We start from the raw sequence: 115343 nt of genomic DNA, 5'->3' as shown, positions 1-115343 counted from the left end.
CGCATTGATTTCTTGTACAATGCGTCTTAAGGTGTCCAGTTGCATATTCGACATTAAATTTGCTCCAAAAAAAGTATAAATCTGTTTTATTTATAACAACATGCTATTAAAAAATCTGCATTTTCATACGATTTTTTTATGCTTATATGGACGGTAACTGGTTACACAGCTCCACCATCGCTTTTCGGTATACATCGCGTTTAAAATTCACGACCTGTCCTAATGGATACCAATAACTTACCCATTGCCACTGGTCAAACTCGGGTGGGTCGGACAAATCCAGCTGAATGTTTTTTACTGGCGCTGTCAGTTTGAGTAAAAACCACTTTTGTTTTTGACCAATGCACACCGGGTCTGAATCCGAGCGTATATATCGTTGAGGCAAACGATAACGTAGCCAACTTTTTGTTTGCGCTACGATTTGAACATGTTCGGGCAATAAGCCAACTTCTTCTCTCAGCTCACGATAAAGTGCCTGTTCAGGGGTTTCTCCATACTGGATACCTCCTTGTGGAAATTGCCAAGCATTGTGTCCAATGCGTTTTGCCCATAAAACTTGTCCAACATCGTTTGCCAAAATGATCCCGACATTCGGTCGGAAACCTTCTGAGTCGATCATTTGGCTACCTAAATCATATGTAATGTGTGGCTTTATATTCGGGGATTGTTATTTCTATATCCATCTCGAAAAAAAACACAGCTTAAATGTTAAAAATTGCTATGATCTTAACGAATTTCTATCGACTAGCGGAGATAGATTTACAAATTTTTTCTTAAATTACAGTTTTTACGAGTATTTTCATGAAATTGGCTTTATTTGACCTCGATCACACCTTGTTAAACACCGATTCAGATTATTCATGGGGTGAGTTTTTAGTTAACGAAGGTTTAGTCGATCCAATCCGACATCGTCGAATGAATGACAAGTTTTATGAAGACTATAAAGCCGGGCAACTTGACCCGATTGCCTATAACGAATTTGTATTTGAATTTTTAACCCAGCATGACAATGATTATTTGTCTGAATTACATGAATTATTCATGAAAAAAGTGATTCGTCCACAAATGCGTCCCAAAGGATTCGCTGCGATTCAAAAACATAAACAGGCAGGGCATGCACTGGTCGGTATTACGGCCACTTCTGATTTTATTACGGCTCCTATTTTTCATGAGTTTGGCATTACTGAAATTATTGCCACCAATGCAGAAGTGGTTGACGGTAAATATACCGGTAAAGTCATCAATACCGCGTGTTACCAAAAAGGCAAACTGGTTCGTTTAGAACAATGGCTTTCAGGACGAAATGTAGCAGAATCCTGGGCGTATTCTGATTCAATTAATGACCGTTTTTTGCTGGAAGATGCCGACCATGCGATCGCGGTCAATCCGGATGATCGTTTAGCGGTTTTGGCCAAAGAGCAAAATTGGGAAATTCAGGACTGGTCAATTTAATTCGATTTTAAAGATTTTTAATAATGCTATGCTGATTTGAACAACCAATAATCAGTAGAGGGATGATAATGAGTAATGTAAGACCACGAATGACTCATCTTTTTGAGCAACTTGGACTCGATTCAAGTGATGAAGCCATTGCACAGTTCATTGCCAGCCATCAGCTCAGTGCCGAGACCAAAATTACCCAAGCGAGTTACTGGACGGAATCACAACACCAGTTATTATCAGAAAAACTTAAATCAGATGGTTCTTGGGCGATTGTTGTGGATCAGTTAAATGAATCGTTGCATGAAGATTCAGTAACTCAATAAAGATCAAAGCCAAAAAGCCAATCCATCGATTGGCTTTTTTGAGAAAATGCTTTATTTAATCCGCTTCCATAGCGTGACTTGAGACAGGGTATGCTGGTATTTACGTGCTGTTTCACGAATGACAAAGGCGACATCCTGAGGTTTAGCCAGCATTTCAAAATGCGCTTGTAACAGCTCAGTAACACCATCTAACGTGCTAAAGTTTTCTCCATCTTTTTTAAAGCCACCCAGCCATTCACTACGTGCAGTATGTTCCTCTAACCAGGTAGAGGGGGAGCTCAGCATTAAAATTCCGCCCAAGGTTAAGCGCTGGTGAATTTCGGCCAAAAAATCTTTTGGATGATGCAGGCGATCAATCAGATTCGCTGCAAGAATAAAATCATAGCCGCTAAAATGTGCTTTTAAGTTACAGGCATCCGACTGATAAAAATCGACTCGATCTGCATACGCATCCAAACCGAATTCTTGCAAGTTGCAGGCTTTATAGTCAAGCAGCTCTCCTTCAACTGGAAGGGTATAACGTAGTGTTTCCCCTTGTGCTAACTGTACCGCTTGCTGAATAAACCGTGCAGAAAAATCCAGTCCTGTGACTTGATCAAAATAAGCCGCCAGTTCAAAGCTGGCCCGCCCCGTGGCACAGCCAAGATCTAGGGCCTTATGTGTAGCAAGCTCTTTAAAATAAGGGCGTGCAATATTAATCAGGCTGTGAACAAAATTGGGTACATTAAAATATTCTGCGCCGTACTGAAATTCTAAATACTGGGAAATTAGCTGGTCAGTTTCATAGTGGGAGTGAATCTGTTTTAATTCTTGTGATGCAGCGACGTAGCGGAATCCGGCATGCTGAAAAAAATGTCGGCGGAAGGCATAACGTGCACTATGCAAAGCCTCATTGCCGGCAGAAATCCAGGAGCCGCCTTTGATTAAATTATGTTGGCCGTCAAAGGTCGGGGTGCTGAAATCATCATAGATGGGATGCACCTGAAAACCGTCAAAGGGGTAAATTGGAGTTTCTGTCCATTGCCAGACATTACCTTGAATATCAAAAAAATCACCCTGCTGAAAATGATTGACCGGACAAGGACTGGTTCCATACTTCAGTTCAATGTTGGCATGTTCCGGACTGGGCAGATCAGGATCTAAACCTGCCACATCATAGAGCCGATACCACTCGTCTTCTGTAGGCAAGCGTATACTTTGACCGGTTTTCTCGGCTTTCCAGTTGCAAAAAGCTTTGGCCTCAAGGTAATTCACTTCTACTGGCCAATCCCAAGGCATCGGAATTTCTTCCAGCATCAGACGGAGTGACCAGCCTGAATCTGTTTTTCGCCAAAAGTGGGGATGCGTTGCTTGAGAAAATTTCAGCCAGTTCCATCCTTCTGCGGTCCAATAGCGGTCCGTTGAATAACCGTTATTTTCAACAAAACTTAAGAATTCCTGATTGGACACCAGATATTGCGAGGTTGAGAAATTGGCTACTTCAGCGTGGTGCTGACCATATTCATTGTCCCAGCCATAAAAGTGACGGTCTAAACCCTTATTTAAGCTGATTTGCCCTTCAGGCACGGCAATTAAGGTGTTTTCCGGCGCAATACCGGTGATGATCTTGGCGCGCCATTGCGGATGATTTTGGACATGTTCCAGTTGCTGCTGACGAATCAATACCGATGAGGTTTCGAGATGAATCCGTTCATGTTCAATACCCATGATGATAGACCACCATGGATTGTTCCAGTTCAAAGGTAAAGTGAGTGGTGCATGTTCAATCACGTTTAGTACTTCTGAACGAACCCGATGCCGATAAGCGCGAACCTGTTCTACACTTGGCCACTCATAATGGGCATCATTCAAGTCATCCCAGCTCATTTCATCGACACCCACCGCAAAAATACTTTCTAGCTGCGGATTCACACGTTCACTGATCAGTTTACTTAATAGCAGCTTGTTGATAAAAAAAGTCGCCGTATGACCAAAATAGAAAATCAGTGGATGTCGTAAATTAATGGGCCTGAGGGAATAAGCTTCCTGATCTTTCAGGCATTCAAACAACAGTTCATAGCTGTCAAACGTATTCAGGAAATACTCACGTAATGTACGCCGTGCAGTTGCTTCATCTGGGAAATTTAGATTCGGGGTAGGCAGTAGGGAGACATGGGCAGTTTGCCAGAGACCGGGAGTGCGCTGTGAGCTTAAAGCTAGGTTTTTCTTGCAAGTTACAGATAATGAATCCATCAACATATGGCCATACTCCGTTGAGTTTTCTTTCTAGATTTGAAACTACATTTTTGATGTGCTCTGTCTAAAAGTACTCGAAAGCAAGCTGTCTGTTCTAAGGATTTAGGTAACAAAATGCTGCATCAGCTTGGATGCAGCAATAGCAATTTAGTATTTAAATCGAGTGTTGCATCATGGCAACCAGTTCCTGTACTGCACGTGACTGGGTGCGTCCAGGATGCCAAACCATACCCAATTGACGGTTCATTTCAAGGTTAATATCCAGTTGTTTTAAATCATGATTGACCAGCGTTTTGGGTAATACCGACCAGCCCAGTCCAATCGAGACCAGCATTCGAATGGATTCAAGCGGATTGTTGCTCATGGTGATTTTCGGTTTAACGCCTTGCTTTTCAAACTCGGCCAGCGTGATTTGTGTGGTATAGGTTTGTGCCGCCGGCAAGAGGCTTGGATATTGAATCAGATCTTGCAGTTGCAAATCTTTTTGATTGGCCAAGGGATGAAAAGGCGCTGCCACAAAAACCAGAGGATCATTCCAGATGGTGACATAACTGAGACGAGCATCGCCCTGAGGGGGAAGGGTCAAAAATGCCAGTTCCAGGTCACCGGCAAGCACTTTTTCATGTGCCTGTTCAGAATCGACAAAGTGCACATCTAGCGTTACATTCGGAAATTCCTGAACATAATGAAGCAAGTGGCTGGGTAAATGATGCAAGCCAATGTGATGACTGGTGCCAATTTTGAGTTTGCCCTGAACTTGTCCTTGTTCATGACTTAAGGTGTGGTGAATATCACCCAGTTCATTCAACCAGTTTTTAACTTTGGGTAAGAGCGAATGAGCGGCATGAGTCGCTTGAACGCCACGACCAGCAGATTCAAACAATTTAACTCCAAAATATTCTTCTAGACTATGAATTCGTTTGGTCACTGCCGGTTGAGTAATAAATAACAGATCGGCAGCCAGTGAAATAGAGCCGGTTTCCATGACTTTAACAAACGCTTCAAAAGCAGCAAGATTCATAGTAATAGTCTGGTTATACAATATTAAGATAATTATAAAATATTATTATATTAATAGTGAATCTAATCCTAAAATATATACATAAAAATGTATAAAGATGTAAATTTGAATCATAGAAATAAAAAATCACTCTATAAAGGAGAGTGATTTTAATAAAGAAGAGCACACCTAAGCCCAAGACTCATATAGTTTAACTTGCGTTTAACTGATTATATTCTTGCTGTTTGGTATTTTTGGCTGCTTTTGCTTCCCACAATTTTTCATGGAAAAAGAAGGCAAAGGCCTGAATGGTGGGTTCAAGTAAGCTTAGGGTTAAAGCCATCCAGATACTTCCTGTCACGAAATAGCCTACCAACATGGCAATGGTGATGTGCATAATGTAATAGCTAAAGGTTTTCTTAAACATGCGTTGGTTGTTGTCAACGAATTTTTGAATATGAGCCATGGGTTAAGTCCTCAATCTTTACTCGGGATATGGCTAAATGATAATCAGTCTTATTTAATTTGTAAAAACGAATATATTGAATTTTTCAATCGGTTTTACAAATTGGAAAGTGGGTCAATTATAAAAATAAGTGCACAGTATCAATTACTGATGCATTTCTAGCAGGAGATAAATCATGGACATTAAACATATTAAATACTTGTTGGATATATTTGAGGAAGCGGTCGAAAAAAGGATGGGTGTCTACGAGCTTGCAGATGATGAAGGTGATGAAAACAGAGCCGCTGCTGAGTGTAATCAGGCCAGGGCTGAATTAATCAAGGCGATTGAGCAACTGGCACAGAGCAAAGAGTATTCTTCGAAATAGGTGCTTGGTTAACTACTGACAAGTTTTGAAATCATTCAGTGGGTAGGTAAATTGAAGTTGCCTATGCAGCATAGACTCGATCATTTTATGCAAAGTTGAGGCTGCTCGGTAACGAGATAATCGATCTTGATGGGTTCAAAAACCATGCGTAAATAGCGTCTTGATTTGAAAAGTATGCAGATAAAATTTTGCAAAAGTGCAGCTTTATATAGACTAAGAACTAATTCCAAAAAGTTTTCAAACTAATAAAAATGATAAATTAGATTTATGCGAATACGTGGTTATAATCGAAGTTAATAAAAGCATTACCCAGTTCTATGGAGCGCGTCGACATGGCAGGCAATACCCAAAAAGCAAAGACTTTATATGACAAATTGTGGGATGACCATTTAGTAAAACAACGAGATGATGGTTCAGCCTTACTTTATATCGATCGTCATTTATTGCATGAAGTAACCTCACCCCAAGCTTTTGAAGGTTTACAGCTTGCAGGTCGTAAACCTTGGCGTTTAAGTGCCAATGTCGCCACTCCAGACCATAACGTACCGACCTCAAAAGCTGAACGTGATCGAGGTATTGCAGGTATTGAAGATGAAACTTCACGTATTCAGGTACAAACTTTGGATGACAACTGTGAAGCGTTCAATATCGTCGAATTTAAAATCAATGATATCCGTCAAGGGATTGCGCATGTGGTTGGGCCTGAACAGGGTTTGACTTTGCCCGGTATGACAGTGGTATGCGGTGACTCACATACGGCGACGCATGGTGCATTTGGTTGCTTGGCACACGGGATTGGTACTTCAGAAGTTGAACATGTATTGGCGACTCAATGCTTGATTCAAAAGAAAATGAAGAACATGTTGGTACGTGTTGACGGAAAGTTGGGTCAAGGCGTCACTTCAAAAGATGTGGTGTTGGCGATCATTGGTAAAATTGGTACGGCGGGTGGTACAGGTCACGCGATTGAATTCGGTGGTCAGGTATTCCGTGACATGTCGATCGAAGGTCGTATGACTGTGTGTAACATGGCGATTGAAGCTGGTGCACGTGTGGGTATGGTCGCTGTCGATGACAAAACGATTGAATATGTCAAAGGTCGTAACTACGCACCAAAAGCTGAGCAGTGGGATCAGGCAGTTGAATACTGGAATACCTTGCATTCGGATGAAGATGCACACTTTGACACTGTCGTAGTGTTGCAAGGTGAAGCGATTGAACCGCAAGTATCTTGGGGTACATCGCCTGAAATGGTGATTCCTGTTTCAGAAGCTGTACCCACTTTGGAACAAGCCAAAGACGACGTTCAACGTAATGACTGGACACGTGCTTATAAGTACATGGGTTTGAATGAGGGTCAGGCATTGGCAGATATCCAATTAGACCGTGTATTTATTGGTTCATGCACCAACTCACGTATTGAAGATATTCGTGCTGCTGCTGAAGTGATTAAAGGCCGGAAAGTTGCCGGTTCAATTAAACAGGCGATGGTGGTTCCGGGTTCCGGTTTGGTGAAACAGCAAGCCGAAGCGGAAGGCTTGGACCAAGTATTCTTAGACGCTGGTTTTGAGTGGCGTGAACCGGGTTGCTCCATGTGTTTGGCCATGAATGCTGATAAGTTGCAGCCGGGTGAACACTGTGCCTCAACCTCTAACCGTAACTTCGAAGGTCGTCAGGGCAATGGCGGTCGTACTCATTTGGTGAGCCCAGCCATGGCAGCAGCAGCAGCCATAGCCGGTCACTTTGTTGATGTACGTACGTTTTAATTTCGGCTAATAGGAGCAAAGACATGAAAAAATATACCGTTGAACAAGGTATCGTTGCACCCTTAGACCGTGCCAATGTCGATACAGATTTAATTATTCCAAAACAGTTTTTAAAATCGATTAAACGTACTGGTTTTGGCGAAAACTTGTTTGATGAATTGCGCTATCTAGATGAAGGTTATTTAGGTTTAGATAATTCTAAACGTCCAAAAAATCCAGATTTCGCTTTAAACCAGCCGCGTTACCAAGGTGCTTCAATCTTGATTTCACGTGCCAATTTTGGTTGTGGTTCAAGCCGTGAGCATGCGCCGTGGGCACTTGAAGAATACGGTTTCCGTACTGTGATTGCGCCAAGTTATGCAGATATTTTCTTTAACAACAGCTTTAAAAACGGCATGTTGCCTGTGATCTTATCTGAACAGATTGTGGATCAATTGTTTAAAGAGTGTGCTGCAACTGAAGGCTATCAACTGACCATTGACTTGCAAGCTCAAGAAGTACGTACGCCATCGGGTGAAAGCTTTAAATTTGAAGTTGATCCGTTTCGTAAACATTGTTTGTTGAATGGTTTGGATGATATTGGTTTAACCCTTCAGGCAGCAGATGATATTCGTGCCTATGAAGAAAAAACCAAGCAATCGCGTCCTTGGGTATTTCAGGAAATTCATGCTTAATTGCTTGAATTTTCAGCCCTAGTAGTATCGGAGCCTAACTCTTGCTAATATCGAGTCCATAAAAATATCTCGTTGGCTTTAATTGGTGAGGGGGACTCGAACAATGGCAAAGGTTAATGCTCGGCTTGTTGTACTTGGTTTTATGGTCGCATCATTAAGTGCATGCCAAACCATTGATACTGCACGTATTAAAAATGTGAAAGAAACAGAATCGACAGAATTGAATGCGTTGATTTTCTGTTCGGGAACAGAACAATGTGAATTTGAGCGTTTGGATCAAATTCACATTGTCGATGCACAAAGTCATCGGGTGAGTCGTGAAGCCATTCAAAAAGGTCTTGTTCGTTTAAAAGCGAAGTCGTTGAATGAGTCTAATCCTCTATTTTTGTCTGTACCGACAGGGCAGCATGAAATAGTAATTCGCTTCTATCCGATATCAAAAGATCGCGCTGAAACGCTGCATGTATTCCATAATTTTACTTCGCAGAAAACTTATACCTTTAAGATGTATCGTGACCGAATCAATCATAAAGGTAATTTGTTGAATGCTTCTGCACCTGATCCACTGTGTGTTGAGCTTCAACAAGAACAAAAAACCATTCGGCGTTTCTGCAAACCCTATAATGTCCTGAATGGCTTAGGCGAGTTTGTAGAACAAAAAAATCTAAAATCCCCCTCAGTCAAATGACTGAATTGAAAAATGGAAAACCTCATGTCTAAACATATTTTGATTTTAGCTGGTGACGGCATCGGTCCTGAAATTGTTAAAGCCGCAGAGCAAGTGCTCACACGAGTAAATGAAAAATTCAATTTAGGTTTGACTTGGGAACAAGGTTTATTAGGTGGTGCAGCGATTGATGCGCATGGTGCGCCATATCCTGAAAAGACATCCGAACAGGCAAAAAAAGCAGACGCGATTTTACTCGGTGCGGTCGGTGGTCCTAAATGGGATACGATTGAACGTTCAATCCGTCCGGAACGTGGTCTATTAAAATTACGCAGTGAACTTAATCTTTTTGCCAACTTGCGTCCTGCAATTTTGTATCCGCAATTGGCCGATGCTTCAAGTTTAAAACCGGAAATTGTATCTGGCCTGGATATCCTGATCGTTCGCGAATTGACGGGTGGGATCTACTTCGGTCAACCTCGTGGTATTCGTGTATTAGAAAACGGTGAAAAACAAGGCTTTAATACCGACGTTTATTCAGAATCTGAAATCAAGCGTATTGCCAAAGTAGCATTTGAGCTTGCAACTCTTCGCGGCGGCAAAGTATGTTCTGTCGATAAAGCCAATGTGCTTGAAGTGACTGAACTGTGGAAACAAACCGTAACTGCAATGAAAGAAGCGGAATATCCCGAGATTAACTTGTCACACATGTATGTTGACAATGCGGCGATGCAATTGGTACGTGCGCCTAAACAATTTGACGTAATTGTAACCTCTAACTTGTTTGGGGACATTTTGTCGGATGAAGCGGCAATGTTGACCGGTTCAATCGGTATGTTGCCATCTGCATCTTTAGATGAAAATGGTAAGGGCATGTATGAACCTTGCCATGGTTCTGCACCCGATATCGCAGGTCAAAACCTGGCAAACCCACTCGCAACGATTCTTTCTGTTGCGATGATGCTTCGTTACACTTTCCGTGAAGAGAGTGCGGCACAAGCCATTGAAGCTGCAGTAGGTCATGTATTAGATCAAGGTTTGCGTACCGCAGATATTATGTCTGAAGGCATGAGCAAAGTCGGGACTGTTGAAATGGGCCAAGCTGTGGTAACAGCATTGAATTAAGCTATTGGTTTAAATAGAAAACGCAGCCAAAGAGCTGCGTTTTTTATGGATATTTAGGTCTGATTTAGCAGGTCCGACCTGTGTAATAAACAGACTTGGCAATATTATTTTCTAAACGAAAAACAATTTTACATTGCAAGTTCACATCATAGCTTTGTGCGCTAGGCGTAATCGGGATCGGGATAGCACCCGAATCGAGATCAGCCGGATTTTGTGCTATAGGTGCCGGAATGCTAATAGGGCGAATCACCGTATAAGTGAGTGTCTGATTATCTCGAGTCGGTGAGAAAGCTTGCTGATAACCGATACTGCTCAAATTTAGGTTTGTTTCAATACTTTGGCTGGTCTGCCCAATAAATTGCTGTAAATAGGCATCACGCTGCATAGTAGTGATCATAGGGGTAGTGGTACATCCGGTAACTAAAGCAAAAGCGGTACAGCATCCCAAAATCAGTGTGAATTTCATGAGTTATCCTCACACCAAATAAAACCAGTTTATGCAAATTTTCGGCAGAAATACTGTTGTAGTTTGATACACGGTACAGATGGGTCGGCATGATGAGATCTGATCTGATCATTTAAAACTTGTTACAGGATATTCTTGCTGTTTAACAAGCTCTACCGGTATAGCGAATGGATTGAACAATCTCATCTTTCAAATTAAACCATACCTGACATTTCATCTCGATGTTATATCCACCATTTGAGGGAGTCGGCATTGGTGCACCCATCGAGATACTGTGACTAATATTAGGTGTGCCCATCGGAATATTCATATCACGAAAAATGGTGTAGCTAAGCAATTCTGCTGTCTGAGTCGGTTGTTGCGTGGTTTTAAATCCCATTTTACTTAGATCAAGTTGGCTACGAACCTGATCTGCAGTTTGACCTATATATTGTTGTAGAGACTGATCAAGACGATGATTACCACCTGTTGCGCATGCTGCGAGGAATAAACTGGAAATCAGGGTTAAATGCTGTAGTTTTATCATTTTTTAAAAGTATCTATTTAATTTTAATTCAATTGATAGTCATGAATTTATCGACCTCTGTCAAATTTATTTTATTGAATAATAGAAAATTAAGGCAATAAAAAAGCCACTGTAAAGTGGCTTTTGCTTTCGCTAAAACTTAGCGTGCACGATAAGTAATACGACCCTTGGTCAAATCATAAGGAGTCATTTCTACTTTAACACTGTCGCCAGTTAAAATACGAATATAGTGTTTACGCATTTTACCAGAGATGTGAGCAATCACTTCATGGCCGTTTTCTAAACGTACACGGAACATAGTATTAGGAAGCGTTTCGGTGACAACGCCTTCGAACTCGATGAGTTCCTCTTTATTGGCCATAGCCTACCTGAATGAATAAATTGGAAAGGCGCAAATTATAGTCAATTTTTTTGCATAAAACAAGGCACAATGCGGCTTTGCCCGATTATCTGTCAGTTAAATAAGCGAACCGTCGGTTTAAATTATTTCTACAAAAAAGCGTATTGTTATGTTGTCAGTTTGGTCAATCGCAGTTAATCTAAAATTAATCTTTTTAACTATAAATGAATAATATATAAGGAAGGTCTTTGCGTGGGTCAGTTAACTGATGCATCGGTTGTTTTACGATTGGGCTACCAAGCCATTCGTCGTGCAGGTTTGCCAACTGAAGAAATTTTAACGAAAGCTGGTGTGGCCTTAAATCAGGTCGAAACGAATGATCGTACTCCGCTCAGTGCCCAATATGCGTTTTGGGTGGCTGCAGAGGAGGTAAGTAAAGATCCTGACATTGGTTTGCATTTAGGTGAACACCTGCCTTTATATCGCGGACAGGTGATTGAACATCTGTTTATTTCTAGTGAAAACTTTGGGGAAGGGCTAAAACGGGCCTTGGCCTATCAACGACTGATCAGTGATGCATTTCATGCCAAACTGATTATTGAAGATGATCGTTGCTATCTCACCAATGGTGTGCAGGGCGCCTGGGCGGACAATTTGGTCAATCGTCATTTTTCTGAATGTGCGATGACTGGGGTATTACGCTTCTTTAAATTTATTACAGAAGGGCGTTTTCAGCCCATTTATATCGATTTTAATTTTAACGAAGGTGCTTTTGACGAGGAGTATTTCCGGGTTTACGAATGTCCGGTGAGTTTAGGTCAAAAGGAAACCCGTTTATATTTTGATCCTGCTATTTTGGATTATCAGTTATGGCAAGCTGAGCCGGAGCTATTGCAGTTGCATGAGCAATTGGCGCTTGAAAAGCTGCAAGAGCTCGCGCGCTATGATTTGGTCGGTGAGGTTCGCCGCGCGATTGGTTCAACTTTAGAAAGTGGTGAAACCACCTTAGAAACCGTGGCAACGCATTTAAATATTACACCGCGCCGTTTGCGTACCCAGCTGAGTGAAGCCAATACCAGTTTCCAGCAGATTCTTTCTGATTATCGCTGTCGTTTGGCAAAAAAATTATTAGCCAATACTGCAGAAAGTGTGGAACGGATTGTTTATCTCACCGGGTTTTCTGAGCCGAGTACTTTCTATCGTGCCTTTAAGCGCTGGACCAATGAAACGCCAGTGGAATATCGGAAGCGCAAGCAACGTTAAATTACTAATATGATAAATTCCTCCTAAAAGGAGGAATTTATCATTGTAATGCTTTCTAGTCCGAGTAATTTTCCGTTTTACAGCAAGGGTTAGGGGGAAGATAGAAATGCCCTTAAAAGAAGGATTTTTATTCCAAGAAAGTTTAACTATTCCGGCATATTTAACCAGTGTGGTCCAAGCGGGGCTTTGGGTAAATCAAACTGTTCTGGATAATGTGCTTGAATGAAATACAAACCATCGGGTGGGGCTGTGATGCCTGCCGCTTTACGGTCTTCAGCGGCAAAAATATGATCAATATGCTCAATCTCGTACATGCCCTGACCAATTTCAAGCAAGCATCCCATGATGTTGCGCACCATATGGTGTAAAAAACCATCTGCCTGAATATCCAAGACTAAATAACAGCCGTGACGGATTAAACGGCAGTGGCTGACATGACGCACCGGTTGTTTCGATTGACAGGATGCAGCCCGAAAGCTTTCAAAATTATGTGTGCCTTCAAATTTCTTCGCGGCCTCAATCATCTTGTCGATATCAAGCGGGGTATATACATGTGTCACTTGTTTATAGAGCAGTGCAGGGCGACTGGGTGAATTGTAGACGACATAGCGGTAACGGCGTGATTGCGCTTTAAAACGGGCATGGAAGTCCGTATCCATCTCTTTAATCCACTGGATGGCAATGTCTTTGGGCAACATGCTATTTGCACCCATCAGCCAGCCCAGCAGTGGACGAATGGCAGAGCTGTCAAAATGTGCGACCATATTGGTGGCATGTACGCCAGCATCTGTACGTCCAGCACCCTGTAAAATAATGGATTCGTTGGCAATTTTACTCAGGACGGTTTCAATGGTTTCTTGAACGCTAGGCACGCCAGTTTTCTGGGTTTGCCATCCTCGATACTCAACCCCAGAAAACTCGATACCGACCGCAAAACGCTGCATATTTACCTCTATTTACACTGAATCATGCCAGTGGGCATGCCACTGATCTATGCTGTCGTATTGTAAATACATTTTCAGTGCTTTTGCATAAAGATCTGCATGTCCAAGGCAATCACTTATCATAATATGGGCATGTTGTGTCCATTCACTTACCGCATAGCGTTGATCAATCGTGCCAAAAGGGACTTGAGTGGTGAGAATAATGGCGCAGCCTTGTATATGAATTTCATGCAGCGTATCAATGAATTCTTGATTGACCGCTAAATTGCCTGTACCAAAGCCCTGTAAAATCACAACATGAGGTGGGGCTTGTGGCAAATTTTTTAAGTTTTTAATTTGCTGTTCTATGGCTATGGGTTGTGCCATTAAGCTTAAGCAGTTAAATGATTGTGCCTTCTCAAGATCATGTTCATGCACGACATAGCTTTGCTGATGTGTGATTAGATTCTCTTTGGCACTTAATCCAACGAATGCATCTAAATTGGTCGTATGCCTTTTTAATGCTGTTTGGGCGTGAATAAGCTGATGATGAAAAGCCAAATAGACACCGACAGAACTGGTTACCACCGCATCGAGGGCAAAATTAAGATTATCAATAGCATCGGTAAATTCACGGGTATTCGTTCCATTTACGTTCAGTAACGGATATTGACTACCCGTGAGTACAACATGTGCGGATTGTCCCAGAAACCGTGCAAGTGTTGCACTGGCATAGCTGAGGGTATCAGTACCGTGAATCACGACAAAATGTTGATAGTTTTTAAGTTGTAAGCCTTGGATCATCTGAATGAGTTGCAGCCAGTCAGTTGCAGTACAGGCACTGCTGTCTTTTATACTGGGTGCAATAAAACATTCGATATGAAGATGTAAAGGAAGAACGCGTTGTAATTGGGGAATAAAATTTTCAGCAGGCATGGGACTCAGTGGCTCGCCAATGCAGCCAAATGTTCCCCCCATATAAATTAAAGCTATTTTTTTCATAATAAAAAAGCAGTCAATGATGACTGCTTTATAGTAGAGCGAAATATCTTAAGAAGCTATCTGATTGCGTAACTGATCGGCCTGTTGGCGTTGTTCAGCCGTATATTCAGCTTCTTGCTCTGCTAATAATTCACGCGCCGACTCAAAAGCACCGAGTTGAATATATTGCTGTGCAAGATCTAAATTCAGGCTAATTTCATTAACTTCTATAAGTTCAGGGAAGGATTGAACCAGGGGATCATTTTGATCTGCTTTAGATGCAGATGAGCTGATATTGCTAATATCAAAACTTACCCCTGAAGCTTTCGCTGAAACTGGCTCTATAGGCGGTTGCTCAGTTATTGTTGGTACTACTAAATTAAAATCTAAACTTGGTCTGGTTTCTTCAACTGCATTTTTTGCTTCAGTCGGTGCAACAGTTTCTGTCGCTGAAAAATCAAAATTAAATTCAGGTTTCTCATCAAGTACAGGTTCAACAGTAATAGCTGTATCAGCTGTTGTCGTTGTTTGCTCTGCTAGAGGAGTATCTAAACTAAAAGAGAAATCTAAAGGTTTGATTTCATCTGCTAAAGGAGTCGCTTCTTGCTTGGCAGTGCTTGCTGCAGGACTCGGGTCTAAAGAAAGTGTACTGAAGTCTAAAGGTTTGATTTCTTCCACAGTCGGGGCAGGTGTTTCAACTTTTATTGTGGTGTCTAAAGTAAAGGTATTAAAATCCAAGGGCTGAATTTCTTCAACTGCTGCTTGTGCTTTCGTGGAAAGTGATTCTTGCTGCAATTGATTTAAAGATTGATGAGGGACTGTTGCAGAGGGTGCAGCAGTATTCATGAGTGCATCAAAATCAGCGGTATTTTTGTGTTCAGTCGGTGCGGTATAAGTAGGTGTTGGAACTAAAGATTCTGGTTTGAAATCAATGGTATCTCTAGAACCTTCGACTTTATTGTCATGGACTGCTTTTTTAGCAAGCGCTTGTTCTAAAATATCGTCCAGTTCTAATGAGCGCAGATGGTTAATCAGTTGGCTAATTGCAAACTCATCTTTTTGTAAGATATGAATATCCAACAACAGTAAATACAACTCATGCTGTGAATTGTCTTTATTTAATGCCTGATTAATCTGTGCTTCAGCAGAGAAAAAGTTACGCTCAACGATCAGTGCTTCAATTTTATTGCGCACATCAGCAGATAAAGGGGTAGTTTTTTTCTTCTCAACAACCGTATTTGCCACAACTTGGGTTTTTTGTGGGGACTTTTTCGTTGAGATTGTTTTTTTAGCTTTTACCTTGGATGCTGACGTTTGCTCTGCTTGTTTATTGGTGTCACGCTTTTTTAATACAATTGCGATCACTAATAATAATATAAACGGAATCACATAAAGCAGCATGTTGTTACCCCTTGCAGGATTGAGTTTTTATCAATGAAACTCATCCAAAAAAATCAAATTGTATAACACCTTAGTGTGTTGGCTTTTTCTCTACTTGTTGTGCTTTCAATTGTTGTTGCAATTGGGCAAGACGAGTATTTAATAATTGAATTCTGTGATCCTTGTGACGTAATGCCAATTCTAACTGGGTCACGTTTCTCTGTAATTTAACGGTTTTTTCACGGGATGTCATAACTTTTAATGACAACTCGTTCGATGTTTGATTTTTTTCTGTGTTCTTTTTAGCAGAACCGCTGGCTGAATCTTGTTCTTTCTCTGCAACCAGACTCATCTCTGCTTGATTCAGGCGGTATTTTGCTTTGCCCGATTGGTTGGACGGTGTTTTTGCCAAGTTTACTACACTGACTTTGTTCTCTTCTTTTTGGCTATTGTTGATATTTAAATTTAATGCCGCACCACGACGTAAGCGATTCACATCCCCCTGAATAAAGGCGTGTTCATTGTTGGCCTTGATCTGTTTCATGATCTCGCCAACTGGACGATTTTGCTCCGTTGCTACACGTGATGCGATGGCCCAAAGTGATTCATTGGATTGCACCACATGTTGAGTGGTTTGAGTTGCAGCCACAGCCTCATTTTGCTGTTTGGGTGGCTTCGGAGTAGAGGAAGGCACTTCCGATTTGGTTTTTGCAGCAGCTTGTTCTGCTGGTTTATTCGCTGTTTTATTTTCGGCTATTTTTTGAGTCGGTGAGACTGCATATTTTTTCACTAACGGATCTGCAGAAAAACCTGCACTGGCAGTGGTTTTATTTGACGCAAGAGGAGTGTCTTTGATTTCATTCTTTGTCGATATTTCTTTTGATGCAGATGTTTTAAGTTCAGTTAATGCAGTCTTATTCGCTTGTGCTGACGGCATACTCATTGATGAGATGGTCACAGGTGCAGGATCCATAGCACTTAAGCGAGGTGGCGCTGCTTTTTGTAGCATTAATGGCGCTTCAAAGGATTGAGCAGCCGCTGATTGTGCTTTTGCAACCTGATATTGAGTACTTTCAGGCAAGTGCAAGGCAATATCTTTTTCACTGACAATACTAATAGGTGCTAAAGGTTTTTCGTTGCTTGCAATACCGGCCTGAGTATTGGTGTTGCCACGGGGTAGCGGTGTTTTAATATGTTGTAAACGCGTTGCATTGCCTTCCTGAATTTTAATAATAATATTCAGTTCCGCTTCAGTCAGCGGACGGGAAGAAGTGATGGTGATTACGCCCTTACCAGAACCATCACGACGGGTAAAAAAATTAAGATGTCCAGGGGGTTGATGGGCTACGCCTAAAGTAGTGATGTCTTCTGCACTGGCTAAACTGGCCTGTATTTGCGCATTAGGATCAGCTTGGCGGAAATTCATTTCCGCATAGAGTAATTCACCCGGTGCAGACTGGATTTGAATAGGATCAATAGTAATCGCATAAATAGGTTGTGAAGCGATAATGGCTAAAATGGCAATCTTTAATTTGTTATATGCGGTCATCTTAATTTTTAGCTCGGTCTTGTATCGCACTGCGAAAGTTAGAGATTAACGAGATGTTGAATAATTGTAAAATACTAACATAAAGGATACATAAAAAAGCCGATCAATTGTGACCGGCTTTTCGTTTTCTTAATTTAAAAAATTAAGAATTTTTATATTCAATGAGGATGCGAAGCATACGACGTAAAGGCTCTGCAGCGCCCCAAAGCAACTGGTCACCGACAGTGAACGCGCCCAGGTATTCTTTACCCATATTGAGCTTACGCAAACGACCGACAGGAACAGACAATGTGCCTGTAACTGCGACAGGAGTCAGGTCAGTCATTGATGCTTCACGGGTATTTGGAACCACTTTCGCCCACGGGTTAGATTGACGAATCATGTCTTCAATCTCATCCAAAGGTACGTCTTTCTTAAGCTTTAAAGTTAAAGCTTGAGAGTGGCAACGCATTGCGCCAATACGCACGCAGTGACCATCAATCGGAACGATTTGTTGATTGCCTAGAATCTTGTTGGTTTCAACTTGCGCTTTCCACTCTTCTTTGGACTGACCATTATCCAACTGCTTGTCGATATATGGAATCAGAGAACCGGCTAAAGGCACACCAAAGTTGGCAGCAGGGAAGCCTTCACCACGTTGCAAGTCCGCAATTTTAGAGTCAATGTCTAGAATTGGAGAGCGTGGATCATCTAACAGGTCTTTGGTATTGTTATATAAATAACCCATACCTGTAATCAGCTCACGCATGTTTTGTGCGCCTGCACCTGATGCTGCCTGATACGTCATGGCAGTCATCCACTCCACCAGATTGTTTTGGTAAAGCGCGCCCATACTCATCAGCATTAAAGATACGGTACAGTTACCGCCGACAAATGTTTTAGTACCATTGATCAAACCATCTTTAATCACGTGCATGTTGACCGGATCAAGCACAATGATCGCTTCATCATCCATACGCAGTGTAGAGGCCGCATCAATCCAGTAACCGTTCCAGTTTTCCGCTTTTAATTTAGGAAAAACTTCAGAGGTATAATCACCACCTTGGCAGGTAATAATGACATCCATTTGCTTCAGACTGCTAATATCTGATGCATCCATAAGTGCTGGGGCCGTCTTACCGCCAAACGCAGGCGCTTCACCACCGGCATTACTGGTAGAAAAATAGAATGGCTCAAAATGAGCAAAATCATTTTCTTCAACCATACGTTGCATAAGGACAGAACCAACCATCCCGCGCCAACCGACCAGACCTACTTTCATGTCGCTTTGCCTCGGTGCGTAAAAAAATAAAAGGGGGCTTGAGTGTATCAAAAGCGACCACAACTGCAAGTACTACACAATGAAAACATCAATATTATTGAGCGAAATATCTTGTTTATGTTACATAGAAAATTGATAAAGTTATTTCATCATAGAAAAACTAAAAGTAACACAAGAGCAGAGACTTATGATTTGGGTGGAGTTAATTTCGGTTTTTGTCATCTGGCTGACATTTTGGTCATTAATTCCGCGGGATGAATGGTGGATTCGAGGGGTGGATTTTCCCCGCTTGCAAATTTTAGTTTTAGGACTGATTTCTTTTGTGCTGTTATTGCTCTGGGATCAGCCCTGGGATCTATGGCGTGAAATTGTCTTTATTGGGTTGATTGCAGCACTGGCTTATCAATTAAAAATGGTGCTGCCTTATACTTTTATCTGGAAAAAGCAGGTTAAAAAAGTCCGTCAGCATCAGCTTAATCCAGACAAGCAAATTTCTGTAATTGTTAGCAATGTACTGACGCCAAATGATAAATACCATTTGTTGATTGAGCAGATACAGAAACATCAACCTGATTTGGTCCTGACATTGGAAACGGATCTAAACTGGCAAAAAGCACTTTCCGTGATTGAAAAAGATTATCCTTATCGCGTGCCTGTGCCTTTGGATAATCTGTATGGGATGCATCTCTACAGTAAGCTTGAACTGAAAGATACTGAAGTGAAATTCATTTTAAGTGATGAAATTCCTTCTATTTATACCACAGTGATTTTACGTTCCGGTCAACCAGTTCAACTCTATTGCTTGCATCCTAAACCGCCCAGCCCAACCGAAGCCAAAGATTCCACCCTCCGGGATGCGGAACTTTTAATGGTGGGTGACCAGATTAAAGATTTAGATGAAAGCTGTATTGTGATGGGGGATTTGAATGATGTGGCGTGGTCAAGAACCACACGGTTATTTCAGCGGATTAGTGGTCTGCTTGATCCGCGTGTAGGGCGGCATTATATCAATACCTTCCATGCTGATTATCCGTTATTACGCTGGTCGCTGGATCATATATTTCATAGTACCGATTTTGCTTTGGTTCATATGGAACGATTGCCGCATGTCGGTTCGGATCATTTCCCAGTGTATGTAATCTTACAAACCGGTCGTGTTTTTGAGCAAGTTCAAGACGAACTGGAACAAACTGATGCCGATGAACAAGAAGCCCAAGAGGCGATTTGCGAAGGTATTCAAAAAGCTGAGAAGGAAGAAAAGTTAGTCACCGATAAAATTGCCCAGGTTTATAAAAGTGATCCTCAGGTACCTCAAGGTAATTAGGAGAAAAGTGTACGAAATGGCTTACACGGATAGAGGTCAATTGCGAATAGTTCTTTTTCCTATTTTTACTTAAGCTAGACTCATCAGCCAAGGAGTTGGGAAAGGAAAATCCCATTATGGAAGACGATGTAGGGCTGGTTGATGAGTCATCACGGATATGATGCAGCAATGGATAGCAATAACATAATAAAAATATGATTTGAAAAGCACAACCTTATATACCCGAGTTTTGCAGGATGCAGGACTCGGGTTATCATTTTATGGAATATTCTAAAAATAAAAGTTCAGTTATGGATTTATCTACATTCCAAGAGTTCAAAATATATATCATTAATTTTACTGATTTATCACGTGATGCTTAACAGATCTATGCGAGGCTATTACGGTGGTTTATTGTCGCCTTTTTTCATCATCGTCAGTTGAAATCACATTTTACCCAGGGTGATGATCTCAATTGAGGCAGAATTGTTTGATGCTCGAGATGATTTAATCAATTATCGACTTTGGCGTATTGGGGTCAGGACGCACGGTATGATCAATACCATTTTCTGGGCTTTGGTGATTTGCTTAATGGTCATGTTTAGGGTGGGGAAAGGCTCATCAGGTTATAACGATTAAAATCTCAATGTATGATCAGGTTCATTGAAGCAAAAGTATTAAAAATTTATCGAGTAAGTCATTGCTCATGAGCGCAAAAAACTAGTTCGGCTGATGGTAGCATTACCTCATTTTCATATAGTCTGATTACCGACTGACAGAATGCAGTAGCAGTACTCATGGGTCTGGGAAATGCGATATTTGATGGGCATCCTGTGGGGTATTTTCCATATTTACTGCTACCTCCCGATTTCCAAAATTTGGATGTAGGTCGAGTAATGACGGAAGCAAAGTTATTTAAAATTATTTTATTTAAAGTTATTTAAATATAAAGATTTTCATCAAAAATATTGCTTGCTCAACATCCAGCCATAAAATTTTATCAATCAATGGGTTTTGTTCAAGCAGACCAGACATGCGCCCATGTGGATTTATGCAGCAACAGACTATTCATTATTTTTTTGATTGATCTGATTTTATATTTTGTCCAGCCCACTTTTATCTTTAACGAAGAGAGTAAAAGCGACTGGGATAAAGAAACTCAGGTTTATTTCAAAACCTGTTTATACAAAGCAATGGTTTGATCACACATTTCTTTTAAGCTGAATATCGCGACTGGCTTAACGTTTTGAGGCTGATCAATATGATGCTTAACAGCATTTAATAGTGCAGTTTGATCATCGACCTCAATTAAACCTTGTGGATATACAGACGATAAAATCTCTGCCACACCGCCACGGTTCCAGCCAATCACCGGTGTACCCACCGATAATGCTTCTAATACGGTACGACCAAAGGTTTCTGCCTGATTTGAAAGAGAAAGAACCACATCACTAAACGCCAGCCACTCACGAATATCCGAACGATGGCCAACAAAAGTGATTTTGTCGCGTAAACCTTTGCTCTGAATACTATCTTGCATTTCTTGTAAGTAAGCAGCTTTTTTCGGATCCGCACCACCCACCACGACCGCATGCAGATTTGGATACTGGCTTTGCAATTGCTGCATGAGTTCAATTAATGTTTCATGGCCTTTTAAACGGGTGATACGCCCCGGAAGGCACACTAAAAACTTGTTTTCCAGTTGAGGGAAATCTTTAAAGCTTTGATTGATCCATTGTGCAGACGGTTGATAGCCGTGAGGAAACTCTTGCGGTGAAATGCCGCGATAAATACGCACGATATTTTCAGGCGGACAGTTTTGATAATGCTCGGTAATGTATTGCACCACACTGTCCGAGACGGCAATGACTTTTTCAGCCTGCGTCATAATGGCACTATAACGATTGGTTGAATAAAAGCCATGGACCGTTGAAATGAGATGTGGGCGCTTATCTGCCGGAATGCCTTTTAAGGCGAAATGAGTCAGCCATGCGGGTACGCGTGAACGAACATGCACGATATTGGGTTGATGTTGCTCAATGAGTTTACGCAAAGGGCGTATTTGCCAAAGACTGGATAAAGATTTTTTATGAATCGCTAGAGTGAGGTGTTGTGAACCTTCCGCTTCAAGTTGTGCAACCAGACGTCCACCATTTGAAACCACTAAAGATTCATGACCGTCTGCAACAAGCGCACGGGCAATTTCCAGTGTGCCACGTTCAACACCACCGCTGTTCAATTCAGGAAGAAGCTGCATAATTTTCATCGGTGTGATCTTCATTATTTTAAAGGGTGGGAGCAATCAATAAATTTCGTCATAGCCTTCAGGGCGCGTTTTAAAGCGACGGTGAAACCACATATATTGAGTTGGGGCAATGCGCAGTTGATTTTCAATGATCTTGTTGACGCGAGTGGCATCCTCAATTTCATCCGCACTTGGCAGGTTGTCCACAGCCGGTTCAATCAATACATGATAGCGCGGGTCTTTAATATCACCATCACGATAGAAATACAGCGGAATTGCAGCAGCTTTGGTCATTTTAATTAAACGGCGATGTGCAGTCATCGTTGCGGCAGGTATCCCAAAAAAAGGTGCCATTACGCCTTGTTTCAGGCCATAGTCTTGGTCGGGACTGTACCAAATCGCACGGCCATTTTTTAAATGACGAATCAAGCCACGCATATCATCATGATCAATTTGATTGGCATAAATGGTGGCGCGGCAGCGGTAGATCAGCATATCTAACAGCGGATTATTTTGCGGACGGTAGACGACATCTGGCTCAAAATACTGGGCACACAAATAACCACCGGCATCGAGTAATGTTGAATGCGTACCTAGCAATAAAACTCCTTTGCCCTCAGCTTGTGCTTTTTGGAGATGTTCTAAGCCTTCAATACTGACACGACCTTTAAACCACTGCGGGCAATACCACGCGTTCAATGTTTCAAAAATTCCAATCATTTGATCGATAAAAACCTGTCGGGTATTTTCTTGAACCTGTTCGCTGGTCCATTCTGGAAAACAGAGCTCTAAATTCCGAATCGCTGTTTTACGACGCGATTTGAGCTGATTGAATGCGACATTGCCTATAACAGTGGCTAAACGATGCTGAATGGCCCACGGTAAAATTGCCAGAATCATTAGAAATATGATTCCAATCCAAATGCCCCAATATTTAGGAAGAAGGAAAGACCATTGAAACTCACCTGGTTTGTAGTCTGGCTTTTTACTCATAATGACCGTTTATACCAAAATTTATCTGCAGTTTAACATGAAGTTATTTTGTAAATAAAAAAGCACCTGCAAAATACTTTACAGGTGCTTTTATAACGCGGCTAAATTAATCGCCTTTGCTAAGATTGTCTAATTCTTCCCAGCGTTCTAATTTTTCAAGCAATTGCTCGTCAATTTCCGTAAGGCGATTAGAAAGTTTCATCGCTTGATCAGCATCTGAAGTAAATAAAGAACCATCGGCAAGCTGTGCATTGATGTGGGCTTGTTCTTTCTCAAGTGCCTCCATTTCAGCCGGTAACTGCTCTAAAGCACGTTGATCCTTATAGCTGAGCTTTACTTTTTTCGGCACAGCTGCTTCGGCTTTAGCAACGGCTTTCTTGGCATCACTTTTCAGACCGACAGCCGTTTGATCCGGGCGTTGCTCTAGATAGTCCTGATAACCACCGATGTATTCATCAATGTGACCTTTACCATCAAACACCCATGTTGATGTAACGACGTTGTCCATAAATGCACGGTCATGCGAGATCAAAAGTAATGTACCGGTATAACCACCGAGCATTTCTTCCAAGAGCTCCAGCGTCACCATATCCAAGTCATTGGTTGGCTCATCCATCACAATTAAATTCGATGGTTTAAGGAGTAGTTTGGCAAGAAGAATACGGTTACGTTCCCCGCCAGACAACGCTTTTACCGGAGTACGGGCACGTTCAGGCGAGAACAGGAAATCTTGAAGATAACTGTAGATATGACGACGACCACCGTTCACCTCAACAAAGTCCGTACCTTCAGAAATGTTATCTTTAACCGATTTCTCTAAATCCAGCGCATTGCGCAGTTGGTCGAAATAGGCCACTTCCAGCTGGGTACCGGTTTTTACTGTACCGCCATGCTCAAGCTCACCTAAAATGGCTTTGATCAGGGTTGTTTTACCCACACCATTGTCGCCGACCAAGCCAATACGATCGCCACGAAGTACCAGTGCAGAGAAATCTTTGATGATGGGTTCTTGATCGCCGAAAGCAACACTTAAATGCTCAATATCAAAGACCAATTTACCAGAGCGGTTGGCATCTTGCGTTGCCATGCTGACTTTGCCCTGTTGCGAGCGACGCGCTTTAGATTCTTCACGCAAATCTTTTAGTGCACGTACACGACCTTCATTACGGGTACGACGTGCTTTAATGCCTTGACGAATCCAGACTTCTTCTTCAGCCAAACGTTTATCGAACAAAGCATTTTGCTTTTCTTCCGCTTCCATTTGCTGCGCTTTAAGCTCAAGGTAACGTGAATAGTTGCCTTCATAACTGCGTAAAGCACCGCGATCGAGTTCGACAATACGTGTTGCAATGCTGTCGACAAATGAACGGTCATGCGAAATAAATAATAAGGTTAAATTATTTTGATCGAGCAGGAATTTTTCTAACCATTCAATACTTTCAACGTCCAAGTGGTTGGTTGGTTCGTCGAGTAAAAGTACATCGGGTTGAGTGAGTAGCGCACGTGCCAATAGCACACGACGTTTACGACCACCGGATAAATCGGCTAAATCGGCATCTGGGTCTAAACCCATTTTGCTCAAAATAGAATTTACTTTGGTTTCCAAAGCCCAACCATCGACCTGATCGAGTTTGTGCTGCAGGTTACCCATGCGGTCGCATGCTTCCATATCACCGAGTACGCACGCATCACTGGCTTCGTGATAGGCTCTCAGTACAGTAGCCGCTTCACCTGCGCCGTCGGCAACGATGTCAGCGACTTTACCGGAATCCATGGGTACATCTTGAGCCAGCATGGAAATGGTGATGCCATTTTGTATAGAAACTTCACCACGATCTGGCAGTAAACTTCCCTCAATGAGTTTAAGTAAAGTAGACTTACCTTCACCGTTACGGCCAATCAAACAAACTCGTTCACCGCGTTCCAAATTGAAGTTCGCGCCGTCGAGCAGGGACGGTCCGCCAAACGCGAGTTGGACATCCCTTAACGTAATATAGGCCATACTGTTTCCTGAAATCCAAAATGAGGACTTAAAATGACTAAACAAAAAAATCTTAATGATCAGGCGTCATTTTCCGCACCCATAGAAGATTTGCAAGTGCGAATTACATTTTTAGATGATTTAGTTGAACAATTAAATGAACAGGTGTCTCTGCAGCATGCCGAAATAGCTGATTTGAAAAAACAAATGCAGTTTTTGTATCAACGCATTGAGTCTGCCGATTTATCCGATGGAATTGCCAATTTTGATCCAATGGCTGATCGACCACCGCATTATTGAGTCAATCTTCACGGGTCTTTTTGCTGAATTGATTTGACCTTTCCATTCAGGCTCGTTCTAATGCGGGCTCAAAGTTCCCTTACTTGTCTATTGAGATTATGTCCAATAAAGTCGTTCTTCTTGATCTTGAAAAGAATATGCCTACCGCACAATTGCTGCGAGACATCATTCAACACTACGCTGTAATTTACTTATTTAACTGCCAAGGAAAGTTTGAATACTCACTTGAAGACTTAACCGAGTTTTCAAGTTGGGTCAGTAGTGGAAAAGTGGTCATTTTAGAAACGGCCGAGGTCGATCAAAAAGAATTTGAATATGCAGTTGTCGTCGGGCAACTGATTGCGTTGTTAGAAACTGACACCACGATTGAAGTCATTTCTGCCATGCCAAGCAGTGAAATTCTGCTGGAGATGATGCAATCCTCGGACATGATCTGTAAGCTGATTCAAATTCAGGCAGAAGAATCTTCATTCAATTCAAAATATAAAATTCCAAGTATCGAAACCATTAAGCAAAAACCAGAGTTATTGTTGGTCAAAAAATATTGTGATGCTTTAAGTAAAATGAAGGGCAAACCGAACTCGATTGAGAAACTTAAAAATTCACTGAGTAACATTTTGCAAGTTGAAACTGATCAGGCTCAGCAGCTGATTGCTTTACTGATTAATCTCAAAATTGTGAAACGTTATGAGGCGCAAATTAACTTCCGTAAAAAACTGTTGAAACAATGGACGGAACTTAATTTAGAACAAGCAATGCCTTTAGAAACAGCAGACAATATTTCTCCAATTTTTGCTCAATTACAGACAGAGTCTTGCTCAGATAAAGAGCTGAAGCATTCCGATCCGATTCAGCATGCACAAAAAGATTTATTTAAAAACTTCTCTAAAATTGATCCTATTCAGGTCATTGTCGCGCGTAAATTGCGCGAATTAAAATCGGACAAGCCTAAAGATATTTATGCCTTACGTGATTTGCTGGAGCAGATGTTTCCGAAATCGGATGTGATATTATTGCTTAAGGAGTTGATTGAAAAAGGATATATTTACTGGAATGGCACTGAAGTGCTATATAGCCATGAGATGTTCTTAAATTAATTTAATCGTTGTAACTTGCGTTTTATATTGCGCTTATGCAACTCTAATAAAGGAACAGACAAGGTTGTACTATGGAAAATACCGGTATTTGGGTCGTTGGCTTCATTATTGTATTTGTTTTGGGCTCAATTTTGGGTCTTCGCGTCAGTCCGCGAGAAAAAGCATTAGGCATAATGCGTGAGAAGGCACGAAAAATGGGGCTGCACCCACGTTTAGTGGCCGCTCCCGATTGGACAAAAATTCCCATGGCCTCCTCAAGTCGTGCCAGTATGGTGGCCTATTACAGCATACTGATTCCAGAAGCTCGCCTGTCTTTAATGCGTGCGCGTGTTGAAGAACAAAAGCTAAAACTTGTGCAGGGTGATGATAAGTTTAACGATTTGCCCATTGCATTAAAGGGCATTTATGCTATTGATATGCAGGCAAACTGTGTAGGACTCTATTGGGAAGAAGAATCTGACCTGCGAGCAACACAGTTAGATGACATGAAAACCTATTTACAGTCTTTGGCTGAACTTTAATTTATATACCCAACAAACAGGATTAACGGTTAACTATGGCGAACGCTCCTCGGTCTACATCCAAAAGCACCACAGCAAAATCACCGAGTGCTGCGAAAAAGCGTGCCTTAGTGATTGTGGAGTCGCCTGCAAAAGCGAAAACAATCAATAAATACCTCGGCTCAGATTACATTGTGAAATCATCCGTCGGTCACGTGCGTGACTTACCGACCGGTGGTTCTAAAAGTACAGAAAAAAAACCTGTATCACGTGCCAAACTGACCGATGAGCAAAAAGCTGAAAAAGCACAAACGGCCTTGGTTAATCGGATGGGCGTTGACCCTGAACATGACTGGGAAGCTCACTATGAAGTGCTTCCGGGTAAGGAACACGTTGTTGCTGAACTGAAAAAACTGGCATCACAAGTCGATGAAATCTACCTCGCAACGGATATGGACCGTGAAGGGGAAGCGATTGCCTGGCATTTAAAAGAAGTGATTGGTGGAGATGATTCACGTTATCAACGTGTGGTCTTTAACGAAATTACCAAAAATGCCATTCAGGAAGCCTTTAAACAGCCATCACGCTTAGATATTGATAAGGTTAATGCACAGCAAGCACGCCGTTTCTTGGACCGCGTAGTCGGCTTTATGATTTCGCCATTGCTGTGGGAAAAGATTGCTCGCGGTTTATCGGCAGGTCGTGTGCAATCGGTTGCGGTAAAATTGGTGGTAGAGCGTGAACGTGAGATTCGCGCTTTTATTCCTGAAGAATATTGGCAAGTGTTTGCAGATACCAAATCTTCAAGCGATGAGATTCGTTTAGAAGCAGTCAAACAAGGCGGTAAAACCTTAAAGTTGCAAAATAAGGCACAAACGGATGCCTTATTAAAGATTCTGAACAATGCTGAATATAAAGTTACTACGCGTGAAGATAAACCGACCAAGGTTAATCCAAGTGCGCCGTATATCACCTCGACCCTGCAACAGGCTGCAAGCACACGTTTAGGTTTCTCTGTGAAGAAAACCATGACGATGGCGCAGCGTCTGTATGAAGCAGGTTTCATCACCTATATGCGTACTGACTCAACTTTTTTAAGTAATGATGCAGTCAATATGGTTCGTAATCACATTGAACTTGAGTTCGGTGAAAAGTACTTACCTGTCAAGCCAAACCTTTATGGTAATAAAGCAGGCGCGCAAGAAGCCCATGAAGCAATTCGACCTTCAAATGTGGCTTTAAAAGGTGATCAGCTAGTTGGTGTCGATCGTGATGCACAGCGTTTGTATGATCTGATTTGGCGCCAGTTTGTTGCTTGTCAAATGACATCGGCAGAATATCTGTCTTCAACCATTTTAGTCGATGCCAATGGCGTTGAGCTGAAAGCCAAAGGTCGTACTTTAGTTTTTGACGGTTTTACCAAAGTTCGCGCTGCCAACAAAGCCGATGATGATATTTTACTACCGGCAGTTAAAGTGGGTGAAATTCTCCAACTTGAGAAGCTTGATCCATCTCAACATTTCACCAAGCCACCGGCTCGTTTTACCGAAGCTTCATTGGTAAAAGAACTAGAGAAAAAAGGTATCGGTCGTCCATCAACTTATGCAGCAATTATTTCAACCATTCAAGATCGTGGTTATGTAAAGCTCGACAATCGTCGTCTCTATGCTGAGAAGATGGGTGAAATCGTGACGGATCGTCTCGATGAAAACTTTAACAATCTGATGAATTATGCTTTTACTGCGGATCTTGAAGGTCAGCTCGATAAAGTGGCTGACGGACAGCGTAACTGGAAGGAATTACTGGATAATTTCTACGGCGACTTTAAAAAACGCTTAACCACAGCACAGGGTGAAAACGGCATGCGTCGTAATCAACCTGTTGAAGTTGAAGCCGTACATTGTCCTGAATGCTCACGTCCAATGCAGATTCGTACCGGCACCACGGGCGTATTCTTGGGATGTTCAGGTTACAACTTGCCGCCAAAAGAGCGTTGCAAGGGAACCTTGAACCTGACTCCGGTAGAGTCACTTGCAGCCTTGTCTGACGATGATGCAGCAGAAACTGCCGATTTAATGTCGAAAAAACGTTGCCCGATTTGTGAAACGGCAATGGACAGTTATGTGATTGATGGCGGTCGTAAATTGCATGTCTGTGGTAATAACCCGGACTGTTCCGGTTTTGAGCTTGAAGAAGGCGAGTTCAAAATTAAAGGTTACGATGGACCAACCATTCCATGTGACAAATGTGATGGTGAAATGCAGCTCAAGACCGGTCGTTTTGGACCCTATTTTGCCTGTACCAGCTGTGACAATACTCGTAAAGTGTTAAAGAGTGGTCAGCCTGCGCCTCCGCGTGTCGATCCAATTAGAATGGAACATTTACGTTCAACCAAGCACGATGACTTTTTTGTCCTTCGTGATGGTGCAGCCGGCTTATTCCTAGCAGCCAGCAAATTTCCGAAAGTTCGTGAAACGCGTGCACCGAAAGTCGCTGAACTTCGTTCTGTAGCTGAACAGCTTGATCCGAAATATCAGTTTATTTTGCAAGCGCCAGATGTAGACCCTGAAGGTAATCCAGCATTGGTGAAATTCAGTCGTAAGAACCAGGCACAATATATTGGTTCTGAAAATGCTGAAGGTAAACAAACCAAGTGGAGTTTGGTTTACCAAGATGGAAAATGGGTTGAAGCCTAATTTTTACGAAATGAAAAGATGCTGACGAAAGTCGGCATTTTTTATGTCAGAATGATTTATATAAGAATTTAAAAAATATTTCTTTTGGGGAAATCGTGGAAATTCAAACAAAAAAATTTGCTGTCTTAATTGACGCGGATAACTCATCTATTAATGCAATCTCGTCTGTATTAGAAGAGGTCGCCAAATATGGAATTGCAAGTGTAAAAAGAGTTTATGGTGATTGGAGTAGTGACACATTAAAAAAATGGAGAGACGTTTTACTTCCTCATGCCATTACGCCTGTGCAGCAATTTGCTTATACAAAAGGCAAAGATGCCACAGATATGATCTTAATTATTGATGCTATGGATTTATTATATGCAGGTGCATTGGATGGATTTTGTATTGTTTCAAGTGACAGTGACTTTACACCTTTAGCATCAAGAATTCGTGAAAATGGATTAAGTGTTTTCGGTTTTGGTAAAAAATCAACGCCAGAAGCATTTAAAAAAGCCTGCGATAAATTTATTTATGTCGAAAATCTAATTGCAGATATAGATATAAAACAACAAGACGATGATGAGTTATTAAATCCTCCACAGAAAAAAATATTGACCTCAGATAAATCGCCTGAAAATAAAATAAGTCCTAATATTAAGGAAAATCTAAATAGTTCTGAATTAATGGATCGGGCAACCTTAAATTTGATTTATAAAGCTGTAAAAGATAATGCGGATGAAAATGGTTGGGCAAGCTTGGGGATGGTTGGACAATATATTAGTGCTGTAAAACCTGATTTCGATTCTCGTAACTACGGTAGAGCAAAACTATCAGGGTTAATAAAAACTTTAAATTTGTTTGAAACAAAAATAGAAATGAGTCAGATGTACTTACGAAAAATTAAAAAGCAGAGTGTTTAATCGTAATGTGGAAAAAAATTCGGGTACTGTGTCTACTCATCATTTTATTCATCGTGGCAGTGAATGCTTACCGTGATCAAAATCAGAATTGGTCTAAGCCTATTATTGTCATGCTACATCCTATCAATGCAGATGGGCAGGCTGTTACCCAAAACTATATTCAGTCTTTAAATTTGTCTGAATTGACTAGTGCACAAGAATACTTGAAACAGATGTCGGCAGAATATCGTGGACAACCGATTTCCATTTATTTTCAAATGGGCCGTGAACTCAAAAAGACACCTCCGAAAGTACCGGAGCATGCAAGCATGCTGGATACTATTCTATGGAGTTTAAAGTTCCGTTTCTATGCATGGAAACAGCATGCAAGCAAAGATGGCTCACCGAGTGTGACTTTGTTTTTAAACTATTATGACCCTGCAAAAGCGAAAGAATTAAAGCATTCAACTGCCTTGCAAAAAGGACGGATTGGTTCAGTCAATTTATTTGCATCTAAAAAACAGGCCGAGCAAAACAAAATTGTACTGGTACATGAATTACTACATGCTTTCGGTGCCACCGATAAATATGACTTGGCGACAGGGCAGCCGTTGTATCCAATAGGTTATGCGTACCCCAATCAAAAGCCTTTATTTCCTCAAGCCAAAGCAGAGTTAATGGCGGGACATATTCCTGTGTCACTGGATAAAAGTAAAATGCCGGATACTTTGCAACAGACTTTAATTAATCAAATTACCGCGATTGAATTGGGCTGGAAAAAATAAAAAAATGTGGATAACGCTTAATTTATCCACAGCTCAACTTAATGATGTGGATAAAAAAGTCGCATATTCATAACAGACATCTGTTTTAAAATATTGAAAAATAAACCTGTTCCTAAACAAAAGACTTGAGAATAAACATGAAAACAGTAGGAAATGATTTGGTTCGACATCAACTGCATGAAAATCGAAAATGGTATTTAGGGCTTGGCATTTTGCTTATCCTATTTGGAATTGTGTTACTGGCATCCTTGCCATTTGCGACTTTGTCGGTGGTCTTCCTATTTGGTGTGCTGATGATGATCGGTGGCATTCTACATTTCATTGCAGCATTTAAAATCTTTGATGGGGGATATCGTTGGTGGTGGGCATTGTTCGGCTTGCTTTATCTGACGGCAGGCTATTATGCATTTAGCACTCCTGTAAAAACGGCAATTTTTCTGACCAATCTTTTAGCCATTGTTTTGATTGTTGCTGGTGTAATTCGGGTGTTTAGTGCCATGATCTTCAAGGCATATCGGGGATGGGGTTGGACACTATTTTCAGGTATTTTAACCTTGGTGACGGGGATTATTATTTTAATGTCACCCGATGCGCCGTTCTGGGTGCTGGGTTTATTTCTGGCAGTAGATATTCTGTTTCAGGGTATTAATTATCTCAGTTTAGCTTCTTATATCAAACACGATGTGCCCAAAAGTTCTGCTGATGTTTAAACCCAATTCGACTAAAGAGCGCTAGATGCGCTCTTTTTTTAATGTATAAAAGATTTATTCATTTCATTTTTGAAAATTATGCCTAAAATTTTTGTTCTCGCTCCCGACTCCTTTAAAGAAAGCATGACTGCTGAACAAGCTTGTCAAGCAATGCAGCGTGGTATCGAGAAAGTATTTGCAGATGCATATTTTATTCATGTGCCAATGGCAGATGGGGGTGAGGGAACAGTCGAGGCCTTGGTTTCTTGCTTACATGGACAAATAATCGATTGTGAAGTTACAGGGCCTTTATCCACTGAAAAAGTGAAAACTTATTTTGGCTTAGTTGATAATGGTCAAACCGCTGTGATTGAAATGGCAAAAGCCAATGGCATTCATTTGCTCGATCCATCCCAGCGAAATCCTTTATTGACGACCACTTTCGGTACAGGAGAGATGATTAAAGTGGCACTGGATTTAGGCGTGTCTAAAATCATTATAGGTTTGGGTGGCAGTGTGACCAATGATGCAGGTGCAGGTATGGCACAAGCGCTAGGTACGAAATTTCTTGATGTTGTCGGTGAAGCTATTCAAGTCTGCGGTGATCATTTAGATCAAATTCAAACGATTGATATTTCAGGTTTTGATCCGCGTTTACAGCAAGTTGAAATCATAATTGCCAGTGATGTAAATAATCCTCTGACTGGAATAAACGGGGCATCCCATGTGTTTGGACCTCAAAAAGGGGCCACAGCTGCAATGGTGCAACAGCTTGATCATAACCTTTCATATTTTGCTGAACTGGTTTCCAAACAATTAAATATAGATGCAAAAGATATTGCCGGTGCAGGTGCCGCAGGTGGATTAGGTTTTGGCTTAATGGTATTTGCCGGTGCAGGTATTCGTTCAGGTGCAGAACTCGTAATTAAACAAACCCAATTGGCAGAGAAAATTGCCCAAGCTGACTATGTATTTACCGGTGAAGGCGGGATTGATTTTCAGACTAAATGGGGTAAAACCCCTTTTGGTGTAGCACAAGTGGCGAAGCGATTGAATAAACCCGTGATTGCCTGTGCCGGCCATATTGGTGATGGGGTAGAAGAACTTTATGATGCAGGCTTTACCGCAATTTTTGGAATTGTAGAAGGGGCTTGTGATTTACAGACAGCATTAAGAAATGGTGAGAAAAATCTGGAAAGAACCTGTGAGGCGATTGCCCGAACATTAGCGCTAAATTCATAACCATCACTACCAGATGCGTCGAGGTAAATTTAAATATTTTTGCGTAGGTAATATCTTACTTTTCAAGGATTAAAGGAAGCACATATCCTATGTTGAACTAATTGAATACTAATGTTGCACAGTTCAACAGCTGATACCCATGTCGCCTTTCGGGATGACCAATATATAGGATTAGATTCAATTTTTAATCAGACCCATCTCAGATGTATAGTCAGCTCTGCTAAACTACCGCTATCCCCAAGTAGATTAGAGATTATGAGTTTAGCCGCCCTGATTGATGAATTAAACCCTCAACAAAAGCAAGCCGCAACCACCGAATCTAAGCACAGTTTGGTTCTTGCAGGCGCAGGCTGTGGCAAAACCAAAACCATTGTGGCACGTGCAGCTTATCTGATTGATCAAGGTGTACCGGCCAATCAAATCCAGATTCTGACCTTTACCCGACGTTCAGCCAGTGAAATTGTTTCACGTGTGGAACTCGCACTGGGTGAACAGGCCAAAGGGCTTCGTGCATCAACTTTTCATACCTTTTGTATGTTCCTATTGCGCCGAATTCCCAAAGCTTTTGGTCTGGAACAATTCTCGATTATTGACCGCGATGATCAGTTGATGATGTTCCGGCTGATTCGGGGTAAAGATGACAAGAAAAATCCCAATGCACTGCCAAAACCAAAAGAACTCTGTGATCTCTATTCTTTTGCACGTAATACGCGGCAAAAATTAAGCTTGGCTCTAGAAAAGCAAATGCCAGAATTTCTGGAATATAAAGACCAGATCGCCGAAATCATGAAAGAGTACGAAGCCCGTAAACAGGCACGCAGCTTTCTGGATTATGATGATATCTTGGCTGTGGTGGCTTCAGCACTGGCACAATCTGAAGGTTTGGTCGATTACGTGTCTTCTATCTGTCAGTACATGCTGGTAGATGAAATGCAGGATACCAATCCCTTGCAATGGGCATTGCTTGAACCGCTGAAAGATAAAACCAGCCTGTTCTGTGTCGGTGATGATGCGCAGTCCATTTACGGTTTCCGCGGTGCTGACTTTGAAAATATTCACCATTTTAAAGAGCGTGTACCCAATGCACAGATTTTTAAACTGGAAAAAAATTACCGTTCCACACAAGAGATTCTGGATTTATCCAACTGGTTACTCGATCAAAGCCCCATTCAATATGACAAGCATTTAGAAGCTTATCGGGGTGAGGGCATTAAACCACGCATGCATATTTTCCCGAATGAATTTGATGAAGCGAAATGGATAGCGATTGATATTAAAGAGCGACATTTACTGGAAGGTTCGGCATGGCATGAACATATGGTCTTGGTGCGTTCAAGTTTTGCCGCGCGACATATTGAAGCGGCATTTATTCAGGCCAATGTGCCTTACCGTTTTATTGGTGGCATGAAATTGCTCGAGACTGCTCATGTAAAGGATCTGCTGAGTTTGCTGCGTGTGATTGCCAACCCTTTGGATGATATTGCCTGGATGCGCTTTCTGACGCTATGGAATGGTGTGGGGGATGTTGGAGCAAGTAAACTGGCTCAACAGCTATTACTTGAGCCGGAAACTGATCGCATTTTTGAAAATTTAGAAAAATTTGGCCGTATTCCGGACAATACTTTACTGATCATGAAACAAATGCTGGTGTTGAAAGATCAGGTGCAGGCTTGTGTATCGCTGGGTATCGACGCGTTAAAAGATCAGCTTGAAGAAAACTATGCCAAAAAGGACTGGTCAAAACGCTTGGGTGATTTTGATCTGGTCAAACAATTGGCCTCGAAACACGATCAACTGAGTGAATTTTTGGAAGAATACGTTCTCGATCCGGTGTCGATCAGTGAAATCCAAAGACAGTCACAAGATGATGTGGTGACACTTATCACCATCCATTCCGCTAAAGGAACTGAACAGAAAGTCTGTTATGTGGCGAATGTCTCGGCGGGGCAATATCCACATGCCCGCGCACAGGGTAACTTCGATGAAGTTGAAGAAGAACGCCGTGTTCTGTATGTGGCGTTAACCCGTGCCAAAAATGAACTGATTTTGACCAAGCAGAATTTGAATTTATGGGCGCGCGATCAGGTCGATGATCAGGGGCGCAAGATTGAAAGTTATTTTCTCAATGAATTAAGCCGAAATTTATGTATTACCGAAACCCATTACAAGCCACGCCAGCAAACCGTGAAAAGTGCTTTAATAGAACGACAGTCGATTAATTTAGATTTTGGCATTGATCTCGATTAAACTATAGCAATTGCGTTATTTTGTTTTTTATTGCGAAGTTCAAAAAGTCGAGTAGGCGAGTGCTTTTTGATGATTTTGCCTATTTTAAGGTTGTAAGATGAAAATTTTAGTTCGTAGTTTAGAACGTACAGTAACAGAAGCTGAATTGTTGAAACTATTTCAAGACTTTGGCACAGTTGAGTCATGCAAGTTGGTGCTTGATGCAACGACAGGTAAATCGAAAGGTTTTGCCTTTGTGGAAATGCCACATGCTCGTGAAGCGATCAAAGCGATTAAAGGCTTAAATACCCTTCGTTTGCACGGTCATGGTATTCGTGTAAAACAGGCTGACGATAAGCCTGAAACTGAAGGCAAAGCTGAAAAAAAATAATCAAAGGAGCGAAAGCTCCTTTTTTTTTAGGGATAAAAATGAAATTTTTAGGTCCTAAATCTATTCAATTGAAATGGATCATGCATAATTTTTATTGTGAATTGATCAAAATAAAGTTTAAGCTTAAGTATGTAACAAACGCCAAAATTTAGGAATATCGCTATGTCCCGTGTTGCTCGCTTCCATGCTGACCGTACCAATCAGAAACTGTATTTTGCACGTCTTTCATGCCAACAAGCTGAGCAAACTGACAATATTCAACAGGTACAGGCACATCGTGAAGCTGCTGTATTCCATTTACATGGTGCAGTCTTGGCATTTCTACAGGAACTGGTTCGTTACTATCGTTTAAATGACTTTATGCCGACACTCAAGTCAATTGAAGACAACATGGCGGAAAAGGGACAAGTCTCTCCTGAAGTCGCTGTGATGCAGCAATTGTCAAAACAAGGTTTTATTGCGGAACTAAAACGTGCCTATCGCATGTGCCAGTATGCACCCGAGCCAAGTGCACCAGAACCAGAAAATGAAACCTCATCTAACCTGATTATTAAAGTGACTCAAACGCCTCAAGCATGGTTGCCGGATACAAAAATTTTACGTGACTGGCATCGTGATTTAACCCAGCTGATTGATGGCTTTCGTAACGAGATGGTTGAGTTTTAATCTTTTTTCTCTGCTCTTGAAGTTTCTGCTATCGACCTTATATACATAGTCTATGTAATGCAAAGTGCAACTGCCTTTGCCACCATGTTGAACATGGAGGAATTATGTCTATTGAACAATTGAAAGAATTATTTGGTAATCAAGAAGCTATTTTAGAATTGGTTCAACTTGAAGGTGGCGAGTTGGCATTGCGAAATGCAGGCTCTCAAAAAGAACCCTTGGTTAAAATTCAGTTTAATGATGAAGTGAAGTCATTATTGGGTGATCAAATGCCTGAAATTGCACAACATATGGTGCAAGCTGCTTTGTTTGCCATGATGGAAAAACAGGTCAATGAATGGCAGGCAGAGATTGTAGATGATCAACCTAAGTATTTGAGCTGATCTGTTCATAATAAAAAAACGCACTCATGAGTGCGTTTTTTTACGATGCAAGATTAATGCGTCGGTTCTTGTTGATGAGCAATCTGGATTTGATTGAGAATATGATTGGTCATATTCTTCGCCATTTCCTCTTTGGCAAAATAGACTTCGCCAATACCATCACGACGAATTACTTCAGCTTCTTCCTTGCTTTCCGCGCAGACTAAAACTTGAATTTGCGGATTCAGTGTTTTGGCAATATCCACAATTTTATGAATGTCTAAAATATCCATGGGTGACAGAACTAAGAGCCGCGCATGTTGAATATGCGCTTGAATTAATACACTCGGTTCGGTGGCATGACCGGAAACCGCTGCAATCCCTTTTTGTCGCAGTCTTTCTACGATTTCACGGTTTTCTTCGGCAATCACCACCTTAATATTTTGCGCCATTAACTCTTTGGTAATACGACGACCGACTTCACCATGTCCTACCAGCACCACTTGATCACGTAAATACTCTTGGGAGACTTCATCGGGCAGCATGGAAAGAGGATCACCGCTTCGTTCCAGTAAACGCGCCAGATGCGAGCGTTCACGAATCCAGTTTTGCACCGGTTCAACAGCAGAGAATATAAATGAATTTAGGGTAATTGAAATAAGCGCACCCGCCAGAATGAGGTTTTGCCCTTCTATCGAGAGTAAATTGAGTGAGAGGCCCAAAGTCGCCAGAATAAAAGAAAACTCGCCAATTTGTGCAAGACTGGCTCCCACTGTTAACGCAGTATTAATCGGATAACGGAAGAACAGCACCAAAGCCATCGCTGCAATGGTCTTGCCAATCATGATGATGCCAACCACCGCAAGTACATGTAAAGGTTGTTCAATCAAAATGCGGGGGTCAAACAGCATACCAACAGAAACAAAGAATAAAATCGAAAAAATTTCACGTAATGGTAAGGTTTCTTCTTCTGCACGATGACTGAAATCCGATTCTTTGACCACCATCCCGGCAAAGAATGCACCCAATGCCATCGATACACCAAAGATTTTATAAGCACCAAAAGCAATGGATACTGCAGCCGCAACAACGGTCAAGGTAAACAGTTCACGCGAACCCAACCGCGCTACAACCTGCATGATCCAGGGAACCAAGCGTTTCCCGACAATCAACATAAAGGCAATAAAGCCGGTAACTTTAAGCAGAGTCACACCTAAAGTGAGCCAGATGTTTGCATCTGGATCTGTTCCGGCAATGGGTGTACCACCCAGTAAAACTGCCGTCGCTGGGAGTAGAACCAGAACCAAGACCATGACAAGATCTTCAACCAACAGCCAACCCACGGCAATTTTACCGTTGACGGAATTCAGTAGACCACGGTCACTTAAGGCTTTAAGTAAAACCACAGTACTGGCACAGGAAAGGCTTAAGCCAAACACCAGTGCTGAGCCAAAATCCCAGCCCCAGATCATGGAAACGCCTATTCCCAGTAAGGTCGCGACAGCAATTTGTAAAACAGCACCTGGTAAAGCAATTCGACGTACTTGCATCAAATCATTGAGGGAGAAGTGCATCCCAACACCAAACATCAGGAACATTACCCCGAGTTCAGCCAGTTGGTTGGCAAGATGAATATCTGCGACCACACCGGGGGTGTTCGGGCTAATCACGATTCCGGCAACGAGATAGCCGATCAGAGGGGGAAGGCGTATACGAGCTGCAATATAGCCAAAAACAAGCGCCAGTCCAAAGCCAACGGCTAATAATATGATGAGATCTACGTCATGAGGCACTAAAAACTCCTTAAGCCTAGTTAAGGGTAAAAATACAAAAGCACAAAGAATGCCAAAAAAGTAGCTAAAGTGTAGCAAGTGGGATAAAAAAAATGCAAAAAAAAACGACCCAGAAGGTCGTTTTTTTAAGAAGGCAAAATTATTTAATTTTAGCTTCTTTAAAAATTACGTGTTGACGGATTTTTGGATCAAATTTTTTGATTTCCATTTTTTCCGGCATAGTACGTTTGTTCTTAGTGGTAGTATAGAAATAACCTGTACCAGCTGAAGAAACTAGACGAATTTTATCACGCATGGTTCGAACTCCTTAGATCTTTTGACCTTGAGCACGAAGGTCAGCAACAACCTTTTCAATACCCAATTTGTCGATAATACGCATACCTTTAGTGGTTAAACGAAGACGTACGAAACGTTTTTCGGTTTCTAACCAGAAACGGTGGTGATGCAGGTTCGGCTCGAACCGGCGTTTGGTTTTGTTATTGGCGTGCGAGACGTTGTTGCCAACGACTGGACGCTTGCCGGTAACTTGGCAAACCTTAGACATGGTGAACTCCATTGCTAGACAGCACCAATTGTGCGACTAGTCATTAAAAGTAAACGGATGAAATCATTCAAGGGGCGTTTTATATCAAAAATGCGCTTAAAAGACAAGCGAATTTAATAAAAACCCGGCATGAACACGTACAATAGCTCATGCCTTGATCAGTTAGCGAAGAAGGGCCTTCGAAATCAATTTATGAATCGGCTTGTTAAATGGTGGGAGAATGAATTTTAAGCTATAGAGCTTAGGATTCGACATCACCGACCGTTCATGAGACAAACTGAAGAACCCTTCCGGACCATGATATTTGCCCATGCCTGAAGCACCTACGCCACCAAATGGTAAATCGTCTTGTGCAACATGGGTTAATACCGTGTTTTGCCCGAAATGCCCTGAATGAGTATGCTGTGCGACATAGTCAGCACGCGCCTGATCAAAGTCGAAATAGTATAAAGCAAGTGGACGCGGACGGCTATTAATAAAGTCAATAACATCGTCAATTTGATCGTATTCTAAAATTGGCAGGATTGGCCCGAAGATTTCTTCTTTCATAATCCGCATTTCAGTGGTTACACCGGTCAATAAAGTCGGCGCAATTTTTCGAACGGCAGTTAAATCTTCATGTTCAGGATTGATTTCGATGATTTTAGCGCCCTGACTACGCGCATTTTCCAAATAACCTTGCAGACGATTGTACTGTTTGTCATTAATAATTGAGGTGTAATCTTGATTATAGGCAAGATTTGGATACATCTCTTCCACATACGCCCTAAACTGCTCGATGAATTCGACCGTTTTACCTTTAGGCAGGAACATATAGTCAGGTGCCACACAGGTTTGACCTGCATTCCAAAGTTTACCGGCAGCCAGACGTTGAGCAACATCTTGTAAATCAATAGATGGGTGAACCAGAACCGGGGACTTCCCGCCCAACTCTAAAATCACCGGCACCAAGTTTTCTGATGCAGCCGCCATCACGGTTTTACCAACCTCTGTAGAACCAGTGAAAATGATTTTATCAAAGGCTAAATGGCTAAATGCATCAGAAATTGGACCACCACCATTAATGACTGCCACCAATTCGATCGGAAAGGCTTCACTCAAGGCTTTTTCAAGGGCACGGCCAAAATTGCTCGATGCGCTGGAGATCTTAATCATGGCATTGTTGCCGGCAGCAATTGCACAAATCAGTGGACCAACCGACAATAATAAAGGATAGTTCCAGGGAGCAATAATTCCAACCACACCGAGCGGTTGATATTGAACCCAGGCTTTTGCCGGTTGATGAATAATTCCGACATGGCGTTTGGAAGGTTTCATCCAATGGGTCAAATGCTTGCTATAATATTTAATCTGTTCAAGACAGGTGAGTAATTCACCGATTTTGGTTTCGCTAATAGAACGGTTACCATAGTCTTGGTTAATTGCTTCGGCAAATTGATCTTGATATTTAACTAAGATACGCTTTAAACGTGCTAAACGATCAATACGTTCCTTTGCTGTTGGTAAAGGATGGCGTTGATAGGCATGTTTTTGCTGTTCCAGCACATCGTGTAAGTGCGGAATATCGAAAGAATGTGGTGTCATTGAAGTTGTTTTTGTTTGACTATTCATGACCTGCTACCATTAAATAAAAGCGATTAATTTATTTTTTAGAGTAAAAGCTCTAAATAGTCAAGTTACTTTATGTGTTAGCTAGCTAACCTATTGAATGAATGGTTACTTTAGGATGTCTCACGCCAAAACGGTAAAAACCAAAGAACGTATTTTACAGCTCAGCTTACAGTTGTTTAATGAGCGCGGTGAGCGTTCAGTTACAACCAATCATATTGCAGCTGAATTGAATATGAGCCCGGGTAATTTGTATTACCACTTTCGGAATAAAAACGAAATTATCAAAGAGTTGATGGAGCAGTATCAAAAAGAAACTCTGGAAATGCTTGCATTGCCGGATGATCGCTTGCTTGATGCCAATGATAAGATTCGTTATTTTCAAGTACTGAGCAGCCAGCTTTGGGCTTATCGCTTTTTGCATCGTGATGTTTATCATTTGGTTGAAAATAATGATGATTTTCGGAAAATGTATCCACGTTTTGCCGGTCAGGTGATGCAGCAAGGGCAGAAAATTTATAAAGCCTTTGTGAATGCAGGGTTAATGCACATGACGGACTCGGAAATTGAGGCCCTGATTATTAACTTGTGGATTGTGTTGACCAACTGGACCAACTTCTTATATATGTCGGGTCATATTACCGACTCAAATACTTTAGAAGAGAAATGGGTCTGGCAGGCATTACGTCAAATGGTATTCCTAGAAGGGGCATATTTGCGTGGTGAAAGTCGTCAAACCTATGAACACTTGCTTGAAACGCTGGGGCCTTCAGAACTTTTTGAGAGTCTGTCTTCAAGTAAAAATCACGATGCGACCTAGCCTATTTAGAAAGCCTTAAAAAAGCGTTAGAATGCTCGGCTTGTTTTTCAATTTAACTGATTAGTGATATAAACCAACATGAATATGACCACTGCCAACACAGCACGCTTACTGATTACTTGCGAGGATAAAACAGGAATCGTGCAAGCTGTATCGAGCTTTTTGTATCATCAGGGAGCAAATATTACCGCACTTGATCAATACGCAACTCAAGCTCAGGGCGGGCGTTATTTCATGCGTGTTGAGTTTGAATTGGACAACTTGCAAAGCCGTAAAGAAAATTTGACTCAAACTTTTGCGACTAATGTTGCCGAGCGCTATACCATGAATTGGCGTTTGGCTTTGGTGAGCGATGTTAAAAAAGTCGGTATTTTGGTGTCTAAAGTCGATCATGCCTTGCTTGAGTTGTTGTGGCGTCATGCACGTGGTGGTTTACCTTGTGAAATAACCAAAGTAGTGTCCAATCATGAAGATTTACGTGAGTCGGTGGAGAACTTCGGCATTCCATTTGAGGTCGTGCCGGTCAATAAAGAAAACAAACGTGAAGCCTATGCAAAAATTGATGAATTAATGCAAGGTAATGATTTGTTAGTTCTTGCACGTTATATGCAAATTCTAGATGAAGAATTTGTCAAAAAATGGGAAATGAAAGTAATTAATATCCACCACTCATTCTTGCCTGCATTTGTCGGTGCAAACCCTTATAAGCAAGCTTATGAAAAAGGTGTGAAACTGATCGGTGCTACAGCGCATTATGTGACTGCGGATCTTGATCAGGGGCCGATTATTGAGCAAGATGTAGAACGGGTAAATCACGATTTTACAGTCGATCAACTGCGTGAACTTGGACAAGACGTCGAACGAAACGTATTGGCTCGCGCGGTAAGATGGCATCTTGAAGATCGTATTATTGTGGATGGCAACAAAACGGTTGTTTTCCAATAATAATTGTTAAAATAATTCATTCAAAAGGCGTGCTTTAGGCATGCCTTTTTTGTTTTCAATTCAAAAAACTCATCAAAACTTACGATTTAATAGTTGCAAATGAAAACACTTCTCATTTATTATTGCATTGCTTTAATTGTACTAACCGATGAGCTTGATTGCGTAAATCTGTATGGATTTGCAATCGCTTTAATTAGGTAACTGATGTTAATGAGTCACTCTCCCGCTCTAAATATGCCAACTCCCAATCCGATGAAAAAGAAAATTATCACAGCGCTTATAGCCGTTGTCATCGGTCATATGGGCGTATTGTGGGCGGTGGGAGAAATGAAAACCCCAGAACTCAAACCGATTGAAAAACAGCCTTTAAAAGTTCGTTTTGTTAAAATTCAAGAACCGCCAAAACCTTTGCCGCCGAAGCCAAAAGCTGAACCGAAAAAAGAGCAGCCAAAGCCTAAAGAAGTGAAAAAAGTTGAAATTGTAGAAAAACAACTTCCACCACCGCTGAAAAAGGTAGAGAAGGTTCAACAAGTTAAGAAAGCAGACATACCCAAATCTGTAGTAAAACCGGTTGAAGCCCCACCTAAACCGGCTGTCACTACCACGATTTCTGAAACTAAAGTTGTGAAACCGGCACCGGTAACGCCACCCGCTCCGCCAGCGCCAGTAACACCACCGGCACCTGCTGCACCGCCATCGCCAAAAAGTGTATCAATTGGTGGTTCAGGCGTGCAATGGAGTCGTTCGCCAAAACCTTCTTATAATAACAATGATTTACAAGGGCAGACGCGAACTATTGTGGTCCATATTGAAGCGAATGAAAAAGGGGTGATTACCTCAGCGCGTATTTCGCGTTCGAGTGGTGTGCCTGCTTTAGATGACAAAATTTTACGCTCAGTGCGTAGTTCCAAATTCAAACCGTACAAAGAAAATGGCGTAGCTTATCCAATTAGTGCTGACCAACCATTTGAATTGACATTGAATCCACGCGGCTAACATTTTTTAGGAGTTCGAGTATGAACTTTTCAGTTTATTGGCAACACGCCGATGCAGTGAGTAAAACACTGTATTTCGTGTTATTGGCAATGTCGATCACGACATGGACAATCTTCGTTTTACGTTTAATGGGGACTCGCCAACTGAAGCAACAAGCTTATGCTCAACTTTCTCAAGCGTTAAGCAAATTAAAGGCGAAATTGGCCCCGCTCAGTTTTGAACAGCGTAAAGCTGTTACAGAACAAGCGTTATTGCGCCAAATTTCTGCTGAAAAATCGAGTGCGGAAAAAGGTGTAGCAGTTCTCGGTACTATTGCTTCACTTGCACCATTTGTGGGTTTGTTCGGAACAGTTTGGGGCATTTTCCACGCCTTGGTCGCAGTCGGAAAAAGTGGTCAAGCCGGTTTGGCACAAGTTGCGACCCCTGTGGGTGAAGCCTTGATCATGACCGGTTTAGGTTTGGCCGTGGCCATTCCTGCAGTATTGGCTTATAACATTTGTACCCGGGTAAACCGTGGTTTATCGCATGAGTTACAAGACAAGGCGCATAGTCTGTTAATTGATACCATGTTGCAACAAGATAGCGCGGCTCCAGTGACTGAAGCTAAAGCAACCTCTAATCATTTGGTTGGAGGTCAAGCTTAATGGGCTTTCAATTGGGCGAAGACAACGATGTAGGCATGAATGAGATGAATCTCATTCCACTGATCGATATTATGTTGGTATTGATGATCATCTTTTTGGTGACAGCAACCGTCGCTAACCCATCAATTCCATTAACCTTACCAAAAACCACGGCAGATATTATTGATTTGCCTCCTAAAAATGTCACCATCAGTATTAATGCAGATGGAAAAGTTGCCTGGAATGGCAATGTGCTCACGCTTGAGGAGTTACAGACAAAGTTTAATGAAGCAGGTCAGGAACAGCGTCAGCCGACCATTGTGCTGAAAGCAGATAAAGAATCACGTTATGACACTGTTGCACAAGTGATGTCCCGTGCGAGCGAAGCCGGGCTCAGCGATATTGCTTTTGCGACTGATAACTAAGTGAAAATATAAAAAAAGCGACCGAGAGAGTCGCTTTTTTTATGTCTAAAGTTTGCTGAAAAAGTGGCGTTATTCAGATTTAAGCAAATCTTGAAACTTGCTGCGTAATTTCATCAGTTTCGGTGGAATGGAGAAATTACAGTAGCCTTGTGATGGATTTCGGGCAAAGAAATTCTGGTGATATTCTTCAGCCGGGTAGAACTTGGGTGCAGGACTCAGCTCAGTCACAATATTCAGGCCTTCTGCCTTCAAATGATCAATGGCCTGTTGTGCCTGCTGTTGCTGTTCATCATTCAGGTAATAAATCACAGAACGATATTGAGTACCAACGTCATTGCCTTGACGGTTTAACGTGGTTGGATCATGCGTAGTAAAAAACACATCCAACAGCTGAGCAAAGCTAATTTGTGTTTCATCATAATCAATTAAAATGACTTCTGCGTGGTTGGTGTCGCCACGGCAAATGTCGTCATAACTTGGATTGTCGGTGTGGCCACCTGCATAACCACTGACCACTTTTACTACACCTTTCAGCTGTAAAAATATAGCTTCAACACACCAAAAACATCCACCACCAAATAATGCCTGTTGCATGGTTCTATCCTGTATTTGTTTATTGTTTTTAATATAGGGGCTTTTTATGAAGCTACAATGTATTTATTTACACATTTTAAACACTAAAGCCTGAGATTTCAGGCTTTAGTGTTTAAGCTTTTTAACGGGGTTGAACCGGACTGGTAAATTGGATCAGAAGATTGCCATGACGATCAAGCAGCTTGAGGGTTTTGCCAAAGACTTGATAATTTGCCACTTTAGTCAGTGCTTCATTAAATTGTGGCGATACATTGTTGCTATCGAGACATGCCATCTTGGTGCCTGCCATTGGGCCAAGAACCAAGGTATCTCGTCCCGCTTCATAGCTGCTCATAATACGATTACAACCATCTGCACCACTGACACGTTTGCTCGCAGCATCAAATTGCAAGCTTGGAATATTATGTGCACTTGCTGTGGTCTTAATTTCAGTATTGCCAATATGGGTTGCAATCCAGGTACGGTTTTGCAATTGTACTAAATTTGCAGTTTCAATCGTAGTAGATGCGCTTGGGGTGGTTTCACAACCGCTAAAAGCAATCGTTGCACCGATAATGCCAACAGCAAATAATTTTTTTAATATCATATTGGTATTCCCATTCTTGATTTACCTTAGGGTCTATATAAACAAAAAAACAGCCACTTAACTAGTTCTAAATGTATGTTTTATATATTTTTACATTTTAAATTATGGCGATTTTTGTAGTATGGGTTTAGGGATACCTTTGCGAATGAGGGTTGAATATTGAGTGCTGGAAATATTATTTAATCCACTGACCCGTGGGTTGATATAGGCAACTTCATACCACTGTTTTATCGTCAAATCATGCGAAAGGGCATTTAAGTCATACAGATAATTGGGTAAATAGCCTGAAGCAAACAGACGGTAATCGGTGGGCAAATGCCTTTTAGATATCGCTTGCCCCATATCAAAAACCAGCGTGGTGCAGTTACTGGTAAGGCTGTTATACCATTTCGGCTGATTCTTTAATTCATCAGCTTTACGCAGATATTCTTCAAACAAGGCACGTCTTTCTGTTTTTGGCATATTGATCGGAAAGAAATAGACCTGTTCGTGACGGACATTACTGCGGGTATAAATCAGATCCTTTTCATCTGCTGCAATCAGGCTGAGTTCATATTTTCTAAAAAAACCACCATAAGTCGAAAATTCTTCATTTTTTTGTTTGCGAACTTCAATCGAGAAGGTCAATGGCTTGCCATTAGCAAAATCAAAGCTGACCAAGGTATGTGCAATTTGTGGTCCCATCCAGTAAGAGGTAATGATATTTACACCGGTAATCTGATTTAAATCAAACTTGCGGGACTCCCAACGTTCATCATAACTTCCATCTGCATGCCAATTAAAATTACGCACATTGTGCAAGGTGATCTGGTCTCCATTTTTTTCATATGACAGCACTTGGGCTACTTCTGGATTCCATTCACGATCTTGTTTGGCTTCCAGGTTGAAATACCAAAATAAGCCCAGTAGAAAAACCAGAATATAAATCAGGACATCCGTATGGCGGTTAAAGAAATGCTGGGTGATGTAAATGCCGAGAATGCTTAAAGCAAACACAATCCAGATACCAATCAGTACGCGGGTCAATAACCAGCCAAAAGGTTCCTGAAACCACAAGGCAAGACACAGCCAAATAGAGGACAAAATAACGAACAGACTGAACATGGAGTGGAGTAAAGTCATGCCTAGCGCAGCGAAAAATTCCCTTTTACCAATATTATGCATATTTGACTTTATCAGTAATTATTGTCTTTATTTTCGGTAAGTTGCGAACTCAAAAGCAATCCCAGTTTTGTCGTCAATATGTTGTTCAGAGGCAACCTTTTTAAATCCGGCTGGAATTTCTGGATAAGAGGCATCACCTTGAACATCAAGCTCTACATGGGTCAATTCTAAACGGTCGGCAATATTCATAGTCTGGTTAAAGATTTCACCACCACCAATTACAAAGATCGCATCTGGTTTTTCTGAAGCTTGTACATCAGTAACAGCTTGAGCCAAAGCATCTTCAATAGAATTGGCTACTTTAGTCCCTTCAAATGACCAATCAGTGTCACGGGTAATCACCCAGTTGACACGTTTCGGCAAGGTGCGTCCCATCGACTCTAAAGTCTTGCGTCCCATGACCACAACACCGCCTTGAGTGATTTCTTTAAAGTGCTTGAGGTCAGCAGAGATGTGCCAAGGCAAGTCATTATTTTTACCAATGCAGCGCTGCTGATCCATCGCTACAACATGCACAACTTCTAGATTATGGAAGGTCATAAAATTTTCCCTGGATTTTTTATACTCAGATACGCTTTCCCGTCTTTAGAAAAGGCGGGAATTAAAGGGGGGATTTTAGAAATTAAACCGCAACAGGTGCTTTAATCCCGGGATGGGCTTCATAGCCGACAATTTCGATATCTTCAAATTTGAAATTGAAGATATCTTTAATTTCAGGATTTAATTTAAGCTGGCAAAGTTGCATTGGCTCACGACTGAGTTGCAGTTTGGCTTGTTCAAAATGGTTGACATATAAATGGGTATCACCACCCGTCCAGACAAAATCCCCTACATCCAGATCGCAGACTTGCGCAATCATATGCGTGAGTAGGGCATAGCTGGCGATGTTAAACGGCACGCCCAAAAATACATCGGCACTGCGTTGATACAACTGACAAGACAGTTTGCCGTTTTGGACAAAAAACTGGAACAAGGTGTGGCAAGGTGGAAGGGCAACATTTCCCGCTTCATTCGGGTTCCAACCAGATACGATTAAACGGCGTGAGTTTGGATTGGTTTTAATTTCATAAATCAACCATTGAATCTGGTCAAAACCATCTTGCTCATATAAACCATTTTCTTTTTTGCTTGCACCAAAGTTACGCCACTGGTGACCATAGACTGGACCCAGTTCACCTTCAGGACGACCAAAACGTGCAGTTTGTTCTGCAGTAGCCCATTCATCCCAAATTGAAACTTTGTTGTCCTGTAGATATTTGACGTTGGTATCACCTTTTAAAAACCATAAAAGTTCAATCACGATGGAGCGAAAATGAACTTTTTTGGTGGTCAATAAAGGGAAACCTGTGGAAAGATCAAAGCGCATTTGATGACCGAACACTGAACGCGTCCCTGTACCGGTACGGTCGCCCTTGTCGCCACCGTTGTCGAGGATGTGTTGTAAAAGGTCTAAATACTGACGCATGTCTCTCTCATAATATTGTGAATTTCTTGTGGCACATATTAGCCTTTTTTTTACAGTGATGAAACCACAGCTTACTCAGTATAAAGAAACGGGATTAACCTGAATTTTATATTTAAACACATGAAAATTAAATAAATTTTAATGATTAGGGTAGCTGTTGAACCTATATGGGATTTCATGAGATTAATGTTTGCGTTAAAAATTATAAGAGTAAAGAAAATGGTTAATTTTTTTTCTTTCAGTATTTCTGAATTGAATATTGAATAAAGCACATCGAGGATAAATTGCAAAGTATGCAACCTTCTAGATTTTCAATTTCTCAGGTTGTATATCAACAAGTCATGAATAGCGTTTGCAAGGAAATAGGCGTTTGCTGCTTATCTATGCAGCATCGATTGAATTTATGAACTTGATGCAATTATAAAAATTAACAAAAAATAATCACTTAACTTAAGAATAAGAGATTCATTTATATTTAATTACATTTATTACATGAAAAGTCACATATTTCAAGTTACTATCTCCGCCGTCGAAATGAGTGAAAAGCCCGTGGTTTAAGGGTTGGGAGTAGTTGTAAAGAATGGCTTATGATTATAATGTACACATGAATGAGATGTATGCACCTGTTCAGACTAATATCGTAATTCGTTCTCAATCTGGTAAAAATTCTATAAAAAATACAGCATCCAAGTCCGTTCAAAGCAGCCCGAAAAACAACATCATTGCAAGCAATGGACAACGGATTGATATTAATAAATTCACCAATTTTTTGCAGGATATTAGCTCATATCGCAGTTCACAAAAGTGTGCCAAAAGTATCCGGCTTGCTTTGGAGTCAGCAGGGGCAAAATTTCAAAGTCATCCTGTTGCTGCGGCAGACTGGGGCAATACTTTAACGAAAATTGGTTATCGACAAATTAATCCTAAATTCGATTCCCCTAAAGAAGGTGATATTTATATTATCGATCGAACAGGCAAACATGTGTATGGACATATTGCCGGGTTTAATGGCCAGCAATGGGTATCTGACTTTAAGCAAAAAAGTTATGACGTTTATAATGAAAAAGGTCTGACCTATAAATATTACCGTCCGGGCTTTTAAGGTTAAAAAAGCTTAAAACCGCTAATATAAAATTTCATCAGAAATCTTTCTCATAAAAAAAGATGCCCGAGCGGCATCTTTTTTTATTTCACTTTTTAGCTTAAGGCAGTTGCTTAATCGGACTACCCCCTAAAGCTTGCATTAAGGTGACATAAGCATTGTATTGGCTTTGCTTGGTTTGAATTAAAGCCAGTCGTGCATTACGTGTGGTTTCTTGTGCATCTAACAGGTTTTTAAGTGCAATTGCACCGTTGCGGTAACGCACCTCAGTTAAACGCTCGGTTTTCTCGGCCAGTTGCACATTACGCTCTTGCAAAGCCACCTGTTTGTTTAATTCGGTACGCGCCGATAACGCATTTTCCACATCGGCAAAAGCCTGATACAGAGTCTGACGATATTGAATAATCGATTTTTCATAATCCAGATCACTGATCGCCAAATCTTTCTTCATATCGTTATATTGCAAGAATGGCAGGCTAAGACTGGCACCCAAAGTTAAAGCCGGGTTTTGCAATAGATTGGTTAACGATGTGCTGGAAGAGCCTAAATTTCCGGTCAAGTTAATCGAAGGATAGTAACCGGCTTTGGTGGCATCTTTGTTGGCCAAAGCTTTACGCAAACGTAATTCCGAGGCCTGCAAATCTGGACGACGTGACAGCAAGTCTGCCGGCAAGCCTGCTGCAATGCTCGGCAAGGCAATACGCGGTAAACGGGTGGGTTCCTGAATATTGAGTTGCTGTACGGGTTGTTGCATTAATACCGCCAGAGCGGTTCGAGTTTCAACTTTTTGCTGCTCAATCTGGCTTAATGTCGCTCTTTGACTTTGAATCGATTGTTCTGCCTGAGTTAAATCCAGTCCCGACACTGCGCCCGCACGGTATTGCACTCGCACTAGATCATAGGTTTTTTGCGCCGTTGCCAGGTTTTGCTGTACCACATTCAATCGTTCATTCAAATAGGCCAATTGCCAATAAAGCTGTGCTGTCGTTCCAATCAGACTCTGGGCAGTAGCTTGTAAATCCTGTTCGGTCGCCAAAGCTTCCCAACGAGATGCTTCAGTCTGGCGCGCCAGTCTTCCGAATAAATCCAGTTCATAACTCACACCACCACTTACAGACAAGCCACGTGAGGAGTCATCACCTGAATTTAAGTCAATCGTATGCCCAGCCGATACACTGGAGCTGACACGTGGACCTTGTTGATCTTGAGCTAAACCGGCCTGTAAACGTGCTTGCTGCAAATTAATTCCGGCAACTGCCAAATCGGTATTGCTGGCCAAAACTTGCTTGACCAATTGATTCAGCTGCGTATCACCAAATAATGTCCACCATTGGTCGGCATAGACATCAGCATACACTTGCTGGCTCATGGCTGTACTGTTTTGGAAGTTGTTTGGAATGTTGACACTGGGTTGTTGATACGGTGTTTTCACCACCGCAGCACAACCCACCAATGATCCAGTTAAAATAAGACTAGCGATAAGTTTGGTAAAATTCATTTGCATTCTAGGTATCCTTATTCGCGAGAAAGTGCATCAACAGGATTGAGCTGTGCTGCATTACGGGCAGGGATAAAGCCGAAGACAATCCCAATCATGCTGGAACAGACAAAGGCGGCAATAATTGAGGTGGTTGAATAGGCCATCTGGAAAGTACCACCAGCAAAATGCCCAATCAGTTGTCCAATGCCTAAAGAGAGAAGTACCCCCAAGACACCGCCTAAAATACACACCAATACCGCTTCAATCAGAAACTGTTGCAAGATATCACTTTGACGTGCACCCACAGCCATACGTACTCCGATTTCTTGCGTTCGTTCAGTCACCGAAACCAGCATGATGTTCATGACCCCAATACCTCCGACAATCAGTGATATCACCGCAATGGCAGAAACCAGCAAGGTCATGGTTTGCGTGGTTTGCTGAATGGTTTCACGGATACTGTCCGAGTTTTGGGTAAAGACATCTTGCGCACCGTGGCGTTGTACCAACAGGTTCAGGATGGCATTTTCAGCGGCCGCACTTGGGTATTCATCCTTGACCCGCACAATGATGTTACGGACATTGGACTGACCCAACATACGGCTCATGACGGTCGAGTAGGGCAGGTAAACATTTAGACTGTCCGAGTTGCCCATCATCGATTTTTGCGCTTCAATCACGCCCACAATACGACTCGGTAAACTGCCCAACAGAATGACCTGACCGACAGGGTTGGTGCCATCACTAAAGAAGGTATTTTTGGTGTTGTTATCAATGACGACATCTTGGACACGGTCATTCACACCTTCTTTGTCAAAGGGTTGTCCCGATTCCAGGGTCATGCCTTTAACATAGAAGAAGTCTTCACTCACACCATTGACCGTGGTAGACGCTTCAGTATCTTTAAAGCGTGCAGTTACACTGCTGGTAACCGAAGGCGTTACGCCATCAACATACGGCTGTTCAGCCAAAGCATCGGCATCGGCGGGAACCAGAGTTTTGACTTGGGCGGTTTTGGAATTGTCACCAAAGCCACGGCCTTGAGACACCGTAATGGTATTGGTACCCAGACTGCTGATATTTTCCAGGATCTGCTTTTGTGAACCATTGCCGAGCGCCACGACTGACACAACCGATGCAATACCAATAATGATTCCGAGCATGGTCAGAAAGGTACGCATGCGGTGTGCATTCATGGCAAGGATAGCCATCCGGAATGCTTCACCGAGTCGATCGGCAGCAGAGCGCCAAGACGGCGTTTTCTTTTGTGGTGTGCGGTCGAGTTGCTGTTTTTCCAGCACTTCGCCGTCACTCTCCGGTACATTGGCCCGATCCGAAATAATGTTCCCGTCACTAATTTCAATAATGCGCGAGGCATTCTTGGCGACGTTCATATCATGCGTCACGAGAATGATGGTATGACCTTTGGCATTCAGTTCACGTAAAATACGCATCACTTCAATACCACTGTTTTTATCCAATGCACCGGTGGGTTCATCGGCCAGGATCACATCACCACCGTTCATCAGGGCACGTGCAATCGACACACGTTGTTGCTGACCCCCAGAAAGCTGGCTGGGACGGTTTTGGGTTTTTTCAGCTAGACCTAAGTTGGTGAGCAGTTGGGTCGAGCGCTGTTGCCGCGCAGATGCATCCACTCCTGCATAAATTGCCGGAACTTCGACGTTACCTGCAGCAGTTAAATCTCCCAGTAAATGATAGCGCTGGAAAATAAAACCAAAGTATTCACGGCGTAGTTGTGCCAGTTCATCTGCTTCTAATTTGCGGGTTTCACGCCCTTGAACCTGATAGCTGCCTGCAGTGGGTTGATCTAAACATCCGAGAATGTTCATCAAGGTTGACTTACCTGAACCTGATTGGCCGACAATGGCCAACAGTTCTCCAGCATAAATCTCTAAATTAATGCCCTTCAGGATCTGAATGGTATTTTCCCCGGCGGGGAATTCACGAGTCAGATCTGTGACCTTGAGCAAAGGTTGTTGATCTTGACTCATCATTACATTCTCATTGAACCAGCACCACCGCCAGCACGACTATTGCTACGTTTGGCAGCGTCATTTGAAGTATCAGAAGTATCTGCAATCACCACTTTGTCACCTTGTTTCAAGCCTTTAATCACTTGCGCGCTTACGCGGTTATTTAAGCCGATCAAAACAGGCTGTGGTTTTGCAGTGCCATCTGCTTGAACGAAGCGAACCATCGACATCGAGGCTTTGCCTTGTTCAATCAGTGATTTTTCTTCAGCAGTCAGTTCCAGACGTTTTGGGCGTTCAGTTTTAGCTTGATCAGTATCTGCTGGCTTTTGTTGTTTGGCCTTGTCTGCATTACGCTCACCACGTTTGCCTTGCGGGCGGTTTGAAGTTTGTAAGGCAGCAGCAGGGACAATTAAGGCATTTTTTACTTCATTTAGTACAATATAAACTTGCGCAGTCATATCAATACGCAACTTGCCATCTTCATTCGGTACATCAAATAATGCGTTGTAATACACCGCAGTACTTGAAGATGAAGTAGATGAATTATTGGTTTCTGTATTAATTGAATTTGGAGCAGGTTCTACTTGACGTAGTTTTGCATAGTGTTTTTTATCGTTATTCCCCAAAGTGGTGAAATAAACCGTTTGGCCTTTTTCTACTTTCATCACGTCGGCTTCAGAAATTTCAGCTTTAATGGTCATGTAGTCAAGTTTTGCCAATTTAACAATGGTCGGTGCGCTTTGGTTGGCATTTACGGTTTGACCTTCCTCGGTCACAATCGCCACAATGGTGCCGTCCATCGGGGCAATAATTTGGGTATAGCCCAAATCTTCTTTAGTAGTTGCCAGTGTTAAGCGGGATTGTTCAATTTGTGCATTAATTGCCAAGATCTCAGCCTGGGCGGTTTTATAGCTTGCCAATGCAGATTCCAGTTCGGCACGTGAAGTGGCATCTTGGGCATACATTGCCTGTTGACGATGATATTCAGCCTGAACTTTCGCTAGGTTTGCCTGTTTGACGGCCAGTTGCGCTTGTTGATTTTTAATACTCGCTTCAGCAGTTTTAAGATCATTTTCCTGGCGAATTGAATCAATTTGTGCAATCAGTTGACCTTGTTTCACTTGGTCGCCCAGTTTCACATACATTTTTTTAACCTGACCGGAAACCTGTGCACCGACGCTAACCATTTTGGTGGCTTCAAGTACCCCTGTTGCAAGCACAGATTCTTCAAGGTCGCCGCGGCTCACTTCGCTGGTAATATATTGTGGCGGTTGCTCTTTTGGCTTGAAGAAAAACCAAGCTGTGGCTGCAATAGCAAGAATACAGATCACCGCGACAACTATTTTGGACGGTTTTATTTTAGGCATAATGAGCGTATAAATTGAGAAAATTAAAACGGATTATAAAAGCTAAATGAGGATTAAACGTGAATATTTTTGCAGTAAACAGAAATGATAACTATTTTTTACAAAAAAAATCTTTTTTATTCAATAAGTTTTTGAGGTGTTTTGTTGTGGGGTACTAGTTTTTGTGCTTTTGAATAAAGATGAAAAATATATCAAGCAGAGGCAGAGTGATCTTGAATGGTACTTAAAATCAGATAACTCACAGGATAAAAACAAACTGTTCAGCGTGGAGAAAATGATCAGTCTCTGCGAACATGGATGAGCTACCCAGCCTAGCTTGAAAATAAACTTTGACCACATATGCTGGCAATTGCTTGCATGATCAGATGTTCAGGATTTTCTTTTCCCAGACCTTTAATAGATGCATCAATACGCAGTAGCAGCGAAGGCCAAGTTAAAAAGTTATTTGGATTGAGTCGTCTTAAAGCCTGTTGATATTGACTGACTTTGTTTTTCCAAATCCCGAGTTGCAAGGCATTTTGTGGCTGTTCAAACAGTTGCATCAGCAAGCGCATTTCTTTGCTGATACTCCACAAAATCAGGCTCATCGGCTCACCCGAGGCAATTAAATATTGGAAAATCTTAATTGCCTGCGCCAGATTTCCGGCCAGTAGAGCATCAGTTAAATCATAAGTGGTATAGCGTGACTGGTCTTGTAAACATGAATACAAATGCTCAACCTGAATCAGATCGACATCGGCAAAAGTGTCACTGACGCGCATTAAACTGTTTTTTGCCGCAAGCAGGTTGTGTTCATGATGCTGTTCAAGCCATTGCCATGCATCATTGGCGAGTTTAATTCCGAGCTTTTCTGCCTCAATGCCTAAAATTCTTTGCCGGTCTTGTGGGTAATTGGCTGTGAGAGGAACAGTCACACCGTTGGCATCCACCACTTGGAAAAAACTTGATTTTAAGCTGCTACTGTCCTGTTTGGGCATGACCACAAGCAACAGGTTTTGTTCATTGTGCTGAATATAGCTTTTCAGCTGCTTGATGCCATTGGCATCGGGCTTGATATTGCCATGCACTTCAATGGCAAGTTGATTAGAAAAAAGCGATAAGCTATTTAAAGCATTAAAGACCGTTTTCCAGTCGCTGACATTGTTAATGTCATAGCGTTGACGTTCAATTTCCTGGGTATGCCAGCTTTTTCGAAAAGCATCCAGTAAGTTTTGCTCAAGCAATGGCTCTTGACCATACATAATCCAGGCACCGCGAGCTTCATCAACACGTTTTAGTGCTTGTGGATAGTCAAGTTTCATAGCTTAATTTCTATCTTTAAGGTTGTGCTGGGGTAGTAGGTTTTGTTGCGACTTTCGGTAAACGATTGGATGAAATCTGACGCACAATTTGCTGTGCAATATCATCAACAATCACTTGATTGAGATACTTCTGTTCTTGATCATCGGTGTTTACCGTTGCGACATCATACTGATAGCTGCGTGAAGCGGTCAGGGTACGTGGTTCAGTCACAGGATTGCCTTGCGCGTCTTCAATACGGAAAGTCACGGTTAAGCGAAGTAATGTTTCAATTAATTTACCATTGAGTTCATGACGTTGAGGCGTGTAATCGAGTACATGTAACACATAAGCATCTGGATTGTTGCTGAGTTGAATACCGGCTGCACCCAAATAAATGGCAAGTTTTTCGTGTAATTCTTCTGTGTTATTTGGAAGCGCTAAACTCATTTTTGAGTACGCAACAGGGGCCGTGGTTGGATTAGTTCCTTTTAGATGAAAACCACAACCGACTAAGCTGGCACTTAGACCCAAAGTCAATACAACTGCTGCAACACGTTGAACTAAATGCATGCTTATTCCTCTGTTTATCCCAAAGATGGGTAAATGAATTCCTGAGTTGATTGTAAAGTCAAAGCCCGTTGGCTGGCAACGGGCTTTGTTTGGGAATTGTTTAATCCTTAAGAAAAGTTCCTTCGCTCTCTGGGAGAAGCTTAGCAGGAGGGGTTTTTAATATAAGTACCTCTCCCTACGTCTCTCCTGAGAGGAGCGGGAACCTAAGGAATTTAAACCACCAAGTTCACCAATTTATTTGGTATCACAATTTCTTTTTTGGTTGGACCGGTCAAGAACTGTTGAATTTCTGGTAATGCTTTGGCTTGCGCCAAGATGTCATCTTTAGAGGCATCGACAGATACTTCTAATTTACCACGAAGTTTACCGTTTACTTGAACCACGATGGTTTGGGTATTACGACTCAACGCAGACTCATCCACAACAGGGAATAAAGCTTCGGTGAGCTCAATGCCAAATTCAGTCAATAAGGTTTGACTTAAATGAGGCGCAAATGGCGCTAATAAAGTCAGCAGGGTGGTGATGGATTCACGGGCTACCGCAGCATCATTATCATCTTTCGCTTCAAACTTGTTGTTGGCATTTAACAATTCCATCATCGCTGCAATAGCGGTATTAAATGCATGACGACGATCTAAGTCATCACCCACTTTTTGAATGGTTTCATGCGTTTTACGGCGTAAATCTTGTGCATCTTTTGATAAATTTGCTTTATCAATAGTGGTAGTGCTATTGCCTTGTTCAAGGAAACCTGTAGCCAAACGCCAAACACGTTTCAAGAAACGGTGCGCGCCTTCAACGCCTGCATCAGACCACTCTAACGATTGATCAGGCGGTGCAGCAAACATCATGAATACACGTGCAGTATCTGCGCCGTATTGATCAATAATGGCTTGCGGGTCGATACCGTTATTTTTCGATTTCGACATTTTTTCCTGACCGCCGACCACAACTTCCTGACCGTCGCCTTTATATTTCGCTGAAAGCACACGACCTTTTTCGTCTTTTTCTAACTCGATGTCCGCAGGGTTAAACCAGGTTTTCTTACCAGATTCTGCTTCACGATAGAAAGTGTCAGCCAAAACCATACCTTGAGTAAGAAGATTCGTGAATGGTTCGTTGCCTTGTACCACACCTTCATCACGCATTAATTTATGGAAGAAACGTGCGTACAGTAAATGCAAAATTGCGTGTTCCACACCACCGATATACTGGTTTACAGGAAGCCAAGATTGTGCAGCCTCAGGTTTAACCATACCGCCCGTAAAATCTGGAGAGGCATAACGTGCGTAGTACCAAGAAGACTCTACAAAGGTATCCAAGGTATCGGTTTCACGACGAGCATCCGCGCCACAGCAAGGACAAGTGGTTTGATAGAATTCAGGCATTTTGTTCAGCGGATTACCTGAACCGTCTGGAACCACGTCAGTTGGAAGAATCACTGGAAGCTGTTCTTCAGGTACAGGCACCTGACCACAAGTTTCACAGTTGATCATTGGAATTGGACAACCCCAATAACGCTGACGTGATACACCCCAGTCACGTAAACGGAACTGAACTTTAGTATTTGCAAGGCTTTGTGGTTCTAATTTTGCGATAAAGGCATCAAAAGCATTTTGGAAATCTAAACCGTCGAACTCACCCGAGTTGACCAGTTTACCTTCTTTAGAACCGTACCATTCTTGCCATTGGTTTGAGTCAAAGTCTGCATCGTCTGCGCCTTTGGCATCAATCACCTGCTTGATGGTTAAACTGTATTTATTGGCAAATTCGAAGTCACGTTCATCGTGTGCTGGAACCGCCATCACCGCGCCTGAACCGTATGACATCAATACGTAGTTAGCAATCCACACTGGAACAGCTTCACCTGTTACAGGATGCTTAACAGAAAGACCGGTTGCCATGCCTTTTTTCTCGGCAGTGGCAAGATCTGCTTCGGCAACAGAACCCATACGGCATTCTTCAATGAATGCAGCCAATTCAGGGTTGCCTGCTTCTGATTGGAGAGCAGCAGCGTTCAGTGCCATTGGATGTTCAGCTGCAACCGCAACATATGTCACACCCATCAAGGTGTCACCACGTGTGGTATAAACCGTTAAATCATCGGCATAGATTTCTGGATTTGCTGAAGGGAAAGTGATTTCCATACCTTGAGAGCGACCGATCCAGTTACGCTGCATGGTCAACACTTGTTGCGGCCAGCCGTCTTTAAGTGAATCTAAATCGTCTAGTAATTCTTGTGCATAGTCGGTAATGCGGAAGTAATACATTGGAATATCACGTTTTTCAACCAATGCACCAGAACGCCAGCCGCGACCATTTTCAACCTGTTCATTGGCCAAAACGGTTTGATCAACCGGATCCCAGTTCACAGTAGAAAGCTTGCGATAAATCAAACCTTTCTTATAGAGCTGTACAAATAACCACTGTTCCCAGTGATAATACTCGGGAGTACAGGTTGCAAATTCGCGATCCCAATCCACTGAAAGGCCAAGCTTTTTCAATTGATCACGCATGTATGCGATATTTTCAAACGTCCATTTTGCCGGAGCAACCTGGTGGGCAATGGCTGCATTTTCTGCAGGTAAACCGAACGCATCCCAACCCATTGGTTGTAGTACAGTTTCACCTTTCAAGCGATGAAAACGGCTGATCACGTCACCAATGGTGTAGTTACGCACATGACCCATATGCAGCTTGCCACTTGGGTAAGGGAACATCGATAAGATATAGCGATGTTTACCTTCTACAGTGTCGGCAACTTTAAAGGCTTTGCGAGTTTCCCAGTCTTGTTGGACAGAAGGTTCAATCGCACTGGCTTGATATTCAGGGTCAATGTGAGTAGTCATAAACGTAATTAAGAACAACGGTTAAAAGTTTGTTGCACAGCATAGCGCAAAATGTACCTAAAAGTGAATTTTGCGGTGATGGATAAATAAGAAAATATCGAAGTTTTTGGATAAAGATCAGCAGTTGAATTTATATAGCCAAATCGGTCATCGTGCTTCAGGTGCTGAAGTATTATTATCCCGTTGGGCCTGGTTAACTGGCGATGCAGTTGGCGCCGGTAGAACAATCACTTTTTCGCCTGACACTATGGTAGTGTTTTGATTCGGCTGTTCTATGCTGTTGATTTTTTCAGGGGCTGGTTGGCTAGGTGTTGAGGAATGAGTGGCACCATAGGTATCCACTTTGCCTTTTTTCTTGGCCGATTTTGGAGGAGGTGTGCTGGTGTAATGGGTCGAACCTTTTGCATCGACCCATTTGTAATATTCTTTAGCAAAGCCAGTGGTGGAACTTAGACTGAAGGTAACGTATGCAGCCATAAATCCAGTTTTAATTAAAGATGATGACATAATGAACAAGTCCCTATAATAATCAGTCAGTTGTAAAGTGTGAAATATAGTCATATTCTACGTTTTCTATTTTATATGATTTTCATTTATTTGCAGAAAAAAAAGATAAGCTGATCAAGGGTATTGAAGATTGAATTCAGGGTGGAATTAGTCCAATTATGCGGCACTTTTGTTAAATATAAACTTTTCTAGATTTGATGGATTTATCATCTCATTTACCATGCGGCCAAAATGAAAATAAAGACTAACTGGTCGAGCTATTGGTTAATTTTTATTTAGAAATATTAATTTAGAATATAATAATACATTAAAGTTATTTATATAATTTATAAGATTTTTTTATTAGTAAAACGCATATGGCGATGAAGTGATTGGTTTTTCTCATAAAATCATCATCAAAGAAATGAACATTGAAATTCACCCTAAAGCTTAAAAAACAGACGGTCTGTAAATAATCAAGAAAAAGCCAATTTTTAAACTTGACTTTAATAGTCGAAACCACAAAAATGCTGACTGTAGTTTTATATGCGTCGATTTGATCACCCTTCGAATCAGCGTCATTTTAGCAATGGACTTCTTCTCTAGCCGAGAAGCTGAACAAAGCCAACAAAATATGTTTATCCCAACATGTTTTAGACCTCATATTGCTCAAACAGCAGTCAGGTCAGATTTTTTTCCTATTGCTATGAAAACTATGAAATTTGTGTGCTATAACAGTGCAGACAGTTAATGAATTAACCACTACAAATGCCCTCCATTTGTTAGTGAAAAGATTAGGGTGAATCACGTTGGAACTTTTATCTGGTGGTGAAATGCTCGTTCGCGCATTGGCGGACGAAGGCGTTGAACATTTATTTGGATACCCAGGCGGCGCAGTACTGCATATTTACGATGCGCTCTTTCAACAAGACAAAATCAATCATTACCTCGTGCGTCATGAGCAAGCTGCTGGTCATATGGCAGATGCTTATTCACGTGTAACAGGTAAAACTGGTGTGGTACTTGTCACATCAGGCCCAGGTGCAACCAATACAGTAACGCCTATTGCAACGGCATATATGGACTCAATCCCAATGGTGATTTTGTCTGGTCAGGTTGCAACACATTTAATTGGCGAAGATGCATTCCAAGAAACAGACATGGTGGGCGTTTCTCGTCCAATCGTGAAACATAGTTTCCAGGTACGTCATGCCAGTGAAATTCCTGGCATTATTAAAAAAGCATTTTATATTGCCTCTTCAGGTCGTCCAGGTCCTGTAGTGGTTGATATTCCTAAAGATGTAACCAATCCTACAGAAAAATTTGCTTACGAATATCCTGATAAAGTGAAGATGCGTTCGTATCAACCGCCACATCGTGGGCATTCAGGTCAAATTCGTAAAGCCATTGAAGAATTGATTGCTGCTGAACGTCCAGTCATCTATAGCGGTGGTGGTGTTGTTCAAGGCAATGCATCTGGATTATTGACAGAACTTGCACATCTTTTAAATTTCCCGGTAACCAATACCCTTATGGGCCTAGGTGCTTTCCCGGGGGATGATGAGCAGTTCATTGGTATGTTGGGTATGCATGGTACGTATGAAGCCAACATGACCATGCACAATGCAGACGTGATTTTGTGTATCGGTGCGCGATTCGATGACCGTGTAACCAATAATCCTGCAAAATTCTGTCCGAATGCCAAAGTCATTCATATTGATATCGACCCAGCGACGATTTCAAAAACCATCATGGCGCATATTCCAATTGTGGGCGCAGTAGAACCTGTACTGCAGGAGATGCTGGTTCAATTGAAACAGATGAATGTTTCTAAGCCAAATCCGGAAGCGATCGCTGCGTGGTGGTCTCAAATCAATGAGTGGCGCAAAGTACATGGCTTGCGCTATGAAGCCGGTGTTGATGGGGTAATGAAACCACAACAAGTAGTTGAAGCCCTTGATCGTATCACCAACAGTGAAGCCATCATTACTTCAGACGTAGGTCAGCATCAGATGTTTGGTGCCAACTACTATACATACAAACGTCCACGTCAATGGATCAACTCAGGCGGTTTGGGAACAATGGGTGTCGGCTTGCCATATGCCATGGCGGCGAAACTCGCATTCCCTGATCAGCAAGTGGTATGTATTACCGGTGAAGCTTCAATTCAGATGTGTATCCAGGAACTTTCTACATGTAAGCAATATGGCTTAAATGTGAAAATCCTCTGCTTGAATAACCGTGCTCTAGGGATGGTTAAACAATGGCAGGACATGAACTACGAAGGTCGTCATTCAAGCTCTTATGTAGATTCATTGCCAGATTTCGCCAAATTAATGGAAGCATACGGTCACGTCGGTATTCAAATTGACCATGCAGATGAGCTTGACTCTAAGCTTGCAGAAGCAATGGCCATTAATGATAAATGCGTATTTATCAATGTCATGGTTGACCGTTCAGAGCATGTGTATCCAATGTTGGTTGCCGGTCAATCTATGAAAGATATGTGGTTAGGAAAAGGAGAGCGCACAAAATGAGACACATAATTTCTGTACTCGTTGAAAATGAAGCTGGTGCGCTTTCTCGCTTGGTGGGTTTATTTTCACAACGTGGTTATAACATCGAGACCTTGAATGTTGCGCCGACTGAAGATCCAACCATGTCGCGTTTGACCCTCACCACTTATGGTGATGATCATAAAATTGAACAAATCACCAAACAGCTCAACAAGTTGGTTGAAGTTGTAAAGGTTGTGGATTTGTCCGAAGGTGCGCATATTGAACGCGAACTGATGTTGATTAAAGTGAAGGCACTTGGATCAGCACGTGCCGAAATCAAACGCACTGCAGACATTTTCCGAGCACAAGTGGTTGATGTAACACCAACGACCTATACCGTTCAAATCGCGGGTACCACTGAAAAGCTAGATGGCTTTATTGATGCGCTGGCAGAAAACACCATTCTTGAAGTGGTGCGTTCAGGTGTATCAGGTATCGCGCGCGGCGAAAAAGTTTTAACCATTTAACAGATTTTAATTTTATTCACACATTCTGCTCATCTTATAGAGGAGCGTCTAAGCCAATGAATACCAATAACATCGTTGGCTTAGATAAAAGGAAACAAAAGCATTTAAGCGGAGACAGCAATGCAAATTTTTTACGATAAAGACACTGACTTATCTATCATCCAAGGTAAAAAAGTAGCGATCATCGGTTATGGTTCACAAGGTCACGCACATGCGCTTAACCTTAAAGACTCTGGCGTTGACGTAACTGTTGGCCTACGTGCGAACTCTACTTCTTGGAAAAAAGCTGAGAATTCAGGTCTTAAAGTTGCTGAAGTTCCTGCTGCAGTTGCGCAAGCTGACGTAGTTATGATCTTGACTCCAGATGAATTCCAGTCACAACTTTACCGTGACGTGATCGAGCCAAACATCAAACAAGGCGCGACTTTAGCATTTGCTCACGGTTTCTCTATTCTTTATAACCAAGTTGTACCGCGTGCTGACTTAGACGTAATCATGATTGCACCTAAAGCACCAGGTCATACGGTACGTTCTGAATACCAACGCGGTTCAGGTGTGCCTGACTTAATCGCCATTCACCAAGATGCGTCTGGTAATGCTCGTAACGTTGCGCTTTCTTACGCTTCAGGCGTTGGTGGTGGTCGTACGGGTATTATCGAAACTTCATTCCGTGAAGAAACTGAAACTGACCTTTTTGGTGAGCAAGCAGTTCTTTGTGGTGGTGCTGTTGAATTGGTTAAAATGGGCTTCGAAACTTTGGTTGAAGCCGGTTATGCACCAGAAATGGCATACTTCGAATGTTTGCATGAACTTAAATTGATCGTTGACTTGATGTTCGAAGGCGGGATCGCGGACATGAACTATTCAGTATCTAACAATGCTGAATATGGCGAATACGTAACCGGTACTGAAGTTATCAACGAACAGTCTCGTGAAGCGATGCGTAATGCACTTAAACGTATTCAGTCTGGCGAATATGCAAAAATGTTCATCCAAGAAGGTGCGTTGAACTACCCATCTATGACTGCTCGTCGCCGTCAAAACGCAGAGCATGGTATTGAAGTTACAGGTAACAAACTTCGTTCTATGATGCCTTGGATTCAAGCGAATAAAATCGTAGATAAAGAGAAAAACTAAGTTTTCTTTCTGTTTTAAAGATACAAAAAGGCCGCTCAATTGAGCGGTTTTTTTGTGATACAGTACTCACAATCGTCCGCATTATTGAGTGTGCTGAACAATGAAAATTAAATTATTGCTTTGTATGGCTGCATTTGCTTTTTCAAGCCTGAGTGCTGCTGAAACAGCTTTGAATACTCCAGAATACAAGCCACTCAATAACGTTCGTGTGTCCATGCAACGTATGTTGCGTTCGAGTGAGGGGAGATATTTCCTTAGCTTGTATGCAGGTATTTGGAATCCGCATGCCACGCTATATGACCTTGTTGAAACTCAGACAATTAACTTAAAAGGATTGCAAAAGGGGGATCAGCTGAATTTAAAATCTGTCGATGCCGACTCTGAAAATATAACAAATAGGGTTTATCAATTATCAGGGATGCTCAATGCCAATAGCGGTGATCTTAAAGCGATATTTGTGGAGAGTGAGGATGCTTTAGGAAAATCTATTCAGTTTGAGCCTGCAATAAAAGTTTCAGATAAACCTAATTTCATTTTTAAATTTTATGGTCTGGAAGATATTAACCAACCCTATGGTTCGGTACTCAAACGAGTAGATATTGTGAATAAAAATAATAATAATATTGCACAAACTCTGACAGGATTTAGTGCATTTCCAAAAAGTCTCGGTTATATGGATGTTAATTTTGATGGATATTACGACCTTGTGTTGTCAGATATTTCAGGTGAACGAACCATTCAGGAGAAGCGTTATATTTACTGGATCTTTAATCCAAAAACGCAGCAGTTTCAGCGCTCTCCTCAACTTGAAAAGATTGTAGGATTTCCAAAACTACATGGAGAAAAACAACAAATTGATTTTGGAGATGGTCAGCTATATCAAGTGAAAAATGGTTTATTGAATCGGATGGAATAAGGGTGAATTTTTAACAGGTTTAATATAGAGATTGGATTTAAATCAAATTAAGTGTTTAAGCTGGATAATCTTTAATATCAAGTTTTTATATAAAGCAGATTAAAAATACATTTTTATTAAACTTATTGGTTTTAAAAATTTAATCTTTAGAATGCTCAATTACTCTTTGAGGCTTATAAAAAATAAAATGCTATTAATTGAGTGAATATTAAAAATATTTTTAATATCATAATGGATTTTCCTGGAAAGAAATTATTAAAAAATTGTCATCTACCGAATTTAAATAATTATGGTTACTTACTACTTATAAAATCCTAGAATTCAATAAAGATAGTCAATAAATTAAAATTATAATAAGTATTTTCTTGTTGGAAAGATTTTTTTAATTATTTCAGTTGCTTGTATTTTTTTTAGTCTAGTGTTTAAGAATGGGTACATGAAATTAAAATAATATAGACTTATTTGAAAATGAATATAAAAACAATAAATAAAACACAAAATCATTAAGAAGCATGCATTGAATTACAGTATTTTGTAAATTATGTAACTTTGTTGATGTTTTACGTAAGAATATGATGTTTTATAAAACATATATTAATCATATGTTTATGGGGTTTAATATATTTTTAATATTTTTACTGATTATTTTAGACATGATTAGAAACAAATTAGAATTGTATCTTAATATTTTTTAAAATAAAACTTAATTAAAATAGGATTTTAGATATATTTATAATGATAATTAGAAAATAAAAAATATATTGTGAATAAGAACGTTTTTTAAATTTTTGAATTAATAGTAATAAGATAGATGAACGGTTACGAGATCTTACTCATAATAAGAAGAGTTACAAACGTAATCGTGAAAATCAAATAAATACATTCTTTTAAAATAAAGAAATGGAGAAAGTTATGAATAAAATGACTCAAGCAGCCTTAGCAGCCTTAGCCTTTGGTGTGTGTGCAACAAGTGTGTATGCAGGAGATGAAGATCGTGGAGGTGGTTACGATCCTAAGCCACCTGTTGACTGGAGTAAGTGTAATACTTTAGGTTGTGAAAAAGAAATTCCAATCACCCTCGATATTAAGAAAAAATGTGTTGTTACTGGTGGCCAAGGAATTGTTCTCAGTGCTGCGGGAGGAACTCAGACCACTAACTATTCAATTACAACAAATACTCCTTATGTTTTGAATTTACAAACAGCAAATGCAGGTACTAGTAATACGACCTTTGTAAAACATGAATCAGATCCAACTGCAAAAGTTTCTACTACGATTGTTACTACTAAATCAGGTCAGGTGGCTGCTGTTGGTTTAGGTAATTCAAATCATGCGGGTGAAGCTACTGACGTATTTACTCTCAAAGTAACTAATGCAGCAGTAAGTGCTTCACAAAAATCAGGTATTTATAACGATAAATACCTGATTAAAGCTTACTATTAATAGCTAAATAAACCTAACCTGACGCAAGTGTTGGGTTAGGTTTTTATTATAAAAATAATAAGGATATAATTAAATGAAAACTATAAGTATATTTTTGGCCACTTTTATTTTATTTATATCGGGTGTACAGGCAGATGTTTCAATAGATCCTGTTCAGATGTATATATTGAATGATGCTAAGCAAAAAACGACGACTTTAACTCTTGAATCTATAAATGAAACTGAAAAAAAATTTTTTGAAGTAAAGGCATATAAATGGGATCAGAATAAGAATGGGGAAGATGTATTAGAGCCAGAAGATGCATTAATTATTAATCCTAGGAGTTTTATCCTGCAACCAAAAGGAAAACAGGTAATTCGGATCGGATTTAATCGTCCTACGCAATCTATATTGGCCGGTAAACAAGAGGGTACTTGGCGAATTTTGGTAGAAGAAATACCTCAAGCTGTAAAAGAGTCATCGATTACTTTTTTACTTAACTTTAATTTACCTTTGTTTATTGGAAAACAAGATGATATTAAATTAAAATTCAATATTGAAAATGATAAGTTAATTGTATGGAATAAGGCAAATTCCCACATTCAAATTGCCAATTTGAAAATTATTGACTCGAATAAAAAAGAAATTTTTAAAAGTGATACCTTGGGCTATGCACTTGCTAATAAAAGTCTTTCTTATGACCTGAAGGGGCTAAAAATACAAGATATTAATAATTATAATGTTAAATTACAGACGGATAAGTCAAATGAAATGGTAGAGCTTAAATTTATGGAATAATTTTTATTTAGGGGATTTCCTATGAAATCAAACCAAGGGGTCTTAATATTAATAAATATATTTCTCATTTTTAATGTTAATGCAAGTGAAAATAACTTAGAAGAAAGCTTTGCAAACTTATGGATCAACGATTTAGATCACAATACTGATATAGTTTTGTTGAAATATAATGAACAATTTTATGTTGAATGCAATGAGTTATCAAACCGAAATATTAATATAAATAAATTATTGCGATTAACATCTAGAAATAATTTTTGTTTGGTTTCAGGTGACTCTATTCAATCTCAATTTGATAGTTCTATTCAGGCTATTAAACTAACAGTACCTTCTACACTTTTTACATCTTCTTCAAATATTTTAGACATGAATACGATACCAGAAAAAGCAAGTTTAGGAGGTTTTATAAATTATGATTTAACCTATTTAAATAATCGTATGGATGGTGAAATTGATAATTCATATAATGGTTTAGCTGATTTAGGGATTTTTAAAGATTATTGGATTTTTAGAAATTCAGTTGCTTATCAAAATACACCAGCAGGTGATTTTTTTAATCGATTAAGTACAAATATTGATTTTGAAATTCCTAGTAACATGACACGCCTTACACTAGGTGATACTACCACTGTATTTAATCCACTTATTAATTCATTACGATTTGCAGGTTTGAGTTGGGGAACTAATTATACAGAAAGACCAAATTTTATTTATTGGAATACTCCTGCGCTACAAGGAAGCGCTCGTCTTCCATCAACCGTTGATTTATATATTAATGGTGTAAGCATTTATAGTCAAAAGGTCAGTCCGGGTGAATTTAATCTTCAGACGGGTGCTCAAATTCAACAAGCCGGAAATGCACAAATTGTTGTCGAAGATGTTTTAGGAAATAGAAGTGTCCAAAGTTTTCCTATATTAGTCACAAACCGTTTATTGCGTCCTGATTTAAGTGAATATAATATTTCATTAGGTAAGTTGCGTTACAATTACAATATTAAAAGTGATGATTATCGTGATTTTTTTTCTAATTTCTATTACAGGCGCGGCTTATCAAATACAACGACACTTGGTTCTAATTTTCTCTACAGTGATGAAATACAAAACTTGGGTTTAATGTGGACTCAAGCCATTAGTCATTATGTTGTATTGGATAGTATAGTTCAGGCATCACATGATAGTAATCAATTTAATTATTCATATGGATTATCAGCCAGTAAGGACTTTGGTCGATTTTCATTAGGGGCAAGTTCAAAATATACAGAAAGAAATTTTAAATTTTTAGGGGATGATCTAAATGGGGTATCTGTTTATCCTAAATTTGAGCATTTAATTTATGGCGGAATGAGTAATGTACCTGTCTTACAAAATATTTTCTTTAATTATGCAGAGCAAAATTATCATAAAGGTTCAATAGTTCCTGAAGATAATATTGCTTTTTTACAGGAAGACCGTAAAACGTTTAGTATTGGTTTTAATCGGCGTTTGGGTAGGAAGGCGACATTAGGGTTGGGTTATTATAATTCATTTGGTGAAGAGAGAGATGCGAGCGCAATATTAACTTTTAGTTATAGTTTTGATGATGATAAAGCTATCTATTTTAGTCATTCAACAGATGATAATACTAAATTACAATTTGTTAAGAGTAATGCCAATCAAGTTGGTTTTGAATATGAAGCAGGGATAAACCGGAGAAATGAAGAGAATTTTTATAACCTAAAAGGTCGATTAAAAACTAATGTTGGTGATTTAAATTTTTATCATATAGAAGGTGATAATGAAGGAGAATCACAATTAAATTATCGTGGGGGATTAGTTTGGTTACAAAATAGTTTAAGTTTTACAAAGCTTGTCGATAATGCTTTTTCTATTGTGAGTGTAGGTGATTATGAAAATGTTGATATTTTACGCTCTTTATCGGTAGTAAATAAGACCAATAAAAAAGGCTATGCATTTATTCATGATATTATTCCTTACGTAAATTATGATATTGGATTTGATCAAAATCAGTTGCCGATAGAGGATAAAATTCCATACTTAAGCAAAAAGCTTACAGCCTTTAATCAGCGCGGCTATGTTATTAATTTTCCGGTTTTTCATGCGAAGCAAGTTACGGTTCGTCCTTTAGATATTAATAATAAAACATTTATAGCTGGTTCTGAATTACATATTGATAATGATGGAGGGGAGGTATATCCAATTTCATCAGACGGTACGGTTACTTTGTATGGCTTAATTCCTAAAACTTATAATGTGAAAATAAAAACAAATGATTTAAAAACCTGTTCAGCACAGTTAATGGTTACTGAGAATCCAAATACGGCGGATAAGGTGATAAATCTTAATTGCAAATAAATGGAGAAATAAAATGAAATTTAAATTAGGTCTACTTATATTAGCCATGTGTTTTAGTAAGCTTGGTTATGCTGGCCGATGTCAGATTGAAAAAGCCACAGCATCACAACTTCAACTGAGTTCTTCTTACTTAAGTCAGGCAGCTACATCATTTTCAGTGGCATGTGATAGTAATTATGCGATTAAATTCAGTTCTCGAAATTTAACCAGTCCTGCTGGAAATAGCTATTTGGTTAGTGATCGAAATCATAAAATAAGAACACAAATGTTTATTTCGGGTGCAACATCTTCAAGATGGAATACCCTCATCTCTCAACCGGCAGCCGATCAAACTAAATTTGTTGTACTAGTGCAATTAGCGGAACAGCCCACTGCCTCTACGCCAGCAGGGCTTTATAAAGATAGTTTATATGTCAGTCTTATATATTAGGTGGGTATGGGGAATATGTTCATAAAGCCCTGATAAAGTTTTCTTATAGCAGGGAGTATTTTTTCCATGGAAGCAGACAAATTCGATAAAGAAATATATTCATTATTAAATTTGAGGTCTTATTATCATCAAACTGAAAGAAACAACACCTAAGCTAGGATTAAAATAACGACACAGGTGTTGTATGACAAATTTGTATGCGACCAGGCTGCTAAAACACCAAAATTTTCCAGAAAGCTTTCAATTTTATTTTAAGCAAAGAAAGCAGGATATTTCGTTTGATGATGTTCAAGTTTTAAAAGAACTGGTTCGTCCACGCCTAAAAATAGCCATTGTTACTGAAACTTGGCCTCCAGAAATTAATGGGGTAGCCCTATCTTTACTACAATTATGCAAAGGTTTACAAAAACAAGGTCATAAAATTTTACTGATTCGGCCAGAGCAACAACACGCATGTTGTGATTTTTTACCCAATCAAGAATGTCTGGTCAAAGCACAGTCTATTCCTAAGTATCCAAGCCTTCAATTTGGTTGGCCACAATTTTTAAAAGTATCACATGCGCTGGATGAATTTGTACCGGATGTTGTGCATATTGTTACCGAAGGGCCTTTGGGTTTGAGTGTTTTGCAAGCTGCAAAAAGCAAAGGTATGTCTGTTTCAAGTGGCTTCCATTCACCTTTTCAAGAATTTAGTCGCTTTTTCGATTTAGCTTTTTTGGTTAAGCCCATTCAGCGCTATTTACGTTGGTTTCATAACAATACACAACTGACATGTATTCCCGGTAAAGATACAGAATATATTTTAAGAAAGTTTGGTGTGCGTTGTCCTTTGGCTATTGTTGGACGTGGTGTAGATGTTGCTTGTTTTTCTCCAGAACATAGTTTGAGTGCTTTGCGTCAACAGTGGAAAGCGACTTCAGAGACCCTGGTGATGCTCTATGTAGGACGACTGTCTCCTGAGAAAGAAATAGATGTTCTGGTAAATGCCTTTATCGCTATGAAGCAAGTAACTCAGCAAGATGTAAAACTGGTGATTGTAGGTAATGGGCCAGATCGGAGTCGTCTGGAAATGTTATGTCAAAGTCATGATGTTATTTTTACCGGAAATTTAACCGGTCTGAATTTAGCGCAAGCCTATGCAAGTGCCAATGTTTTTGTATTTGCCAGTCAAGTGGAAACCTTTGGTAATGTGGTGTTGGAGGCAATGGCAAGTGGTTTACCAGTCATTGCTTATGATTATGCCAGTGCACATTTGCATGTAAAAAACGGTGAAACTGGGTGGTTAAGTCCTTTAGGGCAAATAGATAAACTGATTCAGTCAATTTATCAACTACCGAATAATCAACAGTTGAAACTCATGGGAATGCAAGCCCGTGAAACAGTGCTAAATGTAGGATGGCAACATCCGGTACGGCAGTTCGAGCAGGCACTGTATGGCGTTGCCAGAGAGATAAAAATGACATCCTGAATTTAAAGCAGAAGCTTAAAGGAGAATCATCATGAAATTAAAAAAAGCAATAATAACGATGTTAGATCTCGACTTAAAAGGATGTATGTATCTGAATCATTTTTCACATTCACACACTGTTGCCTATTTTTTTAAAATCATTAGCCGTCTTGGCAACGGTTTGTTTTGGTGCCTCATGTTGGCAAGTCTGTGGGTATTGGAAGATACGTTTTATATCGAACAATTACTTTATCTTTTGATTGGTGGCTCTGTAGGTTCTGCAATTTATAAAATTTTAAAACAGAAAACCACGCGTCCTCGACCTTATCAAGTACATCAGGTGGTTCTATTGCAAGAACAACCGCTAGATCACTTCAGCTTTCCTTCCGGACATACCTTGCATGCTGTTATGGCGAGTACGGTGATGGGGTATATCCAGCCGATGTTACTTGTTTTGATGTTGCCTTTTACGCTTTTGGTGGCTATATCCCGTATGGTTTTGGGACTGCATTACCCAAGTGATGTCATTGTGGGTGCCCTGATTGGGGTATTGGTCGCAACCGGCATTATTTTTACCGCGCCATTTTTAAATATCGTGTTATAAAATGTCTTTTTAAAAATCGAAACCCTATTTTACGATTTTAGGAATTTGTTAAAGTAGGGCATTCATTTAACGTTTAGGAACACCCATGGGTTTACGTTGGACTGACACCATTGATCTTGCCATTGAACTTTCTGAAGCACATCCAGATGTCGATCCACAATGGATTCGCTTTACCGACTTGCATGCATGGGTTTGTGCATTGCCAGACTTTAAAGATGATCCAGAAAAATCGACTGAAGGTCTATTGGAAGGGATTCAATTGGCATGGATTGACGAAGTTCGTTAATCGGTAAATTGAAAAAAACTATTTTTTACATATCAAAAGCTGATACTTGCTGATTATCTCGGTATAATGCGGCAAAATTTTCTCGTCAAATTGACATAAGGAGCCAATCATGGCTATTGAACGTACTTTATCTATCGTTAAACCAGATGCTGTTGGCAAAAACAACGTTGGTGACATCTTTGCTCGTTTCGAAAAAGCTGGTCTTAAAATCGTTGCGACTAAAATGAAACACCTTACTCAAGCTGAAGCTGAAGGCTTTTACGCTGAGCATAAAGAACGTGGTTTCTTCGGTGACCTAGTTGCGTTCATGACTTCTGGTCCTGTTGTAGTATCTGTTCTTGAAGGCGAAAATGCTGTTCTTGCTCACCGCGATATTTTGGGCGCAACTAACCCTAAAGACGCTGCTCCTGGTACTATCCGTGCAGATTTCGCTGTAAGCATCGACGAAAATGCTGCTCATGGTTCTGACTCAGTTGCATCTGCTGATCGTGAAGTTAACTACTTCTTCGCTCAAACTGAGATCTGCCCACGTACTCGTTAATTCGAAGTATTCAAACCAGATAAGTGTTATTATACTTATCTGGTTTTTTTATTCTTTGAATAAAATTTTGCTCGATTATTGAGCTTCTCCTTTCATCTTTAGACATGGTTTAGGTAATTACACATGAGTACTGAAGTCGTCGCTGTCTCTGCAATTTCTGATGCACAGCAACCATCTCCATCCACTCCGATACAGCAAAATGCTGTAGAAAAAGTGAACTTACTCGGCATGTCACGTCCGCAACTGGAAAAATTCTTCGAAGATATTGGTGAGAAGAAATTCCGTGCTGGTCAGGTGATGAAATGGATTCATCAGTTCTTTGTGACTGATTTTGCTGAAATGACCAATGTTTCAGGCAAACTTCGTGAAAAACTGGAACAGATTTGTGAAGTCAGAGCGCCAGAAGTGGTGCACCGTAACTATTCTAAAGACGGTACCCGTAAGTGGGTGTTCCGTGTCGGTGATGGTGAAGGTTCACTGGTTGAAACTGTGCTGATTCCGGCAGAAGATAAAACCGGTTTGCGCAAAACCTTGTGTATTTCTTCACAAGTGGGTTGTGCGCTGGATTGTTCATTCTGCTCAACCGGTAAACAGGGTTTCCAGCGTGATTTAACACCTTCAGAAATCATCGGTCAGCTGTGGATGGCAAACTATTCTTATATGGAAGAAGTGCCTGTTGCAGAACGTGAGCGTTCAGTGACCAATGTGGTGATGATGGGTATGGGTGAACCATTACTCAACTATGACGCTGTTCTTAGCTCAATGCGCATTATGCTCGATGATTTTGCTTATGGCATGTCTAAACGCCGTGTGACTTTATCGACCTCGGGTGTTGTACCGAAGATTGACCAAATGGTGAAAGATATTGATGTGGCACTTGCCATTTCTTTACATGCGCCAAACGATGAGCTGCGTAATGAACTGGTTCCAATTAATAAAAAATATCCGTTAGAGCAACTGATTGCTGCATGTCAGCGTTATATTGCTAAAGATGGTAACGAAAGTTCACGCAAACATGTGACCATTGAATATGTGATGCTAGATGGGGTGAATGACCATCCTGAACATGCGCAACAGATGATTAAGCTACTGAAAAATTTACCAAGTAAAATTAATTTAATTCCATTTAATCCATTCCCGCATGCACCCTACGGTCGTTCAAGCCGTAACCGCATTATTTCTTTCCAAAAAACTTTGTCTGATGCAGGTTTTGTGTGTACGATTCGTCAGACACGTGGTGATGATATTGATGCTGCGTGTGGACAGCTGGTGGGTCAAGTGGCTGACCGTACTCGTCGTGCGGAACAGTGGAAAAAGAAAATTGCGCAAAGTAATGAGATTATGCGCTCTCAAGGATAATAAAAGGGGACGCCAATTGAGAAAGCCCGCATATAAATTAGCTTTTATTACAACGATTTGTATGTCTGCTATTTTTATCACTGCTTGTCAAACATCGACAACAATGGTGAAGAAAGATCCAGAAAAAGCAATTAAAGTTCGCACTCAATTGGCTGCAGAATATATTAAATCGGGTGACCTGGATTCGGCAAAGCGTACTTTAGACCAGGCGCTGGAAATGAATTCTCGAGATTCCGCTGCAAATATGATGATGGGGATTTTACTGCAACAAGAAGGCAGTAAAATCAGTATGGATAAAGCAGATGCTTATTTTAAGCGTGCTATTTCTGCTGATTCAAAAAATGCGCAAGCGCGTAACAACTACGGTACTTATTTGTATCAAATTGAGCGCTATAATGACGCGATTGAGCAACTCAATGTTGCAGGTACGACATTGGGTTATGATCAACGCTATAAAGCATTTGAAAATGTGGGGCGAATTTATTTAAAGCTGGGTGATGTGACGAATGCTGAAAAATCATTCAAACAAGCCCTACAAGTAAATCGTGATTCCTACATTTCAATGTTAGAGTTGTCCGAAATTTTTTATTTGAAACAGCAGACCGCTGCTGCGACACAGTTGTATGAACAGTTTGTGCGTGGTGTAGGTCAAAAGAATCAAGGTGCGCGTGCGCTCTGGATTGGTATCCGAAATGCACGGGCAAATAGTGACACAATGGGAATGCAGGTACTTGTCAATCAATTGCGTGCGCTTTTCCCGGAGAGTCCAGAATACCAACGTTATCTGCAATTACAGTACAGTACTGAGGCCGTATGGAAGTAAATCCTAATTCACAGCAATCAAATGGTTCAAGCGTAGTACCCAATGCATTAGGAAATGTTCAGCGTCCAGGTGAGTACTTACGTCAAATTCGAATTGCACAAAAGCGTGAATTAAATGACGCTGCCAAAGATTTAAACATGCAAGTGAAAACTTTGACAGCTTTAGAACAAGATGATTATAAAGCTTTGCCGGAAGCGACCTTTATTAAAGGTTACTATCGTATTTATGCAAAATATTTAAAGGTCGATGCAACAGCGATCATCCAGCGTTTTGATGAAATTTATCAAAATGATACAGGATTATTGCCAAATCATGCCTTAAACAATTCACCGATTAAAATCATGGGCAAATTGCCAGGTTCGAATCGTGATCGTAACAAGAAATGGTTAAAACGGATTGTTATTGCTTTAGTCGTGTTGTTAGCTGTAATTGCTGCCGTGATGACTATGCAAAACATGTCGTCAAATCAAGATGCTAGCCAAGAAATTGCACCAGCAAAATCTGATGTGGAAGTGCTGAATTTAGATAATTCAACTGCTGTATCCGGTGATCAGTTAGAGCTTGATTTTAGTCGTCCAACCTCTGTGCATATTGTAGATTCAACGGGTAAAGTTCTGGCAACAGGTCGTCAGGCATCGACAGTGAAATTAAATGGTGAAACCCCATTTCAAATTCGTCTGGATGATGCATCAGCTGTAACCTTAACGTTAAATAATGAAAAGATTGCGTTGTCACCTTATACAGTGAATGGCAAAGCAGACTTCCGTTTGTCACGTTAATGGGTAAAGAGAAGAGCGATATTAATGATTGAAAATCCGATTAAGCGCCGTCCCACTCGTAAAATCCGTGTTGGCTCCGTCTATGTAGGTGGTGATGCACCGATTAGCATCCAGAGTATGACCAATACTGAAACTTGTGATGTTGCGGCTACTGTTGCACAAATTCAGCGCTGTGCCGATGTCGGTGCGGACATCATGCGTGTTTCTGTACCTTCAATGGAAGCAGCAGCAGCATTCGGTGAAATCCGTAAGCAAGTCACAGTACCCTTGGTTGCCGATATTCATTTCGACTATAAAATTGCTTTGGCGGTGGCCGATGCTGGCGCAGATTGCTTGCGGATCAATCCGGGTAATATTGGTTCGGAAGCAAAAATTCGTGAAGTGGTTGCTGCGGCACGTCACAACGATATTTCGATGCGGATTGGAGTGAATGCCGGTTCGTTGGAAAAAGATATTCAGAAAAAATATGGCGAGCCGACAGGTCAAGCATTACTTGAATCTGCGATGCGTCATATCGATATTTTAGACCGTCTGGATTTCCAGGAATTCAAAATTTCAGTGAAAGCATCGAATGTGTTTTTAACCATGGATGCCTACCGTTTATTGTCTGCAAAAATTGATAATCCATTACATTTGGGTGTGACGGAAGCGGGTGTTTACCGGACTGGTTCAGTGAAGTCAGCAATTGCCTTGGGTGGTCTGTTGATGGAAGGTATTGGCGATACCATGCGTATTTCCTTGGCAGCAGAGCCTGAAGAAGAAGTGAAAATTGGTTTTGATATCTTGAAATCATTGGGGCTTCGTTCTAACGGGATTAACTTTATTGCCTGTCCAAGCTGTTCGCGCCAAGAATTCAACGTGATTAAAGTGATGCAATCACTGGAAGAGCGTTTGGAAGATATCCGTACCCCGATGGATGTATCCGTGATCGGGTGCAAAGTGAATGGTCCGGGGGAAGCCAAAGAAGCGGATATCGGTGTTGTCGGTGCAAGTCCGCGTTCACTGGTGTATCGTAATGGCGAGAAAAGCCATTTAATTGATACCAATCAATTGGTTGATGAAATCGAAACTATGGTTCGTCAACGTGTTCAAGAGATTGAAGAAGCTAAATCTAAAGAAATTATTCGCACAAGTTTTTGAGTAGGTCATGAGTTCAATTGTTGCAATCAAAGGTTTTAATGACATTCTTCCAACGCAAACTGCGGCATGGAGACGTCTTGAGCAACATTTAGCATCGCTTATGGATGCTTATGGTTACCAGCAAATTCGTTTGCCGATAGTTGAACAGACCAATCTGTTCAAGCGTTCAATTGGTGATGCGACGGATATTGTTGAAAAAGAAATGTACACTTTCTTGGACAAGGGTAATCCACCTGAGTCTTTGACTTTGCGTCCGGAAGGGACTGCAGGCTGTGTACGTGCCATGCTTGAGCATAACCTGCTTCGCGGCGCGACCCCTCGTGTGTGGTATGTCGGACCGATGTTCCGTTATGAAAAACCACAAAAAGGTCGTTACCGTCAGTTTCATCAGTTTGGTGTGGAAACATTTGGTGTCGCTACACCGGATATGGAAGCAGAATTGATTTTGATGACTGCACGTTTGTGGAAACGCATGGGAGTTGCCGACAAGGTTCAGCTTGAACTGAATACTCTAGGTGAGTCTGATGAGCGTGCTGCATATCGTGCTGCATTGGTGGAATTCTTAGAATCACACAAAGGTGATTTAGACGAAGATTCACAACGTCGTTTAGAAACCAATCCACTGCGTATCCTCGATTCTAAAGATGCACGTACGCAAAAAATTCTTGAAAATGCCCCCAAACTTCACGACTTTATGGGTGAAGAAACTTTGGCTCACTTTGCGCAATTGCAGCAGTATTTAACTGATGCAGGAGTGGAATTTATCATTAACCAAAAGCTGGTTCGTGGTCTGGATTACTACAACAAAACTGTCTTTGAATGGACAACGACACATTTGGGTTCACAAGGAACGGTATGTGCCGGTGGTCGTTATGATGGTCTGGTGGGTCAATTGAAAGGGAAGGCTGATCAGTCTGTACCTGCAGTTGGCTTCGCTATGGGGATTGAGCGTTTGCTGCTTCTACTTGAACAAGTAGAAGACAATACTCCTGTACGCGATTGTGAAGTATTCTTGTTGTCAGATCCCGCATCACAAGGGAAAGCCTTGGTACTTGCAGAACAAATTCGTGACCAGCTGGAAGCGGCAAAGAGCAATATTCGCCTGAAAGTGGGTTCACAAGGTTCGATGAAATCTCAGATGAAAAAAGCGGATCAGTCAGGCGCTATTTTTGCCGTGATTGCCGGTGAACGTGAATGGGAAGCACAACAATTAGCGGTGAAAGAATTGGCAACTGCGGAGCAAACTGATGTTGCTGTGGCAGATATTGTACCATTTTTCATTGAAAAATTTTCTTCAAAATAAGCTTAAAAAACATAAGGAAAAGGTAATCACATGAACGCATTGAGTGATGATGAACAACTTGATAGCTTGAAGTCTTTCACTAAAAAATATGGCTCTGCCATGATTAGTGGGATTTTAATTGCGTTGATTGCCTTTTTCGGATGGGAATATTGGCAGAAGAAAAACCTGGCTGAATCCCAGATGGAAACAGCCAAGGTTCAACAGTTGATGGATGATGCAAAAAATGCACAAGGCAATCCCAATGCATTTAATGTCTTATCTGCAACTGCGGACAAAATTGTAAAAGAAGCACCCAATTCTGCCCAGGCTATTCAAACGCAATTGTTGATGGCTAAACTGGCGTATGACAAAGCAGATTATGCGCATGCAGAAAGGGCATTGAAAAAAGTTGAAAATTCTAAGCTGGATGATGCGGGCTTGGTTCAGTTGGTTAAGCTGCGCCTGGGTTATGCTCAGCTTGCGCAAAAGAAATATGATGACGCATTAAAGACATTGGCTGCAGTGACAGATCCCGCTTTTAAAGCCACTGCTGATGAAGCGCTTGGTGATGTATATGTGGCTAAAAATGATATAGAAAATGCTAAAAAATCGTACAAGAGTGCATGGGATGCACTGGTTGAACGTAAGCAGGAGCGTCAAATTTTACAAATTAAACTCGAAAGTGTCGGTGTTTTAGTTGATGATCCTGATGTGGAGCGACCGATTTTAGAAACACAAGTGGATGAGTCATGATGGATAGAAAATACAAAATACCGTTTGCGCTGACAATTTTAACATTCGCACTTGTTGGCTGTTCAACGAATAAAATTAAAGTGGAAGAGGCTAAACCTAATCCATTACCTAAATTGGTCCAAGCCAAAAGTCTTGTTCCTGTATTTTCTCAAAGTGTTTCATCAACATCCGAAGCAGATCCTTTGCGTCTGCGTTTAGATGTGGATAACGGTGTAATCTTTGCATTAGATCCAAAAGGTGAAGTGGCAGCTTATCAAGGTAAGCAGCGCATCTGGGAGAAAAAGGTTTCTAAACAGGGTTTAAGCTCTGGTGTAGAGGCGGGCGAAGGCATCGTTGTTGTGGGAAATAAGAAAGGTCAATTGTTTGCTCTAGATCAGGCGACGGGTGAACAAAAGTGGACTGCCCAGTTGTCGGGTGCCATTTTATCTGCTCCATTGATTCAATCAGGTCGTGTGATTACTGTCAGTAATAACGGCACTGTGTATGCGCATGATCTTGCCACCGGTCAGCAAGTTTGGACATATAACCTTCCTAATGTACAATTTAGCTTGCGTGGAATGGCATCGCCGGTTGCACTCGATCCGCGTACGGTATTGATTGCTTCATCAAATGCTTATGTTTATGCCCTGGATATACTCAGTGGTGTACCGCGTATGCAGCGCCGTGTTGCAGTAAGCGATGGCCGTTCAGATATTCAGCGCCTCAATGATATTGATGGCGATCCAGTTGTTGCAGGTCAGTTTCTTGTAACAACCAGTTTTCAAGGACAAGTCACTGTTACAGATTTGGCTTCACAACAAGTGGTGTGGAGTGAAGATGCAAGCAGTATTCAACGTCCAGAAGTAGCGAATAATACCGTTTTTGTTGCACAAGCAGATGGCAAAATTACTGCTTACGCACTAACAACAGGTGAGCAATTATGGCAAAACGATAGTTTGCTCAATCGTCAGCTCAGTAATCCTGTTGTGCTCGGACAAGACCTAGTGGTTGGTGATCTCGATGGTGTATTACACTTAATAGATCCAACTTCTGGGCAACTCATTGGTCGATCAAAAACAAGTGGTGAAGTACGTTCACTACGCGTAATTGATGGACAACTATATGTCTCCACCAGAAAGGGCGCATTAAGCGTTTGGCAGAACCGTTAATTTATGAAACCCGTAATTGCGCTAATTGGACGTCCGAACGTCGGTAAATCAACGCTATTTAACCAGATTACCAAGAGTCGTGATGCACTCGTGGCTGACTTTGCTGGTCTTACTCGTGACCGCAAATATGGCGATGCAGTATTCCAAAATAAATCCTTCATTGTAGTCGATACAGGCGGTATCGGTGAAAGTGAAGCTGGTATTGATTCATACATGGCTGAGCAATCAAAAACAGCCATCAATGAAGCCGATATTATTGTTTTTGTTGTTGATGCGCGTGCGGGATTACTAGCGTCAGATGAACAAATTGCACGAGAACTTCGTACCCTCGGGAAAAAAGTTTACTTGGTTGCAAACAAAGTTGATGGTGTACATGCCGAAGCTGCAGTGGTTGAGTTTTATCAACTTGGCTTTGGCGAACCCATGCATGTTGCAGCAAGCCACGGTCGTGGTGTGGCTCAAATGCTTGAAGATGTGCTTGAAGATATTCCTGAGGATGAAGATCCTGCGTTGCATGATCAGAACACCGGTTTACGCTTAGCCGTGATTGGTCGTCCAAACGTGGGTAAATCGACTTTGGTCAACCGTTTACTGGGCGAAGAGCGTGTTGTGGTTTATGACATGCCAGGTACCACGCGTGATTCTATTTATATTCCATATGAACGGAATGAACGGAAATACACGCTGATTGATACTGCAGGTGTGCGTCGTAAAGGCAAGGTAGATGAAATGGTTGAGAAATTCTCAATCGTGAAAACGCTACAAGCGATTAAAGATGCCCATGTTGTGGTTGTGGTACTGGATGCACGTGAAGGTGTGGTTGAACAAGATCTACATTTGATTGGCTATGCTTTAGAAGCGGGCCGGGCAATGGTGATTGCAATCAACAAATGGGACAACATGACAGAATACGACCGCAAGCAATGTAAGCTTGATGTCGACCGTCGTTTTGACTTTATCCCATGGGCCAAAGTGCATTTGATTTCAGCATTGCATGGTACCGGGGTAGGCGAGTTATATCCTTCCATTCATCGTGCATTTGACTCTTCACATTTGAGAGTTTCGCCTGCGAAATTAACTCAAATTTTGAATGATGCCACTGAAGCACATCAACCGCCAATGATTAGCGGTAAACGTATTAAAATGCGTTATGCCCACATGGGTGGTCAGAATCCACCAACAATTATTGTACATGGTAATAAAGTTGATAAAACCCCTGCGGATTATCGTCGTTATTTGGAAAATGTATTCCGTCGTGTATACAAACTTGAAGGAACACCGGTTCGTATTGACTTTAAAACGTCTGAAAATCCATTTGAAGGTCGTAAGACGCAAATGGATGAACGCATTGCAGCACGTAAACGTCGTTATGTTCAGAAATTCAAGAAAGCTGAAAAGAAATTTAGAAATTAATAAATCTTCTATTGATCAAAAAAAAGCCTGAAGTTTACTTTGGGCTTTTTTGTTTTAAGATGTCATTATATTTTTGGATCGGGGGTGCACGTGACCAGATTGATACGCGTAGATGTCGATAAAATTGAGCATATTGTCCCGCTATCTAAAGTGTTAGATCGCAAGACTAAAATTCAGCAGCAAAAACAGGCCATTTATCGTTACCGGAATCAATTGCTCTCCCAGCAATTAGGCACAATCATTCAGCAAGAAGATTTTGCGAGTACGCAACACGGCAAACCGTATTTAGTTAAATCTCCTCAATTTTATTTTAACCATAGTCACAGCCAAAAAAATTATGCTTTAGCCACCAGTACCCATATGTCAGATTTAGGGGTGGATATAGAAGATTTAGACCGAAAGGTGCGCTTTGAAGCTTTGGCAGCGCACGCTTTTCACCCCAATGAATTACAACACTGGAATGAACTGGACCAAGACCCTGCTTACTGGTTTAAAGTCTGGACCACTAAAGAGGCAGTATTGAAAGCATCGGGCTTAGGTATACATCTGAATTTAAATGAGTTAGAGACTCGGGTGCATCCTGTTTATGATGGCGGATTATGCAGTCATCCTTTTATTGGCACATTTGCTTATCAAAATTTCAATTTAGGTCATGTCATGTTAACGGTCGCATGGCGTTCAGAAGCTTCATGTAAGGGTCTTGCTTTCCCGGAAATCAAAATACATTTCCCATCTTAAAAATAATTTTTATAAGCTTGAAGCAGCATTGAGTATTTTAAAAGAGCCTTAGGATCAGGCTCTTTTTTATTGAATCATTTTCTTTTTGCTAAAAACATCGTACTGAGGCGATTCACAAACTGCGGGCTGAGTTTGGATAGATTGAACATGATTTTAGTTTTTAATCCCACAGGTTGGTGGGTTGGGGTAAATATACTGTTTTTAAGCTGTACCAATTGGTAGATCTGCTGAGCCACATCTTCTGCACTTAAATGTACGCCCATATTTTGGATAGTACCTACATCCATATCTTTAACCATCGCGGTTTGAACAAATAAGGGCATGACATCTAAAACCCGAATACCGTATTTTTGCCATTCGATATCTAAGCCTTCGGTAATGCCGCGTACCGCAAATTTACTGGCGGAATAAGACACTAAATCAGGTTGGCCATAAATGGCAGAAGCCGAGGACAGATTAATCACTCGTGCAAAAGAGGCTTTCTGTAAATAGGGCAAAGCGGCATGACAGCCATTTAAAACACCATTCACATTAATATCGATGGTTCGGTGATGTGCTGTGATGTCGGTCTGTTCAAAAGCTCCTGAATAAAGAATCCCTGCATTGTTAACCAATACATTCACTTCACCTGCCCAGAGTTGAAATTCATCAAGGGCGTGCTGCCATTGGCTATAATCAGCGACATCGAGCGAACCCGCTTTTGCTCGTGATCCTAATTGTTGGGCAAGTTTCTGGGCTTGAATTTCGTTGATATCATAGATTCCGACTTTATAGCCATGTTGATAAAACAGGGTAGCAATAGCAGCACCAATTCCTTGTGCTGCACCGCTAATAAAGATACTGTGCATGTGTTTTTTCCCTTTCAGTTTTGTTTTTGTGACACTAATTTTTTAATAATTCGAGCTTGAGCATAACAAATATTGAGGGTGAAAAATGCTATTTTTTTAAAATGACTGGAGTGATCAAACCATGGATAAATTATTGGCAGTGATGCGTGAATTACGTGAAAAATGTCCTTGGGATCAGCAGCAAACACCGCAAAGCCTGACCAAATACGCCATCGAAGAAGCGTATGAAGTGGAAGCAGCAGTCAGGGATGGAAATACCAACGAAATCCGGGATGAACTCGGGGATTTGCTCCTGCAAGTGGTTTTTCAGTCACAAATGTATAGCGAAGTCGGAGCTTTTGATTTTAATGATGTGGTGAATGCGATTACTGAAAAGTTAATTCGCCGTCATCCCCATGTATTTCAGGCAGAGCAATGTTCACAGCTTAGTTCAGATGATGTGGCTATGCTTTGGAAAAAAATTAAACAACAAGAAAAACAAGGCCAAGCTCAATCGCGTTTGGATGAGATCAAACATGGGCCTGCAATTCAGCAAGCACATGAAATTCAAAAAAATGCAGCACAAATTGGCTTTGATTTTCCTGATGTGGCAGGTGCCTATGGCAAGCTGGATGAAGAGTTAGCTGAATTACAGCAGGCCATGCGTAATCAAAATTCCGACGAAATATTCGATGAATTTGGTGATTGTTTATTTTCACTGATCAATGTTGGACGTAAACTGGGACTTTCCAGTGAAATGGCGCTTTTAAGCACCATTCATAAATTTAGAACACGTTTTGCTTTCATTGAAGATCACGCCCAGCAACAGCATAAAAAAATTGAGACGCTGTCTTTAGAAGAAATGGATCGGCTGTGGGAACAGGCAAAACAACAATTAAAATAAAAGGCTAATAATGAAAAAAATAATACAGCTCCTGAATGCGATTTTTTATATGGGTACTTTGATCGCAATGTTGAGTGGAACGGCTGCTTATGCTCAGCAATTCGATCAAAAATACTTAAAATGGAAGGCTGAACAGGAAGCCGAAGATGCACGCTTAAAAATACCTCATGTATCTCCACCCAAAAATTATTATTTGGCGAAACCTGCTTTACAGGCATCTACGGAGACAAAAATAAGTTTGAACCACGCCAATCTGGAACAGCTACAAGAGCTGACAGGGGTCGGTTTAAAAAAGGCTGAAGCGATTATTGCCTACCGTCAAAAAAATGGTAAATTTAAAAACATTGAGGAAATACAGCAGGTCAAGGGGATTGGACCGGCTTTATTTGCCAAGAATAAAGCTCGATTAGCCTTATAATTTGTGGCTTAATCTGGCAACAAGGGCTAAACAATATCTTGAGCATCGAGATAATCAAATTGCCCTTTGATTGTGATAGATATATGATTAGCGTCATCTTAGATATTTTACGTTCAGACGTAGGAGACAGCGTCTTTTGCAAACTTTGCGCGCGTCAAAATGTGGTTTATCAACCGCTCAATTACCTTCTTCCATATTAGATGTTATCGATGCCTTAAATAAGGCAGGCTTTGAAGCTTATCTTGTCGGTGGTAGTGTTCGTGACTTAATGTTGGGTCTTAATCCTAAAGATTTTGATGCCGTCACCGATGCAACACCTGCTCAAGTGAAAGAAGTTTTCGGACGGCGTTGTCGTATTATTGGACGACGTTTTGAGCTTGCTCATGTCTATTCAGGCCGAGAACTGATCGAAGTTGCGACATTCCGTGCACCCCCTAAAAAAGCAGTGACTTCTGCTTCAGGCATGATTCTACGCGACAACAATTGGGGTACGATTGAGCAAGATTTTGTGCGTCGTGATTTTTCCATTAATGCGATGTATTACCAGCCGCGTAAAGGGATCGTGCTCGATTTCTGTAATGCCATTGATGATATCGAAAATAAAACTTTACGTTTATTGGGTGATCCGGCTTTACGTTTTGAAGAAGATCCGGTGCGTATGCTGCGTACTTTACGTTTCGCAGCAAAATTAAATTTCACTATTGCACCTGAAATTTTAGAGATTTTCACCCCGGAAATGACTCAGTTACTGCGTGATATTTCTCCGCATCGTTTATATGATGAATCCCAGAAATTGTTCACCATGGGCCATTTAAATCGCGTGCTGCCGATGCTGATTGATTTTGATATCTGGCCTCAGCTATTTGCCGATATCCCTCCGGTTATTTCAACATTTATTGAACGCGCAGCCATCAATACTGATCAGCGTATTCAAATCGGTAAAACCATCAACCCTGCATTTTTCTATGCAGTATTGCTGTGGAAACCTTTTTTAGAGCGTTGTGAATTTTATCTCGGCAAAGGTGTAGTAGCTGCAGAAGCACGTGCACAAGCGGGCCTGGATGTATTAAAACGTCAGGCCACTCGTACCATCATTCCACGTTTTGCAGAAACCTTTATTCGTGAAGTTTGGGAAATGCAAACCCGTTTGCTCAATCCAAAACCACAACAAATCCAAGCTTTATCGACCCATGCGCGTTTCCGTGCCGGTTTCGATTTCCTGTTGCTTCGCGAGAAGTCTGGCGACAGCACCACCCAAGGTATGGGAATGTGGTGGGATGCTTATCAGCTGATGAGCACCGATGAAAAAGAACGTGCCATTAGTCAGTACAATCGTCAACGTGCAAAAAGTCGTCGTAAAGCGGCAACAGAAGATGTGATTGAATCTAGATCCGTCTCTGTAGAAATTGAACCTCTGGTTAATGAGCCTGAACCACGTCGCCGTGAACGCAAGAGCAGAACCCGGCCTGACAGACCTGTTCAAACAGTTTCTGCAGGTGGCTCAGAGATTGCATATGACCATCCAATTCTAAAACGTAAACGGGTAAAACGTGATTTAAGCCAAGTTGTTTTTGGGCCCACACAATGACCACAGTCACCTATATTGGCTTAGGTAGCAATTTGGGTGATTCACGCCAGATTTTGCTCGAAGCTGTGCAAAAGCTGGCAACGCTTGGAGGTGTGAAAACCTCGAAGTTATATCAAAGTCCACCCATGGGTCCCCAAGATCAGCCGAATTATTTAAATGCTGTGGTGCAGCTAGACACTGATTTAGCGCCTTTGGTTTTATTGGATGAGTTGCAACGTTTTGAACAAGAGTCGGGCCGGGTGCGTTTACGCCGTTGGGGCGAGCGTACCTTGGATCTAGATTTATTGCTCTATGGTCAAGAACACATTCAAAATGATCGTTTAACTGTTCCGCACGTTGGATTGTGCGAACGTGATTTTGTGGTCATCCCCTTGTTAGATTTAGATGAAAATATACAAATTAAAGCACAACGATTAAAAGATTTACCCGTGGTTCAACATCCGACAGTATCTGTTCTGGATGATGAAACTTGGTCAAATATCTAATTTAGACATGTGGAAAGCATGGGTTAGAGGAATATCTTGATGATTAGTCTCAGCGACTTAAGAAAATTTAAAACGGATGGACGCAAATTTTCCTGTTTGACTTGTTATGATGCAAGTATGGCAAAAGCAATGGAAATTGCCGAAGTCGACAGTATTTTAATTGGTGATTCTTTAGGGATGTCGATTCAAGGGCGTGATTCCACTCTGCCGGTTACTGTAGAAGATATGGCTTACCATACTGCAGCGGTACGTCGTGGTAATCAGCATGCCTTTATTATGACTGATTTGCCGTTTATGAGTTATGCGACACTGAATGATGCATTGCAAAGCTCAAAAACGGTTATGCAAGCTGGCGCACAGATGGTCAAAATGGAAGGCGGTGCATGGTTAAGCGAAACCGTCACTGTTTTGACCCGGAATGGTATTCCAGTCTGTGTCCACTTAGGCTTAACCCCACAATCGGTCCATGTCTTTGGCGGTTATAAATTACAAGCCCGGACACGTGAAGCCGCGGATCAGCTGATCGCAGATTGTAACGCCGTAGTTGACGCAGGTGCTGCATTATTATTATTAGAATGTGTGCCTGCACAATTGGGTAAAGAAATTGCTGAACTGTTCCCGCATATTCCTGTGATTGGGATTGGGGCAGGCGCAGATACCGACGGTCAGGTACTTGTAGTGCAAGATATGCTTGGGCTGACCTTTGGCCGTGTGGCCAAATTTGTACGTAATTTTATGAAAGAACAGGCAGGGGAGACTGCAATTCTGGATGCTTTTAAAGCCTACCATGCTGCAGTACAAGAGGGATCTTTCCCTGCCAAAGAACACACTTTTCAAGTCGAGCTGTAAAAATGAAAACAGAAACTAGCATTCAGGGATTAACTGCTTCACTGAGTCCAGCTCGATCGTCGCGAAAAATTATTGGTTTTGTTCCCACCATGGGTAATTTACACGAAGGTCATTTAAACCTTGTACGTGAAGCGCGTAAATTATGTGATGTGGTGGTGGTCAGTATTTTTGTCAATCCCATTCAGTTTGGTCCAAATGAAGATTTTGAAAATTATCCGCGTACTTTAGAGCAGGATAGCCGTTTGTTGGCAGACGTAGGCTGTGACATTGTTTTTGCACCCACCGTTGAGCAAATGTACGGCAATAAACCCCGTTTAACCAATATTAGTGTTTCTGAAATCACCAATGATTTATGTGGTTTACAGCGTCCAGGTCATTTTGATGGCGTAGCCGTTGTGGTGACTAAATTGTTTAATATGGTGCAACCCAATTTTGCTTTCTTTGGACAAAAGGATTACCAACAACTGGCTGTGATTCGTCAATTTGTACGTGATCTAAATATTCCGTTGGAAGTGATTGGGGTGCCGATTACCCGTGCCGAAGATGGTCTGGCTCTTAGCTCGCGTAATGGTTATTTAAGTGAAGAACATCGTCAGATTGCACCGACCATTTATCAAAGTTTAAAAGCGGCTGAACAAGAACTCCAAAGCGGTATTACTCTAGCGGAAGTGTTAGAAAATATTAAGCAAAAGTTGACACAAGCTGGTTTTATTGTGGAGTATGTGCAAGCGCGTACTCTGGAACTACAACCAATAGAAGCATTTGATCAGGATGTGGTTTTGTTTGTCGCGGCAAAATTAGGTTCAACCCGATTGATTGATAACTTGCAAGTTAAGTATATTGCGTAAAACTTAGTTAAGGACAGCCTTGCCATGAAACGTATTTTAATCGTTACAGGACAATCCGGATCAGGAAAGTCATCTGCGTTGCAGGTACTTGAAGATTTAGGATATTACTGCATTGATAATTTACCCTTGGCATTGCTGCCTGAAATTGTTGCTAAACTGGACAATGAAAATAATTTAGAACAATTGGCTTTAGGGGTAGATGTACGCAGCACTCGTGCAGATCTAGAAGAGTTTGATCATGTTTTTGAACAACTGCAAACCCATGGTTCGGTCGATATCATTTATCTGACCACTCAGGATCAACAATTGATTTCCCGTTTTAGCGCTTCGCGTCGTCCTCATCCTTTGTCCAGTCGTTTTAAAAGTTTGAATCAGTGTATTCAGGAAGAAAAGACTTTATTGCTTCCGATACAATTACGTTCAACGGTACATATTGATACTACGGATAAAAGTGTGCATGATCTCAAGCACACGTTGTTGTCTAAACTTGGACAATCCGATAACCTCATTTTAATTTTGCAGTCTTTTGGTTATAAGCACGGTATTCCATTGGATGCCGATTATGTGTTTGACGTCCGTCATTTGCCTAATCCGCATTGGGAGCTGGAATTGCGCAAATATTCAGGTTTGGATTTACCTGTACAGCAATTTTTACTGCAAAGTGAACAAACCAACGAAATGTTCGAAGATATTTATCATTTTTTAGATAAATGGTTGCCTGCCTTTGCAGAGGGGCACCGTCACTATATGACAGTGTCGATTGGGTGTACCGGAGGGCAGCACCGTTCAGTATATATAGTGGATAGACTCAAAAAAGCTCTTGAGGCAAAATGGTCTATTCAGGTCTTACACAGGGAAATGAAGCACTGGTCATGATTGACACAACTGTTGACGTAATTAATAAACTAGGTTTACATGCGCGTGCATCTGGAAAGCTAATCGAGGTTACCACCAAATTTCGTTCATCGATTCAAATTGGTAAAGGTGATAAATTAGTTGATGCAAAAAATATTATGTCCTTGCTCATGCTCGGTGCAGGCAAAGGCACAACTTTACGTTTAGTGCTTGAAGGTGCAGATGAAGAACAAGCTTTATCTGAAATTCAGGCGCTATTTGCAGCAAAATTTTACGAGGCAGATTAATCGTGGCACGTCGACCGCAACAGCGTTTTACTGAAGATGACTTTGAAACTTTAGAAGGACGTGCAAGCAAAACCGAACAAAAAAAAGCAGTTCAGCGTATGGCTGCTTTAGGTGAACAACTCTCTGAACTGAATGTTAAACAAATTCAGAAACTCCCTGTAGAAGAGCGTTTAATTGATGCATTGCTAGAAGTACGTAATATTACGTCCTATGAAGCACGTCGTCGCCAGTTTTTACGGATTGGTAAATTATTGCGTAATGAAGATGAGGCAGTGATTTTATCTTATTTAACCCCGCAACAAGGTGCGAAAAAAACCGCACAATTGCAGCGCTGGGTTGACCGAATGATTGCACAGGGTGATCCGGCAATCAAAGAATTCATGAAAGCGCATAATGCTGCTGAACATCACCCAATTCGTCAGCATATCTTGCGTATTCAGCGTGACATCAGCAAACAGTTGCCTGAAGAACAAGTCGCTGCGTCCAAGTTGAAATTGTTTAACTATATTCAGCAAGTGGCCTTAATTTCAGATAACTGATTTTTTTCCATGATAGAAATAAAAAAGCGACCTAATCGGTCGCTTTTTTATGTTTGAAGAATTCTCTTGCCCTTTGGAGGCGAGTTAAAGAGCGTTAAAGCTTTATCCTGAAACATATCTTTGAAATAAATCATTTTTAACCAGTTATTTGAAATCATATATTTTTTAAATATATATGAATTTTCTCTAACCCTCTCCTAAAAGAAGAGGGAACTGCGATTATGAGAAAAAAGCGGGTTCAGGAGAAATTAATTACACTCACCTGTAGCACGTTCTTTTGCCCAATCACGCAAGATGAATTTTTGCAGTTTCCCAGTCGAAGTTTTAGGAATCTCGGTAATCACCAGATCTTTAGGTACTTTAAAGCGTGCTAGATGCTGTTTACAGAATTCAATCAGCTCTTCAGGGCTGGCTGTTTTGCCTTCTTTTAGTTCCACAAAGGCACATGGAACTTCCTGCCAGCGTGGGTCAGGTTTAGCCACCACTGCCGCAGTGAGGACCGCAGGATGCTGATATAACACTTCTTCCACTTCAAGCGATGAAATATTTTCACCACCGGAAATGATCACGTCTTTGGAGCGGTCAGTGATTTTGGCATAGCCATCTGATTGGCACACAGCAAGGTCACCGGTATGGAACCAGCCACCGGCAAATGCTTCGGTCGTTGCTTCAGGATTCTTTAAATAACCTTTCATCACAATATTGCCACGGAACATGATTTCTCCCATGGTATGACCATCATGCGGAACCTCTTGCATAGTCTCTGGATCAAGCACTTTCATACCATCTTGCAGTGGGTATGGAACACCTTGACGCGAGTGCAACTGCGCTTGTTCCTGAATTGATAAATCACTCCAGCCAGCTTGCGCTGCGCAGAGAGCAGAAGGACCGTAGGTTTCTGTCAGACCGTAGACATGAGTGACATTGATGCCAATATTACGCATACCTTCAATGATCGCTGCTGGAGGTGCAGCACCGGCTACCATGACCTCGACGCGGTGATCCAGTTTGGTCTTCTTCTCTTCAGGAGTATTGATGAGCAGGGACAAAACAATCGGCGCACCGCAGAAGTAGTCCACTTTATGTTCAGCAATTAATTTAAAGATCAGTTCAGCATCGACCTTACGTAAGCAGACATTTGTTCCACCGTTTGCAGCCATGGTCCATGCAAAGCACCAGCCATTACAGTGGAACAGCGGTAATGTCCATAAATAGGTGGCACGAGGCATCATGCCGCAAGCAATGATATTACTGGCTGCGTTAATGTAGGCACCGCGGTGATGGTAAACCACGCCCTTAGGATTGCCTGTGGTGCCAGAGGTGTAACTTAAGCTGATGGCATCCCATTCATCTTGAGGTAAATGCCATTCAAAATTTGCATCGCCTTGGGCAATCCAGTCTTCATATTCAACTTGGCCAATCGGTGTCGACGCATTTTCATATTCTTCGTCAGCCACATCAATCACATAGATCTCTTGTGACACCAGCGCAAGTGCCTCTGTAGCCAGCGCAGCAAATTCAGGATCGACCAATAACACTTTGGTTTCAGCATGCTCAAGCATGAATGCCAGTGTCTTGGCATCCAGGCGCGTATTTAAGGTGTTGAGTACAGCACCTGCCATAGGCACAGCAAAATGCGCTTCAATCATGGCAGGAATATTCGGCAGCAGTACAGAAACGGTATCATTTTTACCGATGCCTAATTTTTGGAGTTGGCTAGCAAACTGACGGCAACGATTGTATTTCTCACGCCAGGTAATACGACGCTTACCGTGAATAATCGCATCTTGATTTGGATAGATATACGCTGCACGATCAAGATAGCGTAAAGGTGATAACGCTACAAAATTTGCGGGGGTACGCGGTAATTCATCGTATGCGTTAACCATTTTAAAGCTCCGTTGTATATTTATTTTCATATCCTGTTAAAAAGATATGCGCTTCTTGGCAATGTTGCATTTATGCTTTAGTCGAGTGCGTTTTTATGATTTTTAACATATTGAATATTAAAGATAATATTTAGTGATACTGCAGCATTTTGAACGCTTGGGTTTCCCTATTTGATTTTTTAGGTATTTTACTCTAATTGAGCAGTTAAAATAATATCAGCCCGGGAAGAATAATGAAATTTTATACAGCATCGCCAGCAGAGTGTCTGGAGTGCTCTGGCTTTTGCTTCCATGCTGCTTAAGCCGAGTGCTTATGATCTGGACAATTTATCAGAACTAAAATGTACACTGTGGATTGCTACACCTGTGTTAAGTTTTTTTACTTTATAGCCAATTAGCCGGTTGAGAATTACTGAATTATCTTGTCCATAATAATCAAGTTTTGTTTGTGCAGGGTTGTAGTTGGCGCGCCGATTATATTTATCCTGCTAAAACATCAGCTCTATATTTTATATGGATGTAGCAGTAATCCGAAAATGATGCTGGTTCTCAAACAGCGCGATGGCGTCGTGGCTAATTATGTGCTCTTAAGGCGGCAACAGAGCAAAGCGGTTATTCTGTAATTTGCCGAACTTTATGCTTCTGCTCAGGCAGAATTTACAGAGCGGGATACCTTTAGAGAATAAAATCAGAAGCAAGAATCCTCGATTCTGGTAAGGGTAGAGCATTGGCAAATAAATTCAAAATGAGCCAAATCGCGAATTTTCTGGGTAAAAAGGTTTAATCCTGTGGGTAAGACGTGTAAAATTCGAGTCGATTTTTATCTATCCACCGTTTTTATCTTTTGAGGATTTTCCTCGATCATAATCTCGCGGTGATATGCCCCAGGGTACGGGGCATCACTCCTTAAGGATTTTTTATGCCAATTATCACTTTGCCAAATGGCGATCAAAAACAGTTTGATCAAGCCGTATCTGTGATGGACGTTGCGCTCAGCATTGGTCCTGGTCTTGCCAAAAATACAGTTGCTGGTCGTGTGAATGATCGTTTAGTGGATGCGTCTGATCTCATCACTGAAGATGCAACGCTACAAATCATTACGCCTAAAGACGAAGCAGGTATCGAAATTATTCGTCACTCATGCGCGCATTTGGTCGGTCATGCTGTTAAGCAATTGTTCCCAGAAGCAAAGATGGTCATTGGTCCGGTCATTGAAGAAGGTTTCTACTATGACATCTGGATGCCACGTCCATTCACATTAGACGACATGGCAGCGATTGAAGAGCGTATGAAAAAGCTCATCGATCAAGACTATGAAGTCGTGAAAAAAATGACCCCGCGTGATGAAGTAATTGCAGAATTCACAGCACGCGGTGAAGACTACAAATTACGCTTGATTGCAGACATGCCTGAAGAAACACAAATGGGCTTGTACTACCATCAAGATTATTTGGATATGTGCCGTGGTCCGCACGTTCCAAACACCAAATTCTTAAAATCATTCAAGCTGACTAAAATCTCGGGTGCTTACTGGCGCGGTGATGCGAAGAATGAACAGTTACAACGTATTTACGGTACCGCTTGGGCAGACAAAAAACAGCTTGCAGCGTATGTAAAACGGATTGAAGAAGCAGAAAAACGCGATCACCGCAAAATCGGCAAAGCGCTTGATTTGTTCCATATGCAAGAAGAAGCGCCGGGTATGGTGTTCTGGCATCCAAACGGCTGGACCATTTACCAAGTGCTTGAACAATACATGCGTAAAGTTCAGCAAGACAATGGCTATGAAGAAATTCGTACCCCGCAAGTGGTCGACTTCACTTTGTGGGAAAAATCAGGACATGCTGCAAACTATGCAGACAACATGTTCACCACGCATTCTGAAAATCGTAACTATGCGGTTAAACCAATGAACTGTCCTTGTCACGTACAAGTGTTCAACCAAGGTTTAAAATCGTATCGTGATCTTCCGGTACGTTTAGCAGAATTCGGTTCATGTCATCGTAACGAACCATCAGGTTCATTGCACGGCATTATGCGTGTTCGTGGATTTACCCAAGATGATGCACACATTTTCTGTACCAAAGAACAGATTGGTCAGGAAGTTGCAGACTTTATCAAATTGACACTAGATGTATACAAAGATTTTGGCTTCGAAGAAATACAAATGAAATTGTCGACTCGTCCTGAAAAACGTGTGGGTGAAGATGCACTTTGGGATATGGCAGAAAAATCTTTGGCAGATGCTTTGGATGCTGCGGGTCTCGAATGGGATTTACAACCCGGCGAAGGCGCATTCTACGGGCCGAAAATTGAATTTTCGTTGAAAGACTGCTTAGGTCGGATCTGGCAATGTGGTACTATTCAGTGTGACTTCAATTTACCAGGCCGTCTAGACGCATCTTATGTAACAGAAGATAATGATCGTGATCAGCCTGTAATGTTGCACCGTGCGATTCTTGGCAGTTTTGAACGATTTATTGGTATACTTATTGAACACTATGCGGGCTTTATGCCACCATGGTTAGCACCCGTTCAAGCGTGTGTCATGAATATTACCGATTCGCAGGCCGAGGCGTGTGAGTCAGTCGTCGCTAAACTTAAAGAAAGTGGAATTCGTACCATTTCTGACTTGAGAAATGAGAAAATCGGCTTTAAGATTCGTGAACGTACTTTAGAGCGTATTCCTTACTTACTGGTTCTTGGAGACCGTGAAGTAGAGGAAGGTACAGTAAATGTCCGTACCCGCTCAGGAAAAAATTTAGGTACTATGTCAATTGATGCCTTCGTTGACCTAGTGAAAGCAGCCGTAGCCGAACGTGGCCGGTACATTGTGGAGTAAGAAAGATTAAACAGCCTGACCGTAACCAACAACAAGGTGCTAAAAGCAATCGTCCTGCATTGAATGACGAGATCCGTGCAAAAGAAGTACGTCTCGTTGGTGCTGAAGGAGAGCAAAAGGGCATCGTTTCTTTAGCTGAAGCGTTGCGCGCTGCAGAAGAAGTTGAGCTTGATCTTGTTGAGATCGTTGCTAATGCAGAGCCGCCTGTTTGTAAAATCATGGACTTTAACAAACATTTATTCGATCTGAAGCAAAAGCAAAAAGATGCGAAGAAAAAACAGCATCAAGTTCAGGTTAAAGAGATTAAGTTGCGTCCTGGTACAGACATTGGTGATTACAACATCAAGTTACGTGCAATTCTTCGTTTCCTAGAGGAAGGCAACAAGGTAAAAATTACCTTGCGCTTCCGTGGTCGTGAAATGGCTCACCAACAATTAGGTCTTGCTCAATTACAAAAAGTTGAAGCAGACGTAATTGAATTCGGTACAGTCGAACAAGCACCAAAAATGGAAGGTCGTCAAATGGGCATGCTCATTGGACCGAAACGTAAAAAATAAGTATGTATTAATCCATTAATAAAAAAGCACTGCAAATGCAGTGCTTTTTTATGCCTGTTTTTTACTTATTGTTGTAGAGGGCTACTGTTTTTAACTGCTTCCTCAATTGGAGTATTGGCTTCGGAGCGCTACATAAAATTTGTTGAATAAGTTCACCATAATGTCTCACCAAAGGCGCCAATACATTGCTGTGTACGGTATTCAGGATATTTTTCGTAGTGACCGACTAATTTTATCGCTTGAGCACACAATTTGGCATTTCCCAATTCTGATTTGGCTACCTGAACTTGAATCACTTTGCATTGCTCTGCTTCTTTTTATGTCGCTCCTCTAGAGCTTATTTCCATATATTTATTATCTGCCCAGTCAAAAAGAAATAAACCGATTAGAATCACAAAGCATATAAAAGCGATAAAAATCGTGGTTGAACCCATAGTGGCTAATTTTAAATAATTAATTTTTTTACCTGTTTTTTTTGCAAAGAGAGTAGCTTGTTTTTGTAGGTTTATCTTGCAATATGTTTTAGATTTAATTAGTAGGTTTTAAGATTTAATAGCCATGCTTTTTATGAATATTAGTTTCGAAGAAAATACAAAGACCCGTCAATGACGGGTCTTTGTAGGACTTATTCGGTTTTAGGTGTCTCTTTTTGTTCATTCTTAGGTGTATCTATTTGCTCATTGGCTTTACGTCCAATTGGAATTTGTCTCGGCAATTTTTCTTCTGGAATAATGCGCTGTAAGTCTATTTTTAATAAACCATTTTCATAGTCGGCATGCTGTACTTCAATATGTTCATCTAGGCGTAGCGATAGCTTGAATGAACGACGTGCAATTCCTTTATGTAAAAATTCAATGGTGCTATCGGTACTTTCTTCCGCAGGTTTACCTAAAATGGTGAGTACTTGATTTTCAAGATTAATCCTCAGGTCTTTTTCGACAAAGCCTGCGGTAGCAACCACAATGCGGTAGTGATTGTCACCGGTCTTTTCAATATTATAAGGTGGATAATTAGGGGTGTCACTTTGCATCGCATAATCAAATAGATCATTGAGACGGTCAAAACCGATACTGCGACGAAACAGTGGAGTAAGACTTACATTGCTCATTGATAGAACCTCCTGAGTTCAGCAAAGTTTTATAAATAAGATTTCAAGGCTGTCATGCTGTGCATCAACAGTCTGTAAAGCTATGGTTTCATGCGATCATTGCTTTACTTTTAAAAAATATAGGTCTGAAATTTAGCTTTTCAAGCACTTTAATTAAAAAAATTGAGAAAAATCTTAATGGGATAATAGAGGGAGAATATTAGGCCAAGCCGCTTAATTCAGTTTATTAAGTTTCAGTAAGGATTAAGGTTCAGCACAATAAAACATGCTATAAATATCCATATTGTTCAATAATGTCATGTAGAACCAGAAAGACAAAAGGTGGAAAAAATGATTGATCTCTATTATTGGGGAACGCCCAATGGTCATAAAATTACAATAGCTTTAGAAGAAATGGGCTTGGATTATCAAATTTTCCCCATCAATATTATGGAAAACGATCAGTTTCAACCTGACTTTTTACGTATTTCTCCAAACAATAAAATTCCGGCTATTGTCGATCAGGATGGTCCGGAGGGTGAAGCCATTTCCGTATTTGAATCGGGTGCAATTTTGCAATATTTGGGCCGTAAAACCGGCTTGTACTATCCAACCGATGAACAGCAACGTGTTGAAGTTGAACAGTGGTTGATGTGGCAAATGGGTGGTTTAGGACCTATGCTTGGGCAGAACCATCATTTTGGTAAATTTGCAGCTGAAAAAATTCCTTATGCGATTGATCGTTATATCAATGAAAGTAAGCGTTTATATGGCGTGTTAAACACACAGCTGATGGGTCAAAAGTATGTCGCGGGTGAATATTCGATTGCCGATATGGCAATTCTGCCGTGGATTTTGCGTTATGAATGGCAGCAGATTCAACTCGAAGATTATCCTTACGTAAAAGAATATATTGAGCGCTTAACTGCACGCCCGGCAGTACAGCGGGCATTGGCAATTCAAGTGAATTCCTGAGGATAAAAATTGAAAAAGGTTTTTGTGCTAATATTACGCAATAATACCGCTTAAATCTCGCAAAAAATCAACCACCCGTTGCGGTGGTTTTTTATTGGACCTCATGGCTATGAAAGACTTTTTCTTAAATTTGACCCGTATTGTTGAAACAAATAAGAAAATATATTGGGCAATCATCTTTGGTATTGCAGCTTGCTTATTGCTCTTTATTGCTGAAGTTGTACATATGCAGTCAGTGGCAGAGGCGCTAAAAGCCAATGATCCAAGCATCTCTAAAGAAATTTTTCGCGTAATTGCGCATCGTTATGATTTAGCACGATGGGTAGTCATGATTTTATTTATTGTTTGGTCAGTTTATGAATATCAATCTACCAAGAAAAAACTCGGTCTTTAAACTGTTGTTCGCATAATGCTGTCCTACGCTTTACTGTTTATTTCTGCTTTCGGCGCAGCGACTTTATTACCCTTACAGTCTGAAGGAGTTTTATTGGCATTGTTGGCCGGGGGTAGTCATTCAGTTATTGGACTGCTGTTTTTTGCAAGCTTGGGAAATATTTTGGGATCCTGTGTGAACTGGTGGCTAGGATTTCAAATCGAACATTATAAAGATAAGAAATGGTTCCCTGTTTCAGCACAGCAAATGTTAAAGGCACAGGGGATTTATCAAAAATATGGCTATTGGTCTTTGCTGTTGAGCTGGGTGCCGATTATTGGTGATCCGATTACTTTAATTGCAGGCTTGCTGAGACAGAATTTCTGGCGTTTTTTAGGGATAGTGAGTATTGCCAAAGTAGGACGGTATTTATTTATCTATGCTGCTTTTTCAATGTTTTAAAAAAGAGATGCATGGCGCATCTCTTTTTATTGCCTAGACTCGTATTCAAATTACTGACATTGATTTAAATCGAACTTAATTTCATCTTTAAAACTAGACTTTTTATACAGCCATAAGGTATTGGCAGTACGTTTTACTGAAATGTGGCTGTTGGATACAGCTTGAACGACCTGCTGGTCTAAAGCGTAAATACCGGACCCTTTTTTCACTTTGACTTTTTTAACATCCCCCTGTTTATTCACTTTAAAGGTGAATTTCACTGCACGGTTATGTCCGTTAAGTTGTTCAGAGTTAATATCCAAATTCGGTTGAGCGCGATATGAAAAGGGAACTTTTTTGTCTTGCTGCTGAGCCTGCCAGTTTTTAGAGTTAAAGTTGTATTGGCAAACTTCAGTGTCATTGTCTTGGCTTAATTTCAGGCTAAAGGTTTGATAGCCAATTTGCGGAAGGGCTGTATTATTTTCCACGTGCGGTTTTACACTTACCTCACGTACCGCTTTAATTAACAGATCATCTAAATCAGTTAAGCCGGTACTCTCCTGAATACTGGCTTTGCTAATTGTACCGGTTTCATCGGCATAGATCCGGATAATCGCACTACGGTTTTGATCTTTTAAATCTTCATTTTTATAAGAAGGATGTGGGAATTTGGTCCACTGAATGCGCGTGGTTAAATGCGCCGGAAGGGCTGCGCTTTTTTGCACCGCGAGTTGTTTGGATGTATTAGCTGTAGCACTATATGTAGCGCTTAACGGTAAGCTCATGAGTAGAGAAAAATACAGTATTTGCTTCATAAATATTAAGTTCTTTAATCAAACCAGAGGTTGCGGCGGTAGCGGAGCATTGTGAGTGCGAAGTATTTCCTGAATTGGAAATACTCGCAAGTCTAAAAGTGAATTAATCTTTTTGATCATCACCTTGAGTGATATCTACATCAAATAAATCATGGGTTTTGGCCCAACTTATCGCAACCACCACCATGGTTATACAGCCGCCAAAGACCGTTGCCATAATGGCACCCATGTATTTTGCCGCTAAGCCAGATTCAAATGCACCCAGTTCATTGCTTGACGAGACAAACATGCCGTTTACTGCGGCAACGCGTCCACGCATATTGTCAGGTGGATAAATTTGTAGAATCGTTTGACGGACCACGACTGAAATACTGTCACAGGCCCCGGTCATGGCTAAAGCAAACAGGGACAGCCACATGTTATTTGAGAAGGCAAACAGCAGCGTAAACACGCCAAAACCAGCCACGGCAAGCAGCATATTACGCCAGGCATTTTGAGTGGGTGGAAATCTGGTTAGGGCAATCATGGTAAAAAGTGCGCCAATGGAGGGTGCGGCACGTAAATAACCCAGCCCCTCAGGACCGGCTTTTAAAATATCTTCAGCGAAAATTGGCAGCAGGGCAATCACACCCCCAAATAAGACTGAAACCAGATCTAGAGAAATTGCCCACAAAACGATTTTGGTTTTCCAGATAAAGCGGAAGCCATCGCCGAGACTTTCAACCAGATTATTCGTTTCGATTTTGGGGAAGCTACGTTTTTGCAGCAGGTTAATCAGGACAAAACAGATACTCAACAATACCGCGACCGATAGCAAGCTGGTTTCACGACCTAAAAATGCCAGCATGAAGCCACCGAGCATGGGTCCAATAATCACGCCACTTTGCCAGCCGATGGTGGTCCAGGTTGCACCATTGGCATAGAGTTCACGTGGAATCAGAAACGGCTTAAGTGAAGTCGCCGAGGGATTGTAAAAACCGCGAATTGTTCCGAGGCCAAAAATTACGGCATAAATTCCCCAAGAAAGAGTATTTATCCCAATTTCAGCTAAACCATAACGATGAAATAACCACCATAAAACCACAGGTAAAGGCACGGCAAAAAACAAACAGATTTTCATAATGGTCTGTTTGTTGAAGCGGTCAGCAAAATAGCCACCCCATAAAGACAAGGTGATAAACGGAATCGCCTCGGCTAAACCAATCAACCCTAGGATCAGAGGGTCTTTGGTAATTTGATAAAGTGAATACGCGACAATAATTTCTTGAATTAAAATAGCGAGAGTAAGACAGAACTGATTCACCGTGACAATTGAGAAATCACGATAGCGTAGTGCCGCAAAAGCATCCGGTGCGGGAGTCATGTTGATCCAGTATTCTTGTGTTGTGATAATTATAAGACTGAACCGGGAAGTTATTAATAAAAAATCCCACATTTTATATTGGAAATAAAACTAACAGCGGCAGACGATTGGTTGGGTATTTTAAGGATATGTGCTTTTGTTTTAAGCAAAGATGCTTTAGAATACCCGCTCCCTTACCTGCAGGTCGTTTTTGCAATGGTGCAGACGTTCCGAACAGGTGTTCAAAAGAGGTTGTTATGCCTAAGATGAAAACTCGCCGTGGTGCTGCTAAACGCTTTAAAGCGACAGCTAACGGTATCAAGCGTAAACAAGCGTTCAAACGCCACATTTTGACCAAAAAATCTGCTAAGCGTATTCGTCAATTGCGCGGCTGTGTAATGGTTCACGTAAGTGACGTTGCTTCAGTTCGCCGTATGTGCCCATACCTTTAAGGAGATTTATAAATGGCTCGTGTAAAACGTGGTGTCCAGGCTCATCGCCGTCATAAAAGAATTCTTGCTCGTGCTAAAGGTTACTACGGCGCTCGTTCACGCGTATATCGCGTAGCGTTCCAGGCAGTAATTAAAGCAGGTCAATATGCTTATCGCGACCGTCGTCAGAAGAAACGTCAATTCCGCGCTTTGTGGATTGCACGTATCAATGCTGGTGCGCGTCTTAATGGTTTATCGTACAGCCGTATGATCGCTGGCTTGAAAAAAGCTCAAGTGATTATCGACCGTCGTGTACTTGCAGACATCGCTATGCATGATGCAGTTGCATTTGCTGCTATCGCCGAAAAAGCGAAAGACGCATTAGCTGCTTAATCGTCTCCGGATGATTGAAAAAAGACCGCTTTTAGCGGTCTTTTTTATTTTGTTATTTATAAAAAATGATCTGCTAATCTTTATCAAACCTGCGATTTGGAAATGTCGATAGAATAAATAAACCAATTGTAGCAAAGCCAATTACTTGCATAGCAAGAATGATTTTATGCTGGGTAGGCAAGACTGCAATTAACGTGATCAATGCAATAAGCGGGATCAGCACAATTAAAATAGAAAAACCTTTTTTATAGGGATTGTCAGCTGCAATTTTTAAGCCTGAAGCTCTTAAGCCATGTAGGCCCATGCCAATAGTAATGCTGGTGCCGCTAAACAAGGGTGAAAGTTGTTGCATGGTCGAACACAGATAAATCATCACGCATGTAGCAATACAAACCATCAGCTTGATTTGACGGCTACATTGATCTGAATACCAAAATTCCAGCATTATTTTTTCTCGTCTGAAATATCGTTTTTATTCAGTAAAGACAGGGGGGAAAACAAACAGATGGCTAAGGCCATAAAGCCAATCCCTTGTGCACCCGGAATTAAAATTTCACCCTCTTTCATCTGCATAAAAATAAGTGACAGCAATAGGGCAATCGGAATCCAGGTCAGTAGACGATATAATAACCCGGTTGGATTTTTTGCAGCAAAATGTATTTTGCAATAACGGCAAATTAGAAAAATAATACCCGTGCCCAAGAACATCAGGATGGCATCAGGTTTTAGCGGTTTCATCCAGTAAAGTACGCCGGTAGCAATCGCAATGACTGCAAAGATCATGAGTTTACGGAGAAGGGAGGTTTTAGGATCAAACCAAAATTCGAGCATATTGTTCTGATAGATAAACGGGGACTGACTGCACTTTAGCATATGAGCTAAAGTGAAGCACAGATTCAGTATGCCTATAGATTGTCTTAAATTTCTTTATTAATCACTTAGAATTGGCTAGAAAGATGAAAAAAAGGAGACATTTTGTCTCCCTTTATTCTAATCTTCTCTTACAGTTAAATTTGAAGCCATGCTTAAACCTAAGTTCAGGGAGAAGGAGTTTTTTTAGCTATTTTTCTGTGGACCCCAATCATAAATTTTCTTTTGGTAGGCATACCACATCATCCAAAGACCGATCAAAATCATTGGCACAGTCAGGAATTGACCTTTACTCATCCAGCCAATAAACAGCTGTCCATTGTCCGGTTCGCGGAAGAATTCCACCACAAAGCGTGCAATACCGTAGCCAATCAAGAACAAGGCTGAAACCGCCATACGTGGACGTGGTTTTGAGCTAAACCACCACAACACAATAAACAGAATCAATCCTTCAGCTAAGGCTTGATAAAGCTGTGAGGGGTGACGCACCAATTGCAGAGGATCGGTAGGGAAAATCATGCCCAAGGCAAAATTTGGATCGGTGACCTGGCGACCATACAATTCACCGCCAATAAAGTTGCCGATTCGGCCAAACATCAAACCTGTTGGTACACAGGGTGCAATAAAGTCGAGCGTCTGGAACCAGGTTTTCTGGTATTTTTTACACCAGAACAGCATGGCAATCATTACGCCCAAGAAGCCGCCATGGAAGCTCATGCCGCCAGTCCAGACCTGAAATAACCAGAGTGGATTGGCAAGGAATTGCTCAAAACCATAAAAGAATACGTAACCAAGACGCCCCCCGACGACCACACCTAAGGCCCCATAGAAAATCAGGTCAGACACCATATCGGGGGTCCAGCCATCACGGTGTTTGGTACGATAAGTCGCAAGTCCCCAGGCAAATAAGAATGCCAGTAAATACATCAATCCATACCAGTGGACTTGTAACGGTCCCAGCGATATGGCAACGGGGTCAATATTGGGATAGCTCAGCATTCCTGTTCCTTGTGATTCTGTTTTGCACAGATTTTAGCTGAATGTGATGAAAAATGTTGTACATTCAATGTGTAAAGATAAAGGGCCTAAATTATGTGTATTGTAGCTTTAGCTTGGCAAGTCTTAGAAGATACGCCTTTATGTCTGATTTCCAATCGGGATGAGTTCTATGCCCGCCCGACGGCCGGTTTAAAAATTTGGCAAAATAGCCCGATTATTGCCGGCCAAGATTTACAGTCGGGTGGAACATGGATGGGAATTACGGCATCAGGACGATGGGCAGTCGTGACCAACTTTCGGGATGCAACCGATAAAAAAACCTATCCGACTTCACGCGGTCATCTGATCCAATCTTTTTTAGAGTCAGATTTAACGCCGATCCGCTTTGCGCAAGCATTAGAAAAATGCCAGTGTGATTATGCCGGTTTTAATTTATTGCTCGGGGATCCAGATCAGGCGGTTTATATGAGTAACCGCGGTGAAGCACCTCAGGTTTTAGCTCAAGGTGTATATGTGGTATCCAATGGTTTGATGACCGAACATTGGGAAAAGACCAAACATTTACGTAAACGTTTTACCCAAGAATTTTTGCCGATGTTGCAGCAGAACACGACGACTGAAGCAGATATTAAATTTACAGTATGGGATATCTTGGAAGATGAGCGAAAAATCATTCCTGAGCTGCTGCCGCAAACCGGGATAAATACCGAGATGGAACAATTGCTCTCATCAACGTTTATTCAAAGTCCGGTATATGGCACACGCTGTTCCAATTTTTTAACAATGAAAAAGAATAGCTGGCAGTGGTTAGAAAAATCTCAGCAAGGAGAAACGGCCGGGCAGGTCATTCGTCTCGATGTCCCTTTGTCGATATAAAATCCTGAATAAAAATATTCATAAAAAATGCCGACATGAAGCCGGCATTTTTTTATATGCTGAATTTATGATGCTTTCTTTTCATCAGTCACTTTTTTGCTCACGGATGGTGCAACAGGATCGGCAGTAATATAGCCGACACTTGCACTAAAGCCTTTGTTGTAATTTGCCAGTGTTGCAGCTTTTAGTTCTGCAGACAAATTACTGCTATCTCCGGCATGCTGGAAATTACTCATAATGTAAGTCCAGCCATTGACTGAATCTACAGCATGTAGCCCAGTGGATTCTGCACCAGCAGGCGTTGATAACAAACGAATCGGATTTTCTTTGCTGTCTACGTTATACGCCCACAAGAAATTATTGGGATGGTTGCCGCTATCCTCACCGATAAACAAGGTGCGGAATGTCTCAGAGAACTTTAAGTTATCTGGACTTGCAATTTTGTCAGGGTTTGCCGTGTTACCCAAGCTATCTACCGGAATATCTTCCCCAATCAGTAGCATCTTAGATTGATAAGGTACCCATTCACTTTGAATTGGCATACCTGCAACTGTACTTTGTGATGCTGCAAGATCATGCGCTAATACCCCACCTGCTGTAATCTTTTTGCTGAAAGATACATTATGCGCTTCAACCCATGCTGCATTGCCTTGGATCATCGAATCCTGGATGTTGGCCAAAGCTGAATATGCCACTTTATCCTTGATATTGATGGTGGTACCTTCCATCTTGGTGAACGCCATACTGCCACCTTTTAAGGCTGCGTAACGATGGGTTTCCAAGAATGCCGCTGCTTTTTCCATGCCCGGTTTTATTTTGACCCAGAGTTTTTTCTTGGCCAAGGTGATTTCTGTATAGCTGACATCATTCGGATTGGTGGTTAAGCTTTCCATAATGTCAGTGGGTTGAATGTTGCTGACATTCACTAAATCTTCAATTTCTTGACTGGTTGCATGGCCGAGTTCAATCCACTTGATTTGACCCGTCAAGCTTTCCGTTAACACCGATGTGTATTTCGCAACATATAGAGTTCCTGCAGATAAGTCCTTTTCTTTATCTGCCACAAACATGAAGAAGCCACCGTTGGTGTAGTCATCACCCATAATCACGGTAAGATTGTCCGGCATCACATGTACCAGTTCGTGGGATATACGCCCCATACAGAAATGCTTTACGATTTTTCCTGTACCGTCGGTATTTACAATTACTTCCGGCAAATGACCATAATTATAGGGTTTAGCTGCATTTGCATCCCCAAAGAAGTTCTTAGCCAAGCCGGCTATATTTGGTCCACCAATACCTTGATTAAATGCATCGGGTTCATATTCTTCACTCGATAAATGGGTATGCCATGGAGACATACTTGCACCACAGGTAATCCACAAGCCATGTGCAGGGGCCGTGTCGACATTAAAATATTTTTTAAGTTCGAGGTGTCCAGTTTTTTGATCTTGGTCGAGAGTCAAAATAGCAATAGGAGATGGCAAGTTACCATATTCACTCACTCCTGCCTGGTTTTGAGAAGCATATTCAAACTGTACAACGTGAAACACCGGATGATTGACACCTTCCACTTTGGCATTTTCCAGATGGATTAAAGACGAACCATCTGGGCAGTCAGAAAAGTACTGACGGGTAGCTCCAGGCACGGAAATGTCCATGATAGGCTGACCTTTGGCGTCAAAATAGCCACCTGCAATAATTTGTCCACCGCCATGTTTAGGCACCGATGCCCCTGTTTCAAAAAAGCTTTTATAGCCCAGTTGATATTCGGTACTGGAAGCATCATCCCAATTAATTTTAAGTTTAGAACTGACCGAGGTTGTTGCACGATCGGCAAGTGCCACCGGTGCTGCCATTGCGGTAAAAGTAGCATTTTTGAAATTGGCTGCTTTTACAGGTGGCGTTACTACAGTGGAATCATTACTGTCATTACAGCCTGTAAGTACTGCTGCTGTAGTCATTGCCCCAAGAGGTAAAAATGGAATTCCGCTAAACCATTTTAAAAGATCACGACGGCTTGGCTGGTTAGAAGTGCTTGTCATATTAAATCCGTATAAGGTATTAAGTTATTGTTTAGTTGGTTATCTTGCATGATTGTATAAATGCTGGATGACAGTTTTTTGACACTTTTTGGTCAGTTTGAAGAAATTTTTTATATTTAAAAACAGTAAAATCAATATATTAATTATTTTTAATGAGCTGGCTCCAAATCCTGGGTTATGGATTCGGAGTTGGGGGGAAGCCGTTTTAATTACTGACTCAGAGCTTGACGCTTTTCCAGAATTTTTCCAAGAAACAGACCCATTTCAAATAATAACCACATTGGAATGGCGAGCATGATCATAGACAAGGCATCCGGTGGTGTTACAAACATGGCTAAAAAAAAGCAGCCCACAATAATAAAGCGCCGTTTTTCTACTAAACTTTGCGTACTCACCACGCCAATTAAAATTAAAATTAAAGTCACAATCGGAATTTCAAACGTTAGTCCAAAGACTAAAAACAGTTTAAGACAAAAGCTTAAATAGCTATTGATATCCGTCATTGGCGCAACACTTTCGGGAGATACACTGATGAAAAAATGTAAAATGGCCGGAAGCGTAATAAAGTAAGCAAAAGCAATTCCAAGATAAAAAAGAGCGATACTGCCCACTAATAAGGGAATGGCCAGATGACGTTCTTTTTCATATAGCGCTGGACGCACAAAAGACCAGAGCTGATAGATGATAAAAGGCATTGCCAGCATAAATGCAACAAATAAGTTCAACTTAAAGGGGGCCATAAAAGTTGCCGTGACATCCGTTGCAATCATGGTCGAGGTGCTGGGCAACTGTAGTCTTAGCGGTTCCGACAACAGCTGATAGGTATAATTGCGAAAGGGCAATAGACAGAAAAAAAGAAAAATTGTGACCCCAACTATTTTGAATAAATATTGGCGCAATACAATCAAATGCTGCATGACCGGCATTTGATCTAAATGTTCAGCTTCTGTTTTAACAGAAGAAGATAATTGGCTCATACCGCAACCTTTAATTGGACTAGAGTCGGACTTGTCTCATTTTTGACCCGATCAATCTGCGAAGAAGATTGAACTGAGTGTGTCTTAAACGGGATTAAAACGGGTTGTGGACAAGGTATATAGATTTTTTTGGTTGCTGCTTTGCTTATAGGAACAGATTGTTCCGTTGCTTTATTTATTCTTTCAAGCTGCAATTTATCCAGTTGCTTTTGCATTCTTGCCTCAAGCTCGGAAATGCGATGGATTTCTTTTTGCATTTCTTCGCGGAATTCGGAAAGACGTAATTCTCGATCAATTTCATTTTGAATATTGCTTACAAAGCGTTTGAACTTTCCGTACCATTTTGCTGTAAAGCGGGCAGCTTCTGGCAGCTTTTCAGGGCCCAAAACCAGCAAGGCAATAATTGCAAAACACAGAATTTCAGTCATTCCTAAGTTCAGCATAAGGGCAATCTCTTAGTTTTTGACAGAAGGGGTTTCCGCTGCATTAATTTTCGCATCAATGGTACGCGGCTCATTCAGTTGAGCATGGCTGGCTTCATCTTCCTTGATCGACTTTTTAAAATCTTTGACTGCACCACCGACATCTTTACCTAAATTTTTTAGTTTTGATGTGCCAAACAATAAAATCACCACTATTGCAAAAATTACAACGTGCCAAATCGATAATCCTGCCATGTCCTTTACTCATTTTTTATTTAGAACTATCTGAACATGTTGCGATGACAGCAATGTGACTGAAAAATTGCAGTTTAAAGACAAAAGGCATTTAATCTGCTGTTGTGCTTGATTCGGTGCTAGCATATTTATACTGAGTACTTGGAATCACGTTGTGGCTTTGTTGTTACCGCTTTTTGGCTTTTTATGTGGCTGGGGACTTGCTACAAGCCAATTTTCAACACCTTTAAAATCACTGTTTGCGAGTCTATTGGCACGAGTTTTTATTCCCGTCGTAATTATTTACAACATGCTGTTTTATCAGGCGGGCAGCTTGAGTTTGATGCTCTTTAGCTTTGTGGTTGCGGTGCTGCTGTTCTATTTTTCCCTTGGATTGTTTAAAGATCCATTGCGAGCTTTATGTTTTAGCTATGTCAATATGGCATGGCTGGGCTTTCCTTTTGCGATTGCTTTATTTGGCCCTGAAATTAGTGCGCCGATGGTGGCTTTATATGTGGGCGGTTCTATTTTTGGTAATATTTGGGCAGTCACTTCCGTCAGTTCAGACAAACAAGCTATCCCTGATATTGCAAAAAAAGTCATGCAATCTCCCCCCATAATGGCATTAAGTGTGGCGCTGATCTGTCGAATAATGGGTGTGCAGCATTTGGAATTACATCAATCGCTGGATCTCATTTATAGCCTGGCTAAAACTGGAATGAGCTTTACTGGAATGTGCGTATTGGGGATGTGGTTACAGCAGACCAAAGTGTATAAAAAAGATTTACTGCAGAGCAGTGGTGTTGCCCTATTAAAACTTGTTTGTGGTGTCGTATTGTGTGGACTGACGTATTGGATGATTCCAATACCGAATATTGAACAATATATTGGGGTAATGTTCTTATTGTTCTGTTTACCGCCCGCGGCCAATATTGTGGCATTAGAAACTCACTATCAAGGCACTGGCACTTCTGCCAGATATATCGCTTCAGGAACAATTATGAGTTGTGGGGTGGTGATGCTATATGGCGTGGTGTTGCATTTTATTTAAAGCTGAATCTCCCTGTTCAATATCTTCCTTATCTTTTTGAAGAGGGGCTTTCCTGCCTTTATGTAAACAAGATAAGGCGGGATTTATGAACCAGAATTGAAATTTCCTCTCCTGAGCCATATCTGGCACAAGAGAGGGGAATGTTCTTTGAGAGCAAGAAATTACTTCTCCAAACTCGCCTTAAACAGTTTCATCGCCTGACCACGATGGCTGATCTTATTTTTATCTTCCTTACACATTTCTGCGCTGGAAATCCCAAGTTGAGGCAACCAGAACAAAGGGTCATAGCCAAAGCCATTTTCGCCACGTGCTGTTTCCAGAACTTCACCTGTCCAGATGCCCTGAAAAATTTGTGGAAGCGGATCTTCTGCATGTTGAACTAGAGCTAGGACGCAGACAAACATTCCTTCAATCACTTCGCCGTCTTTACGCAATGGTTTTAAGTCCGCTAACAGTTTTTCATTATTGGCAGCGTCATTGCCATGCTCACCGGCATAACGTGCAGAGTAGATTCCAGGTGCACCACCTAAAATGGGTACACAAATCCCGGAATCATCGGCAATGGCCGGTTTGCCTGAAATTTTGGCTGCATGACGGGCTTTAATAATTGCATTTTCGACAAAGCTTAAGCCGTCTTCGACTGCATCTTCAATGTTGAGTTTGCCTTGAGCAACCACTTCGACAGGTAGATTCAGTTCAGCAAACAGTTTTTCAAATTCGGCAATTTTGCCTTTGTTGTTGCTTGCAAGTACCAGTGTGCCTTGGGATAACCAATCTGTAGATGCCATGATTTCGATCTTTATTTGAAAATAATTGTGCGTATTTTAGCAAACTTATCAAAATAATTTAGCCAATAAAAAAGCACCCGAAGGTGCTGTTTAGAATCAGGTAAACATTTTCTAAATTACTGAGCCTGAATCCATTTGTCGGCACGGTCACGTGCCATACGAATTTGCTCTTGAGTTAAATTGGCAGCCAAAGCTGTTTTCTTGCCTTCAGACAATGAAATAACTTTATTGTCGAGCATGCCGTCACGGGTAGACAGTTCATACCACTGATAGGCACCCACGTAATTTTTCTTTTGCTCTTCCATCATGGCAAGATTAAAGCTGGCACGGTTGTCACCATGACTTGCAGCTTTTTCAAAGTATTTACGCGCCGAAGTTTCGTCTTTTTTGGTGCCCATACCATCAGCCAGCATGCGACCGACATTCAATTGGGCAGCAGTCAGACCTTGGTCCGCAGCGGCTTTGTACCATGCAAAAGCTTGCTGTACATCTTTTTGAATATCTTTGCCGAGTTGATATTTGGTCGCCAAATAAAACTGCGCAGCGGCTTGACCAGATTTTGCCGACTTAATCAGGCTATTAATATCCATGACAGAATATTGTGCAGCTTGGCTGGAAATAGATGGTGCTGGTGCAACATAATCCGCATGGGCTTGAATGCTAAAAAAACCAAACAATAGTGTGCTTAATAATATTTTTTTCATAGTGCGCTCACTCGATAAATAGCGACTTCACCAAACAGATTCGGGACATGTTTACTGAGTAAACTACCTTGTTGATCCCCATTCACGGCGAGTCGATTAATAATCCGGATATCATTTTCAGCACAAAGTGCTTCAAAATCACGGAAAGTACATAAGTGGATATTAGGTGTGTTATACCACATATACGGTAAAGCATTGGAAACAGGCATCATTCCTTTTAAAGCCAACAAAGAACGCGTCTTCCAATGCGCAAAGTTTGGAAAGGTAATGATCGCTTGTTTCCCCACACGCACCATATCACGCAATAATACGTCTGGTGCATCAACTGCCTGCAAAGCCTGTGCCATCACAACATAGTCAAATGACTGGTCTGCAAAGCGGCTTAAACCGAGATTCAAGTCTTGTTGGATGATATTTAACCCTCGACTGACCGCAATTGCAATCTTTTCCTGATCAATTTCCAATCCATAGGCACGAATGTTGTGCTTTTTACCCATATGAGCCAGCAGTTCACCATCGCCACAACCTAAATCGAGTACGCTTGAATCAGGTTTAATCCAGGTCTCTGCCAATTGATGATCGATACGCATTACACACTCTCCTTAGGTGTTGCTGCAAGGTGTTCTACACCACCTAAAAATGCCCGTAATGATTTAACGTAAAGCGGAATAGGGAACAGGAACGAGTCATGGCCTTGTTCTGCATCAATATCGACATAGCTGACAGGCTTATGATTGGTGATCAGCGCATCCACAATTTCTTGTGAACGCTTCGGGGTAAAACGCCAATCCGTGGTGAATGAAACCACCAGAAAACGGCATTGGGTATTCGCCATCGCCTTGGTTAAAGACAACTCATATTCACGTGCAGGATCGAAATAATCCAGTGCTTTGGTCATAATCAGATAGGTATTGGCATCAAAGTTACGGCTGAACTGTTCACCTTGATAACGTAAATAGCTTTCGACCTGGAATTCGACGTCAAAACCATACATAAACTTGCCCGACTTTAAGTCGCGGCCAAATTTCTGTTTCATGGCTTCTTCAGACAGGTAAGTAATGTGACCGACCATACGTGCCAAAATGAGGCCACGTTTTGGATAGCTGTCATTTTCCAAATAACGGCCGTTATGGAAATCTGGGTCTGATAAAATCGACTGACGCGCCACTTCATTAAAGGCAATATTCTGTGCCGACAGTTTGGGTGCACTGGCAATGATCACGCAATTTTTTAGACGCTCGGGATAATCCACTGACCATTGCATGGCTTGCATACCCCCAAGCGAACCGCCAATTACCGAGTACCACACCTCAATCTCTAAACGGTCAGACAGCATGGCTTGGGTTTTGACCCAGTCACGAACGGTGACCAAAGGAAAGTCTGGGCCATAAGGGCGGTTTTCATTTTCAGGATTAGGCGAGATTGGACCGGTAGATCCACTGCAACCCCCAATGTTGTTGAGAGCAACAACAAAGAATTTAGAGGTATCAATCGCTTTGCCGGGACCAATACAGGCATCCCACCAACCTGGTTTTTTATCATCTTCATGATGGTAGCCTGCGGCATGATGATGCCCGGACAACGCATGGCAAATCAGAATCGCATTGGATTTATTTGCATTAAGCGTACCGTAGGTTTCAACCATGATTTCGAAACGAGGGAGAATGCGACCACATTCAAGCTCTAACGGCTCTTCGAATGAGAACTTTTGTGGGGTAACGAGACCCACTGAGTCAGTTGGAAAAGACACAGGAATAATTCGCCTTAAATCTTTAGGATGTATAAACAAAAGGATACCACTTGAGGGTATCCTTCTAAAGTCATTTTAGTGCTAAATATTATTGCTAATATTTATACGGTAGCCACAGCAGCCTGTTCTGTGCTGAGTACACCTTGCTCGATTAAACGGTTGGTGCAGGCAATGATCGCTTCGATTGAGGCAGTCACAATATTGTCATGAACACCTGCACCGAATGCGGATTTACCGGTACCTTTCACTTGAAGCTCAATTAAAGCCAAGGCTTTGGCATGCGCACCCGAGCCAATGCTGCGTTCTTCATAGTTCAACACGTCAATTGGCAATTGTAATGCATTCAAGATGGCAGAAATTGGACCGTTACCTTCACCACGTAATTGCTGGGTTTCACCATTAATGTCGATATCTAGCTCAATGACTTGATTGCCATTTTCATCAGATAATTTGTAGTTTTTGGTAGAATAATGGCCATCTTTAGTTGCAACATAATTCTGTTTGAACAAAGCCCAAATATCTTGTGCTGAAACTTCTTTAGCTTGCTCATCCGTCACTTGCTGAACCGCTTGCGAGAATTCAATTTGTAAACGGCGCGGCAACACCACATTGTAATTTGATTCTAACAAGTAAGAAATACCGCCTTTACCTGACTGTGAATTGACACGAATCACCGCATCATAATCACGACCTAAATCTTTAGGGTCAATTGGCAAGTAAGGCATATCCCACATTTCTTGGGTTTTCTGGAATTCGAAACCTTTCTTGATGGCATCTTGATGCGAACCCGAGAATGCAGTAAATACCAAGTCGCCCGCATACGGATGACGCGGATGCACTGGTAAACCGGTACATTCTTCAACGGTCGCAATGATTTCGTTGATGTTGGAGAAGTCTAAGTTTGGTGCAACACCCTGGGTATACATGTTCAAGGCAATCGCTGCCACATCGACGTTACCGGTACGTTCACCATTTCCAAATACACAACCTTCGACACGGTCAGCACCGGCCATAATCGCCAATTCTGAAGCGGCAATACCACAACCCCGGTCATTGTGACAGTGAACCGAAATGATTACGCCATCACGACGTTGAATGTTGCGGTGCATCCATTCAATTTGGTCGGCATACACATTCGGACCTGAAACTTCTACTGTCGCAGGTAAGTTTAAGATGACTTTATTGGTCGGCGATGCTTCCCAGATTTCAGTCACCGCATCACAAACATCTTTTGCCACTTCTAATTCAGTTGCTGTGAAGCATTCTGGACTGTATTGGAATACAAATTCAGTATTTGGATATTGCGCTGCATATTCTTTAACTTTGGTCGCTGCATTTACTGCCAATTTTTTGGCACCGGCAACATCGACATTCAACACTTTTTCACGGAAAGTCGGGGAGTTTGAGTTGTAGATATGCACGATCGCACGTTTTGCGCCGATTAAAGATTCAAAAGTACGTTGAATCAAGTGATCACGGGCCTGAACCAAAACTTCGATGTAAACGTCATCTGGAATATGATTTTCTTCAATCAATTTACGGGTGAAGTCAAAGTCAATTTGCGATGCAGAAGGGAAGCCAATTTCAATATGCTTAAAGCCAATTTTTACCAACATCTGGAACATTTTAAATTTCTGTTCCATATCCATTGGTTCGAAAATCGCTTGGTTACCGTCACGAAGGTCGGTGCTCATCCAAATGGGCGCTTTATTGATTTCATTATTTGGCCATTGACGGTCTGGCAAGTCTACACGTTGATACATGCGACGGTATTTTTTACTTGGATCAGCCAACATCATGAGGTAACTCCTTGTGTAGCATGCATTGCTTAAGTCGTGGATAACGGCAACGTACTACGAATATAGATTGTGTCTATTCTAGCAATTTACAAGTCTGTCACTGGAAGACATTAGTCGAAAGTTGTAATAAAACCAATGCATTCTGATGATTTAGCTTTAGCGCAGATCTTGCAAATCTATAACTAAATATTAATCCACTTATTCCGAAAATAATTTTCTATTTTTGCGTTTACAGCAGATTTATAGAAAATATTTTCCATTAATTTGATTAATTGTGAAAAATATAATCGCAAGGGATCTGGTTTAATGTCACAGTTCCCGCTAAAGCCATGCTACTCTCAAATTCTTCCTTTAAAATTTTAATTACATACGCGACGCCTAAAGCACCTGCTACGGCTAAACCAGAAATATAAGGTCGAGCAATACAGACCGCTGTTGCAGCTAAAGCAGAAGCAGATACGCTGCTATAAGATATGGGTTTATATAGACCACCGAGTTTTCAGCTAAGCAGGGTGTCATGTGCTGAAAGCATGGTTGGTATAGCGGTAATCGCAAGTGTGGTTGCATCCGTATTTACAGTTAGTGCATCGTAATAATCAATACGTACCCCCCATTTAACTGGAAGCGTTCACCGAATTTAAGCGTATCAAACAAATAAGCAGCAGCAGTATCCGTTTCACCGTTGGTGTAGCCACCGTTATAAATAAACCGGTTAATATCTGATTTCGATCAGGATGATATAAATTTGTCGGGGGGTGATCGCGGTTTGCCTGGATATTTGGGGAACCATGGTTTTGTTATATTACTGTTCTTTTAAAACGCTATACCTGCAACCACATCATGTTCTATGGCGCCGGTTTTTAAAGTTAAATTTAAAGTCGTCTGGTTGGCGAGATTTTTATTTTCCTGATCCACCCCTTGGCGAGAACAGTTTACGATCCAGTCATTCGGATTGCTTGAACCCTTAGTACTCAGGCTATTAATCCCGGTTAATACCCGTTGCATATGGGTTTTGCCTAAACGGGTCATATTGGTCGGTTTTACATTTTCCGCCAACACACTTTCAATCTTTGCCGTCAACATATCCGCATCAATATCTGCATGATCATCGAGATGGCTATAATAATTTTCACGCTTGACGTTAGGGGCTGAAGTTAAAGCTGCATCGGTATTGTAAAAACCTTCCATGCCGACAGTGGGAATACCGCCATCTGGAATATTACGTTGACGGACATGTTGCGAATAGAGATACAGGCGTGTAGGGCTATCTAAGCCAAAGGCCATTAAAGAGACAATGGCCCAGCTATTATTTTCAATATAATCGCGACCTTCCACACCGCCGTCTTGTCCCATTGCATTTAAGCGAAAAGCACTGCCCTTATTAATTACCTAGTTAATGTCGGCAGTCAGACGTGCATGCTTAGCGGTCTTATAAGTTGCAGAGACTTCTCGACTATTTTCTGTCTGAGGATGTTTTGTGGCGAGATTTATATAACCTGATGCCGATCCACGACTTGCTTCTGCACCAGAAGGACCTTTGACGGCTTCAATGCCATTTTAACGTGGGTAAAATAACAGCAAAAGTGGAAACATTATTATGGCTTGTAATAATTAATGCGAATTCTAATGATAATTATTATTAATAGTGAGAATTGCTTAATTATGATGAGGTTGGATGGAAATAGGACTTAATTTAGACTTATTTATTAGCTAAGCTATTAATTTTTAAGTAGAAATAAGATACTAGTAAAGTTGAATTGGACTCAAAAATAAAATTATTAAAAATCCAATACTTATCATTTAAGGGTGAGGCTGTCTGATATTAAGTTGCAGCAGCCTTTTTCTTTTTTGCATTATTCAACCTTAAAGTTCAGCCCATTTA

General features: G+C 41.2%; 119 protein-coding genes and 1 pseudogene (2 of these 120 cut by a window edge). 67 read left to right on the top strand and 53 right to left on the bottom strand.

Annotation, left to right across the window (positions count from 1 at the left end):
- Together ptsP and E0H80_RS03765 are read right to left on the bottom strand one after the other, a co-directional pair.
- A protein-coding gene (gene ptsP / locus E0H80_RS03770) for a phosphoenolpyruvate--protein phosphotransferase (RefSeq protein ID WP_131363279.1) crosses the window boundary here: on the bottom strand, positions 1-54 show its beginning. Its footprint begins 2244 nt before the window's first position; 54 of the gene's 2298 nt are visible here — the first part of the coding sequence; it begins with the start codon at positions 52-54; the stop codon falls past the left edge of the window.
- A gap of 88 nt (positions 55-142) precedes the next feature.
- Positions 143-619 carry an RNA pyrophosphohydrolase gene (locus E0H80_RS03765; protein WP_131363277.1) on the bottom strand — a complete coding sequence of 159 codons (477 nt, stop codon included), beginning with the start codon at positions 617-619 and terminating at the stop codon, positions 143-145.
- A 182-nt stretch (positions 620-801) separates the two neighbouring features.
- Between E0H80_RS03765 and E0H80_RS03760 the strand changes: the two genes are divergently transcribed.
- Entirely contained in the window at positions 802-1452 is a 651-nt protein-coding gene (locus E0H80_RS03760; protein WP_131363274.1) for an HAD family hydrolase, read from the top strand.
- Between the two features lie 68 nt (positions 1453-1520).
- Positions 1521-1766: a DUF2789 family protein gene (locus tag E0H80_RS03755; RefSeq protein ID WP_067866293.1), complete on the top strand. Its 246-nt coding sequence runs from the start codon at positions 1521-1523 to the stop codon at positions 1764-1766.
- Between the two features lie 51 nt (positions 1767-1817).
- Here the strand turns inward: E0H80_RS03755 and ovoA are convergent, their stop codons facing one another.
- The 3 genes from ovoA to E0H80_RS03740 form a co-directional block, all read right to left on the bottom strand.
- Complete coding sequence (gene ovoA / locus E0H80_RS03750; protein ID WP_131363272.1) at positions 1818-4004, bottom strand: 5-histidylcysteine sulfoxide synthase; 2187 nt, start codon at positions 4002-4004, stop codon at positions 1818-1820.
- A 151-nt stretch (positions 4005-4155) separates the two neighbouring features.
- Positions 4156-5022: a LysR family transcriptional regulator gene (locus E0H80_RS03745; protein WP_131363270.1), complete on the bottom strand. Its 867-nt coding sequence runs from the start codon at positions 5020-5022 to the stop codon at positions 4156-4158.
- A 190-nt stretch (positions 5023-5212) separates the two neighbouring features.
- Positions 5213-5467, bottom strand: a complete 255-nt coding sequence (locus tag E0H80_RS03740; protein ID WP_131363268.1) for a DUF2061 domain-containing protein — start codon at positions 5465-5467, stop codon at positions 5213-5215.
- Positions 5468-5642: 175 nt separating this feature from the next.
- Here E0H80_RS03740 and E0H80_RS03735 point away from each other — a divergent pair, with 175 nt between their 5' ends.
- The 5 genes from E0H80_RS03735 (at position 5643) to leuB (ending at position 10066) form a co-directional block, all read left to right on the top strand.
- Positions 5643-5834, top strand: a complete 192-nt coding sequence (locus E0H80_RS03735; protein ID WP_131267184.1) for a hypothetical protein — start codon at positions 5643-5645, stop codon at positions 5832-5834.
- Between the two features lie 332 nt (positions 5835-6166).
- A complete protein-coding gene (gene leuC / locus E0H80_RS03730; protein WP_131363266.1) occupies positions 6167-7600 on the top strand; it encodes a 3-isopropylmalate dehydratase large subunit in 1434 nt (477 codons plus the stop codon).
- Between the two features lie 23 nt (positions 7601-7623).
- Positions 7624-8274 (top strand): 3-isopropylmalate dehydratase small subunit, encoded by a 651-nt coding sequence (leuD, locus tag E0H80_RS03725; protein ID WP_067866304.1) that lies wholly within the window; start codon positions 7624-7626, stop codon positions 8272-8274.
- Between the two features lie 103 nt (positions 8275-8377).
- A complete protein-coding gene (locus E0H80_RS03720; RefSeq protein WP_131363264.1) occupies positions 8378-8962 on the top strand; it encodes a hypothetical protein in 585 nt (194 codons plus the stop codon).
- 24 nt (positions 8963-8986) lie between these two features.
- Entirely contained in the window at positions 8987-10066 is a 1080-nt protein-coding gene (leuB, locus tag E0H80_RS03715) for a 3-isopropylmalate dehydrogenase (protein WP_131363262.1), read from the top strand.
- 64 nt (positions 10067-10130) lie between these two features.
- On the opposite strand, the gene E0H80_RS03710 is transcribed toward leuB, so the two are convergent.
- From E0H80_RS03710 to infA, 3 genes are all read right to left on the bottom strand, one after another.
- The gene (locus tag E0H80_RS03710; protein WP_131363260.1) at positions 10131-10532 is read right to left on the bottom strand and encodes a hypothetical protein; all 402 of its coding nucleotides are present in this window, start codon (positions 10530-10532) and stop codon (positions 10131-10133) included.
- A gap of 142 nt (positions 10533-10674) precedes the next feature.
- The gene (locus E0H80_RS03705) at positions 10675-11058 is read right to left on the bottom strand and encodes a hypothetical protein (RefSeq protein ID WP_416224569.1); all 384 of its coding nucleotides are present in this window, start codon (positions 11056-11058) and stop codon (positions 10675-10677) included.
- A 139-nt stretch (positions 11059-11197) separates the two neighbouring features.
- Entirely contained in the window at positions 11198-11419 is a 222-nt protein-coding gene (gene infA, locus E0H80_RS03700) for a translation initiation factor IF-1 (RefSeq protein ID WP_001284370.1), read from the bottom strand.
- 231 nt (positions 11420-11650) lie between these two features.
- On the opposite strand from infA, the gene E0H80_RS03695 reads away from it, so the two are divergent.
- Positions 11651-12661 (top strand): AraC family transcriptional regulator, encoded by a 1011-nt coding sequence (locus E0H80_RS03695; RefSeq protein ID WP_131363258.1) that lies wholly within the window; start codon positions 11651-11653, stop codon positions 12659-12661.
- Positions 12662-12807: 146 nt separating this feature from the next.
- On the opposite strand, the gene truA is transcribed toward E0H80_RS03695, so the two are convergent.
- The 5 genes from truA to asd all read right to left on the bottom strand — a co-directional run bounded on the left by truA (position 12808) and on the right by asd (position 18755).
- Positions 12808-13605: a tRNA pseudouridine(38-40) synthase TruA gene (gene truA, locus E0H80_RS03690; protein WP_131363256.1), complete on the bottom strand. Its 798-nt coding sequence runs from the start codon at positions 13603-13605 to the stop codon at positions 12808-12810.
- 12 nt (positions 13606-13617) lie between these two features.
- Positions 13618-14586 (bottom strand): asparaginase, encoded by a 969-nt coding sequence (locus E0H80_RS03685; RefSeq protein ID WP_131363254.1) that lies wholly within the window; start codon positions 14584-14586, stop codon positions 13618-13620.
- Positions 14587-14634: 48 nt separating this feature from the next.
- Positions 14635-15966, bottom strand: a complete 1332-nt coding sequence (locus E0H80_RS03680) for a hypothetical protein (protein WP_131363252.1) — start codon at positions 15964-15966, stop codon at positions 14635-14637.
- A gap of 70 nt (positions 15967-16036) precedes the next feature.
- Complete coding sequence (locus E0H80_RS03675; protein ID WP_131363250.1) at positions 16037-17494, bottom strand: FimV family protein; 1458 nt, start codon at positions 17492-17494, stop codon at positions 16037-16039.
- A 142-nt stretch (positions 17495-17636) separates the two neighbouring features.
- Positions 17637-18755 carry an aspartate-semialdehyde dehydrogenase gene (gene asd / locus E0H80_RS03670; protein ID WP_131363248.1) on the bottom strand — a complete coding sequence of 373 codons (1119 nt, stop codon included), beginning with the start codon at positions 18753-18755 and terminating at the stop codon, positions 17637-17639.
- Between the two features lie 187 nt (positions 18756-18942).
- Between asd and E0H80_RS03665 the strand changes: the two genes are divergently transcribed.
- Entirely contained in the window at positions 18943-20079 is a 1137-nt protein-coding gene (locus E0H80_RS03665) for an endonuclease/exonuclease/phosphatase family protein (RefSeq protein WP_131363246.1), read from the top strand.
- Between the two features lie 444 nt (positions 20080-20523).
- A complete protein-coding gene (locus E0H80_RS16775) occupies positions 20524-20697 on the top strand; it encodes a hypothetical protein (protein ID WP_228259946.1) in 174 nt (57 codons plus the stop codon).
- Between the two features lie 526 nt (positions 20698-21223).
- On the opposite strand, the gene E0H80_RS03655 is transcribed toward E0H80_RS16775, so the two are convergent.
- From E0H80_RS03655 to E0H80_RS03645, 3 genes are all read right to left on the bottom strand, one after another.
- The gene (locus E0H80_RS03655) at positions 21224-22324 is read right to left on the bottom strand and encodes a glycosyltransferase family 4 protein (RefSeq protein ID WP_131363244.1); all 1101 of its coding nucleotides are present in this window, start codon (positions 22322-22324) and stop codon (positions 21224-21226) included.
- A gap of 36 nt (positions 22325-22360) precedes the next feature.
- Positions 22361-23296, bottom strand: a complete 936-nt coding sequence (gene lpxL / locus E0H80_RS03650; RefSeq protein WP_131363242.1) for an LpxL/LpxP family Kdo(2)-lipid IV(A) lauroyl/palmitoleoyl acyltransferase — start codon at positions 23294-23296, stop codon at positions 22361-22363.
- Positions 23297-23402: 106 nt separating this feature from the next.
- Positions 23403-25298, bottom strand: coding sequence for an ATP-binding cassette domain-containing protein (locus E0H80_RS03645; RefSeq protein ID WP_131363240.1), 1896 nt, complete (start codon positions 25296-25298; stop codon positions 23403-23405).
- Positions 25299-25331: 33 nt separating this feature from the next.
- On the opposite strand from E0H80_RS03645, the gene E0H80_RS03640 reads away from it, so the two are divergent.
- From E0H80_RS03640 to E0H80_RS03585, 12 genes are all read left to right on the top strand, one after another.
- Entirely contained in the window at positions 25332-25577 is a 246-nt protein-coding gene (locus E0H80_RS03640) for a SlyX family protein (protein WP_067866331.1), read from the top strand.
- Positions 25578-25675: 98 nt separating this feature from the next.
- Positions 25676-26674: a hypothetical protein gene (locus E0H80_RS03635; protein WP_131363599.1), complete on the top strand. Its 999-nt coding sequence runs from the start codon at positions 25676-25678 to the stop codon at positions 26672-26674.
- A 71-nt stretch (positions 26675-26745) separates the two neighbouring features.
- Positions 26746-27195 (top strand): ammonium transporter, encoded by a 450-nt coding sequence (locus tag E0H80_RS03630; protein WP_131363238.1) that lies wholly within the window; start codon positions 26746-26748, stop codon positions 27193-27195.
- Between the two features lie 35 nt (positions 27196-27230).
- Complete coding sequence (gene topA, locus E0H80_RS03625) at positions 27231-29870, top strand: type I DNA topoisomerase (RefSeq protein WP_131363236.1); 2640 nt, start codon at positions 27231-27233, stop codon at positions 29868-29870.
- A gap of 95 nt (positions 29871-29965) precedes the next feature.
- Positions 29966-30772 (top strand): NYN domain-containing protein, encoded by an 807-nt coding sequence (locus tag E0H80_RS03620; RefSeq protein WP_131363234.1) that lies wholly within the window; start codon positions 29966-29968, stop codon positions 30770-30772.
- 5 nt (positions 30773-30777) lie between these two features.
- Positions 30778-31536 carry a hypothetical protein gene (locus E0H80_RS03615; protein ID WP_131363231.1) on the top strand — a complete coding sequence of 253 codons (759 nt, stop codon included), beginning with the start codon at positions 30778-30780 and terminating at the stop codon, positions 31534-31536.
- A gap of 137 nt (positions 31537-31673) precedes the next feature.
- On the top strand, positions 31674-32246 hold the full coding sequence (locus E0H80_RS03610; protein WP_131363229.1) for an HdeD family acid-resistance protein: 573 nt from the start codon (positions 31674-31676) through the stop codon (positions 32244-32246).
- 78 nt (positions 32247-32324) lie between these two features.
- Positions 32325-33467, top strand: a complete 1143-nt coding sequence (locus E0H80_RS03605) for a glycerate kinase (RefSeq protein ID WP_131363227.1) — start codon at positions 32325-32327, stop codon at positions 33465-33467.
- 255 nt (positions 33468-33722) lie between these two features.
- A complete protein-coding gene (locus E0H80_RS03600) occupies positions 33723-35714 on the top strand; it encodes an ATP-dependent helicase (protein ID WP_131363225.1) in 1992 nt (663 codons plus the stop codon).
- 97 nt (positions 35715-35811) lie between these two features.
- A complete protein-coding gene (locus tag E0H80_RS03595) occupies positions 35812-36084 on the top strand; it encodes an RNA recognition motif domain-containing protein (protein ID WP_067866347.1) in 273 nt (90 codons plus the stop codon).
- A 162-nt stretch (positions 36085-36246) separates the two neighbouring features.
- Positions 36247-36750: a DUF6586 family protein gene (locus E0H80_RS03590; protein WP_131363223.1), complete on the top strand. Its 504-nt coding sequence runs from the start codon at positions 36247-36249 to the stop codon at positions 36748-36750.
- 104 nt (positions 36751-36854) lie between these two features.
- Positions 36855-37133 carry a hypothetical protein gene (locus E0H80_RS03585; RefSeq protein WP_067722074.1) on the top strand — a complete coding sequence of 93 codons (279 nt, stop codon included), beginning with the start codon at positions 36855-36857 and terminating at the stop codon, positions 37131-37133.
- A gap of 53 nt (positions 37134-37186) precedes the next feature.
- Here the strand turns inward: E0H80_RS03585 and E0H80_RS03580 are convergent, their stop codons facing one another.
- From E0H80_RS03580 to E0H80_RS03565, 4 genes are all read right to left on the bottom strand, one after another.
- Positions 37187-38905 carry a cation:proton antiporter gene (locus tag E0H80_RS03580; RefSeq protein WP_131363221.1) on the bottom strand — a complete coding sequence of 573 codons (1719 nt, stop codon included), beginning with the start codon at positions 38903-38905 and terminating at the stop codon, positions 37187-37189.
- Between the two features lie 139 nt (positions 38906-39044).
- Positions 39045-39200: a 50S ribosomal protein L33 gene (gene rpmG, locus E0H80_RS03575; protein ID WP_001205031.1), complete on the bottom strand. Its 156-nt coding sequence runs from the start codon at positions 39198-39200 to the stop codon at positions 39045-39047.
- A gap of 12 nt (positions 39201-39212) precedes the next feature.
- The gene (gene rpmB / locus E0H80_RS03570; protein WP_053578814.1) at positions 39213-39449 is read right to left on the bottom strand and encodes a 50S ribosomal protein L28; all 237 of its coding nucleotides are present in this window, start codon (positions 39447-39449) and stop codon (positions 39213-39215) included.
- A gap of 162 nt (positions 39450-39611) precedes the next feature.
- Positions 39612-41060, bottom strand: a complete 1449-nt coding sequence (locus E0H80_RS03565) for a coniferyl aldehyde dehydrogenase (RefSeq protein ID WP_131363219.1) — start codon at positions 41058-41060, stop codon at positions 39612-39614.
- A gap of 115 nt (positions 41061-41175) precedes the next feature.
- Between E0H80_RS03565 and E0H80_RS03560 the strand changes: the two genes are divergently transcribed.
- From E0H80_RS03560 to E0H80_RS03540, 5 genes are all read left to right on the top strand, one after another.
- On the top strand, positions 41176-41877 hold the full coding sequence (locus E0H80_RS03560; protein ID WP_067866356.1) for a TetR/AcrR family transcriptional regulator: 702 nt from the start codon (positions 41176-41178) through the stop codon (positions 41875-41877).
- Positions 41878-41955: 78 nt separating this feature from the next.
- Complete coding sequence (gene purU, locus E0H80_RS03555; protein WP_131363217.1) at positions 41956-42822, top strand: formyltetrahydrofolate deformylase; 867 nt, start codon at positions 41956-41958, stop codon at positions 42820-42822.
- A gap of 210 nt (positions 42823-43032) precedes the next feature.
- Positions 43033-43818, top strand: a complete 786-nt coding sequence (locus tag E0H80_RS03550) for a TonB family protein (RefSeq protein ID WP_131363215.1) — start codon at positions 43033-43035, stop codon at positions 43816-43818.
- A gap of 20 nt (positions 43819-43838) precedes the next feature.
- A complete protein-coding gene (locus E0H80_RS03545; protein WP_131363213.1) occupies positions 43839-44462 on the top strand; it encodes a MotA/TolQ/ExbB proton channel family protein in 624 nt (207 codons plus the stop codon).
- On the top strand, positions 44462-44866 hold the full coding sequence (locus tag E0H80_RS03540; protein ID WP_131363211.1) for an ExbD/TolR family protein: 405 nt from the start codon (positions 44462-44464) through the stop codon (positions 44864-44866). The genes E0H80_RS03545 and E0H80_RS03540 overlap by 1 nt, the downstream gene beginning before the upstream one ends.
- A 69-nt stretch (positions 44867-44935) precedes the next feature.
- On the opposite strand, the gene msrA is transcribed toward E0H80_RS03540, so the two are convergent.
- The 5 genes from msrA to thyA all read right to left on the bottom strand — a co-directional run bounded on the left by msrA (position 44936) and on the right by thyA (position 48675).
- The gene (gene msrA / locus E0H80_RS03535; protein WP_131363209.1) at positions 44936-45460 is read right to left on the bottom strand and encodes a peptide-methionine (S)-S-oxide reductase MsrA; all 525 of its coding nucleotides are present in this window, start codon (positions 45458-45460) and stop codon (positions 44936-44938) included.
- Between the two features lie 121 nt (positions 45461-45581).
- Positions 45582-46043: an META domain-containing protein gene (locus E0H80_RS03530; RefSeq protein WP_131363597.1), complete on the bottom strand. Its 462-nt coding sequence runs from the start codon at positions 46041-46043 to the stop codon at positions 45582-45584.
- Between the two features lie 105 nt (positions 46044-46148).
- Positions 46149-47210 carry a DUF4105 domain-containing protein gene (locus tag E0H80_RS03525; RefSeq protein WP_131363207.1) on the bottom strand — a complete coding sequence of 354 codons (1062 nt, stop codon included), beginning with the start codon at positions 47208-47210 and terminating at the stop codon, positions 46149-46151.
- Between the two features lie 27 nt (positions 47211-47237).
- On the bottom strand, positions 47238-47750 hold the full coding sequence (locus E0H80_RS03520; RefSeq protein WP_131363198.1) for a dihydrofolate reductase: 513 nt from the start codon (positions 47748-47750) through the stop codon (positions 47238-47240).
- Between the two features lie 82 nt (positions 47751-47832).
- Complete coding sequence (gene thyA / locus E0H80_RS03515) at positions 47833-48675, bottom strand: thymidylate synthase (protein ID WP_131363196.1); 843 nt, start codon at positions 48673-48675, stop codon at positions 47833-47835.
- Between the two features lie 580 nt (positions 48676-49255).
- Between thyA and E0H80_RS03510 the strand changes: the two genes are divergently transcribed.
- Positions 49256-49777, top strand: coding sequence for a CHAP domain-containing protein (locus E0H80_RS03510; RefSeq protein WP_131363194.1), 522 nt, complete (start codon positions 49256-49258; stop codon positions 49775-49777).
- Positions 49778-49877: 100 nt separating this feature from the next.
- Here E0H80_RS03510 and E0H80_RS03505 read toward each other — a convergent pair whose 3' ends face one another.
- The 7 genes from E0H80_RS03505 to E0H80_RS03475 all read right to left on the bottom strand — a co-directional run bounded on the left by E0H80_RS03505 (position 49878) and on the right by E0H80_RS03475 (position 59828).
- Positions 49878-51281 (bottom strand): efflux transporter outer membrane subunit, encoded by a 1404-nt coding sequence (locus E0H80_RS03505; protein WP_131363192.1) that lies wholly within the window; start codon positions 51279-51281, stop codon positions 49878-49880.
- 11 nt (positions 51282-51292) lie between these two features.
- Entirely contained in the window at positions 51293-53272 is a 1980-nt protein-coding gene (locus tag E0H80_RS03500; RefSeq protein ID WP_131363595.1) for a MacB family efflux pump subunit, read from the bottom strand.
- 2 nt (positions 53273-53274) lie between these two features.
- Positions 53275-54621 carry a MacA family efflux pump subunit gene (locus E0H80_RS03495; RefSeq protein ID WP_131363190.1) on the bottom strand — a complete coding sequence of 449 codons (1347 nt, stop codon included), beginning with the start codon at positions 54619-54621 and terminating at the stop codon, positions 53275-53277.
- 311 nt (positions 54622-54932) lie between these two features.
- Positions 54933-55922 (bottom strand): DNA polymerase III subunit delta, encoded by a 990-nt coding sequence (holA, locus tag E0H80_RS03490; protein WP_131363187.1) that lies wholly within the window; start codon positions 55920-55922, stop codon positions 54933-54935.
- A gap of 16 nt (positions 55923-55938) precedes the next feature.
- Positions 55939-56472: an LPS assembly lipoprotein LptE gene (gene lptE, locus E0H80_RS03485; protein WP_131363185.1), complete on the bottom strand. Its 534-nt coding sequence runs from the start codon at positions 56470-56472 to the stop codon at positions 55939-55941.
- Positions 56473-56684: 212 nt separating this feature from the next.
- The gene (leuS, locus tag E0H80_RS03480) at positions 56685-59321 is read right to left on the bottom strand and encodes a leucine--tRNA ligase (RefSeq protein ID WP_131363183.1); all 2637 of its coding nucleotides are present in this window, start codon (positions 59319-59321) and stop codon (positions 56685-56687) included.
- Between the two features lie 147 nt (positions 59322-59468).
- Positions 59469-59828, bottom strand: coding sequence for a DUF4124 domain-containing protein (locus E0H80_RS03475; protein WP_131363180.1), 360 nt, complete (start codon positions 59826-59828; stop codon positions 59469-59471).
- A gap of 788 nt (positions 59829-60616) precedes the next feature.
- Between E0H80_RS03475 and E0H80_RS03470 the strand changes: the two genes are divergently transcribed.
- The 21 genes from E0H80_RS03470 (at position 60617) to E0H80_RS03370 (ending at position 82201) form a co-directional block, all read left to right on the top strand.
- Positions 60617-62344: an acetolactate synthase 3 large subunit gene (locus tag E0H80_RS03470; RefSeq protein ID WP_131363178.1), complete on the top strand. Its 1728-nt coding sequence runs from the start codon at positions 60617-60619 to the stop codon at positions 62342-62344.
- A complete protein-coding gene (ilvN, locus tag E0H80_RS03465) occupies positions 62341-62832 on the top strand; it encodes an acetolactate synthase small subunit (RefSeq protein WP_067866391.1) in 492 nt (163 codons plus the stop codon). Before E0H80_RS03470 ends, ilvN begins: the two co-directional genes overlap by 4 nt.
- Positions 62833-62952: 120 nt before the next feature.
- Positions 62953-63969 (top strand): ketol-acid reductoisomerase, encoded by a 1017-nt coding sequence (gene ilvC, locus E0H80_RS03460; RefSeq protein ID WP_131363176.1) that lies wholly within the window; start codon positions 62953-62955, stop codon positions 63967-63969.
- Positions 63970-64069: 100 nt separating this feature from the next.
- Positions 64070-64885: an XAC2610-related protein gene (locus E0H80_RS03455; protein ID WP_131363174.1), complete on the top strand. Its 816-nt coding sequence runs from the start codon at positions 64070-64072 to the stop codon at positions 64883-64885.
- Between the two features lie 912 nt (positions 64886-65797).
- Positions 65798-66328 (top strand): hypothetical protein, encoded by a 531-nt coding sequence (locus E0H80_RS03450; RefSeq protein WP_067866396.1) that lies wholly within the window; start codon positions 65798-65800, stop codon positions 66326-66328.
- A 73-nt stretch (positions 66329-66401) separates the two neighbouring features.
- Positions 66402-67106 carry a molecular chaperone gene (locus E0H80_RS03445; RefSeq protein WP_131363173.1) on the top strand — a complete coding sequence of 235 codons (705 nt, stop codon included), beginning with the start codon at positions 66402-66404 and terminating at the stop codon, positions 67104-67106.
- Between the two features lie 21 nt (positions 67107-67127).
- Positions 67128-69458 (top strand): fimbria/pilus outer membrane usher protein, encoded by a 2331-nt coding sequence (locus E0H80_RS03440; RefSeq protein ID WP_131363171.1) that lies wholly within the window; start codon positions 67128-67130, stop codon positions 69456-69458.
- A gap of 13 nt (positions 69459-69471) precedes the next feature.
- Entirely contained in the window at positions 69472-69888 is a 417-nt protein-coding gene (locus E0H80_RS03435; protein WP_131363169.1) for a hypothetical protein, read from the top strand.
- 184 nt (positions 69889-70072) lie between these two features.
- The gene (locus tag E0H80_RS03430; protein WP_131363167.1) at positions 70073-71356 is read left to right on the top strand and encodes a glycosyltransferase family 4 protein; all 1284 of its coding nucleotides are present in this window, start codon (positions 70073-70075) and stop codon (positions 71354-71356) included.
- Positions 71357-71387: 31 nt separating this feature from the next.
- Positions 71388-71939: a phosphatase PAP2 family protein gene (locus tag E0H80_RS03425; RefSeq protein WP_131363165.1), complete on the top strand. Its 552-nt coding sequence runs from the start codon at positions 71388-71390 to the stop codon at positions 71937-71939.
- Positions 71940-72024: 85 nt separating this feature from the next.
- Positions 72025-72225, top strand: a complete 201-nt coding sequence (iscX, locus tag E0H80_RS03420) for a Fe-S cluster assembly protein IscX (protein WP_067866409.1) — start codon at positions 72025-72027, stop codon at positions 72223-72225.
- Between the two features lie 109 nt (positions 72226-72334).
- Positions 72335-72766, top strand: coding sequence for a nucleoside-diphosphate kinase (gene ndk, locus E0H80_RS03415; protein WP_131363163.1), 432 nt, complete (start codon positions 72335-72337; stop codon positions 72764-72766).
- 123 nt (positions 72767-72889) lie between these two features.
- On the top strand, positions 72890-74125 hold the full coding sequence (rlmN, locus tag E0H80_RS03410; protein ID WP_131363161.1) for a 23S rRNA (adenine(2503)-C(2))-methyltransferase RlmN: 1236 nt from the start codon (positions 72890-72892) through the stop codon (positions 74123-74125).
- Positions 74126-74186: 61 nt separating this feature from the next.
- Positions 74187-74948, top strand: a complete 762-nt coding sequence (pilW, locus tag E0H80_RS03405; RefSeq protein WP_131363159.1) for a type IV pilus biogenesis/stability protein PilW — start codon at positions 74187-74189, stop codon at positions 74946-74948.
- Complete coding sequence (locus E0H80_RS03400; RefSeq protein ID WP_131363156.1) at positions 74939-75727, top strand: helix-turn-helix domain-containing protein; 789 nt, start codon at positions 74939-74941, stop codon at positions 75725-75727. The genes pilW and E0H80_RS03400 overlap by 10 nt, the downstream gene beginning before the upstream one ends.
- A 24-nt stretch (positions 75728-75751) precedes the next feature.
- A complete protein-coding gene (ispG, locus tag E0H80_RS03395; RefSeq protein ID WP_131363154.1) occupies positions 75752-76867 on the top strand; it encodes a flavodoxin-dependent (E)-4-hydroxy-3-methylbut-2-enyl-diphosphate synthase in 1116 nt (371 codons plus the stop codon).
- A gap of 7 nt (positions 76868-76874) precedes the next feature.
- Positions 76875-78170 carry a histidine--tRNA ligase gene (hisS, locus tag E0H80_RS03390; RefSeq protein WP_131363152.1) on the top strand — a complete coding sequence of 432 codons (1296 nt, stop codon included), beginning with the start codon at positions 76875-76877 and terminating at the stop codon, positions 78168-78170.
- Between the two features lie 30 nt (positions 78171-78200).
- Positions 78201-78902, top strand: coding sequence for a YfgM family protein (locus E0H80_RS03385; protein ID WP_131363150.1), 702 nt, complete (start codon positions 78201-78203; stop codon positions 78900-78902).
- Positions 78902-80050, top strand: coding sequence for an outer membrane protein assembly factor BamB (gene bamB / locus E0H80_RS03380; RefSeq protein WP_131363593.1), 1149 nt, complete (start codon positions 78902-78904; stop codon positions 80048-80050). The genes E0H80_RS03385 and bamB overlap by 1 nt, the downstream gene beginning before the upstream one ends.
- A 3-nt stretch (positions 80051-80053) precedes the next feature.
- Complete coding sequence (der, locus tag E0H80_RS03375) at positions 80054-81463, top strand: ribosome biogenesis GTPase Der (RefSeq protein WP_067866424.1); 1410 nt, start codon at positions 80054-80056, stop codon at positions 81461-81463.
- Positions 81464-81553: 90 nt separating this feature from the next.
- Complete coding sequence (locus tag E0H80_RS03370) at positions 81554-82201, top strand: 4'-phosphopantetheinyl transferase family protein (protein WP_131363148.1); 648 nt, start codon at positions 81554-81556, stop codon at positions 82199-82201.
- A 74-nt stretch (positions 82202-82275) separates the two neighbouring features.
- Here the strand turns inward: E0H80_RS03370 and E0H80_RS03365 are convergent, their stop codons facing one another.
- Positions 82276-83049 (bottom strand): SDR family oxidoreductase, encoded by a 774-nt coding sequence (locus E0H80_RS03365; protein WP_131363146.1) that lies wholly within the window; start codon positions 83047-83049, stop codon positions 82276-82278.
- 121 nt (positions 83050-83170) lie between these two features.
- Here E0H80_RS03365 and mazG point away from each other — a divergent pair, with 121 nt between their 5' ends.
- The 9 genes from mazG to yjgA all read left to right on the top strand — a co-directional run bounded on the left by mazG (position 83171) and on the right by yjgA (position 89801).
- Positions 83171-83932 carry a nucleoside triphosphate pyrophosphohydrolase gene (gene mazG / locus E0H80_RS03360; RefSeq protein ID WP_131363144.1) on the top strand — a complete coding sequence of 254 codons (762 nt, stop codon included), beginning with the start codon at positions 83171-83173 and terminating at the stop codon, positions 83930-83932.
- A gap of 67 nt (positions 83933-83999) precedes the next feature.
- On the top strand, positions 84000-84350 hold the full coding sequence (locus tag E0H80_RS03355; protein ID WP_228259949.1) for a ComEA family DNA-binding protein: 351 nt from the start codon (positions 84000-84002) through the stop codon (positions 84348-84350).
- A 136-nt stretch (positions 84351-84486) separates the two neighbouring features.
- Positions 84487-85938 carry a polynucleotide adenylyltransferase PcnB gene (pcnB, locus tag E0H80_RS03350; RefSeq protein WP_131363140.1) on the top strand — a complete coding sequence of 484 codons (1452 nt, stop codon included), beginning with the start codon at positions 84487-84489 and terminating at the stop codon, positions 85936-85938.
- Positions 85935-86423: a 2-amino-4-hydroxy-6-hydroxymethyldihydropteridine diphosphokinase gene (folK, locus tag E0H80_RS03345; protein WP_131363138.1), complete on the top strand. Its 489-nt coding sequence runs from the start codon at positions 85935-85937 to the stop codon at positions 86421-86423. The genes pcnB and folK overlap by 4 nt, the downstream gene beginning before the upstream one ends.
- A 39-nt stretch (positions 86424-86462) precedes the next feature.
- Positions 86463-87272 (top strand): 3-methyl-2-oxobutanoate hydroxymethyltransferase, encoded by an 810-nt coding sequence (gene panB / locus E0H80_RS03340; protein WP_131363136.1) that lies wholly within the window; start codon positions 86463-86465, stop codon positions 87270-87272.
- A gap of 2 nt (positions 87273-87274) precedes the next feature.
- Positions 87275-88120, top strand: a complete 846-nt coding sequence (gene panC / locus E0H80_RS03335) for a pantoate--beta-alanine ligase (RefSeq protein WP_131363134.1) — start codon at positions 87275-87277, stop codon at positions 88118-88120.
- 24 nt (positions 88121-88144) lie between these two features.
- Positions 88145-88996 (top strand): RNase adapter RapZ, encoded by an 852-nt coding sequence (gene rapZ / locus E0H80_RS03330; RefSeq protein WP_131363131.1) that lies wholly within the window; start codon positions 88145-88147, stop codon positions 88994-88996.
- Complete coding sequence (locus tag E0H80_RS03325) at positions 88993-89262, top strand: HPr family phosphocarrier protein (protein WP_010325935.1); 270 nt, start codon at positions 88993-88995, stop codon at positions 89260-89262. The genes rapZ and E0H80_RS03325 overlap by 4 nt, the downstream gene beginning before the upstream one ends.
- Positions 89263-89264: 2 nt before the next feature.
- Positions 89265-89801, top strand: coding sequence for a ribosome biogenesis factor YjgA (yjgA, locus tag E0H80_RS03320; protein WP_067866444.1), 537 nt, complete (start codon positions 89265-89267; stop codon positions 89799-89801).
- A 248-nt stretch (positions 89802-90049) separates the two neighbouring features.
- Here the strand turns inward: yjgA and E0H80_RS03315 are convergent, their stop codons facing one another.
- Positions 90050-91690, bottom strand: coding sequence for an acyl-CoA synthetase (locus E0H80_RS03315; RefSeq protein WP_131363129.1), 1641 nt, complete (start codon positions 91688-91690; stop codon positions 90050-90052).
- 919 nt (positions 91691-92609) lie between these two features.
- On the opposite strand from E0H80_RS03315, the gene thrS reads away from it, so the two are divergent.
- Both thrS and infC read left to right on the top strand, forming a co-directional pair.
- The gene (gene thrS / locus E0H80_RS03310; protein ID WP_131363127.1) at positions 92610-94532 is read left to right on the top strand and encodes a threonine--tRNA ligase; all 1923 of its coding nucleotides are present in this window, start codon (positions 92610-92612) and stop codon (positions 94530-94532) included.
- A gap of 5 nt (positions 94533-94537) precedes the next feature.
- On the top strand, positions 94538-95089 hold the full coding sequence (infC, locus tag E0H80_RS03305) for a translation initiation factor IF-3 (protein ID WP_067721967.1): 552 nt from the start codon (positions 94538-94540) through the stop codon (positions 95087-95089).
- 152 nt (positions 95090-95241) lie between these two features.
- On the opposite strand, the gene E0H80_RS16570 is transcribed toward infC, so the two are convergent.
- Together E0H80_RS16570 and E0H80_RS03300 are read right to left on the bottom strand one after the other, a co-directional pair.
- Positions 95242-95385 carry a hypothetical protein gene (locus E0H80_RS16570; protein ID WP_165494275.1) on the bottom strand — a complete coding sequence of 48 codons (144 nt, stop codon included), beginning with the start codon at positions 95383-95385 and terminating at the stop codon, positions 95242-95244.
- Between the two features lie 329 nt (positions 95386-95714).
- The gene (locus E0H80_RS03300) at positions 95715-96197 is read right to left on the bottom strand and encodes an Hsp20 family protein (protein ID WP_131363125.1); all 483 of its coding nucleotides are present in this window, start codon (positions 96195-96197) and stop codon (positions 95715-95717) included.
- Between the two features lie 330 nt (positions 96198-96527).
- Between E0H80_RS03300 and E0H80_RS03295 the strand changes: the two genes are divergently transcribed.
- From E0H80_RS03295 to E0H80_RS03285, 3 genes are all read left to right on the top strand, one after another.
- On the top strand, positions 96528-97151 hold the full coding sequence (locus E0H80_RS03295) for a glutathione S-transferase N-terminal domain-containing protein (RefSeq protein ID WP_131363122.1): 624 nt from the start codon (positions 96528-96530) through the stop codon (positions 97149-97151).
- A 109-nt stretch (positions 97152-97260) separates the two neighbouring features.
- On the top strand, positions 97261-97545 hold the full coding sequence (locus E0H80_RS03290; protein WP_131363120.1) for a hypothetical protein: 285 nt from the start codon (positions 97261-97263) through the stop codon (positions 97543-97545).
- An 18-nt stretch (positions 97546-97563) separates the two neighbouring features.
- A complete protein-coding gene (locus tag E0H80_RS03285; protein WP_131363591.1) occupies positions 97564-97986 on the top strand; it encodes a YqaA family protein in 423 nt (140 codons plus the stop codon).
- Positions 97987-98036: 50 nt separating this feature from the next.
- On the opposite strand, the gene E0H80_RS03280 is transcribed toward E0H80_RS03285, so the two are convergent.
- Together E0H80_RS03280 and E0H80_RS03275 are read right to left on the bottom strand one after the other, a co-directional pair.
- Positions 98037-98780, bottom strand: a complete 744-nt coding sequence (locus E0H80_RS03280) for an energy transducer TonB family protein (RefSeq protein ID WP_131363118.1) — start codon at positions 98778-98780, stop codon at positions 98037-98039.
- 103 nt (positions 98781-98883) lie between these two features.
- The gene (locus tag E0H80_RS03275) at positions 98884-100143 is read right to left on the bottom strand and encodes an MFS transporter (protein WP_131363116.1); all 1260 of its coding nucleotides are present in this window, start codon (positions 100141-100143) and stop codon (positions 98884-98886) included.
- 236 nt (positions 100144-100379) lie between these two features.
- Here E0H80_RS03275 and rpmI point away from each other — a divergent pair, with 236 nt between their 5' ends.
- Both rpmI and rplT read left to right on the top strand, forming a co-directional pair.
- Positions 100380-100574 carry a 50S ribosomal protein L35 gene (rpmI, locus tag E0H80_RS03270; RefSeq protein WP_067721945.1) on the top strand — a complete coding sequence of 65 codons (195 nt, stop codon included), beginning with the start codon at positions 100380-100382 and terminating at the stop codon, positions 100572-100574.
- 12 nt (positions 100575-100586) lie between these two features.
- Positions 100587-100946: a 50S ribosomal protein L20 gene (rplT, locus tag E0H80_RS03265; RefSeq protein ID WP_131216512.1), complete on the top strand. Its 360-nt coding sequence runs from the start codon at positions 100587-100589 to the stop codon at positions 100944-100946.
- Positions 100947-101019: 73 nt separating this feature from the next.
- Here the strand turns inward: rplT and E0H80_RS03260 are convergent, their stop codons facing one another.
- The 3 genes from E0H80_RS03260 to lgt form a co-directional block, all read right to left on the bottom strand.
- Complete coding sequence (locus E0H80_RS03260; RefSeq protein WP_131363114.1) at positions 101020-101391, bottom strand: hypothetical protein; 372 nt, start codon at positions 101389-101391, stop codon at positions 101020-101022.
- Positions 101391-101777, bottom strand: a complete 387-nt coding sequence (locus E0H80_RS03255; protein WP_131363112.1) for a hypothetical protein — start codon at positions 101775-101777, stop codon at positions 101391-101393. Before E0H80_RS03255 ends, E0H80_RS03260 begins: the two co-directional genes overlap by 1 nt.
- Positions 101778-102002: 225 nt before the next feature.
- Entirely contained in the window at positions 102003-102815 is an 813-nt protein-coding gene (gene lgt / locus E0H80_RS03250; protein WP_131363109.1) for a prolipoprotein diacylglyceryl transferase, read from the bottom strand.
- A 93-nt stretch (positions 102816-102908) separates the two neighbouring features.
- Here lgt and E0H80_RS03245 point away from each other — a divergent pair, with 93 nt between their 5' ends.
- Positions 102909-103691 carry an NRDE family protein gene (locus E0H80_RS03245; RefSeq protein WP_131363107.1) on the top strand — a complete coding sequence of 261 codons (783 nt, stop codon included), beginning with the start codon at positions 102909-102911 and terminating at the stop codon, positions 103689-103691.
- A 65-nt stretch (positions 103692-103756) separates the two neighbouring features.
- On the opposite strand, the gene E0H80_RS03240 is transcribed toward E0H80_RS03245, so the two are convergent.
- The 4 genes from E0H80_RS03240 to E0H80_RS03225 form a co-directional block, all read right to left on the bottom strand.
- A complete protein-coding gene (locus tag E0H80_RS03240; protein WP_131363105.1) occupies positions 103757-105736 on the bottom strand; it encodes a PhoX family protein in 1980 nt (659 codons plus the stop codon).
- 209 nt (positions 105737-105945) lie between these two features.
- Positions 105946-106713: a twin-arginine translocase subunit TatC gene (gene tatC, locus E0H80_RS03235; RefSeq protein WP_131363103.1), complete on the bottom strand. Its 768-nt coding sequence runs from the start codon at positions 106711-106713 to the stop codon at positions 105946-105948.
- Positions 106710-107156 carry a Sec-independent protein translocase protein TatB gene (gene tatB / locus E0H80_RS03230; RefSeq protein ID WP_131363101.1) on the bottom strand — a complete coding sequence of 149 codons (447 nt, stop codon included), beginning with the start codon at positions 107154-107156 and terminating at the stop codon, positions 106710-106712. The genes tatC and tatB overlap by 4 nt, the downstream gene beginning before the upstream one ends.
- A gap of 12 nt (positions 107157-107168) precedes the next feature.
- Positions 107169-107390 carry a Sec-independent protein translocase subunit TatA gene (locus E0H80_RS03225; protein ID WP_131363099.1) on the bottom strand — a complete coding sequence of 74 codons (222 nt, stop codon included), beginning with the start codon at positions 107388-107390 and terminating at the stop codon, positions 107169-107171.
- 154 nt (positions 107391-107544) lie between these two features.
- Here E0H80_RS03225 and E0H80_RS03220 point away from each other — a divergent pair, with 154 nt between their 5' ends.
- On the top strand, positions 107545-108420 hold the full coding sequence (locus E0H80_RS03220) for an AEC family transporter (RefSeq protein WP_131363097.1): 876 nt from the start codon (positions 107545-107547) through the stop codon (positions 108418-108420).
- 161 nt (positions 108421-108581) lie between these two features.
- On the opposite strand, the gene rdgB is transcribed toward E0H80_RS03220, so the two are convergent.
- From rdgB to E0H80_RS03180, 8 genes and pseudogenes are all read right to left on the bottom strand, one after another.
- On the bottom strand, positions 108582-109208 hold the full coding sequence (rdgB, locus tag E0H80_RS03215; protein WP_131363095.1) for an RdgB/HAM1 family non-canonical purine NTP pyrophosphatase: 627 nt from the start codon (positions 109206-109208) through the stop codon (positions 108582-108584).
- A 116-nt stretch (positions 109209-109324) separates the two neighbouring features.
- On the bottom strand, positions 109325-109912 hold the full coding sequence (locus tag E0H80_RS03210; protein ID WP_131363093.1) for a tetratricopeptide repeat protein: 588 nt from the start codon (positions 109910-109912) through the stop codon (positions 109325-109327).
- On the bottom strand, positions 109909-110502 hold the full coding sequence (gene metW, locus E0H80_RS03205) for a methionine biosynthesis protein MetW (RefSeq protein ID WP_131363092.1): 594 nt from the start codon (positions 110500-110502) through the stop codon (positions 109909-109911). The genes E0H80_RS03210 and metW overlap by 4 nt, the downstream gene beginning before the upstream one ends.
- Positions 110502-111662, bottom strand: a complete 1161-nt coding sequence (metX, locus tag E0H80_RS03200) for a homoserine O-succinyltransferase MetX (protein ID WP_131363090.1) — start codon at positions 111660-111662, stop codon at positions 110502-110504. Before metX ends, metW begins: the two co-directional genes overlap by 1 nt.
- A gap of 101 nt (positions 111663-111763) precedes the next feature.
- Positions 111764-113461, bottom strand: a complete 1698-nt coding sequence (gene leuA / locus E0H80_RS03195) for a 2-isopropylmalate synthase (RefSeq protein WP_131363088.1) — start codon at positions 113459-113461, stop codon at positions 111764-111766.
- A 268-nt stretch (positions 113462-113729) separates the two neighbouring features.
- Positions 113730-113915, bottom strand: a pseudogene (locus E0H80_RS03190) (alpha-hydroxy-acid oxidizing protein); the annotation flags it as partial.
- 359 nt (positions 113916-114274) lie between these two features.
- A complete protein-coding gene (locus tag E0H80_RS03185) occupies positions 114275-114814 on the bottom strand; it encodes a hypothetical protein (protein WP_131363086.1) in 540 nt (179 codons plus the stop codon).
- A 510-nt stretch (positions 114815-115324) separates the two neighbouring features.
- Positions 115325-115343: the final stretch of a Fe2+-dependent dioxygenase gene (locus tag E0H80_RS03180; RefSeq protein WP_131363084.1), read on the bottom strand. 665 nt of this gene lie beyond the right edge of the window; 19 of the gene's 684 nt are visible here — the last part of the coding sequence; its start codon lies off the right edge, out of view; it ends in the stop codon at positions 115325-115327.

The organism is Acinetobacter sp. ANC 4779 (assembly GCF_004331055.1).
Lineage (GTDB): Bacteria > Pseudomonadota > Gammaproteobacteria > Pseudomonadales > Moraxellaceae > Acinetobacter.
Note: the sequence above shows the minus strand (reverse complement) of the source record. Positions and strands in the feature narration are given on the sequence as shown.

Bases quoted from the DNA above. Each gene is read 5' to 3' on its own strand.
- bamB (WP_131363593.1), top strand. From the start codon at position 78,902: ATGGATAGAAAATACAAAATACCGTTTGCGCTGACAATTTTAACATTC.
- E0H80_RS03475 (WP_131363180.1), bottom strand. From the start codon at position 59,828: ATGTCATCATCTTTAATTAAAACTGGATTTATGGCTGCATACGTTACC.
- E0H80_RS03210 (WP_131363093.1), bottom strand. From the start codon at position 109,912: ATGAAAAAAATATTATTAAGCACACTATTGTTTGGTTTTTTTAGCATT.
- E0H80_RS03675 (WP_131363250.1), bottom strand. From the start codon at position 17,494: ATGACCGCATATAACAAATTAAAGATTGCCATTTTAGCCATTATCGCT.
- E0H80_RS03245 (WP_131363107.1), top strand. From the start codon at position 102,909: ATGTGTATTGTAGCTTTAGCTTGGCAAGTCTTAGAAGATACGCCTTTA.
- E0H80_RS03735 (WP_131267184.1), top strand. From the start codon at position 5,643: ATGGACATTAAACATATTAAATACTTGTTGGATATATTTGAGGAAGCG.
- E0H80_RS03585 (WP_067722074.1), top strand. From the start codon at position 36,855: ATGTCTATTGAACAATTGAAAGAATTATTTGGTAATCAAGAAGCTATT.
- E0H80_RS03315 (WP_131363129.1), bottom strand. From the start codon at position 91,690: ATGGTTAACGCATACGATGAATTACCGCGTACCCCCGCAAATTTTGTA.
- E0H80_RS03455 (WP_131363174.1), top strand. From the start codon at position 64,070: ATGAAAATTAAATTATTGCTTTGTATGGCTGCATTTGCTTTTTCAAGC.
- E0H80_RS03740 (WP_131363268.1), bottom strand. From the start codon at position 5,467: ATGGCTCATATTCAAAAATTCGTTGACAACAACCAACGCATGTTTAAG.
- asd (WP_131363248.1), bottom strand. From the start codon at position 18,755: ATGAAAGTAGGTCTGGTCGGTTGGCGCGGGATGGTTGGTTCTGTCCTT.
- E0H80_RS03665 (WP_131363246.1), top strand. From the start codon at position 18,943: ATGATTTGGGTGGAGTTAATTTCGGTTTTTGTCATCTGGCTGACATTT.
- E0H80_RS03560 (WP_067866356.1), top strand. From the start codon at position 41,176: ATGTCTCACGCCAAAACGGTAAAAACCAAAGAACGTATTTTACAGCTC.
- thrS (WP_131363127.1), top strand. From the start codon at position 92,610: ATGCCAATTATCACTTTGCCAAATGGCGATCAAAAACAGTTTGATCAA.
- metW (WP_131363092.1), bottom strand. From the start codon at position 110,502: ATGCGTATCGATCATCAATTGGCAGAGACCTGGATTAAACCTGATTCA.
- E0H80_RS03440 (WP_131363171.1), top strand. From the start codon at position 67,128: ATGAAATCAAACCAAGGGGTCTTAATATTAATAAATATATTTCTCATT.
- rpmB (WP_053578814.1), bottom strand. From the start codon at position 39,449: ATGTCTAAGGTTTGCCAAGTTACCGGCAAGCGTCCAGTCGTTGGCAAC.
- E0H80_RS03615 (WP_131363231.1), top strand. From the start codon at position 30,778: ATGTGGAAAAAAATTCGGGTACTGTGTCTACTCATCATTTTATTCATC.
- E0H80_RS03685 (WP_131363254.1), bottom strand. From the start codon at position 14,586: ATGAAAAAAATAGCTTTAATTTATATGGGGGGAACATTTGGCTGCATT.
- E0H80_RS03260 (WP_131363114.1), bottom strand. From the start codon at position 101,391: ATGCTGGAATTTTGGTATTCAGATCAATGTAGCCGTCAAATCAAGCTG.
- E0H80_RS03385 (WP_131363150.1), top strand. From the start codon at position 78,201: ATGAACGCATTGAGTGATGATGAACAACTTGATAGCTTGAAGTCTTTC.
- lptE (WP_131363185.1), bottom strand. From the start codon at position 56,472: ATGCATTTAGTTCAACGTGTTGCAGCAGTTGTATTGACTTTGGGTCTA.
- E0H80_RS03605 (WP_131363227.1), top strand. From the start codon at position 32,325: ATGCCTAAAATTTTTGTTCTCGCTCCCGACTCCTTTAAAGAAAGCATG.
- rlmN (WP_131363161.1), top strand. From the start codon at position 72,890: ATGAGTACTGAAGTCGTCGCTGTCTCTGCAATTTCTGATGCACAGCAA.
- E0H80_RS03600 (WP_131363225.1), top strand. From the start codon at position 33,723: ATGAGTTTAGCCGCCCTGATTGATGAATTAAACCCTCAACAAAAGCAA.
- folK (WP_131363138.1), top strand. From the start codon at position 85,935: ATGACCACAGTCACCTATATTGGCTTAGGTAGCAATTTGGGTGATTCA.
- E0H80_RS03435 (WP_131363169.1), top strand. From the start codon at position 69,472: ATGAAATTTAAATTAGGTCTACTTATATTAGCCATGTGTTTTAGTAAG.
- E0H80_RS03505 (WP_131363192.1), bottom strand. From the start codon at position 51,281: ATGCAAATGAATTTTACCAAACTTATCGCTAGTCTTATTTTAACTGGA.
- msrA (WP_131363209.1), bottom strand. From the start codon at position 45,460: ATGCAACAGGCATTATTTGGTGGTGGATGTTTTTGGTGTGTTGAAGCT.
- thyA (WP_131363196.1), bottom strand. From the start codon at position 48,675: ATGCGTCAGTATTTAGACCTTTTACAACACATCCTCGACAACGGTGGC.
- E0H80_RS03590 (WP_131363223.1), top strand. From the start codon at position 36,247: ATGTCCCGTGTTGCTCGCTTCCATGCTGACCGTACCAATCAGAAACTG.
- rplT (WP_131216512.1), top strand. From the start codon at position 100,587: ATGGCTCGTGTAAAACGTGGTGTCCAGGCTCATCGCCGTCATAAAAGA.
- E0H80_RS03365 (WP_131363146.1), bottom strand. From the start codon at position 83,049: ATGCACAGTATCTTTATTAGCGGTGCAGCACAAGGAATTGGTGCTGCT.
- E0H80_RS03450 (WP_067866396.1), top strand. From the start codon at position 65,798: ATGAATAAAATGACTCAAGCAGCCTTAGCAGCCTTAGCCTTTGGTGTG.
- E0H80_RS03745 (WP_131363270.1), bottom strand. From the start codon at position 5,022: ATGAATCTTGCTGCTTTTGAAGCGTTTGTTAAAGTCATGGAAACCGGC.
- E0H80_RS03225 (WP_131363099.1), bottom strand. From the start codon at position 107,390: ATGGCAGGATTATCGATTTGGCACGTTGTAATTTTTGCAATAGTGGTG.
- rpmG (WP_001205031.1), bottom strand. From the start codon at position 39,200: ATGCGTGATAAAATTCGTCTAGTTTCTTCAGCTGGTACAGGTTATTTC.
- E0H80_RS03520 (WP_131363198.1), bottom strand. From the start codon at position 47,750: ATGACCTTCCATAATCTAGAAGTTGTGCATGTTGTAGCGATGGATCAG.
- tatB (WP_131363101.1), bottom strand. From the start codon at position 107,156: ATGCTGAACTTAGGAATGACTGAAATTCTGTGTTTTGCAATTATTGCC.
- E0H80_RS03400 (WP_131363156.1), top strand. From the start codon at position 74,939: ATGGAAGTAAATCCTAATTCACAGCAATCAAATGGTTCAAGCGTAGTA.
- leuA (WP_131363088.1), bottom strand. From the start codon at position 113,461: ATGATGTTGGCTGATCCAAGTAAAAAATACCGTCGCATGTATCAACGT.
- ndk (WP_131363163.1), top strand. From the start codon at position 72,335: ATGGCTATTGAACGTACTTTATCTATCGTTAAACCAGATGCTGTTGGC.
- pilW (WP_131363159.1), top strand. From the start codon at position 74,187: ATGTCTGCTATTTTTATCACTGCTTGTCAAACATCGACAACAATGGTG.
- E0H80_RS03325 (WP_010325935.1), top strand. From the start codon at position 88,993: ATGATTGACACAACTGTTGACGTAATTAATAAACTAGGTTTACATGCG.
- iscX (WP_067866409.1), top strand. From the start codon at position 72,025: ATGGGTTTACGTTGGACTGACACCATTGATCTTGCCATTGAACTTTCT.
- E0H80_RS03710 (WP_131363260.1), bottom strand. From the start codon at position 10,532: ATGAAATTCACACTGATTTTGGGATGCTGTACCGCTTTTGCTTTAGTT.
- leuB (WP_131363262.1), top strand. From the start codon at position 8,987: ATGTCTAAACATATTTTGATTTTAGCTGGTGACGGCATCGGTCCTGAA.
- E0H80_RS03540 (WP_131363211.1), top strand. From the start codon at position 44,462: ATGGGCTTTCAATTGGGCGAAGACAACGATGTAGGCATGAATGAGATG.
- rdgB (WP_131363095.1), bottom strand. From the start codon at position 109,208: ATGGCATCTACAGATTGGTTATCCCAAGGCACACTGGTACTTGCAAGC.
- E0H80_RS03445 (WP_131363173.1), top strand. From the start codon at position 66,402: ATGAAAACTATAAGTATATTTTTGGCCACTTTTATTTTATTTATATCG.
- E0H80_RS03300 (WP_131363125.1), bottom strand. From the start codon at position 96,197: ATGAGCAATGTAAGTCTTACTCCACTGTTTCGTCGCAGTATCGGTTTT.
- E0H80_RS03240 (WP_131363105.1), bottom strand. From the start codon at position 105,736: ATGACAAGCACTTCTAACCAGCCAAGCCGTCGTGATCTTTTAAAATGG.
- mazG (WP_131363144.1), top strand. From the start codon at position 83,171: ATGGATAAATTATTGGCAGTGATGCGTGAATTACGTGAAAAATGTCCT.
- tatC (WP_131363103.1), bottom strand. From the start codon at position 106,713: ATGAGCCAATTATCTTCTTCTGTTAAAACAGAAGCTGAACATTTAGAT.
- lgt (WP_131363109.1), bottom strand. From the start codon at position 102,815: ATGCTGAGCTATCCCAATATTGACCCCGTTGCCATATCGCTGGGACCG.
- E0H80_RS03705 (WP_416224569.1), bottom strand. From the start codon at position 11,058: ATGATAAAACTACAGCATTTAACCCTGATTTCCAGTTTATTCCTCGCA.
- E0H80_RS03635 (WP_131363599.1), top strand. From the start codon at position 25,676: ATGTCCAATAAAGTCGTTCTTCTTGATCTTGAAAAGAATATGCCTACC.
- E0H80_RS03295 (WP_131363122.1), top strand. From the start codon at position 96,528: ATGATTGATCTCTATTATTGGGGAACGCCCAATGGTCATAAAATTACA.
- E0H80_RS03680 (WP_131363252.1), bottom strand. From the start codon at position 15,966: ATGCTGCTTTATGTGATTCCGTTTATATTATTATTAGTGATCGCAATT.
- E0H80_RS03550 (WP_131363215.1), top strand. From the start codon at position 43,033: ATGAGTCACTCTCCCGCTCTAAATATGCCAACTCCCAATCCGATGAAA.
- E0H80_RS03630 (WP_131363238.1), top strand. From the start codon at position 26,746: ATGGAAAATACCGGTATTTGGGTCGTTGGCTTCATTATTGTATTTGTT.
- E0H80_RS03760 (WP_131363274.1), top strand. From the start codon at position 802: ATGAAATTGGCTTTATTTGACCTCGATCACACCTTGTTAAACACCGAT.
- infA (WP_001284370.1), bottom strand. From the start codon at position 11,419: ATGGCCAATAAAGAGGAACTCATCGAGTTCGAAGGCGTTGTCACCGAA.
- holA (WP_131363187.1), bottom strand. From the start codon at position 55,922: ATGAAACTTGACTATCCACAAGCACTAAAACGTGTTGATGAAGCTCGC.
- E0H80_RS03500 (WP_131363595.1), bottom strand. From the start codon at position 53,272: ATGAGTCAAGATCAACAACCTTTGCTCAAGGTCACAGATCTGACTCGT.
- E0H80_RS03645 (WP_131363240.1), bottom strand. From the start codon at position 25,298: ATGGCCTATATTACGTTAAGGGATGTCCAACTCGCGTTTGGCGGACCG.
- E0H80_RS03355 (WP_228259949.1), top strand. From the start codon at position 84,000: ATGTTGAGTGGAACGGCTGCTTATGCTCAGCAATTCGATCAAAAATAC.
- E0H80_RS03425 (WP_131363165.1), top strand. From the start codon at position 71,388: ATGAAATTAAAAAAAGCAATAATAACGATGTTAGATCTCGACTTAAAA.
- E0H80_RS16775 (WP_228259946.1), top strand. From the start codon at position 20,524: ATGATCTCAATTGAGGCAGAATTGTTTGATGCTCGAGATGATTTAATC.
- leuC (WP_131363266.1), top strand. From the start codon at position 6,167: ATGGCAGGCAATACCCAAAAAGCAAAGACTTTATATGACAAATTGTGG.
- E0H80_RS03525 (WP_131363207.1), bottom strand. From the start codon at position 47,210: ATGCATAATATTGGTAAAAGGGAATTTTTCGCTGCGCTAGGCATGACT.
- hisS (WP_131363152.1), top strand. From the start codon at position 76,875: ATGAGTTCAATTGTTGCAATCAAAGGTTTTAATGACATTCTTCCAACG.
- leuD (WP_067866304.1), top strand. From the start codon at position 7,624: ATGAAAAAATATACCGTTGAACAAGGTATCGTTGCACCCTTAGACCGT.
- ilvC (WP_131363176.1), top strand. From the start codon at position 62,953: ATGCAAATTTTTTACGATAAAGACACTGACTTATCTATCATCCAAGGT.
- E0H80_RS03595 (WP_067866347.1), top strand. From the start codon at position 35,812: ATGAAAATTTTAGTTCGTAGTTTAGAACGTACAGTAACAGAAGCTGAA.
- E0H80_RS03275 (WP_131363116.1), bottom strand. From the start codon at position 100,143: ATGACTCCCGCACCGGATGCTTTTGCGGCACTACGCTATCGTGATTTC.
- leuS (WP_131363183.1), bottom strand. From the start codon at position 59,321: ATGACTACTCACATTGACCCTGAATATCAAGCCAGTGCGATTGAACCT.
- E0H80_RS03755 (WP_067866293.1), top strand. From the start codon at position 1,521: ATGAGTAATGTAAGACCACGAATGACTCATCTTTTTGAGCAACTTGGA.
- ovoA (WP_131363272.1), bottom strand. From the start codon at position 4,004: ATGTTGATGGATTCATTATCTGTAACTTGCAAGAAAAACCTAGCTTTA.
- der (WP_067866424.1), top strand. From the start codon at position 80,054: ATGAAACCCGTAATTGCGCTAATTGGACGTCCGAACGTCGGTAAATCA.
- E0H80_RS03545 (WP_131363213.1), top strand. From the start codon at position 43,839: ATGAACTTTTCAGTTTATTGGCAACACGCCGATGCAGTGAGTAAAACA.
- E0H80_RS03290 (WP_131363120.1), top strand. From the start codon at position 97,261: ATGAAAGACTTTTTCTTAAATTTGACCCGTATTGTTGAAACAAATAAG.
- ispG (WP_131363154.1), top strand. From the start codon at position 75,752: ATGATTGAAAATCCGATTAAGCGCCGTCCCACTCGTAAAATCCGTGTT.
- E0H80_RS03280 (WP_131363118.1), bottom strand. From the start codon at position 98,780: ATGAAGCAAATACTGTATTTTTCTCTACTCATGAGCTTACCGTTAAGC.
- panB (WP_131363136.1), top strand. From the start codon at position 86,463: ATGATTAGTCTCAGCGACTTAAGAAAATTTAAAACGGATGGACGCAAA.
- E0H80_RS03610 (WP_131363229.1), top strand. From the start codon at position 31,674: ATGAAAACAGTAGGAAATGATTTGGTTCGACATCAACTGCATGAAAAT.
- E0H80_RS03720 (WP_131363264.1), top strand. From the start codon at position 8,378: ATGGCAAAGGTTAATGCTCGGCTTGTTGTACTTGGTTTTATGGTCGCA.
- E0H80_RS03655 (WP_131363244.1), bottom strand. From the start codon at position 22,324: ATGAAAATTATGCAGCTTCTTCCTGAATTGAACAGCGGTGGTGTTGAA.
- E0H80_RS03640 (WP_067866331.1), top strand. From the start codon at position 25,332: ATGACTAAACAAAAAAATCTTAATGATCAGGCGTCATTTTCCGCACCC.
- E0H80_RS03565 (WP_131363219.1), bottom strand. From the start codon at position 41,060: ATGAATAGTCAAACAAAAACAACTTCAATGACACCACATTCTTTCGAT.
- topA (WP_131363236.1), top strand. From the start codon at position 27,231: ATGGCGAACGCTCCTCGGTCTACATCCAAAAGCACCACAGCAAAATCA.
- rpmI (WP_067721945.1), top strand. From the start codon at position 100,380: ATGCCTAAGATGAAAACTCGCCGTGGTGCTGCTAAACGCTTTAAAGCG.
- lpxL (WP_131363242.1), bottom strand. From the start codon at position 23,296: ATGAGTAAAAAGCCAGACTACAAACCAGGTGAGTTTCAATGGTCTTTC.
- ilvN (WP_067866391.1), top strand. From the start codon at position 62,341: ATGAGACACATAATTTCTGTACTCGTTGAAAATGAAGCTGGTGCGCTT.
- truA (WP_131363256.1), bottom strand. From the start codon at position 13,605: ATGCAGCGTTTTGCGGTCGGTATCGAGTTTTCTGGGGTTGAGTATCGA.
- E0H80_RS03185 (WP_131363086.1), bottom strand. From the start codon at position 114,814: ATGGGACAAGACGGCGGTGTGGAAGGTCGCGATTATATTGAAAATAAT.
- E0H80_RS03255 (WP_131363112.1), bottom strand. From the start codon at position 101,777: ATGCTCGAATTTTGGTTTGATCCTAAAACCTCCCTTCTCCGTAAACTC.
- E0H80_RS03765 (WP_131363277.1), bottom strand. From the start codon at position 619: ATGATCGACTCAGAAGGTTTCCGACCGAATGTCGGGATCATTTTGGCA.
- E0H80_RS03510 (WP_131363194.1), top strand. From the start codon at position 49,256: ATGGCTTATGATTATAATGTACACATGAATGAGATGTATGCACCTGTT.
- panC (WP_131363134.1), top strand. From the start codon at position 87,275: ATGAAAACAGAAACTAGCATTCAGGGATTAACTGCTTCACTGAGTCCA.
- E0H80_RS03430 (WP_131363167.1), top strand. From the start codon at position 70,073: ATGACAAATTTGTATGCGACCAGGCTGCTAAAACACCAAAATTTTCCA.
- rapZ (WP_131363131.1), top strand. From the start codon at position 88,145: ATGAAACGTATTTTAATCGTTACAGGACAATCCGGATCAGGAAAGTCA.
- purU (WP_131363217.1), top strand. From the start codon at position 41,956: ATGAATATGACCACTGCCAACACAGCACGCTTACTGATTACTTGCGAG.
- E0H80_RS03495 (WP_131363190.1), bottom strand. From the start codon at position 54,621: ATGCCTAAAATAAAACCGTCCAAAATAGTTGTCGCGGTGATCTGTATT.